The 115,343-nt window shown below is 55.9% G+C and carries 105 protein-coding genes (2 of these 105 cut by a window edge); 74 read left to right on the forward strand and 31 right to left on the reverse strand.

What is annotated here, in order from left to right:
• On the forward strand, positions 1–847 hold the final stretch of the coding sequence (locus tag KXG62_RS11350) for a winged helix-turn-helix domain-containing protein (RefSeq protein ID WP_218092077.1). The gene continues 1,757 nt to the left of window position 1, outside the view; only the last 847 of its 2,604 coding nucleotides appear in the window; its start codon lies off the left edge, out of view; the stop codon is at positions 845–847.
• Between the two features lie 187 nt (positions 848–1,034).
• Here KXG62_RS11350 and KXG62_RS11355 read toward each other — a convergent pair whose 3' ends face one another.
• Positions 1,035–1,967: an ArsR/SmtB family transcription factor gene (locus KXG62_RS11355; protein WP_218092078.1), complete on the reverse strand. Its 933-nt coding sequence runs from the start codon at positions 1,965–1,967 to the stop codon at positions 1,035–1,037.
• A gap of 266 nt (positions 1,968–2,233) precedes the next feature.
• Here KXG62_RS11355 and KXG62_RS11360 point away from each other — a divergent pair, with 266 nt between their 5' ends.
• From KXG62_RS11360 to KXG62_RS11370, 3 genes are all read left to right on the forward strand, one after another.
• Positions 2,234–4,897 (forward strand): glycoside hydrolase family 2 protein, encoded by a 2,664-nt coding sequence (locus KXG62_RS11360; protein ID WP_246627399.1) that lies wholly within the window; start codon positions 2,234–2,236, stop codon positions 4,895–4,897.
• 206 nt (positions 4,898–5,103) lie between these two features.
• Positions 5,104–8,058: a hypothetical protein gene (locus KXG62_RS11365; protein WP_218092080.1), complete on the forward strand. Its 2,955-nt coding sequence runs from the start codon at positions 5,104–5,106 to the stop codon at positions 8,056–8,058.
• Positions 8,059–8,339: 281 nt separating this feature from the next.
• The gene (locus KXG62_RS11370; protein ID WP_218092081.1) at positions 8,340–9,146 is read left to right on the forward strand and encodes an AAC(3) family N-acetyltransferase; all 807 of its coding nucleotides are present in this window, start codon (positions 8,340–8,342) and stop codon (positions 9,144–9,146) included.
• A gap of 198 nt (positions 9,147–9,344) precedes the next feature.
• Here the strand turns inward: KXG62_RS11370 and KXG62_RS11375 are convergent, their stop codons facing one another.
• The 3 genes from KXG62_RS11375 to KXG62_RS11385 form a co-directional block, all read right to left on the reverse strand.
• Entirely contained in the window at positions 9,345–10,106 is a 762-nt protein-coding gene (locus tag KXG62_RS11375; protein WP_218092082.1) for a GT-D fold domain-containing protein, read from the reverse strand.
• A gap of 107 nt (positions 10,107–10,213) precedes the next feature.
• Positions 10,214–10,846 carry a PAQR family membrane homeostasis protein TrhA gene (gene trhA / locus KXG62_RS11380; protein WP_218092214.1) on the reverse strand — a complete coding sequence of 211 codons (633 nt, stop codon included), beginning with the start codon at positions 10,844–10,846 and terminating at the stop codon, positions 10,214–10,216.
• Positions 10,847–10,971: 125 nt separating this feature from the next.
• On the reverse strand, positions 10,972–12,330 hold the full coding sequence (locus KXG62_RS11385; RefSeq protein WP_218092083.1) for an N-acyl-D-glucosamine 2-epimerase: 1,359 nt from the start codon (positions 12,328–12,330) through the stop codon (positions 10,972–10,974).
• Between the two features lie 194 nt (positions 12,331–12,524).
• Between KXG62_RS11385 and KXG62_RS11390 the strand changes: the two genes are divergently transcribed.
• The 11 genes from KXG62_RS11390 to KXG62_RS11440 all read left to right on the forward strand — a co-directional run bounded on the left by KXG62_RS11390 (position 12,525) and on the right by KXG62_RS11440 (position 22,052).
• Positions 12,525–13,553 (forward strand): CobW family GTP-binding protein, encoded by a 1,029-nt coding sequence (locus KXG62_RS11390; protein WP_218092084.1) that lies wholly within the window; start codon positions 12,525–12,527, stop codon positions 13,551–13,553.
• A 66-nt stretch (positions 13,554–13,619) separates the two neighbouring features.
• Entirely contained in the window at positions 13,620–14,069 is a 450-nt protein-coding gene (locus KXG62_RS11395) for a Fur family transcriptional regulator (RefSeq protein ID WP_218092085.1), read from the forward strand.
• Positions 14,070–14,464: 395 nt separating this feature from the next.
• Positions 14,465–15,553 carry a sulfate ABC transporter substrate-binding protein gene (locus tag KXG62_RS11400; RefSeq protein ID WP_218092086.1) on the forward strand — a complete coding sequence of 363 codons (1,089 nt, stop codon included), beginning with the start codon at positions 14,465–14,467 and terminating at the stop codon, positions 15,551–15,553.
• Positions 15,554–15,568: 15 nt separating this feature from the next.
• Positions 15,569–16,408, forward strand: coding sequence for a sulfate ABC transporter permease subunit CysT (gene cysT / locus KXG62_RS11405; RefSeq protein WP_218092087.1), 840 nt, complete (start codon positions 15,569–15,571; stop codon positions 16,406–16,408).
• Positions 16,409–16,423: 15 nt separating this feature from the next.
• On the forward strand, positions 16,424–17,311 hold the full coding sequence (gene cysW / locus KXG62_RS11410) for a sulfate ABC transporter permease subunit CysW (protein ID WP_218092088.1): 888 nt from the start codon (positions 16,424–16,426) through the stop codon (positions 17,309–17,311).
• A gap of 5 nt (positions 17,312–17,316) precedes the next feature.
• Complete coding sequence (locus KXG62_RS11415) at positions 17,317–18,378, forward strand: ABC transporter ATP-binding protein (RefSeq protein ID WP_218092089.1); 1,062 nt, start codon at positions 17,317–17,319, stop codon at positions 18,376–18,378.
• A 49-nt stretch (positions 18,379–18,427) separates the two neighbouring features.
• Positions 18,428–19,264, forward strand: coding sequence for an alpha/beta hydrolase family protein (locus KXG62_RS11420; RefSeq protein WP_218092090.1), 837 nt, complete (start codon positions 18,428–18,430; stop codon positions 19,262–19,264).
• 26 nt (positions 19,265–19,290) lie between these two features.
• Positions 19,291–19,494, forward strand: coding sequence for a YezD family protein (locus tag KXG62_RS11425; RefSeq protein WP_218092091.1), 204 nt, complete (start codon positions 19,291–19,293; stop codon positions 19,492–19,494).
• Between the two features lie 204 nt (positions 19,495–19,698).
• Entirely contained in the window at positions 19,699–20,547 is an 849-nt protein-coding gene (locus KXG62_RS11430) for a transporter substrate-binding domain-containing protein (protein WP_218092092.1), read from the forward strand.
• A 109-nt stretch (positions 20,548–20,656) separates the two neighbouring features.
• Positions 20,657–21,337, forward strand: coding sequence for an amino acid ABC transporter permease (locus KXG62_RS11435; RefSeq protein WP_218092093.1), 681 nt, complete (start codon positions 20,657–20,659; stop codon positions 21,335–21,337).
• Positions 21,330–22,052 carry an amino acid ABC transporter ATP-binding protein gene (locus KXG62_RS11440; RefSeq protein ID WP_218092215.1) on the forward strand — a complete coding sequence of 241 codons (723 nt, stop codon included), beginning with the start codon at positions 21,330–21,332 and terminating at the stop codon, positions 22,050–22,052. Before KXG62_RS11435 ends, KXG62_RS11440 begins: the two co-directional genes overlap by 8 nt.
• 95 nt (positions 22,053–22,147) lie before the next feature.
• On the opposite strand, the gene KXG62_RS11445 is transcribed toward KXG62_RS11440, so the two are convergent.
• The 3 genes from KXG62_RS11445 to KXG62_RS11455 form a co-directional block, all read right to left on the reverse strand.
• Entirely contained in the window at positions 22,148–23,326 is a 1,179-nt protein-coding gene (locus KXG62_RS11445; protein ID WP_218092094.1) for a M20 family metallopeptidase, read from the reverse strand.
• A gap of 123 nt (positions 23,327–23,449) precedes the next feature.
• A complete protein-coding gene (locus KXG62_RS11450) occupies positions 23,450–23,626 on the reverse strand; it encodes a hypothetical protein (RefSeq protein ID WP_218092095.1) in 177 nt (58 codons plus the stop codon).
• A gap of 376 nt (positions 23,627–24,002) precedes the next feature.
• Positions 24,003–24,173: an aspartyl-phosphate phosphatase Spo0E family protein gene (locus KXG62_RS11455; RefSeq protein ID WP_218092096.1), complete on the reverse strand. Its 171-nt coding sequence runs from the start codon at positions 24,171–24,173 to the stop codon at positions 24,003–24,005.
• A 177-nt stretch (positions 24,174–24,350) separates the two neighbouring features.
• Between KXG62_RS11455 and KXG62_RS11460 the strand changes: the two genes are divergently transcribed.
• Positions 24,351–24,497 (forward strand): hypothetical protein, encoded by a 147-nt coding sequence (locus tag KXG62_RS11460; RefSeq protein WP_218092097.1) that lies wholly within the window; start codon positions 24,351–24,353, stop codon positions 24,495–24,497.
• Positions 24,498–24,754: 257 nt separating this feature from the next.
• Positions 24,755–25,483 (forward strand): phosphonate ABC transporter ATP-binding protein, encoded by a 729-nt coding sequence (locus KXG62_RS11465; protein ID WP_218092098.1) that lies wholly within the window; start codon positions 24,755–24,757, stop codon positions 25,481–25,483.
• A gap of 84 nt (positions 25,484–25,567) precedes the next feature.
• Here the strand turns inward: KXG62_RS11465 and KXG62_RS11470 are convergent, their stop codons facing one another.
• A complete protein-coding gene (locus tag KXG62_RS11470) occupies positions 25,568–26,545 on the reverse strand; it encodes a YpdA family putative bacillithiol disulfide reductase (protein WP_218092099.1) in 978 nt (325 codons plus the stop codon).
• A 218-nt stretch (positions 26,546–26,763) separates the two neighbouring features.
• Here KXG62_RS11470 and fucU point away from each other — a divergent pair, with 218 nt between their 5' ends.
• Complete coding sequence (gene fucU, locus KXG62_RS11475; protein WP_218092100.1) at positions 26,764–27,201, forward strand: L-fucose mutarotase; 438 nt, start codon at positions 26,764–26,766, stop codon at positions 27,199–27,201.
• Positions 27,202–27,295: 94 nt separating this feature from the next.
• On the opposite strand, the gene KXG62_RS11480 is transcribed toward fucU, so the two are convergent.
• Positions 27,296–28,399, reverse strand: a complete 1,104-nt coding sequence (locus tag KXG62_RS11480; RefSeq protein ID WP_218092101.1) for a citrate synthase/methylcitrate synthase — start codon at positions 28,397–28,399, stop codon at positions 27,296–27,298.
• 306 nt (positions 28,400–28,705) lie between these two features.
• Between KXG62_RS11480 and KXG62_RS11485 the strand changes: the two genes are divergently transcribed.
• The 6 genes from KXG62_RS11485 to KXG62_RS11510 all read left to right on the forward strand — a co-directional run bounded on the left by KXG62_RS11485 (position 28,706) and on the right by KXG62_RS11510 (position 35,331).
• Entirely contained in the window at positions 28,706–29,515 is an 810-nt protein-coding gene (locus tag KXG62_RS11485; protein WP_218092102.1) for a hypothetical protein, read from the forward strand.
• Positions 29,516–29,799: 284 nt separating this feature from the next.
• Positions 29,800–30,324 (forward strand): NfeD family protein, encoded by a 525-nt coding sequence (locus KXG62_RS11490; protein ID WP_218092103.1) that lies wholly within the window; start codon positions 29,800–29,802, stop codon positions 30,322–30,324.
• Between the two features lie 14 nt (positions 30,325–30,338).
• On the forward strand, positions 30,339–31,868 hold the full coding sequence (floT, locus tag KXG62_RS11495) for a flotillin lipid rafts scaffold protein FloT (protein ID WP_218092104.1): 1,530 nt from the start codon (positions 30,339–30,341) through the stop codon (positions 31,866–31,868).
• Positions 31,869–32,158: 290 nt separating this feature from the next.
• Complete coding sequence (locus KXG62_RS11500; protein ID WP_218092105.1) at positions 32,159–33,040, forward strand: ROK family protein; 882 nt, start codon at positions 32,159–32,161, stop codon at positions 33,038–33,040.
• A complete protein-coding gene (locus KXG62_RS11505) occupies positions 33,037–34,428 on the forward strand; it encodes a sedoheptulokinase (RefSeq protein WP_218092106.1) in 1,392 nt (463 codons plus the stop codon). Before KXG62_RS11500 ends, KXG62_RS11505 begins: the two co-directional genes overlap by 4 nt.
• A gap of 102 nt (positions 34,429–34,530) precedes the next feature.
• Complete coding sequence (locus tag KXG62_RS11510; RefSeq protein WP_218092107.1) at positions 34,531–35,331, forward strand: polysaccharide deacetylase family protein; 801 nt, start codon at positions 34,531–34,533, stop codon at positions 35,329–35,331.
• A gap of 144 nt (positions 35,332–35,475) precedes the next feature.
• Here KXG62_RS11510 and udk read toward each other — a convergent pair whose 3' ends face one another.
• Complete coding sequence (gene udk / locus KXG62_RS11515; protein ID WP_218092108.1) at positions 35,476–36,090, reverse strand: uridine kinase; 615 nt, start codon at positions 36,088–36,090, stop codon at positions 35,476–35,478.
• A 204-nt stretch (positions 36,091–36,294) separates the two neighbouring features.
• Here udk and KXG62_RS11520 point away from each other — a divergent pair, with 204 nt between their 5' ends.
• The 3 genes from KXG62_RS11520 to KXG62_RS11530 all read left to right on the forward strand — a co-directional run bounded on the left by KXG62_RS11520 (position 36,295) and on the right by KXG62_RS11530 (position 39,210).
• Positions 36,295–37,080 carry an SDR family oxidoreductase gene (locus KXG62_RS11520; RefSeq protein ID WP_218092216.1) on the forward strand — a complete coding sequence of 262 codons (786 nt, stop codon included), beginning with the start codon at positions 36,295–36,297 and terminating at the stop codon, positions 37,078–37,080.
• Between the two features lie 167 nt (positions 37,081–37,247).
• Positions 37,248–37,643, forward strand: a complete 396-nt coding sequence (locus KXG62_RS11525; protein ID WP_218092109.1) for a hypothetical protein — start codon at positions 37,248–37,250, stop codon at positions 37,641–37,643.
• Positions 37,644–37,938: 295 nt separating this feature from the next.
• Positions 37,939–39,210, forward strand: a complete 1,272-nt coding sequence (locus KXG62_RS11530) for an S-layer homology domain-containing protein (protein ID WP_218092110.1) — start codon at positions 37,939–37,941, stop codon at positions 39,208–39,210.
• A gap of 253 nt (positions 39,211–39,463) precedes the next feature.
• Here the strand turns inward: KXG62_RS11530 and uraA are convergent, their stop codons facing one another.
• Entirely contained in the window at positions 39,464–40,732 is a 1,269-nt protein-coding gene (uraA, locus tag KXG62_RS11535; protein ID WP_218092111.1) for a uracil permease, read from the reverse strand.
• Positions 40,733–40,914: 182 nt separating this feature from the next.
• Between uraA and KXG62_RS11540 the strand changes: the two genes are divergently transcribed.
• The 9 genes from KXG62_RS11540 to KXG62_RS11580 all read left to right on the forward strand — a co-directional run bounded on the left by KXG62_RS11540 (position 40,915) and on the right by KXG62_RS11580 (position 51,448).
• A complete protein-coding gene (locus tag KXG62_RS11540; RefSeq protein ID WP_218092112.1) occupies positions 40,915–42,060 on the forward strand; it encodes a DUF2264 domain-containing protein in 1,146 nt (381 codons plus the stop codon).
• A 227-nt stretch (positions 42,061–42,287) separates the two neighbouring features.
• A complete protein-coding gene (locus KXG62_RS11545) occupies positions 42,288–42,983 on the forward strand; it encodes a class I SAM-dependent methyltransferase (RefSeq protein WP_218092113.1) in 696 nt (231 codons plus the stop codon).
• A gap of 319 nt (positions 42,984–43,302) precedes the next feature.
• Positions 43,303–44,844, forward strand: a complete 1,542-nt coding sequence (locus tag KXG62_RS11550; RefSeq protein WP_218092114.1) for a sulfatase family protein — start codon at positions 43,303–43,305, stop codon at positions 44,842–44,844.
• Between the two features lie 524 nt (positions 44,845–45,368).
• Positions 45,369–46,130 carry a GntR family transcriptional regulator gene (locus tag KXG62_RS11555; protein ID WP_218092115.1) on the forward strand — a complete coding sequence of 254 codons (762 nt, stop codon included), beginning with the start codon at positions 45,369–45,371 and terminating at the stop codon, positions 46,128–46,130.
• A 220-nt stretch (positions 46,131–46,350) separates the two neighbouring features.
• Positions 46,351–46,962 carry an HD domain-containing protein gene (locus tag KXG62_RS11560; protein WP_218092116.1) on the forward strand — a complete coding sequence of 204 codons (612 nt, stop codon included), beginning with the start codon at positions 46,351–46,353 and terminating at the stop codon, positions 46,960–46,962.
• Positions 46,963–47,168: 206 nt separating this feature from the next.
• On the forward strand, positions 47,169–48,176 hold the full coding sequence (locus tag KXG62_RS11565) for a 2-oxoacid:acceptor oxidoreductase family protein (RefSeq protein WP_218092117.1): 1,008 nt from the start codon (positions 47,169–47,171) through the stop codon (positions 48,174–48,176).
• A gap of 33 nt (positions 48,177–48,209) precedes the next feature.
• A complete protein-coding gene (locus tag KXG62_RS11570; protein ID WP_218092118.1) occupies positions 48,210–50,513 on the forward strand; it encodes a thiamine pyrophosphate-dependent enzyme in 2,304 nt (767 codons plus the stop codon).
• An 88-nt stretch (positions 50,514–50,601) separates the two neighbouring features.
• Positions 50,602–50,892, forward strand: coding sequence for a hypothetical protein (locus tag KXG62_RS11575; protein WP_218092119.1), 291 nt, complete (start codon positions 50,602–50,604; stop codon positions 50,890–50,892).
• 37 nt (positions 50,893–50,929) lie between these two features.
• A complete protein-coding gene (locus tag KXG62_RS11580) occupies positions 50,930–51,448 on the forward strand; it encodes a hypothetical protein (protein ID WP_218092120.1) in 519 nt (172 codons plus the stop codon).
• A gap of 33 nt (positions 51,449–51,481) precedes the next feature.
• Here the strand turns inward: KXG62_RS11580 and KXG62_RS11585 are convergent, their stop codons facing one another.
• Positions 51,482–52,141, reverse strand: coding sequence for a deoxynucleoside kinase (locus KXG62_RS11585; protein WP_218092121.1), 660 nt, complete (start codon positions 52,139–52,141; stop codon positions 51,482–51,484).
• A gap of 222 nt (positions 52,142–52,363) precedes the next feature.
• On the opposite strand from KXG62_RS11585, the gene KXG62_RS11590 reads away from it, so the two are divergent.
• The 3 genes from KXG62_RS11590 (at position 52,364) to KXG62_RS11600 (ending at position 55,087) form a co-directional block, all read left to right on the forward strand.
• Entirely contained in the window at positions 52,364–53,053 is a 690-nt protein-coding gene (locus KXG62_RS11590) for a response regulator transcription factor (RefSeq protein ID WP_218092122.1), read from the forward strand.
• A complete protein-coding gene (locus KXG62_RS11595; protein WP_218092123.1) occupies positions 53,050–54,423 on the forward strand; it encodes a sensor histidine kinase in 1,374 nt (457 codons plus the stop codon). Before KXG62_RS11590 ends, KXG62_RS11595 begins: the two co-directional genes overlap by 4 nt.
• A 169-nt stretch (positions 54,424–54,592) precedes the next feature.
• On the forward strand, positions 54,593–55,087 hold the full coding sequence (locus tag KXG62_RS11600; protein WP_218092124.1) for a C40 family peptidase: 495 nt from the start codon (positions 54,593–54,595) through the stop codon (positions 55,085–55,087).
• A 170-nt stretch (positions 55,088–55,257) separates the two neighbouring features.
• Here KXG62_RS11600 and KXG62_RS11605 read toward each other — a convergent pair whose 3' ends face one another.
• Positions 55,258–56,178, reverse strand: a complete 921-nt coding sequence (locus tag KXG62_RS11605; protein WP_218092125.1) for a DMT family transporter — start codon at positions 56,176–56,178, stop codon at positions 55,258–55,260.
• A gap of 322 nt (positions 56,179–56,500) precedes the next feature.
• Here KXG62_RS11605 and KXG62_RS11610 point away from each other — a divergent pair, with 322 nt between their 5' ends.
• Positions 56,501–58,018: a HEAT repeat domain-containing protein gene (locus KXG62_RS11610; protein WP_218092126.1), complete on the forward strand. Its 1,518-nt coding sequence runs from the start codon at positions 56,501–56,503 to the stop codon at positions 58,016–58,018.
• Positions 58,019–58,143: 125 nt separating this feature from the next.
• On the opposite strand, the gene KXG62_RS11615 is transcribed toward KXG62_RS11610, so the two are convergent.
• Positions 58,144–59,028, reverse strand: a complete 885-nt coding sequence (locus KXG62_RS11615; RefSeq protein ID WP_218092127.1) for an AraC family transcriptional regulator — start codon at positions 59,026–59,028, stop codon at positions 58,144–58,146.
• 283 nt (positions 59,029–59,311) lie between these two features.
• On the opposite strand from KXG62_RS11615, the gene KXG62_RS11620 reads away from it, so the two are divergent.
• The 9 genes from KXG62_RS11620 to KXG62_RS11660 all read left to right on the forward strand — a co-directional run bounded on the left by KXG62_RS11620 (position 59,312) and on the right by KXG62_RS11660 (position 67,257).
• Positions 59,312–60,097, forward strand: a complete 786-nt coding sequence (locus KXG62_RS11620; protein ID WP_218092128.1) for an endonuclease/exonuclease/phosphatase family protein — start codon at positions 59,312–59,314, stop codon at positions 60,095–60,097.
• A 2-nt stretch (positions 60,098–60,099) separates the two neighbouring features.
• On the forward strand, positions 60,100–61,314 hold the full coding sequence (locus KXG62_RS11625; protein WP_218092129.1) for a DegT/DnrJ/EryC1/StrS family aminotransferase: 1,215 nt from the start codon (positions 60,100–60,102) through the stop codon (positions 61,312–61,314).
• Between the two features lie 21 nt (positions 61,315–61,335).
• Positions 61,336–62,322: a Gfo/Idh/MocA family protein gene (locus KXG62_RS11630; protein ID WP_218092130.1), complete on the forward strand. Its 987-nt coding sequence runs from the start codon at positions 61,336–61,338 to the stop codon at positions 62,320–62,322.
• Between the two features lie 26 nt (positions 62,323–62,348).
• Positions 62,349–63,653, forward strand: a complete 1,305-nt coding sequence (locus KXG62_RS11635; protein ID WP_218092131.1) for a neutral/alkaline non-lysosomal ceramidase N-terminal domain-containing protein — start codon at positions 62,349–62,351, stop codon at positions 63,651–63,653.
• A gap of 183 nt (positions 63,654–63,836) precedes the next feature.
• Positions 63,837–64,388, forward strand: a complete 552-nt coding sequence (locus KXG62_RS11640; protein WP_218092132.1) for a GrpB family protein — start codon at positions 63,837–63,839, stop codon at positions 64,386–64,388.
• 261 nt (positions 64,389–64,649) lie between these two features.
• The gene (locus KXG62_RS11645) at positions 64,650–65,174 is read left to right on the forward strand and encodes an ADP-heptose synthase (protein WP_218092133.1); all 525 of its coding nucleotides are present in this window, start codon (positions 64,650–64,652) and stop codon (positions 65,172–65,174) included.
• A gap of 109 nt (positions 65,175–65,283) precedes the next feature.
• A complete protein-coding gene (locus tag KXG62_RS11650; RefSeq protein ID WP_218092134.1) occupies positions 65,284–66,045 on the forward strand; it encodes a (S)-benzoin forming benzil reductase in 762 nt (253 codons plus the stop codon).
• 92 nt (positions 66,046–66,137) lie between these two features.
• Positions 66,138–66,674 carry a hypothetical protein gene (locus KXG62_RS11655; RefSeq protein ID WP_218092135.1) on the forward strand — a complete coding sequence of 179 codons (537 nt, stop codon included), beginning with the start codon at positions 66,138–66,140 and terminating at the stop codon, positions 66,672–66,674.
• Between the two features lie 25 nt (positions 66,675–66,699).
• The gene (locus tag KXG62_RS11660) at positions 66,700–67,257 is read left to right on the forward strand and encodes a GNAT family N-acetyltransferase (protein ID WP_218092136.1); all 558 of its coding nucleotides are present in this window, start codon (positions 66,700–66,702) and stop codon (positions 67,255–67,257) included.
• Between the two features lie 70 nt (positions 67,258–67,327).
• Here the strand turns inward: KXG62_RS11660 and KXG62_RS11665 are convergent, their stop codons facing one another.
• Positions 67,328–68,353, reverse strand: a complete 1,026-nt coding sequence (locus tag KXG62_RS11665; protein ID WP_218092137.1) for an anthranilate phosphoribosyltransferase — start codon at positions 68,351–68,353, stop codon at positions 67,328–67,330.
• Positions 68,350–69,006 carry an ANTAR domain-containing response regulator gene (locus KXG62_RS11670; protein ID WP_218092138.1) on the reverse strand — a complete coding sequence of 219 codons (657 nt, stop codon included), beginning with the start codon at positions 69,004–69,006 and terminating at the stop codon, positions 68,350–68,352. Before KXG62_RS11670 ends, KXG62_RS11665 begins: the two co-directional genes overlap by 4 nt.
• Positions 69,007–69,407: 401 nt before the next feature.
• On the opposite strand from KXG62_RS11670, the gene KXG62_RS11675 reads away from it, so the two are divergent.
• The 5 genes from KXG62_RS11675 to KXG62_RS11695 all read left to right on the forward strand — a co-directional run bounded on the left by KXG62_RS11675 (position 69,408) and on the right by KXG62_RS11695 (position 76,529).
• The gene (locus tag KXG62_RS11675; RefSeq protein WP_218092139.1) at positions 69,408–70,637 is read left to right on the forward strand and encodes a nitrate/nitrite transporter; all 1,230 of its coding nucleotides are present in this window, start codon (positions 69,408–69,410) and stop codon (positions 70,635–70,637) included.
• A 130-nt stretch (positions 70,638–70,767) separates the two neighbouring features.
• Positions 70,768–73,185, forward strand: coding sequence for a nitrite reductase large subunit NirB (nirB, locus tag KXG62_RS11680; RefSeq protein WP_218092140.1), 2,418 nt, complete (start codon positions 70,768–70,770; stop codon positions 73,183–73,185).
• A gap of 132 nt (positions 73,186–73,317) precedes the next feature.
• The gene (nirD, locus tag KXG62_RS11685) at positions 73,318–73,677 is read left to right on the forward strand and encodes a nitrite reductase small subunit NirD (protein WP_218092141.1); all 360 of its coding nucleotides are present in this window, start codon (positions 73,318–73,320) and stop codon (positions 73,675–73,677) included.
• 94 nt (positions 73,678–73,771) lie between these two features.
• A complete protein-coding gene (locus tag KXG62_RS11690; protein WP_246627400.1) occupies positions 73,772–75,931 on the forward strand; it encodes a molybdopterin oxidoreductase family protein in 2,160 nt (719 codons plus the stop codon).
• A gap of 52 nt (positions 75,932–75,983) precedes the next feature.
• Positions 75,984–76,529 carry a metallophosphoesterase family protein gene (locus KXG62_RS11695; RefSeq protein ID WP_218092143.1) on the forward strand — a complete coding sequence of 182 codons (546 nt, stop codon included), beginning with the start codon at positions 75,984–75,986 and terminating at the stop codon, positions 76,527–76,529.
• A 51-nt stretch (positions 76,530–76,580) separates the two neighbouring features.
• Here the strand turns inward: KXG62_RS11695 and KXG62_RS11700 are convergent, their stop codons facing one another.
• On the reverse strand, positions 76,581–76,844 hold the full coding sequence (locus KXG62_RS11700; protein WP_218092144.1) for a YpbS family protein: 264 nt from the start codon (positions 76,842–76,844) through the stop codon (positions 76,581–76,583).
• Between the two features lie 182 nt (positions 76,845–77,026).
• Here KXG62_RS11700 and KXG62_RS11705 point away from each other — a divergent pair, with 182 nt between their 5' ends.
• Entirely contained in the window at positions 77,027–77,668 is a 642-nt protein-coding gene (locus tag KXG62_RS11705; protein WP_218092145.1) for an NUDIX hydrolase, read from the forward strand.
• Positions 77,669–78,035: 367 nt separating this feature from the next.
• Here the strand turns inward: KXG62_RS11705 and KXG62_RS11710 are convergent, their stop codons facing one another.
• A complete protein-coding gene (locus KXG62_RS11710) occupies positions 78,036–78,917 on the reverse strand; it encodes an aldose epimerase family protein (protein WP_218092146.1) in 882 nt (293 codons plus the stop codon).
• A gap of 205 nt (positions 78,918–79,122) precedes the next feature.
• On the opposite strand from KXG62_RS11710, the gene lacZ reads away from it, so the two are divergent.
• The 8 genes from lacZ (at position 79,123) to KXG62_RS11750 (ending at position 89,534) form a co-directional block, all read left to right on the forward strand.
• Positions 79,123–82,272, forward strand: coding sequence for a beta-galactosidase, LacZ type (gene lacZ / locus KXG62_RS11715; protein WP_218092147.1), 3,150 nt, complete (start codon positions 79,123–79,125; stop codon positions 82,270–82,272).
• A 151-nt stretch (positions 82,273–82,423) separates the two neighbouring features.
• Entirely contained in the window at positions 82,424–83,095 is a 672-nt protein-coding gene (locus KXG62_RS11720) for an SOS response-associated peptidase (RefSeq protein ID WP_218092148.1), read from the forward strand.
• Between the two features lie 205 nt (positions 83,096–83,300).
• Complete coding sequence (locus KXG62_RS11725) at positions 83,301–84,752, forward strand: amidase (protein ID WP_218092149.1); 1,452 nt, start codon at positions 83,301–83,303, stop codon at positions 84,750–84,752.
• A 206-nt stretch (positions 84,753–84,958) separates the two neighbouring features.
• Entirely contained in the window at positions 84,959–85,366 is a 408-nt protein-coding gene (locus KXG62_RS11730) for a VOC family protein (protein WP_218092150.1), read from the forward strand.
• Positions 85,367–85,384: 18 nt separating this feature from the next.
• Complete coding sequence (locus KXG62_RS11735; RefSeq protein ID WP_218092151.1) at positions 85,385–85,951, forward strand: NUDIX hydrolase; 567 nt, start codon at positions 85,385–85,387, stop codon at positions 85,949–85,951.
• Between the two features lie 13 nt (positions 85,952–85,964).
• Positions 85,965–86,843 (forward strand): aldo/keto reductase, encoded by an 879-nt coding sequence (locus KXG62_RS11740; protein WP_218092152.1) that lies wholly within the window; start codon positions 85,965–85,967, stop codon positions 86,841–86,843.
• Positions 86,844–87,163: 320 nt separating this feature from the next.
• Positions 87,164–88,393 carry an MFS transporter gene (locus tag KXG62_RS11745; protein WP_246627401.1) on the forward strand — a complete coding sequence of 410 codons (1,230 nt, stop codon included), beginning with the start codon at positions 87,164–87,166 and terminating at the stop codon, positions 88,391–88,393.
• Positions 88,394–88,568: 175 nt separating this feature from the next.
• Positions 88,569–89,534 carry an NAD(P)-dependent oxidoreductase gene (locus KXG62_RS11750; RefSeq protein ID WP_281426757.1) on the forward strand — a complete coding sequence of 322 codons (966 nt, stop codon included), beginning with the start codon at positions 88,569–88,571 and terminating at the stop codon, positions 89,532–89,534.
• A gap of 258 nt (positions 89,535–89,792) precedes the next feature.
• Here the strand turns inward: KXG62_RS11750 and KXG62_RS11755 are convergent, their stop codons facing one another.
• The 3 genes from KXG62_RS11755 to KXG62_RS11765 all read right to left on the reverse strand — a co-directional run bounded on the left by KXG62_RS11755 (position 89,793) and on the right by KXG62_RS11765 (position 92,370).
• On the reverse strand, positions 89,793–90,176 hold the full coding sequence (locus tag KXG62_RS11755; protein WP_218092153.1) for a MerR family transcriptional regulator: 384 nt from the start codon (positions 90,174–90,176) through the stop codon (positions 89,793–89,795).
• Between the two features lie 114 nt (positions 90,177–90,290).
• Positions 90,291–91,370, reverse strand: a complete 1,080-nt coding sequence (xerS, locus tag KXG62_RS11760) for a tyrosine recombinase XerS (protein WP_218092154.1) — start codon at positions 91,368–91,370, stop codon at positions 90,291–90,293.
• Between the two features lie 238 nt (positions 91,371–91,608).
• Positions 91,609–92,370 carry a DeoR/GlpR family DNA-binding transcription regulator gene (locus KXG62_RS11765; RefSeq protein WP_218092219.1) on the reverse strand — a complete coding sequence of 254 codons (762 nt, stop codon included), beginning with the start codon at positions 92,368–92,370 and terminating at the stop codon, positions 91,609–91,611.
• Positions 92,371–92,641: 271 nt separating this feature from the next.
• On the opposite strand from KXG62_RS11765, the gene KXG62_RS11770 reads away from it, so the two are divergent.
• From KXG62_RS11770 to KXG62_RS11780, 3 genes are all read left to right on the forward strand, one after another.
• Entirely contained in the window at positions 92,642–93,460 is an 819-nt protein-coding gene (locus KXG62_RS11770; protein ID WP_218092155.1) for a glycerophosphodiester phosphodiesterase, read from the forward strand.
• 47 nt (positions 93,461–93,507) lie between these two features.
• Positions 93,508–94,836, forward strand: coding sequence for an ABC transporter substrate-binding protein (locus tag KXG62_RS11775; RefSeq protein ID WP_218092156.1), 1,329 nt, complete (start codon positions 93,508–93,510; stop codon positions 94,834–94,836).
• A 255-nt stretch (positions 94,837–95,091) separates the two neighbouring features.
• Positions 95,092–96,192, forward strand: a complete 1,101-nt coding sequence (locus KXG62_RS11780; RefSeq protein WP_246627402.1) for an alcohol dehydrogenase catalytic domain-containing protein — start codon at positions 95,092–95,094, stop codon at positions 96,190–96,192.
• A 154-nt stretch (positions 96,193–96,346) separates the two neighbouring features.
• On the opposite strand, the gene KXG62_RS11785 is transcribed toward KXG62_RS11780, so the two are convergent.
• A complete protein-coding gene (locus KXG62_RS11785; protein WP_218092157.1) occupies positions 96,347–97,195 on the reverse strand; it encodes an AraC family transcriptional regulator in 849 nt (282 codons plus the stop codon).
• A gap of 203 nt (positions 97,196–97,398) precedes the next feature.
• On the opposite strand from KXG62_RS11785, the gene KXG62_RS11790 reads away from it, so the two are divergent.
• Positions 97,399–98,670 (forward strand): hypothetical protein, encoded by a 1,272-nt coding sequence (locus KXG62_RS11790; RefSeq protein WP_218092158.1) that lies wholly within the window; start codon positions 97,399–97,401, stop codon positions 98,668–98,670.
• A gap of 224 nt (positions 98,671–98,894) precedes the next feature.
• On the opposite strand, the gene KXG62_RS11795 is transcribed toward KXG62_RS11790, so the two are convergent.
• Positions 98,895–100,175, reverse strand: a complete 1,281-nt coding sequence (locus KXG62_RS11795; RefSeq protein ID WP_218092159.1) for an ABC transporter substrate-binding protein — start codon at positions 100,173–100,175, stop codon at positions 98,895–98,897.
• A gap of 344 nt (positions 100,176–100,519) precedes the next feature.
• Positions 100,520–100,831: a hypothetical protein gene (locus KXG62_RS11800; RefSeq protein ID WP_218092160.1), complete on the reverse strand. Its 312-nt coding sequence runs from the start codon at positions 100,829–100,831 to the stop codon at positions 100,520–100,522.
• A gap of 63 nt (positions 100,832–100,894) precedes the next feature.
• Between KXG62_RS11800 and infC the strand changes: the two genes are divergently transcribed.
• Both infC and KXG62_RS11810 read left to right on the forward strand, forming a co-directional pair.
• Positions 100,895–101,368: a translation initiation factor IF-3 gene (gene infC, locus KXG62_RS11805; protein WP_218092161.1), complete on the forward strand. Its 474-nt coding sequence runs from the start codon at positions 100,895–100,897 to the stop codon at positions 101,366–101,368.
• A gap of 306 nt (positions 101,369–101,674) precedes the next feature.
• Positions 101,675–103,930: an FAD-dependent oxidoreductase gene (locus tag KXG62_RS11810; protein WP_218092162.1), complete on the forward strand. Its 2,256-nt coding sequence runs from the start codon at positions 101,675–101,677 to the stop codon at positions 103,928–103,930.
• A gap of 115 nt (positions 103,931–104,045) precedes the next feature.
• Here KXG62_RS11810 and KXG62_RS11815 read toward each other — a convergent pair whose 3' ends face one another.
• Entirely contained in the window at positions 104,046–104,249 is a 204-nt protein-coding gene (locus KXG62_RS11815) for a hypothetical protein (protein ID WP_218092163.1), read from the reverse strand.
• Positions 104,250–104,447: 198 nt separating this feature from the next.
• Entirely contained in the window at positions 104,448–105,266 is an 819-nt protein-coding gene (locus tag KXG62_RS11820) for a helix-turn-helix domain-containing protein (protein ID WP_218092164.1), read from the reverse strand.
• Positions 105,267–105,562: 296 nt separating this feature from the next.
• Between KXG62_RS11820 and KXG62_RS11825 the strand changes: the two genes are divergently transcribed.
• Both KXG62_RS11825 and KXG62_RS11830 read left to right on the forward strand, forming a co-directional pair.
• On the forward strand, positions 105,563–106,792 hold the full coding sequence (locus KXG62_RS11825; RefSeq protein ID WP_218092165.1) for a Gfo/Idh/MocA family protein: 1,230 nt from the start codon (positions 105,563–105,565) through the stop codon (positions 106,790–106,792).
• Between the two features lie 17 nt (positions 106,793–106,809).
• Positions 106,810–107,667: a sugar phosphate isomerase/epimerase family protein gene (locus KXG62_RS11830; RefSeq protein WP_218092166.1), complete on the forward strand. Its 858-nt coding sequence runs from the start codon at positions 106,810–106,812 to the stop codon at positions 107,665–107,667.
• A 116-nt stretch (positions 107,668–107,783) separates the two neighbouring features.
• Here the strand turns inward: KXG62_RS11830 and KXG62_RS11835 are convergent, their stop codons facing one another.
• The 5 genes from KXG62_RS11835 to KXG62_RS11855 all read right to left on the reverse strand — a co-directional run bounded on the left by KXG62_RS11835 (position 107,784) and on the right by KXG62_RS11855 (position 113,622).
• Complete coding sequence (locus KXG62_RS11835; RefSeq protein WP_218092167.1) at positions 107,784–108,923, reverse strand: Ger(x)C family spore germination protein; 1,140 nt, start codon at positions 108,921–108,923, stop codon at positions 107,784–107,786.
• Positions 108,923–110,479 (reverse strand): spore germination protein, encoded by a 1,557-nt coding sequence (locus KXG62_RS11840; RefSeq protein ID WP_218092168.1) that lies wholly within the window; start codon positions 110,477–110,479, stop codon positions 108,923–108,925. Before KXG62_RS11840 ends, KXG62_RS11835 begins: the two co-directional genes overlap by 1 nt.
• The gene (locus KXG62_RS11845) at positions 110,476–111,573 is read right to left on the reverse strand and encodes an endospore germination permease (protein ID WP_218092169.1); all 1,098 of its coding nucleotides are present in this window, start codon (positions 111,571–111,573) and stop codon (positions 110,476–110,478) included. Before KXG62_RS11845 ends, KXG62_RS11840 begins: the two co-directional genes overlap by 4 nt.
• A gap of 196 nt (positions 111,574–111,769) precedes the next feature.
• Positions 111,770–112,675, reverse strand: a complete 906-nt coding sequence (gene rbsK / locus KXG62_RS11850) for a ribokinase (RefSeq protein WP_218092170.1) — start codon at positions 112,673–112,675, stop codon at positions 111,770–111,772.
• Positions 112,672–113,622 carry a nucleoside hydrolase gene (locus KXG62_RS11855; RefSeq protein WP_218092171.1) on the reverse strand — a complete coding sequence of 317 codons (951 nt, stop codon included), beginning with the start codon at positions 113,620–113,622 and terminating at the stop codon, positions 112,672–112,674. Before KXG62_RS11855 ends, rbsK begins: the two co-directional genes overlap by 4 nt.
• A 338-nt stretch (positions 113,623–113,960) precedes the next feature.
• Between KXG62_RS11855 and KXG62_RS11860 the strand changes: the two genes are divergently transcribed.
• The 3 genes from KXG62_RS11860 to KXG62_RS11870 all read left to right on the forward strand — a co-directional run.
• Positions 113,961–114,179, forward strand: coding sequence for a hypothetical protein (locus tag KXG62_RS11860; protein ID WP_218092172.1), 219 nt, complete (start codon positions 113,961–113,963; stop codon positions 114,177–114,179).
• 82 nt (positions 114,180–114,261) lie between these two features.
• Positions 114,262–115,011, forward strand: coding sequence for a helix-turn-helix domain-containing protein (locus tag KXG62_RS11865; protein WP_218092173.1), 750 nt, complete (start codon positions 114,262–114,264; stop codon positions 115,009–115,011).
• 236 nt (positions 115,012–115,247) lie between these two features.
• On the forward strand, positions 115,248–115,343 hold the start of the coding sequence (locus KXG62_RS11870) for an acetylxylan esterase (RefSeq protein ID WP_218092174.1). Its footprint extends 855 nt past the window's final position; only the first 96 of its 951 coding nucleotides appear in the window; it begins with the start codon at positions 115,248–115,250; the stop codon falls past the right edge of the window.

Below are 115,343 nucleotides of genomic sequence, written 5' to 3' on the forward strand. Positions count from 1 at the left end.
GAGCCGTATCACGTACGCGAGAGTGCGCTTAGCTGCGGGCGATACGCAGTTGGCGAGGGAAACGATCGAGGCGGCAGAGGAGACCGTGCGTGCATGGGAGGAATATGCGTGGACTTCGCCGCTGCAGGCTTTTCTGGCGCGCTTGGATATGATGGAAGGGGCTCTGGATCGTGCGGATGAACGATTAAGGCTGCTCCATCTGTTCCCGGGCGACAAGCCAACGTTTGATCGGGCTTTCGAATACATGGTGCTTGCCCGGCTGCTTTTGCGGATGGGCCGGGAGGCGGAGGCGCTGCGGCTTCTTGGGCTGCTCCGGCCTTTATGCGTAAGGGAACGATGCGTGTCCGACATTGCGGAAATCGCAGTGCTTCGGTCGCTGGCGGAGATGCAGCTGGACCATCGGGCCTCCGCTCTCCGGCATCTGGATGAAGCGCTGGCGATTGGTGAGGCGAACCGCTACCTCCGCATATTTGTAGATGAAGGCGAGCGTATGGCTGACTTGCTCCAGCACTATGCCCGGCTGCGCTTCGCGGGTCATGCTTCTTCCGACAGCAAGGTAGCGGACTTGTCTGGCGTTTCGGGTGAATATGTTGGCGGACTGATCGAACAATTTCCCGAGGCCAGACCCGCTTCGGCCGCGGCGGTGTTAGTGGAGCCGTTAACCCGCAGCGAGATGAATTTGCTGGAGCGGCTGCGTCAAGGCGACTCCAACAAGCAAATCGCCAAGGAACTGTATTTAACGGAGGGAACGGTAAAAGTGTATTTGTCCCGCATTTACAGCAAGCTCGGTGTATCATCGCGCACGCAAGCAATTCTAAAAGCTCAAGCGCTGGAGCTATTCGAATAAACGCGAATCGGGATGGCCGGGCTTATCGTTGCAATGTAAGCATCTCGGGCATCTCATAACGGCAATCAAACAAGCCTGCATCGTCTTTGGACGGCGCAGGCTTGTTTGGCGTAAACCGGGTGATTTGACACTATACGGCAGTACGCTGAACGAAATCCAGGTCTTAATGGAACGGTCTAAACCATCGTTACCGCTCGATGCTCCGTACGAATGACAGCACGATATCTTGCGGGTAGTCCCCGAACCCGGAGCCGAACAAGTTGAGGCCGCCTTGGTACTCCGCTTCTGTGCTGACTTCAAAACGGATAAGGATCGGTTCGAGATATTTCAAATCCAGATCGGCCAGCGTCGTCTCCGCAGCGCGAACGCCGTTGATATAGCTGCCGCCGGCGGTGACTTTCCATTCCGTCAGTGCGCCGTACTCGGTGCCGTGGAACCAGCGGTCCGGGGTCAGCTTTCCTTTGCGGTCACCGAAGTCGCCCGGACTTCGGAAGGTGCCGACCGGCAAGTCGTTAATGTACAGCGTAATGTCCGACGGCCACGCCATTTGGAAGCTCGGCGCCTCGGAGCATAGCTCGGCCCGCAGCTGCAGCTCGTCGAGCGGAACGCCGGGCGGGAGCGAATTGGCGAAGTAATATTCGATGCTGCCCGTACCCGAGAACCAGAGGAGGGAAGCTTCGATGCGATCGGGCATATAGAAGACGCGCGGATCGTCGATGGAGCCGATGATAGCGCCGTCTTTGCCGGCCATCCCGCATGTCGGCTGGATGGTGCAGCGCGAATACATGCCGATCGGCATGTGAATTTCTTCCATCCGGTGGAGACCGTCCCCAGGCTTGACGGGCAGCTCGAGCAAGATCGACTTGCAGGTGACCGAGCATATTTTTTCCCGGTTGGCGCCCGTCGCGGAGACGATCAGCCCGGCAAGCTCCAGCATTTGCACGTTGACGGTTATCGTCGGCTGGGTAACGCCGAGCGCTTCCGCCAGCTGAGAGACGCTCATCGGCTTGTCTCCCAGCGCTTCCAGGATGCGTACGCGCAGATCGCCGGACAGCGCCTTGCCGATCTCGGTAATGCGGGAAGCCGGATAGCGGATCATTTCTTGTTTGAACTCGCTCATGTCAATCCTTCCTTGTCAGTAGATAGTAGCTCAAGTGTACACCAAAATGCAGTTATTGTAAAAACGATATGAACATAATGAATTTAAAATATAGAAAAACAAAAATATACATTGAAACTATTCAATGTGTGGAGTAGAATGAAATTGAAAAAAAAAGGAAAGGTCGTGTTCATCCCATGATAACTCCTACTCACGAATTGCCGGCGACGGGCGCACCGCGCCCTGAATTCCCGCGGCCCGATTGGGAACGGGCGGATTGGTTATCCTTGAACGGCGCATGGTCATTTCGTCTTAACCCCGGCTCAGACGGGCAAGAAGAGCTGTGGCAGGAGCAGAAGGAAAGCGAGTTCGACGCGCAGATCATCGTGCCGTTTTCATGGGTCAGCCCGCTCTCGGGCATCGGCCGCAACGAGAAGGGAACCGGTTGGTACAGGCGCGGCATCCGCTGGTCTCCCGCACAAACAGGTTCAAGGCTGTTTCTTTGCTTCGGAGCGGTGGACTACAGCTGCGATGTATGGATTAACGGCACGCATGCCGGTTCGCATGCCGGGGCTTACGGGTCGTTCGAGCTCGAGGTAACCGGGCTGTGGCGGACCGGTTCGGACAATGTTATCGTCGTTCGGGCTGAAGACTGCGATTACAGCTACCAGGCACGCGGTAAGCAGGGCTACGGCGAGCTGCGCGGCATTTGGCAGCCGGTCTGGCTGGAAGCCCGCTGCAGCAACTACATCAAGTCCGCCGCTTTTGCTACCCGCATCGACGGCAGCGTGAGCGTAACGGCAACGATCGAAGCGAAGCAAGCGGGCGCAGCGGTTCTGGCCTTTGATTTTGACAATGGAGCGGTGCGGCACAGCGAGGAGCTGCAGTTGAGCGAAGGTGCGAATGAGATCAGCGTGTCGTTTGCCGTCGACGAGCCGCGTCTCTGGAGTCCGGACACGCCAAGCTTGTACGAAGGGGAAGTGCGGCTTGCCAGCGAAGCAGGCGAAGATGCCGTGTCGACATACTTCGGCATCCGCGAGATCGGCACGGCGCTGTTCGGCGACCGGAGCTACCGCTGGATAACGCTGAATGGGAAGCCCGTATATTTGAACGGCACGCTCGATCAGTCGTATCATCCTACAGGGTATTTCACGTATCCGTCGGATGAGGAGATGCGGGACGAAATTTACTTGATGAAGCGGCTCGGGTTGAATTTCGTCCGTATCCACATCAAGCCGGAAGAGCCGCGCAAGCTGTACTGGGCCGATAAGCTCGGCATCTTGGTCATGGAGGATATGCCTTGCTTCTGGGGCAATCCTGACGAAGCGGCACGTGCGGCGTATGAACGTGAAGCGCGCGAAGTGATCGAGCGCGACCGGAATCATCCGTCCATTTTTTCGTGGGTCATGTTCAATGAGACGTGGGGGCTGAAGACGGACGACCAGGCGCCGGACCAGACGCGAGACTGGGTTCCCGCGAACCGGTATTTGCCGGAGACGCAGCAATGGGTGCGGGACATCTACCGGTGGGCCAAGCAGCTGGACCCGACCCGGCTTGTGGAGGATAACTCGCCGTGCAACTGGGACCATGTCGAGTCCGATCTGAATACATGGCATTTTTATAAAAACGGATACGAGATCGTACGGGAGCATGTCGAGGGCGTCGTGGATCAGACATTCCCCGGCTCGACGCTCAACTACTGCGAAGGCTTCACCCAGAGCGACGCTCCGCTCATGAACAGCGAATGCGGCAATGTGTGGGGCATCGAAGGCGGTGCCGGAGACAGCGATATCGCGTGGCATTACCGGTACATGCTCAATGAATTCCGCCGTCATGACAAAATGTGCGGTTTCGTGTTTACCGAGTTCCGCGACGTCACTAATGAATTCAACGGCTACTACCGGTTGAACGGAACGGAGAAACGGTTCGGCTATGAGGCGTTCGTCCCGGGCATGACACTGACCGACCTGCATTCCCCGGACTTTATCGTCATCGATGCGCCGCCTTGCCAGACCGTGGATGCCAGCGCCGCCGTTCAGGTTGCGCTGCTGCGCTCCAGCTTCGACGACCGCCATTTCGGGAAGACGCTGCGCTTGTCGTGGGAGCTGTGGTTCGACGATCTCGGCGTGCGCACGGTGGCCGATCAAGGCAGCGTCGCGCTGGAGTGGAACGGGTACGGCGTGTCGCCGCTCGCACCGCTCACCGTCCGTATGCCGGACCAGGATGCCGTCGCAGTGCTTGGCCTCAAGCTGTCGACGCTTGAGGGCGAAGCGGTAATGCGCAATTTCACGACATTCGATGTGCGAAGCAAGGCGCATGACGATGCGGCGGAAGAGAGCAGCCGGCGGATCAGCGTCCCGGTCGGCCAGTTCAAGTCGCAAACCTTCCCGTATCAGTGGAATGCGATTCAGGGCCATAAGACGAACGGGGGAGGAGCGGGGATGTTCGAATATGAAATCGCGCTGCCGGATCAGGCGGAGCTAGGCTTCCTGAGCAGCGTCGACATTTATTTCGAAGCCGGCGCCAAGCGGCTCCTCGTGCGCAATATCGAAGGCGATGTGCAGATCAAGGCGGATATCTCCTTCATGCATGGCGCGGACGCGCACACGGAACGCAATTCGAATACGTATTACATGACAGACGAGGAACGCCACGAGTCGCGGATCGAAGTGTGCATCGACGGGGAACCGGTCGAGTCGTTCCTGCTGCCCGACGACCCGGCCGACAGCCGAGGCGTGCTCTCCTGGCATTATCAGACGGTAGCGAACAAGCTGGAGGAAGCGGGTTCGTACGGCTATTTGTGCAAGGTCAGCGTTCCCGGCCGCATTGCGGCGAAGCTGGACCGCACGCGCAAGCTGCTGCTGACGATCCGGACGGATGAAGGCGGCGTAGCGTTGTACGGCCGCAATGCCGGACGGTATCCGATCGATCTGCTGGTAAGCTGCAACTAACAGGCAATATAGGCAAAGGCGAAGCTTTCCATGCTTACGAGGTGGTTAGACTTCGCTTTTCCTTTTTACGGGAAATATTTATGTGGAAAAAAGTGTATGAAACGGCATACAATGTGTGGAACATGCCTGCAGCGCTGGATGTGAAAAGGGAGACGTATTCGCATCGAGTCTCTAAGGAAAATTACCGTCAATAGGAGTGATTTTGCATGGACAAAACAAACTCCCAAGATGACAAAAAGTCCGCGTCGATCAGCAGGCGCGATTTCATGACGGCACTCGGCAGCGCAGGAGCGGTCATCGCCGCGCAGCCATTGCTTACCGGAACGGGGTGGGGGGCATCCGTGACTGAATCGACTTACGGGACCGGGGGCGGCAGCGAGAGCGGTCCGAAGAACCTTCTCTTGTATTCGTCCGTTGCAGCTATGAAAGCGGATACCGGCTTGGCGGAAGGTGCCTATGCGAGCACCGCCGGATACTTCGAGCCGGGTGACGGCGGCGGGGCGGATTACGTGATTCGCGCAGGAACGTCCGCGGAGGACGGCGGCAGCGTCATCACGCTGACGAGCAGCCTGCAGGCGGTGCTGCTGCCGAGGGACAGCATCCATTACAAGCAGTTCGGCGCGGTCTGCGACGGGGTGAACGACGACGGCGTTCAGATCAAGAAGGCACATCAATTCGCGAACGACCGCGGGCTGCCCGTCGTATGCGAGTCCGGCCAATACTGGATCAAGGCGACGAACGAAATCGTCATCCAGACAAGCGTAAGCTTGGGGCAGACGAAGATACATATCGACGAAAGCTTCAACAATCGAACGAACCCTCGCTTCCGGGTGAAAAGCCGCCATGCGCCGATCACCATTCAGTTCGATGAAGCGACGAAAGCCGCGTTCTTGTCGCGCATGAAGCCGGGCAACATGATCGTTAATCAACTGGCGGAATATAAAAACTGCCTCGTATTTATCGAAGACGCGCAGGATCGGATCGGCATACGCGCCGGTTACGCAGGCAATACGGGGTGGAGCAAGGAAGAGTTTTTTTACGTCGAGGAGCACGGCAAGATCGTTGGCGATATCGCGTGGACGTTCAACAATTATACGAAGCTGGCGGCCTACCCGTGCGACGACAGCTATTTGACCATTGAGGGCGGCACGTTTTATTTGACCGGCGACAATCCCGGCGAAACGTACCAAGGCTACTTCTACAACGGCTTTCAAGTGGAGCGCAGCCGGACGATCATTCGCAATCAGTGGGTCGGTCTGGCGCCGGGGAAAGCGGACGTTTCCATGAACCCGCGCAACGGCTTTTATCAGTTCAGCCGGGTATTCGACGTGCTGCTGGAAAATGTCCGGCTCATTCCTTGGGAGAAAGACCGGGATGGAACGGCGCGGGATGTGGCTCAAGGTACATACGGGATCGGCGGCAGCCGGACGCTGAACACGACGTTCCGCAACGTGACGGCGGAAGGGTCATGGGTGCACTGGGGCGTATTCGGCACGAACCTGTTCAAAAACTTCCGCATCGAGAACTGCCGATTGAATCGGGTCGACGTTCATTTCCATTGTTGGAATTTGTATGTCAAAGACTCGGAGATCGGGTACAAAGGGTTTACGCTTACCGGAGGCGGCGACCTGTTTATCGAGAATACGAGGCGCTTCGGCAATCAGTTTATCAGCTTCCGTCAAGATTACGGCGCGAAGTGGGACGGCCACATTCGCCTGCGCAGCTGCCGCCTGATGGTCGAGAACGGGGCGACGGATGCGATTGCGCTCGATTTCAACCCGCAGAATTTCGATTACAAGTATCCGATCGGCTACGGTAGAACGATTCGGGTGGAAGACTTTACATTCGATTATACCGGCTTGGCCGCTTTGACGGGCAAGGCGCAGCTGATGCGGATCGCGTCGTTTTCCAAAATCACTTCATCCGGTGCGCGGGTATTTTTCCCGTATCAGCTGGAATTTCGCAATGTCGGGGTCAGCGGGCGCGAGAAGGGTGTGCGGCTGCTGCAAATCCCGAATCCGTACAGCCTGCATCTGGGCAGGCCCGGCGGCATGGACGGTCAGCGGGTGAAAGCGAACTGCTACATGCGCTTTGAAAATATTCATGGGGAGAAAGTACCGGCACAAGCTTCTCAAGCGTCGACGCACGTCAACTTCCTGATCAATGCGCTCTATACCGGGGCCTATGAGGACGAGTACGCCTTATATCCGAAGATCGACTTCGTGCAGGTGGGGGACTTTTTCGGCCATTTCAAAGGCGGGATCGCCGACGTCTGCATCAGCCGCAGCGTCGTCAACTGCATCGACGCTTACGAAGGCGGGCCGATGCGCGGACGCATTCAGCTGGATCAGTGCGATATTAAGGCCGACGCGCTGGACGATGGGAAGAGCCTGTATTATCTCTCGACCGAGCTCGGCACCTATTTTGTCAACTCCACCATTCATGCGCCGGTGCTGGACGGCGTGCCGCGGCCCGATCTGCTCGCACGCTGCGACTTTATCGACGTGAACAACCGGCTGCGGTATTACCATCTGAATACTAAGCTTTCGAAGGAGCTGACGGACTATTTCGTCACGAGCGGGAATCCGGTCGAGCCGGAATTTTACGCCATGCTGCGAAGCCGACACGGGGAGGACAGCGAGCTGATGGCCAGACGCAAAGGAACGACGGCGCAGCGCCCGCAGCCGGCCGCGTTCCGTTCCGAAAAAGGCTTCGCCTACTTCGATACGGACCTTCGCCAACTCGTCGTATGGGATGGCACAGGGTGGACTTCGCCGGCGGGAACGCTGGAGACGCTGCACTTTTATACGGACCATGCTGCGGCTGCGCCGCCAGGCGCTGTCATGAAGAGGGCCGAGAATCATCCGGCTCAAGCCTACGTGCTTACCCGGGCGGGTCAGTTGTCCGGCTATGCCGCGTTTGCCAGCGCTCCGGCAAGCGGCGCAACGTTTACCTTCGAATTGTGGAAGAACGATGCCCTGTGGATCGGAGGAATGGCCGGACCAGGCGCTTCCGCTAATCCGCTGATGGCGGCCTTTCCCGGCAGTCCGTCGTTCGACGCCGGGGACCGGATCGCGGTTCGAATCGCAGGTGTCGCTTCCGGCTTGCCGGCAGACGCTTACATTACGCTCGATGTACATGTAAGCTACGCAGGGATGTGACCAGGAGGCGAGGACGTCGGCCGACACGTTCAAGTTAGAGGCCCCCAGGGCGAACCGGCATTTACTCGCTCACGAGATAACGCATGTTTCTGTCGTAAGGCGGAGGCATGTGTTTTTTCATGCATTGTCAGTACGGGCTGTACTTGGATCGTGGAGCTCCCGGCGGAAAAAATCAGTGCAACTCGAACGATCCGGTGTGCCTTGTTGACGGGGATGGTACAATGTCAGCGAGTGGCATGACTCTACATCATATGAATTCGAAAACAGGAGGACACTTCGCAATGCAGATCAACGAAGCGGTATGGCCGGCGACAACGTCATCGCTTGCCAACGACTTGCGCACGCTAGGCGTCAAGGAAGGCATGGTGCTGATCGTCCATTCGTCGCTTTCATCGTTAGGACGATGGGTCGTAGGGGGTCCTGTCGCCGTTGTGCTGGCGCTGCAGCAAGCGCTTGGCGAGAAGGGCACATTGGTCATGCCAGCACATAACTGCGACTTGTCGGATCCCGCGCAATGGGAGAATCCGCCGGTTCCGCAGGCGTGGTGGAACATGATTCGCGACGAAATGCCAGCGTACGATCCGCAGCTTACGCCGACAAGCGGGATGGGAATGGTCGCGGAATGCTTTCGCAAGCAGCACGGTGTGCTGCGAAGCGGTCATCCCCAGGTTTCGTTCGCGGCCCGCGGTCCGCATGCGGCGAACATCACGAGCGGCCATTCGCCGGATCACGGCTTGGGCGAGCGTTCGCCGCTCGCCCGCCTATACGACGCCGACGGATGGGTGCTGCTGCTCGGCGTACATCATGACAAAAACACCTCGCTGCATCTGGCGGAATACCGGGCTGACTATCCGGCAAAAAAGCAAACGGTGCTGGGCGCTCCCATCCATGTGGACGGCGCGAGAGCATGGGTTCATTTCGACGACATCGAGTATGATTCCGATGATTTTGTGGCGATCGGCGAAGCGTTCGAACGCGAATGCGCTTCCGTCACAATCGGTCAAGTCGGGGGAGCGACGGCGAGGCTGATGCCGCAGCGCGCGCTTGTCGACTATGCTGTGCGGTGGATGGAGCGGCATCGAACATAACATGGAAGGACTTCGCCGATAAAATGGATTTGGCGCAGTCTCATGACTAGCGATGGATTTGCGATTGGAAACGAAAAAGAGCACTTCATCTGCACTTGTTCCGAAGTGCGGCTGGAGTGCTCTGCGCTTATGGCGGGGGATACAGCATACGGCAGCTTCACAAGCGTATGACCGCCACCGGCTGAGCCGATGTTTCGATTAGCGCTTTTTCCTGTTCAGCTTACGGAGCCAACGCTTCTTGAATACTCTGCGGCTGTCTCCTTTTTTCGACCAGGCGTGCGGGTGAGACAGCGCATCCATCATATGCCCGATTTCCACCGCGCTGCGTCGCGCTTTTTTGACGACCCGCGTACACAGAATGCGTCCGGGCACGCCGCCGCCGACGAAGACGAGATCGTACTTTTTCCGCTTGCGGCGCAACAGCTTCTGAGCGCGGTTAAGCTCGCCGGAGCGTTCGAGCGATACGGTGAGCGGGATGCGGATGCCTTGTCCTCTCAGCCGTCGGGCCGCCTCCGGTGCGGCCCGGCCTACGAGCGCGACGCGATAGCGCTTCAGCAAGCGGTGCAGGTAGCCGCCTTCATACAGCCGGTCGTTGATGAACGAGTCGGTGACGATGCGCGGCCGCCATTTCGTCTTGCGCATATAAGCTCGGAGCAAGCGGGCGCTCCCTTTGTAATGCGACAATCCGACGACATGGGCGGACCGGACCGCGCGATCGATTCTTTTCAGCATCCTTTGGGAGGGCGGCAGCTTGATGCCGAGAAATTTCGAAACGGAATATAACGATTTGATATTGTGCCTTGCCAGAAGCTTTGCCATGACGTCTCCCAGCCGGATGACGGAGATTGGCCGGCGTTTGCGGATGGAACGCTTCAACAGCCGGTATACTTTTCGCGCGCCAATCGGCTTTCGTCCATACTGCGCCTTAATGATTTTAATTCTCTTTTTACTGCTCAACATTTCGTGTCCATCCCCTCTATGTGTGGCTGCCCTCTTTATTGTATGAGGCGGCCAACCGGGGGTGCGCCTAAAAGCGAAGCAACCCGCGAACTGGGCGTTTGACAGGCTTACGGCAGCACATAAGCGTAAACGGTAATAAAATGGCAGATGCTCCCCGCCAGCACAAAGACATGCCAAATGGCGTGATGGTAAGGGATTTTGCGCCATAGGTAAAATATCGTGCCGAGCGTGTACAGCACGCCGCCTGCGACCAGAAACCGCAGTCCCGCTTCCGGCAGACCGGCCTTGAGCGGCTCGAACGCAAACAGCACCATCCAGCCCATCGCAATATAGAACAGCGTGGAAAGCAGGTTGAACCGCTTGACGAAGAACAGCTTGAAGATGACGCCGGCGAGCGCCAGCCCCCAGACGATCCCGAACAAGCTCCAGCCGAGCGGGCTGCGGATCGTAACGAGCAGAAACGGCGTGTACGTTCCTGCGATTAAAATATAGATGGCGGCATGGTCCATAATTTCGAACCGATCGATCCACTTTTCTTGGCGGGCGCTGTGCAGCAGGGTGGAGCACACATAGAGCAGCAGCAGCGACACGCCGAATACGGCAAAGCTGGCGATATGCCACCCCGTTCCATTGCGAATCGCATGAACAAGCAGCAGGGCAAGGGCCAGCAGGCTCAGAAAAGCACCGATGCCGTGGCTGATCGCATTGGCGCGTTCCTGTCGCAGCTCCGATAAGGTCATATGCAACTTGATTCAACTCCTGTCGGCTGATGATCCCGTATTCCTTAGGCGAACTGCAAGTCCGATCCGCCTAGGGAGTCAGGCTGTTTCCATTGTAGCGCGAATCGGAAGCGTTCGCCAAATCCTCACTCGGCCGCCGGGACCGATATGCGCGTTCCGGCCGGCGTGACGTTCGCCCGCTTGCCCTTCAGCAGCCATCGCTCCGGCGTATCGCGCACGCCGGAGATGTCCAGCTCGAACGCCTGCGCCGGCCAGCTCGCGGAGGAGAGAACGACCACGTGGCCGTCAACGCTGCAAGCATCGAGGGCTAGCGGTACGGGCTGCACTTCTGCGCCTATGCCGGCTCCGGCAAGGCGGTAATGCCCGGGCTCCAGCGCGGACGCGGCGTCGACCCGCTTGCTGAAGGCAAGCAGCAGCCGCTCCCGGTCCAGCCGGCGGGCAAGCAGCGGAACCGGCGGCTCCGTATACATCGGCAGATCGATGGAATACTCGTAGGCCGTCCACATCCGGCAGCCCGACTGCTCCGCAGCGGAGGCGAACCGCTTCAGCCAGTCCCGGCTTCGGCGCATGGGGCGAAGCGAGCCGATATCGGTCTGCACGCCGATCGGGATATTCCGGTGCGATGCGCGGATTTGCCGGATGAACGGGTCGTAGCGCTTCACATAATCCGGGGGAAGCTTCGCCCGCATCCAATCCGGCCAGTGCGTCTGCAGCACATGGAGGTCCGGACGCACGAGCCGGATCATCTCCGCCGCATCGATGCCTTGATATTCGCGGACCGCATCGACCGGCTCGCGGCCGGCATCGACGGCGAGCGACCAGGTCGCGATCGCGATGTCCGGGCGTGCGTCTCTTACACCGCCGGGACCGTTGATCAGCTCGTGCAGAAAGCCATTCACCGCTTGGACGCGGAATTCGATCCAGAGCAGATAGCGGGCCCGGTCTTTTTTATAATAGGAAGGGGAGGCGCTGTACCGGAATTCCGGCATCTCGCCGCCGGAGAACCGCTTGAACGCCGCCCGGGCATAAGGCCCGACGTCGCCGTATACACCGCTGGACAAGCCGTTCCATTCCGGGAAGTACGGTTCGGCGACTTCGAAGCCCGTGAACGGGTAGCGTCTGACGAGCTCGGCGCAAGCCGATTTTTTCCATGTCACATAGCGGTGGCTGAAAGGGGTGAAGCGGAAATAGCCGTCCTGCACCGGCCTGAGCAGCGTCATCTGCCATTCCTTCCAGTCCGCAGGCAAATGTCCGGTCGTATACGATCCGTTGCCGAGCACCATGGCCCATACGCTCATGCCGCGTTCCCGCAAGGCGGAGACGAGCCGCCCTTTCACGCGGGTTTCGTCCGTGACGAAATACCGCACGTTACGGTACCCGGCCAGCTCCAGCTCCATGGCGACGCTTTCCGCCGAGCGGTCTTTGTAATAATCGAAGGTCGGATCGATCTGGATCGTCGGCTCGATTCCAGGCGGTTCGATCATAAGCGCACCTCATTTCACTAAACATTGTATTAGGCTTTATGCTTTAGTGTACCAGATTAGACATGCCGGTGCCGGGCACTTTTACCGCTATTTTGTAATCGTAAAGTTTACTCATAATTGACAACGTATCGTGCGGAGAGTACAATTTTTCCTATACTACAACATTATTCGACGAACGAAAGCGGTGCAGACAGATGAAGCAAGCGGTTCCCGTTCATATATTGACAGGATTTCTCGGCAGCGGCAAGACGACGCTGCTTACGCAGGCGATCGATTACTACAAATCGCATGGTCTCAAGCCGGCCGTGCTGATGAACGAACTCGGCGACGTCAATCTCGACGGCATGATGGTGGATACGGACGTGCCGATGTCGGAAATGCTCGGCGGCTGCATATGCTGTACGATTCGCGGCGATCTGGGGATGGAGCTGAAGCAGCTGGTCGACGAGCATGCGCCTGATGTCGTCTTCGTCGAGTGTACCGGGGCGGCCAATCCGATCGAAATATTGGACGGCGTAACCGACGCGTCGCTGCTGACGGCGATGGAGCTGCGTTCGGTCGTGACGGTCGTCGACGCGGCGCAGCTGTCCGAGCGATCGGCGAGTCCGAAGTCGAAGACATACCGCTTGATGGAGGATCAGATCCGCTGTGCCACCGTGCTGATCCTGAACAAGACGGACCTGGTCGCGCCGGAGGAGCTGGTTCGGCTGGAAGCATTGCTTCGCGAACGGAATGCGGCGGCGCCGATCCTGCGCACGGAGAGGTGTGCGGTCGATCTGTCCTTGTTCGACCGGCTGTCCGGTCTGCCGGAGCGCGAGCGGCTGCGCGAATCTGACGAGGCGGAGCATGTCCATACCGAAGCTTGCGGGCATGGGGCTCATTGCGGACATGCGGAGCATGGCGGAGCTCACGATCACGGCGACCATCATCATACCCACGAGCATGTGATGGTGTATACGCATTATTTTCAAACGCTGATCGACAGCGAAGCGTTCGAAGCGCTGGTCGGCAGCCTGCCCGCGCAAATATACCGGGCCAAAGGCATTCTGAAGTTTACCGATACGATCAATCCGTTTTTGTTTCAATACGCATATAGGGAAATGGATTTTGTCAAAATCACGCCCAAAGCGGAAGTGCCCAGCGTCGCCGTATTTATCGGAGAACACTTCGATAAGAGCGAATTGGTCAGGAAGCTCGCGCAGCTGGAAGAGCGGCAAGCTTGACTTCCTTGCGTGCATTAAGGCATTATGAATATAAACCTTGTGTCAGCTATGAGAGAAGAGGGTATTATGGCGAAACACGAACATGATGTGCAGTCGACAATCGACGATATCTTACGAGCCATGTCGGCCAAAGGCTGGCGCATAACCGATCAGCGCAAGAGCTTGGCCGCGCTGTTCGCCGAAGCGGGAAGCTACTTGTCTCCCAAAGATGTCTATGACTATATGCGCCAGAAATATCCCGGCGTAAGCTTCGATACGGTGTACCGCAATTTGCGCCTGCTCAGCGAGATGGGCGTACTGGAGCAAATTTATTTGAACGACGGGCTGAAATTCAGAGCCCGCTGTCAATCGCATCATCATCATCATCTGATTTGTCTTGGATGCGAGAAGACGGTACCCTTCGAATTTTGTCCGATGAAGCATGTGTCCGGGCTCCCCGGCAATTTTCAAATCGCAACCCACCGGTTCGAAGTGTTCGGCTACTGCCCGGACTGTACACCCGTCGAATCGGAATAAAAACAGCGCTTTTCCCTACCGTTGCAGCGGTCGGGAGAAGCGCTGTTTTTTTGTGTCTCGCCATGGCGATGCTTAAAATTTTTTCCAAAAAACCGATTGACAGCGCGATAGGCGGATGCTAATATACTGACATAACAAAGTAAGTTTATCGGAATTGTATATTTAAGAGTCACCGGACAGCCGGAACCCCAATATGATGTGCAGTGGCGCAGTACAGCCCAGTGCAGCCGATAAGCCGAATACGAATATCCTCATACACGAAGTGTATTCCGAAGAGGATGCACGGGTGAACAGCGGAAGCTTTGCCTCCAAGCGTATAAAGCCGGGGAAGCATGAAGCGGGAATATTCGCAGTGATTTTATAAGAGAAAATTATAATTGGGGAGAGAATTCATTATGAATACTCAGAAGGTACACAAGTTCCGGTCGATTCGTCACTGGTTTGCCATCAGCGCATTATCGCTATCGCTCGTAGGATTAACCGCTTGCGGCGGAGGAGGAACGGGCGCAGCGCCGGCTTCGGGAGCTTCTGGAAGCGGAGCGGCCAAACCGGCCGTCGAACTGCTCAACGTGTCGTACGATCCGACGCGCGAGCTGTATCAGGAATTTAACAAGTCATTCGTGACTTATTGGAAAAATAAATCGGGGCAGACGGTCACCTTCAAGCAGTCGCACGGCGGCTCCGGCAAGCAGGGACGTTCCGTCATCGACGGATTGGAAGCGGACGTCGTAACCTTGGCGCTTGCTTACGATATTGACGAGGTGCAGTCGGCGGGCCTCATTCAGAAGGACTGGCAGAACCGTCTGAAGAACAACAGCTCGCCTTACACGTCCACCATCGTCTTTCTGGTGAAGAAAGGCAACCCGAAAGGCATCAAGGACTGGGATGATTTGATCAAGCCGGGCGTTCAGGTCATTACGCCGAATCCGAAGACGTCGGGCGGCGCCCGCTGGAACTACTTGGCGGCTTACGGCTACGCCTATAAGAAGAACAACAACGACGAAGCGAAAGCGAAGGAATTCGTGCAGAAGTTGTTCAAGAACGTACCTGTGCTCGACTCCGGCGCTCGCGATTCGACGACGACGTTCGTACAGCGCGGCATCGGCGACGTCTTGCTCGCCTGGGAGAATGAAGCGTTCCTCTCCATCAACGAGTTCGGCAAAGACAAATACGAAATCGTCGTACCGTCCATCAGCGTGCTCGCGGAGCCGCCGGTATCGGTCGTCGACAAAGTGGTCGACAAGAAGGGGACGCGCGAAGTAGCGACGGCTTATCTCGAGTATTTGTACTCGGATCAAGGGCAGGAAATCGCTGCGAAAAACTACTACCGTCCGCGCAATGAGGCAATCGCCAAAAAGTATGAGAACCAGTTCCCGAAAGTACCGCTGTTCACGGTCGACGACGCGCCGTTCGGCGGCTGGCAAAAAACGCAAAAAACGCATTTCGCCGACGGCGGTGTGTTCGACCAAATCTACAAACCGTAACGGGGAGCGAGATCGATGGCAGCAAAAGCTTGGAAGCAGCGCAGCATATTGCCCGGGTTCGGTTTATCGATGGGGTTTACCGTCTTGTATCTCAGTCTGATCGTGCTCTTTCCGCTGTCCGCCATTTTCATCAAGACATCCGGCATGGGCTGGGATAAATTTTGGCAGACCGTGATGGATCCGAGAGTGGTCGCGGCATACAAGATAAGCTTCGGCACCGCCTTCGGCGCCGCTTTAATTAATGTCGTATTCGGCTTTATCGTCGCATGGGTGCTGGTGCGGTATACGTTTCCCGGCAAAAAGCTGGTCGACGCGCTCGTCGATCTGCCGTTCGCGCTGCCGACAGCGGTGGCGGGCATCGCGCTGACGACGATCTATTCCCAGAACGGATGGGTCGGCAGCTTGCTCGAACCGTTAGGGATCAAGGTCGCGTTCACGCCGCTCGGCATTATGATGGCGCTGACGTTCATCGGCATACCGTTCGTTGTGCGAACGGTTCAGCCGGTGATCGGAGAGCTGGAGAAGGAAGTCGAGGAAGCGGCGGTCAGCCTGGGCGCCGGCCGGTGGCGGACCTTCGCCCGCGTCATTTTCCCGGAGCTGTTTCCGGCGCTGTTGACCGGGTTCACGCTGGCGTTCGCCAGAGCGCTCGGGGAGTACGGCTCAGTCGTCTTTATTTCCGGCAATATGCCGATGAAGACCGAAATTGCGCCGCTGCTCATTATGACGAAGCTGGAGCAATACGACTACGCCGGCGCTACGGCGATCGCGATGGTCATGCTGATCATTTCGTTCCTGACGCTGCTGATCATCAACTATTTGCAATGGCGGGCGAATCGGCATGCCGTATCCGCGTGAGAGGAGAAGACGACAATGGCCGGTTATGTAACGACCGTCGCAAATCCCGGAAGAGCCGTGCTCGAACGGCCCCGGCATATTACGGAGCCGCGCGTCATGAGATGGTGTTTGATTACAATCGCCCTGCTGTTTTTGGGCTTCATGCTCATCCTGCCGCTGGCGAGCATTTTCGTCGAAGCATTCCGCAAAGGCTGGGAAGTATACCTCGCGGCGATGCAGGAGCCTGATGCGGTATCGGCGATCGGACTGACGCTCATGGTAGCGGCCATTGCCGTACCGCTGAACGTAGTCTTCGGCATCGCCGCGGCATGGGCGATTACGAAATTCAAGTTTAAAGGAAAGAACGTGCTGATCACGCTGATCGATTTGCCGTTCGCCGTGTCTCCCGTCATCTCCGGTCTCATCTACGTGCTGCTGTTCGGAGCCAAGGGCTGGTTTGGCCCATGGCTGCAGGCGCATGATCTCAAGATTATATTTGCGCTGCCGGGTATTGTCCTAGCAACCGTGTTCGTCACCTTCCCGTTCGTGGCCCGAGAGCTGCTGCCGCTGATGCAGCAGCAGGGTACGCAGGAAGAAGAAGCGGCCGTCACGCTGGGAGCCAAGGGCTGGCGCATCTTCTGGAAAGTGACGCTGCCCAATATCAAGTGGGGGCTGCTCTACGGCATCATCTTGTGCAACGCGAGAGCGATGGGCGAATTCGGCGCGGTGTCGGTCGTATCCGGCCACATCCGCGGAGAGACCAATACGATGCCGCTGCATATTCAAATTTTGTACAACGAATACCAGTTCGCCGCCTCGTTCGCCATCGCATCGCTGCTCGTACTGCTGGCAGTCGTGACACTCGTTGTAAAAAGCTTGATCGAATGGAAGTATCAAGGGCAGCATAAAACGGAAGGGGCATGACGGAGATGCACATTGTTGCCAAACACTTGACGAAAAGCTTTGGCGCCTTTCAAGCGACAAAAGATGTCAGTTTCGAGATAGAGAAGGGAAAGCTGATCGGACTGCTCGGACCGAGCGGCGGCGGAAAGACGACGATCCTCCGCATGCTGGCTGGTCTGGAGGAGCCGGACTCCGGCGACATCCTGTTTCACGGCCGGAAGGTCAATCAGCTTCCTCCCCAGGAGCGGGGAATCGGCTTCGTGTTCCAAAACTATGCGCTGTTCCGGCACATGAGCGTGTTCGACAACATTGCCTTCGGCTTGACGGTGCAGAAGCGGAGCAAGCAGCAGATCAAGGAGCGCGTCAGCGCATTGATCGAGCTGACCGGGCTCGGCGGGTTGGAGAAGCGGCTGCCGCACCAGCTGTCCGGCGGACAGCGCCAGCGCGTCGCCTTCGCCAGAGCGATCGCTCCGGAGCCGCAGTTGCTGCTGCTCGACGAACCGTTCGCCGCGATCGACGCCAAAGTGCGCAAAGAGCTGCGCACCTGGCTCAAAGAGATGATCGACCGGGTCGGCATTACGACAATATTCGTGACCCACGACCAGGAAGAAGCGGTCGAGGTAGCGGATCAGATCATGATTATTAATGAAGGGCGTCTGGAGCAGCAAGGAACGCCGATTGAAATCTACAAGCACCCGCAGACGCCGTTTGTCGCTACCTTCATCGGGGAATCGAATCTCATCGAGAATATTTCGGCCTTGAAGGGTTTTGACGCCAGCGCGCTTCCGCAAGCCAGAGCGATCATCCGGCCCGAATTTATCGAGGTCGGGCAAGAGGGAGAAATTCCGTTTCTGTCCGCGGCGGAGAAGGGCGTCGTCAAAAATGTGTTTTTCCGCGGCACGAACTGGCAGCTGGACGTAGAAGTGCAAGGCGGCAGGCTGTTTGCTTATCGCTCACTGGAGCTGCCGGCGCTTGCGCCGGGCGACGCCGTGAATGTGCTGATTCACCGGTTGTACTTGTTTAACGAATCGGACCACGCAATGCAGGAAAACCGGCTGAAGACCGATCCGCTTCCCGTGCACATTTAACCCGAATTCATACTTAACTATAGAAGCCCGTTAAAGAGGAGGGGAACCAATGGAGCATCAGATTACGATACCTTTCGACACGCTGGAGCTTGCCGCTACGCTTCATTACCCCGAAGCGGGGAGAGACCGTCCGGCTGCAAGCGGACATTCCGGCAAGCATCCGATTATTATTATCGCCCACGGCTTCGTTGGAACGCGGATCGGTGTGGATCGCCTGTTCGTGAACGCAGCCCGGGAATTTAGCAAGAACGGCTACATGGTGCTGCGCTTCGACTATGGCGGCTGCGGCGAGAGCACCGGCGAGTACGGCTGCGGGGGCATGGACGCCATGATCGATCAGACCCGCCGCATCGTCGATTACGCGCTGGATATCGACTGCGTTGATCCGCAGCGGGTCATCCTGCTCGGTCACAGCCTGGGCGGCGCTGCGGCGATCTTGACCGCGGCGCGCGACCGGCGCGTAAAGACGCTTGTACTGTGGGCGCCCGTAGCTTATCCGTTTAGCGATATCGTCGGCATTACCGGCAAGAAGCTGTACGAAGACGCCGTACAGTACGGCAGCGCCGATTACTTAGGTTACAAGCTGGAGCCCGTATTTTTCGAATCGTTAGCCAAACATCAGCCGTTCGAGCAGGTCCGCAAATTCGGCGGAGATGTGCTCCTGGTGCACGGCACGGGCGATGAGGTTATACCGGTCGATTACTGCTTCCTGTATCAAAAGCTGTTTTGGCTGCGCAGTCAAGGCATCTGCGACAAAGAAGTGATCTTTCAAGCCAATCATACGTTTACCGGCGATACAGCCAGGAAACAGCTGCTGGGGACGACCGTCCAATGGCTGCTGACAATCGACAAGCAGAAGCGCGAATGGAACGATTGGACAATTTAGCGCGTGAGCGAACGGGAGGGAGCGCAATGGCAAAGCCGTTGCAAGTCGATGAACTTTGGACGAAACGAATTCTTCAAAGCGTGAACGGTCTGGAGTACGGCATCGTTCAAATCGTGATTCATGATGGCCGCATCGTGCAGATCGAACGCACCGAGCGGAAACGGTTCGAGGCGGAAGCAACACCCGGCCGCAGTTTGTCTGAGCCGAAGCAAGGATCAAGATCGAAATAGCGCAAGGAATGCATACACACAAGGAATTCATATAATAGAAGCTGTCGAACCGTAAAGCAAGGACGGTCGCAGCTTCTTTTTGTTTACCGGTGAGACTCGGCCGCGTTTGTTCAAAAAGTCGTTACGTTGGACCGGCCGCAACGGTTGTCAAACCAGTGGCTCTATTATATAATGTACGAGTTACTTAGAAAGGAGAATTGACCAATGTTCAAAAATAAGCCCCTTTTGTTCGCCATGCTCAGCATCGTTTTGCTGCTTTCCGCATGCGGACAACAACCAGCCTCGTCATCTCAACCGGCCAAAGACGGCGATAAGCCTGCCGCACAGCAAGCTAAAGAATCGAAGCTGGAGCAAATTAAAAAGGCCGGAAAAATCGTCGTAGGTACTAGCGCGGACTACCCTCCGTATGAATTTCATAAGGAAGTCAACAAAAAAGACGAGATCGTCGGCTTCGATATTGAGATTGCCAGAGCGATCGCCAAAGATCTCGGCGTGACGCTGGAAATTAAAGACATGAAATTCGACGGCCTGCTGGCGGCGCTCGATACCGGGAACGTGGACTTTGTCATCTCCGGCATGACGCCTGACGCGGAGCGTCAGAAGAGTGTTGATTTTACCAAAATATACTATACAGCGATTCAAACGGTCGTTGTTCGCACGGAAGATAAAGACAAGATCAAATCGCTCGACGATTTGAAAGGCAAAAAAGTCGGCGCGCAAAAAGGCGCTACGCAAGAGAAAATCGTAAGAGAGCAGATGCCGGCCTCGGAAGTAAAGGCGCTCGGCAAAATTTCCGACTTGATGCTGGATCTCAAGAACAAGAAAACGGAAGCGCTCGTCGTGGAACAGCCAGTCGCAGCGGCCTACTTGTCCAAGAATAAAGATTTGCTCATCTCCGACATCAAGCTGAAAAACGAAGACAGCGGCTCGGCCATTGCCGTGAAGAAAGGTTCGGCGGAGCTGGTCGACGCGATGAACAAAACGCTTGACCGTTTGATGAACGACAAATCGATTGAAAAGCTTGTGGCTGAAGCAAACGAAATGGTGGAATAATACGTTTTATTCGTATCGAAGATCGGCAAAACCCGGGCGGAATATTTCCGGCGGGTTTTTTATTCGATTTCACTACCCTGCGCATGGCTGCTCGGAAAGAAGGAGAACGATGGATTTTTCATTTTTGCCTAAGTATTATATGTATTTCGTCGACGGGGCGCGCATTACGCTGATTCTATCGTTCTTCACCGTCATTTTGGGGGTGGCGCTCGGGATTTTCATCGCGCTGATGCGCATGTCGAGCATTTGGCCGCTCAAAGCGTTTGCGACATCCTATATCGAATTTATCCGCGGTACGCCGCTGCTCGTCCAGTTGTTCCTGATTTACTACGGACTGCCGCAGATCGGCATCCGGTTTCCAGAGCTTCCTGGCTTCGGCTCCGCTTTCCCCGATTTCATGGGGGCTGTCCTCGCGCTTTCGATCAACAGCTCGGCCTATGTGGCCGAAGTGTTCCGCGCCGGCATTCAGGCGATCGACAAAGGTCAGATGGAGGCGGCCCGCTCGCTCGGCTTGTCCCATGCGATGGCGATGCGGCATATTATTTTGCCGCAGGCGCTGCGCAACGTGCTTCCGGCGCTCGGCAACGAGTTTATCGTCGTGATCAAAGAGTCGTCGATCGCTTCGGTCATCGGCATCGGCGAGCTGATGTATAAGGCCGATACGGTGCGGGGCAATACGTTCCAGCCGTTCGGGCCGCTCATTGTGGCGGCGATCGTTTATTTCATCATTACGTTTACGTTATCGAAGCTGCTGGGCGTGGCGGAGAGGAGGATGAGGACCTCTGATTAAAGTAACCGGATTGCGCAAAACGTTCGGCAAAAATGAAATATTGCGCGGGATCGACCTCGAGGTCGGGAAGGGCGAAGTGGTTGTCGTCATCGGCCCGAGCGGTTCGGGGAAGAGCACATTCCTGCGCTGCTTGAACCTGCTGGAGCAGCCGAGCGGAGGAGACATCGAATTCGAGGGCGTGTCGCTGTTAAATAACAAACATAATCTCGACCAGCTGCGCCAGCGGATGGGCATGGTGTTTCAGCAGTTCAATCTGTTCCCGCACATGACGATTCTCGATAATATTACGCTCGCCCCGCGCAAGCTGAAGAAGCTGAGCGCTGCAGCGGCCGGCGATATCGCGCACGGGCTGCTCCGCCGCATCGGACTTGCGGATAAGGCGGGCAGTTACCCGGGCCAGCTGTCCGGCGGACAGAAGCAGCGCATTGCGATCGCCCGCGCGCTGGCGATGTCGCCGGCGGCGCTGCTGTTCGACGAGCCGACATCGGCGCTCGACCCCGAGATGGTCGGCGAGGTGCTGGACGTTATGAAGGAGCTTGCGGCGGAAGGGATGACGATGGTCGTCGTGACGCATGAGATGGGGTTCGCCAAGGAAGTCGGCACGAGGCTCATCTTCATGGACGGCGGCGTCATCGTAGAGCAGGGGAAGCCGGCGGACGTCTTCGCGAATCCGCAGCATCCGCGGACGAAAGAATTTTTAAGCAAAGTCTTATAACGCACGGCAATCGAAATGCCGCGGAGGACCCGAACGAATCGGGAACGCCGCGGCATTTTTCTTGGGATATCGGGTTGGAAGATTGAAGGTGTCGCTTATTTGCCCGCGTCATTCACGCTGCGGTTGAATTCGTCGCGCACCGCTTGCAGCACCGACGGATCTGATACCGCATCATAGGCTGTATACGCCAGCGCCTTGGCGCCAAGCAGCATGCCTTCGAAGGCGCGCGGCTGCATGGCCAGATCGCGGAATTCCTTCGTATGGAGCAGGTGCGTTTGGTCAATGACCTTCACGTACGGATGTATCGCCGGGCAATGGCGGGAGACGTTGCCGAGATCGACCGAGCCGTGATCTTTGCCGTAAGCGACCTCCTCCTCGGGAACGCCGAGCAAGCCCAGATTGCGGGTGAACAAGCCGGATAGCGTCTCGTTTGTGATCAGCTCGTCGTACGAGTACTCGTAATTGGACGTGCGCAGCGTGCAGCCGGTTTGCAGCGCGGCGCCTTCCGCGCAGCGCAGCACTTTCTGCACCGTCGCATCCGTGTAAGGGCGGTTCGCGGCCCGGATATAAAATTGCGCGACGGCGTAATCGGGTATAATGTTAGGCGCTTTGCCGCCCTCCGTAATAATGCCGTGAATGCGCGTGTGGCTCTCGAGCTGCTGCCGTAGCGCATTGATCGATTGGAACAGGAGCAATACGGCGTCGAGCGCGTTGACGCCTTCATGCGGACTGGCTGCGGCGTGAGCGGCTTTGCCGAAATATTCGAATTGGACTGCATCCATCGCGAGCGATTCGCCCGATCTTTCGTACATATGATACGGATGCGCCATAAGCGCAAAGTCGACGTCGTCGAATAAGCCGGCGGCCGCCATCGTCACTTTCGCGCCGCGCGTTTCCTCCGCAGGCGTGCCGTATACCCGGATCGTTCCTCCCAGCTCGTTGATGACCGCTTTCAGGCCGACGGCCGCCGCGAGGCTCATCATGCAGATCAGGTGGTGCCCGCACGCGTGCCCGAGCTCGGGAAGCGCATCGTACTCGCAAAGAAACGCAATCGTCGGCCCCGGCTTGGCCGAACGGTAGGTGCCGATAAACGCGGTAGGGAGATCCAGCACCGGAGTCTGCACTTCGAATCCTTGGCGGCGCAGCTCATCGGTGAGCCGAGCGGAAGCTTTCCATTCTTCGTTTCCAAGCTCCGGGTTTTCTCCGATAAATCGGGAGATCGCAGTGAAATGATCGGCCTGGCGTTCGATGGCGGAGGCGATGTGCTGCTTCATGGTTCGGATTCGCTCCTTTTTTACGTGTTTGAAGCTATTATAAACCATAGAACCCGGGCAAAACAAAGACCCCGGCATAACATTATGCGCGGGGTCTGCTTATGTTCGGGCTGGCATAACTCGTTATTGAAAGCTGCGGCGCGGGTCGAGCAGTTGTTCGTCCAGCGATTTCTTGATTTTTTGCATCGCATCCACTTCGAGCTGATGATTTTGCGGAAAACGGACGCCCGTTAAGGCCAGAGCCTCGTTGACGGTTAATTCGACGGAAATTTTTTTCCCTTGCGCTTGTTGCATATCCATAGTTGATCGCTCCTTTTTCAAGATATTCGGTGCGGACATCAAGAAAATCAAGAAAGCGGATTCATGTCGAGGAAGAAAATTCGTAAATTGTTGAAACCCTTGATATTCCTCGTTTTTAATATAACATATCATGTAATGTATTTCAAGTCCGAACACAAAAAAGAGGCTCGTACATTTCAAGAGCAGCCTCTTCCCGAACGATATGATGTTCCCGTCGCAAGAAAGCACTTCATACACGAATGATTTTCACGGCAAAGGGGTTATTTTCGAAGAAATTCCATCCAATCGCAAATGAATCGGAAGCGGGGCGGGGACGAACGGTTAGGCTCGGTCAGATACCCGAAGACAAGCATCGCGAAGCCGCTTAAGGCTTGTCCTATTTGATCGCATCCTTCATGCGAATCCGCTGAAGCGTGACAATGAGCCGGTCGATCTGCTGGCTGAGCTCGACTACTTTCGGGTCGACGAAGCTTCCTGTTTCTTCCACGAGCAAGTAGAGCTGATGCTGCATCCGTTCCAGGTTTTGTTGTAATTCGACTTCCTTCATTGTTTGACCCCATTCATTTAGTAAATATTTTCTCGCTCCGAATCATTATAGTACGAATTGAATTTGAAAATTGTAAATCGGTGTCGAACCGTATTATTAAATTTTCATTACATGCACAGAAGTGCATAAATAAAGGGAAATGAGCAAAAATAAACCTGATGGGAGGTGAGTTTACCGATGGACAACGCGACGCCCAACACCAAAAACAATCCGAATTTCAAAGAAAACAAGTTTACCGAGGACGAGGCGGTCATGCACGCGGATAAAGCGGCACACCGTCCGCCGAGCTTGAACGAGATTCCGAAGGAAACGAATCCGCAATAACAGTCTAGCGCAGCATTTCCGCGAAGCGGTTACGAACCGCAGCGTCATCACATGACCGAAAAACTCCGATTCCGGGGTTTTTCTTTATTTCGCTGGCATCCGGCTTGACCGCAGCTTGCATCGCTTCCGCTTCAGGCGTCTCTGCCTCTACTAGCATGCGCCGGCGTATGGTTTTTATGAGCCCGGACATGGTATAGTTAGTAAAAACAGTACAGTCATGCGTCAAGCGGATTTACGGAGTAAAGGAGAATCGCCGGATGATCATCGTACGTAATTTAAGCAAAACATTTCCCCCGAATCACCGCGTCCTGCAGCGCATTAGCTTTCAGGCGGACGAGGGGGAGCTGGTTGCGCTCCTCGGCAAGAGCGGAAGCGGGAAGACGACGTTTTTTCGCTGCCTGATGCTGAAGGAAAAATGGGATGAAGGTCAATATATTTACGATGGCCAGGATATTTCTTCGGTGAACGCGTGGGAAAGGTTCCAGCTGCGCAAGCAGTGGGCTTACCTGGAGGAGAAGCCGGCCTTAAACCTTAACAAGTCGGCCTTGAAGAATGTGCTCAGCGCGCTGCTGTTCAAAAAATCATGGGTCCGTTTCCTGACGAATTCCGTCTCGGAAGACGATCATATGGAAGCAATGGACTACTTGGATAAAGTCGGTCTGCTCGACAAAGCGCATGAAAAGGTGGAAAAGCTGAGCGGCGGGGAGAAGCAGCGCGTTGCCATCTGCAAAGCGATGATCAAGGGGGCGAGAGTCATATACGCGGACGAGCCGGTCTCCGGTCTAGATCCGGAAGCGGCCAGCCTGATCATGCAAGATTTGCAAGCGATCTGCCGGAAGGAGAAGCTGCTCATCTTTTGCAGCCTGCATCAGGTGGAGCTGGCGGAGAAGTTCGGCTCGCGCATTTGGGGATTGTCGGACGGGAAGCTCACCGTCGACATCGCCGGCCGCCGTCTGACGCATCGCGAAAAGGAACTTATTTTTTAAAACATTCCAAACGACAAAACCCGGCTTGCAGACCGAAAGCGCTGCAGCCGGGTTTTTGCTTGGTGTCTCATCGCATGGTGACGTCTAGACGGAGCTGGCGATATGTTTGGCGATCGAAACGCCGTGATAGCGTCCGGTTTCAATGAACACTTCGTTCGCGTCCTTGCCGGATGCCGCGACGCCGGCGATGTACAGGCCGGGAACGGTCGTCTCCATCGAATCGGGATCATAGACCGGGTTGCCTTCGCCGTCGAGCTCCGCTCCCGTTTCCGTCAGCAAACGTCGGTCGGGACGAAAGCCTGTCAGCGCCAGAACGAAGTCGCTGGCAATCGTATCCTCCGCTCCGTCGCACAGCACGGTCACGCGGCCTTCCCGGATGCGGACGACGCGGGAACGAAACCGCATGGCAATGCGTCCTTTGGCGACCATGCTCTCGAAGATCGGGCGAACCCATGGCTTAATGTTCGGCGAGTAAGCATCGCCCCGGTACACGACAGTCACCTCCGCACCGACACGCAGCAAGTCCATTGCGGCATCAATGGCGGAATTGTTGCCGCCGATGATCGTTACTTTCATCCCGGCATACGGGTGCGCTTCCCGGTAGTAGTGGGTGACATGCGGCAGCTCTTCGCCCGGGATGCCGAGCATGTTCGGATGATCGAAATAACCGGTAGCCAGCACCACCTTGCCGGCGGCGACCTGCTTCGTGTGACCGAACCGGTCGGCGGTTTGCAGCAGGAACGTGCCGCCACTAGTCCGTTCCATGCGAGTTACGGTATGGTAGGAGCGGATGCGAAGCTTGCTCCGGTTCGCGACGTTGCGGTAGTAATGGAGCGCCTCCAGACGCGTCGGCTTCTCGCTTGGCGTCGTGAACGGGTAACCTCCGATTTCCAGCAGCTCCGGCGTACTGAAAAACTGCATATATGTTGGGTATAAATAGATGGAATGCGTAATATTTTCTTTTTCGATCAGGAGCGGATCGATTCCGATCCGTTGCAGTTCAAGGGCAGCGGACAATCCGCAAGGACCGGCCCCCACAATGACGACTTGTTCCCTTTCCATATTGCGGCACCTCGTTCGTTATGATTGTCATGAGATCGGCTTGTATCCTACGTTCCATAGTACCCGATTCTACCTTCGGAATCCACCGGATCGGAGCCGGAGCGCGGTCGGGTCACGCGATGGCGGTGGATTGACAAGGCATGCGCCGGTTGCTTACGATGGACGCATAGGCGCTGCCATCATCGGCCTTTATTTATATTTTGCGGAGGTTGTACACGATGTTGAAAGGAATTCCTACGATTCTTTCGCCCGAGCTGTTTAAAGTATTGATAGAAATGGGCCACGGCGACGAGATCGTCCTCGCGGACTGCAATTTTCCTGCGGCAAGCCACGCCACCCGGCTCATACGTGCCGACGGCCACGGTATACCGGAGATGCTCGATGCGATACTCGCCTTTTTCCCGCTTGATTCCTATGCGGACCATGCGGCTGCGCTGATGCAGGTTGTTCCCGGCGATCCGGTCACTCCCGTCATATGGGATGTGTATAAGCAGCTGATTCAGAAGCATGAAGAGCAAGCGCATGCCATTGCATTCGAGGAACGGTTCGCGTTCTACGAGCGGACGAAGAAGGCGTATGCCGTTGTTGCGACCGGGGAGCGCGCGCAATATGCGAACATCATCTTGAAGAAGGGCGTAGTCCGACAGCATCAATAAAAGCAAAGAACCGGCGCATTCACGTTCATGCGCCGGTTCTTTGCTTTTGGGCCGTTGGACGAAGCCGCGGCAGGGGAATATGTCTACGCCATACTTAGGTGTTCGTCTCTTGCGGCATCGGGCCTGTATATACGGATTGCGGACGGAAGATGCGGTTCACCGAAGCTTGCTCGAGCAGGTGCGCCGTCCAGCCGACCACGCGCGCGACCGTAAACGTAGGCGTAAAGAGCGGCGTCGGCAGTGCGATCGCCCGCATGATGGAAGCGGCAAAAAATTCGACGTTCGTATACAGACGCCGGCCTGGCTTGTATTCCTCCAGCAGGCGAATCGCCGTCTGCTCGACGTGAATGGCCAGATCGAACCACGGATCGTCGGCGGTGAGCCGCTCCGTCACCAGACGCAGCGCTTCGGCGCGCGGATCTTTCGTCTTGTACACGCGGTGCCCGAAGCCCATCAGCCTGCCGCCGCGGGACAGCACATCGCGAATCCACGGTTCGGCATTCGACTTGGACCCGATCTCGTCGAGCATCGCGATGACCTCGGACGGCGCGCCGCCGTGCAGCGGCCCCTTCATCGCGCCGATGGCAGCGCTGACGGCCGAGGCCATGTCGGACTGCGTGGAGGAAACGGCCCGTCCGGAGAATGTCGATGCGTTCATGCCATGCTCCATACCGAGGATCAAGTAGGCGTTCAACGCCTTGGCATGCGGCGCTTCCGGCAGCTTCCCGGACAGCATATACAAATAGTTGGACGTGTGGTCCAGGTGATCGAGCGGCTCGTGCCAGGGGAGTCTGTTTTGCTTCCGGTAACCGTAAGCGGCGATCGTCGGCAGTACCGCAGTCAGCTGCATCGCCTGTGCTTCCGTCGGCGGCCATGCGAACGCCCCTGTCGACATCGCGGATATGGCGGTCTGCATCATGCTCATGAGCGGCATGTCTTGGGGAAGCGCATCCATAATACGCTTGATATGTTCGGGCATGGCGCGATACGTCTTCAACTGCGCCGTAAACTTCGCTAATGTCTCTTCATCCGGCAGCGAGCCGTGCCATAACAAGTATGCCGCTTGCTCGAATGTACAGGTAAGCGCCAAATCTTTCGCCCAATAGCCTCTATAAATCAAATGCCCTTTTTCTCCATCTACAAGACTGATGTCCGTTTCGGCGGCAACGACGCCTTCCAGACCGGTTACTTTTGCCATAAGGTTCACCTCATTCATGGATTGTCAATAGCTATGATTAGCATACGTCAAAGTGCGTGTTAAGTATAATTTATATATTTTATTTTTGCGATTAAAAATATTTATTCACACTTTTTTCTCTGAAAAATCGCAAGCCGCCGACCGTAAAAAGAAGTAGGAAGTAGAACACGGTTATCGTATGATGAGAGGTACGAGGAAGGAAATGGAAAGCCGGGCGCTGGCATATTCGATACGAGCGGGATCATAGAATAGGATGCAAGACTATGAAACCGTAATGAATTGATTATGGAAATGGGGTCCGATTCGATGCTTGCCGTTATCCGCACTCGTCTATCGTCCGTCGACTTAAGCCGTCTTTCGCTGCTGCTGGCCGGATTCATGCTCGGCAATTTCATCGCCGTCATCGCGGCAATGCACTGGACTGCGCCGCAAGCGCCTCCGGTGCGCTCACACTACGATTACAAGGTGCGAACGGCTTCGAACGGGGTTAAGCTGCATCTGATGAGCACCCGGCCGGACAATATCGTGCTGAAGCATATTACGACGAACGTGACGCAGACGCCGGACTTCGGCATGAACGGCGGCTTCTTCTGGAATGGCGATTTGCTCAGCGTCGCCGTCATCAACGACAAGCCGCTGAAAGGCGAAGCATATGACTACGGCTCGGGCTGGTACAACATCGATTATCCGAAAGGGACGCTGATCTGGGATGAGAACGCGCGGTCGTTCTCGGTACAGGTGGTGCAGGAGGCGCAGGAGCTTCAGGTGACGGATCGGGGACGATACTGGGCGCAAGGCGGCGTCAGCATGTCGCTGCGGGCGGACGATCAATGGGTGGGACAGGCGCTGGATGAGGACATGCCGGCGTTCGATGCGCCGCGGCTTCGCTCGGGAGCCGTATACGACGACGAGCAGAACCTGTACTTGATCGTATCGGACAAGCCATGCACGGTGGAGCAGTTCCGTACGGCGGTAAAAGAGACGGTAGCGCCGAACCGGCTGGTGGACGGCATTTTTTTGGACGGGGACGGCTCCTCCCAAATGCGTAACGGGCAAGTGGCGCTGCACGGCGATACGCGCGCGGTGTATCAAATGATGGCGCTGAAGGAACGGTAGGCCGAAGGCCATGCGGAGGAAACGCGAAGTCAAGCGTATAGAAGGAAAAGCTGCCTGGAGTTAGCAGGCGCATTTTGCAGAGATAAGGCCAGCCGAATGTTCCGGCTGGCCTGTTTCGTCATTCATTGGAGGGGGAAGGCCACCGAGAGAACGTGTGTGTGCAGCGGATGAGCGGAAGGCTTGTTGGCGGAGGGAATGTTTTCCAATGAAAAGGTGCAACTTATTCCCAATTTTATCGTATTAACTAGTGAGCCTACATTTTTGGGTCGTCAGGAGGGGAGCACATGCTTGAGCTGTATTGGGGGTTTTTGATCACCGGTGCGCTGTTTGCGCTGGTAACGGTGCTGTTCGGCGATTTGCTGGACGGAATGTTTGATTTTTTGTCCGCCGACACGCTTCACTGGCTCCAACCGATGGTGTTGTTCAGCGCAATCACGTTATTGGGTGGCATTGGCGTTCTGCTGACCAAATATACGGTGCTTGGCCCGGCTCTCGTATTGATGCTTTCCTTGCTAGCCGCCGTTTCCTCGGCTGTTCTCATATTTTTTCTGTACGTCAAGCCCATGAAGAACAGCGAAAATTCCGTCGCGTTTTCCATCCACGATTTGGTGGGACGCGTCGGTGAAGTGACGGTGCCGATCCCGGCGAGCGGATGCGGTGAAGTGCTCGTGCGTATCGGCGGCGGTGTAACGAACCAAATTGCCGAAAGCTTTGACGGCACGCCGATCGAAGCCGGGAGGCAAGTCGTGACGGTGGAAGTGAAGGATGGCACGCTCTTCGTCTCCGGTTTGGATTCTAACGAATTGTGAAGGAGTGGATGTGAATGAATTTTAGCGATGCAATGGTAGTACCCGGCATTATCATCGGGGTGATCGTGATCCTCGGTCTGGCTTTCTGGGCCCGGTACAAAACGGTAAGTCCGGACGAAGCAATGATCGTAACGGGATCGTTCCTCGGCAGCAAGAACGTGTTGACGGACGATACAGGGCGCAAAATTAAAATTGTCCGCGGCGGCGGTTCGTTCATTCTGCCGATCTTCCAGCGGGCCGAATTTCTATCGCTGCTGTCGCATAAACTCGACGTGTCGACGCCCGAAGTGTATACCGAGCAAGGCGTGCCCGTAATGGCGGACGGTGTGGCGATTATAAAGATTGGCGGTTCGGTCGAAGATGTGGCAACGGCCGCCGAGCAGTTCATGGGCAAGCCGACCGAAGCGCTGAAAGGCGAAGCGCAGGAAGTGCTCGAAGGGCATTTGCGCGCGATCCTCGGCTCGATGACGGTGGAGGAAGTGTACCGGAATCGAGATAAATTTGCGCAGGAAGTGCAGGGCGTCGCAGCCAAAGACTTGAAAAAAATGGGATTGCAAATCGTATCCTTCACGATCAAGGATTTGCGGGATAAGCATGGTTATTTGGATGCGCTCGGCAAGCCAAGAATCGCTGCGGTCAAGCGCGACGCCGAAATCGCGGAAGCCCAGGCTTTGCGGGACTCCCGGATTCAGAAGGCGCATGCCGAGGAAGAAGGCCAAAAAGCCGAGCTGCTGCGCGATACGAACATCGCGGAGGCCGCAAAAGAAAAGGAATTGAAGGTCGCATCGTTTAAGAAGGATCAGGATACGGCGCGTGCAGAAGCCGACCAGGCGTACCACATCCAGGAAGCGCGCGCGAAGCAGAGCGTGGTCGAGGAGCAAATGCGCGTCGAATTGGTGCGCAAAGAGCGTGAGATCGACCTCGAAGCGAAAGAAATTCTTCGCCGCGAGAAACAGTATGACGCCGAAGTGAAGAAGAAAGCCGACGCCGACCGGTACGCGGTTGTTCAAGCGGCGGAAGCGGAGAAGGCGAAGCAGATCACGCAGGCGGACGCGATGCAGTATCGCATCGAAGCGGAAGCGAAGGCGATGGCAGAGCAGAAGCGGCTCGAGGGTCTGGCGGTTGCCGACGCCGAGCGCGCCAAAGGTAGCGCCGAGGCCGAGGTTATCCGGCTGCGCGGTTTGGCGGAAGCGGAGGCGAAGCAGAAGCTGGCCGAAGCATTCGAGAAGTTTGGCGAGGCAGCGGTACTCGACATTATCGTCAAGATGCTGCCGGAGCTGGCAGGCAAAGTTGCGGAGCCGATCAAGTCGATCGACAAGCTGACGGTTGTCGATACCGGCCATGGCGAAGGCGCTGCGCGCGTCAGCAATTATGTCACGTCGCTGATGGCCACTGCGCCGGAAATGCTGAAGAGCGTCAGCGGCATCGACCTCGAGAAGCTGGTCAAAGGCTTGACGCAGCGTACGGCCACAGGAGCTGCATCGGCGCCGGTCGAGAAAGCGGCTGTCGCTGATTCGAGCCCATCGGCCTCGAATCAAGAATAGGAAGCTAACGGATGCACGGCGCAGCTTCGATGTGGGGTTCGACCGACCGCCGCGCAGCGCCGCAACGCGCGCCTGGGATTGGCGCGTGTTGGAATTGTGCAGGGACGTCGGATATGCAGGGGGTAGCCAAGTCGGCTGCCTCCTGTTTTTTTATCGCCCCCTGCCTCTAAAAACGGTGAAGAATTTGCAGGAAACGGGAAGCCGGTATGGAATAAGTTGTAGGAAAGTAAAATTTTCGGGTAGGGCAAATCGATCCCGGTTAATGTTGTATGAATGGAGTGACCAAAAGTATGGGGTATTTGGGCGCGATTGAAGGGGGCGGCACGAAATTCGTGTGCGGCATCGGGACGGCGGACGGACAAATTATCGACCGCGTTTCATTTCCGACCACCCTGCCTGAAGAAACGATGGCGGAAGTATGCCGCTATTTTGCGGACAAGGCGATCGATGCGCTTGGCGTCGGGTCATTCGGTCCGATCGATCCGATCCCGGACAGCCCGACGTACGGGTATATTACAAGCACGCCGAAGCCTCACTGGGGAAACGTTAACGTGCTTGGCGCATTGCAGCGGCAGTTCGACGTGCCGATCGGCTTCGATCTGGACGTCAATGCGGCGGCATTGGGCGAGGCGGCGCTTGGCGCGGCTCGCGAGCTCGGAGGCTGCTTGTACATCACAGTAGGCACCGGCATCGGAGCGGGGCTTGTCGCAAACGGGCGCATCGTCAACGGATTTACGCATCCGGAGATGGGACATATTCTGGTTCGCCGCCATCCGGAGGACAGCTACGCGGGGAATTGCCCTTATCATGGCGATTGCCTGGAAGGCTTGGCTGCAGGACCGGCGGTGGAACGCAGATGGGGCGTGAAGGCGGCCGAGCTGCCGCAGGATCATCCGGCTTGGGCGATTCAAGCCGATTATTTGGCGCAAGCCTGCATGAACTTCATCCTGATCACGATGCCGCAAAAGATCATTATCGGCGGCGGCGTCAGCAAGCAATCGCATCTGTTCCCGATGATCCGGCGCCGTCTCGGCGAGCTGCTGAACGGCTACGTCGCTCATGCCCGGGTGCAGGAAGAGATCGACAGCTATATTGTTCCGCCGGGACTCGGCGATAACGCCGGTCTGACGGGGGCCCTGCTGCTGGCGAAGCAGGCGCTGGGCCGTGCATGAAGTTGGCAGGGCTTATGATTGTGATCGGATTGGATATCGGCACAACGTCCATTTGCGGCGTCGCATTAAATCTGCCGGAAGGACGGGTTGCGCATACGATCCGTCATCCGAACGACAGCGCCTTACCCGGGACCGCGGGAGCGGAGCAGGATCCGGAACGGATCATGCAGATCGTGGAACGCCTGCTGCAGCAGTTGCTCGCCTTGTATCCCGATGCGGCGGGCATCGGGATTGCCGGTCAAATGCACGGCATCGTATATACCGGGCAGGACGGTCAGGCGGTAAGCCCGTTGTATACATGGCAGGACCGGCGCGGCCTGACGCCCGACGCGGACGGCGTTCCGTTCGCCGTGCGGTTGTCCGCGGTAACCGGGTATCCCGTCTCGACCGGATACGGATTCGTGACGCATGCGGCATTGCTTGAACAAGGCGAAATGCCGCGCGAGGCTGTCGCCTTCTGTACGATCGCCGATTATGTGGTCATGCGGCTGACATCGGAGCGTATGCCTGCGATGGATGTTACCAATGCGGCAAGCCTCGGCTTCTTCGACGTGGAGCGGGGGAGGTTCGACGCCAAGGCGCTGCTAGCGGCCGGGATCGATACCGGCTGGATACCGCGGGTGCAACGTTCCATATCGAAGGCGGGAGACTATCAAGGCCGCACGCCGGTATTCCCGGCGATCGGCGACAATCAGGCGAGCATTCTCGGTTCGGTGAGGCAGTTGCCCGGCTCGGTCCTGTTAAACATCGGCACAGGCGGCCAGTTGTCCGTATACTCGGAGCAATTCGCGGCGGTGCGAGGACTGGACACGCGGCCGTTTCCGGGAGGCGGGTACTTGCTCGTCGGGGCATCGCTCGCTGGAGGCAAAGCGTACGCCATGCTGGAGCGCTTTTTCCGTGCCGTGATCGATGCATTCGCGAGTCCCGGACAGGCGGATGGGGAGCTGTATGCCGCGATGGAACGTCTCGCCAATCAGTCTGTCATCGAAGAAGAGGACAAGCTTGTCGTACATACCCAATTTTACGGAACACGCGAAGAAGCCGGACAACTCGGATCGATCGAAGGAATCGGTCCGTCGAATTGGACACCGCAGCATTTGATCGCCGGATTTATTGAAGGGATGGCGAATGAACTGCACGGCTTCTTCCGCCAGCTTCCAGATCCAATCATGGGGCGAATCGGCGCTTTGGTCGGGTCTGGCAACGGCATACGCAGCAACAGCCGGCTTAGAGCCGTGTGTGAAGCCCGGTTCGGAATGAAGCTTCAGCTGTCTGCGGTGGAGGAAGAGGCGGCCGTCGGAGCCGCGCTCCATGCGGCGGTCGGCGCGGGACTGGCGAGCGACCATCGGACGGTCGGCGGCATGCTTCCTGCATACGACGAGCGTTAGCGTGCCGGAGTGTCGAGACGGTCTTGAGCTGCGCCCATACTGGTCATCATATCGTATGCTCTCTCGTATGGCCAAAAAAACGAATTCGATGAGGTGTTGACATTGCCGAAAGTAATCGTCGCTTTCCCGGGAGGAAAGCATAAAGTGCTGACGTTAAGCTACGATGACGGAAGAGCCGCGGACAAGCGGCTTGTGGAAATTTTCAACAAGCATGGGATCAAGGGGACGTTCCATATCAATTCCGGGCTGCTGGGCCAGGGGGACAGGTTGTCCGCGGACGAAACGGCATCGCTCTACCAGGGGCATGAAGTCGCCGCGCATACGGTCACGCACCCGACGATCGCCAGAAGCCCGAAGGAGCAGCTGGTGGAGGAGCTTTTCCAGGATCGCAAGCAGCTCGAAAGCATCGTGCCGTACACCGTAAGAGGGTTATCTTATCCGAATGGATCGTTCAACCGTTACATTAAAGAGCTGCTGCCGTTCCTCGGGTTCGAATATTCCCGCGTCGTCGAGACGACAGGAAGCTTCTCGATGCCGGATGACTGGTTCGAGTGGAAACCGACCTGCCATCATAAGCGCGACCTGATGAAATTGGCGGAACAATTCGTCAACTTGAATAAACGTCAATATTTGTACATGATGTATGTTTGGGGACACAGCTACGAGTTCGATAACGACAACAACTGGGATGTGATCGAATCGTTCTGCGAATATATCGGAGGACGGGACGATCTATGGTACGCGACGAATATCGAGATCGTCGATTATATGAAAGCGTTTCGCAATCTGCAGTTTTCCGCGGCGTCGAGCTTCGTCTACAACCCTTCGGTTCAAACGGTGTGGCTGCAGGTCGACAGCCGCATCGTTGAAGTTCCGGGCGGCGCCAAAGTGACGTTAACGTAAATAGCGCAAGATTGATTCGAAGCAAACATGGCTATAGATACAGGGCCGCTAGTCACAAAAAAAGCTTTTCGCCACGATGCGGATCATCGGTGCGAAAAGCTTTTTTGCTTGAACGTTTTCGTGCCGGCTTCCCCGCCGGACGGCTCAAGCCAATAAATATTTTTCGGTCAAAATGGAGAGCAGCTGGATGCCGACTTCGTTATGCCCGCCTTCGGGGATGATCAGGTCGGCGTATTTTTTGGAGGGCTCGATGAACGCTTCATGCATCGGCTTGACCGTCGATAAATATTGATCGTAGACGGATTGGATCGACCGGCCGCGCTCGTGAATATCGCGCAGTACGCGGCGGAGTATGCGAACGTCCGGGTCCGTATCTACGAATACTTTGATATCGAGAATGTCGCGCAGCTGCTCGTCCGACAAGACGTGGAGCCCTTCGATGATGACGATTTTGTTCGGCTCCAGCTCGATCGTGCGGTCTGCCTGGCGGGCATGATTCGCGAAATCGTATACCGGCGCCTGTGCCGTAAGCCCTTGCTTCAGCTGTTTTAAATTTTCTAGGAGCAGTGCGTTATCGAAAGCAAACGGGTGGTCGTAATTGATCGTTTCCCTCTCCGTAATGGAAAGATGCGAATGATCTTTATAATAATTGTCCTGGGATATGAACGTGACTTTGTTGCTCCCGAGGCGGTCGATCACGGAGCGTGCCACCGTCGTTTTGCCCGAGCCTGTACCGCCTGCAATGCCGATAATCAACATAACTGAAATGAAGCCTCCCGCTTGTAAGTATCTCTCATCAATTATCGTATTGTAGCATAAATGAAGGCGCAACACGAGCGGACACGCCCCGCGTTCACATAATCTTCCCGACGCTCAGGCAAAATAAGCTCGTATTCGAAACTTATTCCACCTGGAGCAAGGAGAGTTGATATCGTGACCGTTCAAACGCTGCAAAAGCCCCGGATGCTGCTCCCGGAGCTGAAGGATAAAGTAGCTGTCGTTACCGGCGCCGCATCCGGCATCGGCCACGCTACCGCTGTGGCGCTAGCGCAGCAAGGGATGAAGGTATGCCTCGTCGATTTGAAGAACGAGCGCAGAGAGCAGGTGAAGCAGCAGCTCGAGGGCATGAACGCCGAGGTGATGACAGCCGACGTCGACGTATCGGACCCGAACCGCGTACAGCAGGCATTCGACGCCGCGGCGCAGCAGTGGGGACAGATCGATGCGGTATTCGCGAATGCGGGGATCAACGGCGTGCTGTCGCCGATCGAGGATATGAAGCCGGAAGATTGGGACCATACGCTGTTCGTCAACCTGAAGGGCACGTTTCTTTGCGTCAAGCACGCGATCCCGCATATGAAGCAAAACGGCGGCAGTATCGTGATTACGAGCTCCATTAACGGCAGCCGCGTCTTTTCCAATTTCGGCATGTCCGCTTACAGCACGTCGAAGGCCGGGCAAGTCGCCTTTGCGAAGATGGCGGCGCTGGAGCTGGCCAGATACAAGATTCGCGTGAACGTCATTTGCCCGGGTTCGATCAAGACGAACATCGGCGAGAATACGCACCCGACGCCGGAGCTTGATAAAATTAAAATTCCGGTCAAATACCCGGAAGGCAGTCAGCCGCTCGAGCATGCGCCGGGTCAGCCGGAGCAGGTGGCCGATCTCGTGGCGTTTCTCGCATCCGACGCTTCCAGCCATATCACGGGCACGGAGCTGTTCATCGACGGGGCGGAATCGCTGATCTAATATAGACACGTTCATACGTTCCTTCCTCCGGTGATGGAAATCGTTTATAGCGGGTGGGACATGATTTATGGTATGCTGTTCCTATGTCTTTGCGCCGCGCGATTCCGAACGTCCGGGCTTACGGCAAACGTCTGTTTGTGTAAGCTCCAGAAGAGGAGGAGGGAACGATGAACGAAAATTTCATCACGATCAAAGGCCTCGAAGGAGATTTGAAGATTTCCCACAAAAAAAGGGATTTCGGCTTGACGGTATCGACCAGGGAAATGGTGTTTCAAAAGCCGCACGCCAACTATTATATCAAGCTGGAAGACATTATCAGCATTACCCCGTTTGAACAGCCGGCCGCCTCGCGTTCGATCAGCTTCAACAACCGCAGGGAAGCGGGCAGCGAGATGGTTAATCTGCACGCCGGCATGCTACATTACCGGATCTACGTCAGCAAGTCGGAGCTGCACAACCGAAGCGGGATTTTTCGGCTGGAGAAAGCGCAATTCATACTGCCGATCAAAAAAGATTTGCTGCTGGCCATATCCAAATATGGCGGGCTGAACGCTTTTACTTGAACATTCCCACGCCTATAGTTTACATCGCCCTGCACTGGTCCATGCGACGCTGCAGGGCTTTTTGCGTATGTCTGCACGGCTGACGGCGCAAGTTTGGGTTCTGGCGCAAGCGAAATTGTTACTATTTTCACATCCGACCACCGACTATTTCCCTAATTTCCCTGCTGCCGCATGCGAACGATAATAGGCTTCAAGGGCAATGTTCAAGCCCGGAGAAACCGTTTATGCTTAAAAATGGCTGCTTGCACACGACAAAAAAAGCGGTTAATCGACATGGCACAAGCGAGGTTGAACTATGGTCTGGATCAGTACAACGAAACGATTCCGCGCAGCGTCCGTCGCGCGGATCCTGTTTGTATGTCTGCTGACGTTCTGTATTTCGAACGTTACGCAGGCTTATGCACAGGAACAGCAACGATTTTCCGATATCAAGGGGCATTGGGCGGAAGCGACCGTCAACCGTCTGGTCGAGCAGGGGATACTCGACGGCTTCCCGGACGGCACATTTCGGCCGGATGATCCGGTTACAGCGGATCAATTCGTGAAGATGCTTCTATTATCGTATACGAACGTATACCCCAACGGCGAACACGCGTGGAAGAAAGAGTTCATGCAATCACTGAGCGCCGCGAGCCGCGGCATTCTGGAGCAGGATTACCGCGATTTTAATTTCCGGCCGAGCCTGCTCGGCTATTGGGCGAAGCCGTTCATTGATCTGGCGAACGACCTGCATTTCATCAATAAAAGCCAGTTCGCCGATTTCAAAGCGAATTTGAAGCGCGAGCAGGTCGCAGAAATCATCTATTATACCGTGAAGGAAACGGAATATACGGAAGATGAGACGCTCAGCCTGAAGAGCGCCAGCACGTTGGGCGATTTCCTGAGCTTGAAGGAACGGGAGAAGCGGTTTGTAGCTGAAGCGTACGGCAAAGGTATTATGGAGGGCTATCCGAACGGCTATTTCGGCGCAGGACAGCAGGTGACGCGTGCCGAGTCGCTGACGATTCTGGACCGGATTACCAACAAATCGAAGCGCGTGGCGACTTCGCTTGCGGCCGTGCCGCCGGGTCTTGAGGTCATCGTGCCGACGAAGGACGGCCATTACAAAAAAGTCGTGTTCCCGACGGCCAAGATGGCCGAGGCGTACAAGGTGCTCGGCGAAGCGGCCAAGCTGCGGGGTACGAACTACGATCTCGTCGAGACGACGGCGAAGCTGTACAAGGATGCCGAGACGAAAGCGAAAGACGTGAACCGCACGGCGCTGACGAGCGGCAGTTGGGAAGAAGCGTCGCTGTGGATCGAGCCGGAATACCGCACGTACGGTGTCACCGTTCATGTGCAGAGCGGTGTGCTCGCGCGCAATCAGGAATCGATAGATGCGTATGCGAACTATTTATTCGCGCATGAAGCGTTGAAGTTCAAGGAGCTGTTCGCCGATGTATACCGGAGGGTGGAAGCGGGCGATACCGTCGAGAACCAGACGTTTACAATCGGCAAATACGCGGTGGAGCTGCATATCGACGCAGATACGAAGACGATCGTGTATTCGATCTTGGAAAAGATATAGCGGGTAAAAGAATGCAGAAATCGGCGGCCAAGCGGTTATAACGCAGCGAAACATGTCTAATCGCATCCGCGGCAAGCGAAGCGGGGACGTACGGCAAAGACCGTCAGCCTTGACCTTTCGCAGAGGCTCCCTTGTTGCCTGCGCTGTAACGATGATATGCGCGTATATCCGCTAGACGCAAAAAAGATTCAGCGCCCGAATGGGCGGCTGAATCTTTTTTTATGCGACGCTGCATGCCATCGCGGCACGCACGTTATTCGTTCGTCAGGCCGCGCGTTTCGAGCAGCTTGAAGAACAGGCTGAGGATGATGGCGACGATCGTCGCCAGCGCCATGCCTTTCAGCGAGAAGCTGCCGATCGTTACGGCTGCGCCGCTGATGCCGATGACGAGTACGACGCAGGTCAAGATCAGATTGGACGCCTTGGAATAATCAACCTTCGTCTCGACGAGCATTCGCACGCCCGACGCCGCGATGATGCCGAACAGCAGCAGCGATACGCCGCCCATGACCGGCCCGGGAATCGTCGTGATGAGCGCGGCAAGCTTCCCGAAGAAGGAGAGCACGACGGCGATAACCGCTGCCCCGCCAATGACCCATACGGAGTATACGCGAGAGATCGCCATGACGCCGATATTTTCGCCATACGTCGTATTCGGCGTAGAGCCGACAAAGCCGGAGATGACGGTGGAAATGCCGTTGCCCATCAGCGAGCGGTCCAGCCCGGGATCCTTGGACAAGTTTTTGCCGACGATGTTGCCAGTCACGATCAGATGGCCGATATGCTCGGCGATGACGACGAGCGCCGCCGGAGCGATGATCGCCATGGCCGACAGGCTAAACTGCGGCGCGTAGAAATGAGGCAGAGCGAACCAGTCGGCGGAGGCGACGGCGTCGAATTTGACATAGCCGAGCAGGAAAGCCAGCACATACCCGCAGACGATGCCGACGAGAATCGGAATGATTTTCAAAAAGCCGCGAAACACGACCGATCCAACGACGGTAATAAGCAGGGTGACCGACGAGATGATAATCGCGCCTTTGTCCGGTGTCCAATCGGCCGCCGCGTTCGCCGGTTTGATGTATCCGGCCATTTCGGCCGCCACCGGCACGAGCTCCAGTCCGATTACCGCAACGATCGCCCCCATCGCTGCGGGCGGGAAGACGACATCGAGCCAGCCCGTCCCCGCCGAGCGGATAATGAGAGCCACCGCGATGAAAATAATACCCGATACGATAAAGCCGCCCAGCGCCGCTTCATACGATTGGCCGGAGCCGAACACGGCGAAGACCGGCGACAAGAAGGCGAAGCTGGATCCGAGAAATGCAGGGATTTTCCCTTTGCAGATGAGCAGGTACAGCAGCGTTCCGATGCCGTTCATCAGCAAGATCGTTGCCGGGTCAACCTTGAACAGCACCGGCACGAGCACCGTCGATCCGAACATCGCGAACAGATGCTGCAGGCTGAGCGGAATGCTTTGAAGCAGCGGTGGACGCTCGTCCACTTTGATTTCTTTTTGCACTTTCGTACGTAACACTCCCTTAACGTCAATATAGAAGATGAAAACAACCTCAACTATATTACCAGATTTTTTCACGAAAAGCTTCAAGAGATTTAAAAAAATATGCCTATTTTTTGGGTGTCCGCGTTATAATGGTACAAGGAGTTGAAACGTTTAAGCGATGAAGGGAGACGAGGATCTCGATGAATCAGGGGACTGCGGACCGCAGCGATTGGCTTGGCTGGATGCGCCGAATTGGAGAACCTGTATTGGAAGCGCTGCATTCGCGCCAGCTGCGCGTCCGGATGCCGGTGCAGGCGATAACGAACGACCGCGAGCATTATACGTACTTGGAGGCGCTCGGACGGCTTATTTGCGGAATGGCGCCGTGGTTTGAGCTTGAAGGCCTGTCGGGGGAAGAGGAGAAGCTGCGCGAGAAATTCGCCGCCATGGCGAGGGAGGCGATCGATGCCGCCACCGACCCGGACTCGCCCGATTTCATGAACTTCTCGCACGGCGGCCAGCCGATCGTCGATGCGGCGTTCCTCTCGCATGCGATTGTTCGCGCCCCGCGCGAGCTGCTCGGGAAGCTCGACGATCGCGTGAAGCGCAATCTTGCCGCGTGCCTCAAGGCGACGCGGACGCGCAAGCCGGGCTACAACAACTGGCTGCTGTTCGCCGCGATGACGGAGACGGCGCTCTATCTGCTCGGCGAGCCGGACTGGGACCCGATGCGCATCGACTACGCGGTGAAAAAGCACAGCGAATGGTATCTCGGCGACGGCACGTACGGCGACGGAGCGGAGTTCCACTGGGACTATTACAACAGCTTCGTCATCCAGCCGATGCTCGTCGATGTATTGCTGACCGTCGGCTCCAAGTTCGCCGATTGGGAGAGGCTGCTTGAGTCGACGCTGCGGCGGGCTGCGCGCCAGGCTGCCATCCAGGAGCGGCTCATCTCGCCGGAAGGAACGTTCCCGGCTATCGGCCGTTCGCTGGCCTACCGGTTCGGCGCGTTCCAGCTGCTGGCGCAGACGGCGCTGCAGGATCGGCTGCCGGACGGCGTTCAGCCGGCGCAAGTGCGTTGCGCGCTGACGGCGGTCATTCGGCGGATGATTGAAGCGCCGGGCACATTCGACGCGAACGGATGGCTGCGCATCGGCTTTTGCGGTGATCAGCCGGAAGTCGGCGAGACGTATATTTCCACCGGCAGCCTGTATTTGTGCGCCGCCGTATTTTTGCCGCTCGGTCTCGGGCCGGAGCATCCATTCTGGCAGGGCGAAGCGGAGTGGACGCAGAAGAAGGCGTGGTCGGGGCAAACGTTTGCGATCGATAAGGCGCTGAAATAGCGCGATACGTTGAGGAATGCCCGGATGGTGGCTGCGGCCGCCGGTTCGGGCAAATTCATGCTTTTACTTATGCTGCCGTCGGACCGAGGTCGTCACTTTCCGTCTTTTTCGCAAATCCATCTCGAATGGTGATCGTTTTGATGAAAACCAGCTATTTTTCCGCATCTATATTTACCATATAATAGAAGCAACAGTGGTAAATAATTTAGTTGCGGAGCGTGGTTCCTATGGCGAAATACGATGCGTTTGCCGATCAATATCATGAGCTGACGACAAAGCGAGGTGTCGCGGAGACATCGGTACGGTATATTATCGATCAACTGGAGGCGCAGGCCGCGATCGCGGGCAAGACGATTTGCGATATCGGGTGCGGACAAGGGGAGTTAAGCAGCCGCTTGAGCGCGATGGGGGCGATCGTGACCGGCGTGGACGAGAGCGAAGGGCAGCTCCGCTATGCGAAGGAGAAATCCGCCGGCGTCACCTGGCTGCGCGACGATGCGATGCGGCTCGGCAAACTGCCGGACGCCTCGTTCGATGCCGTCGTATCCAGCTTGATGCTGATGGACGTACCGGATCATACAGCGGTGTTCGCCTCCGCATGGCGGGTGTTGAAAGCAGGCGGCCTCATGATCTGGGTCGTCATGCATCCGTGCTTTCAATCGCCGTTCAGCTATCCGCTGGAAGACGGCTCGAGACGCGTGTTCCAATATGCGCCGCAATATTGGAAATCCCACGGCACCGGCACGATTCGCTCGACGCTGGGGGCGTACCACCGGCCGCTGTCCTCTTACTTGAACGACTTTCAGGCTGCCGGATTTTCATTCATTCGCATGGATGAGCCGGGCGCAGACGCGGCCACGCAGTCCGTACCGCCTTATTTTTGCGTCGTCGGCCGCAAAATCGGAGACACAACTGGATATTGACGATGTTATAAGCAAGCTGATATGATGCTAATAGTGTTATAACAAACTATTCCTATTATATATGTTGGAATATTGATTTGGTGGAGCTAACCTTACCGAAAGACGCTCCGCTTGCCTTTCTGCCATGGCCCGTATAGGGTTGGCGTGAACGATGGCCGCTACGATCCAATAATTAAATTACACGCGGAAGTCGACCAACCCATTGGAGACGTAGGATAGAACCGGCCTATGTCTTTTTTTGATGGGAAAGCGGATCGGGTAAGACCAAGACCATGAGCAGCGCTCAGTATTTCATGAAACCGAAGGACGGTGATTTTGTATGAATATTGTATTTGCTTTCGCAGACGATTGGGGCCGCTATGCTAGCATCTATGCGGAGCATGAAGGACCGGAATCTATCAATCATTTGATTCGCACGCCGCATGTTGACCGCATTGCCAGGGAAGGGGCGCTCTTCAAAAATGCATCCGTACCCGCGCCGAGCTGCACGCCTTGCCGCAGTTCCATCTTATCGGGCCGATACTTTTGGCAGACCGGATTAGGAGCCATCCTTCTTGGAGCCGTCTGGGACGAGCAAATACCGTCATACCCGCTTGAGCTGGAAAAGGCTGGCTATCATATCGGACACACCTATAAAGTGTGGGCGCCAGGCAAAACGAAAAACGCCCCTTATGGCGGTCAGCGTACAGCTTACTCCTCCTGCGGCAATCAATTCAGTAAGTTTTCCCACAGGGTAACGGAGCGTGCCGAACAAATTGGCGTAGATGCCGCCAAGCAAGAACTGCTGGACGAAGTTCGGAATAATTTTGACTCCTTTATCGATGTCCGCCCGGAAGGAAAGCCGTTTTGTTATTGGTGGGGCCCTACCAATACGCACCGCACATGGGAACGGGGATCAGGCAAGGCGATCTGGGGACTGAATCCCGATGATTTGCAGGGACGTATGCCCGGATTTTTGCCGGATGTTCCTGAGGTGCGGGAAGACTTCTGCGATTACCTTGGCGAGTGTCAGGCGTTCGATGCCGGACTCGGCGTTATATTGCGTCGTCTGGAGGAGCTGGGAGAGCTGGATAACACGCTCGTTGTCGTCAGCGGCGATCACGGGATTCCGGGGATGCCGAGAGCGAAGTGCAATCTGTACAATATTGGATGCGAAGTCGCACTGACGATGCGCTGGCCGGGGCATATTCAAGCGGGCCGCGTAATCGAGGACTTTGTGAATCTGATGGATCTCGCGCCTACGTTTATGGAAGCGGCCGGAGTTGCGGTGCCCGAATCGATGACCGGACGCAGCTTGTTGCCGGTATTGCTTGACGAGCGGAGCGGACAGGTTGACCGTGAACGTACTTTCGTCATTACCGGACGGGAGCGACATGTTAACGAGGCGCGGGAAGGAGATCTGCCGTATCCTCAACGGGCGATTCGGACACAAGATTACCTGTATATCATCAATTTTGAGCCGGAACGTTGGCCGATGGGCGATCCGAAAGGTCTGGACCAGCCCCATGCGGCAGCGCCGACGTATGAAGAGCTGCGATGGAACACAAGAATCGCTTACGCGGATATGGATGCAAGCCCAACCAAAGCATGGATGATTCACCATCGAAGCGAGAGCGAGGTACAACTGCTCTTCGATCTGGCGTTTGATAAGAGACCCCGTGAAGAACTGTATGACTTGCGGAATGATCCGTACTATATGCATAATTTGGCCGATGAGCCGCAGTATACAGACGTGAAGCGCGAACTGAACGCCGCATTGATGGCCGAGCTGCGCCGGCAGCAAGATCCGCGCGTGACCGAGACGCCTTGCCGGTTCGAGCAGGAGCCGTATGCCGGGAAGCTCCAGCCTTTTCAACAATGAACCTGCAGCATCATTCTTCATGAGATGTTCCAGTTCTTCGATGCGACGGACCGGTGCAAGAGAACTTCGGCAATCGGTCGATCCGTCGGCCGGTCAGGCGGATCTCGCGCCCTACATACAATGCCTATATGAAAGAATGAAATGTCTACTGGACCTCCGGAGACGCCATATATTTGAACCCATCGGGTCAAATATAAAGGTGTCTCTTTTTGCGTTTGTGACAGGGAGAATGCGAAATATTGGCGTCTGAAGTTGATATAACAATATAAAAACATAATGATGTTCAGCGCCCTCTCCTACAATCGGGATGTATTCGAAGCGTTCCGAGCCGTGAAGACGGAAGGCAAGGCAGAAGTTCCGGGACGCTACGGCCTCAATGTGGAATGGGAGGAGAATAGGCGGTCTGTCGGGTGAATCGATTCGTGCACGGCGTACCCGGGAGCGGGGAGCTCTTGATAAATGCCGGGCAACTTTGTAACATATTATTAGAACGTTATAACGAATCGATGAAGAAGGAAGACAGAATGGATAAACAACCAAGGGACCCGCCAATCGGGACAAATGAAATAGACTTCAGAAGTCCGCTGCCTCTCTATCACCAGCTGCAAGAAATTATCCGCAATGAAGCGATGCAGGGAACCATCGGCGACGAGAGCGGCAAGATGCCGACCGAGCAGGAATTGATGGAACGATTCAAAGTAAGCCGGATCACGATCAGGCATGCGCTCAAGATTTTGGAGGATGAAGGGATTGTTCGCAGGGAGCGGGGACGTGGAACTTTCCTGCAGACGAACCAGGCGGAGCATTGGAGCGGGCAGCTGCTCGGCTTCGCCGAAACGATTTCGGCTGCCGGCATGGAGCCTGGGGCCAAGATGCTTGCTTACGGATTGCGGCAGAACGTTTCGCTCGACGTGAGGACACATCTGAAGGGAACGTCGGCATGGGAGCTGAAGCGGCTTCGGTACGCGAATCAAGTGCCTATTGCGCTGGAGCAATCCTTCTTCCCTCCTGAAATCGGGAAACGGATGGAGGAGCGCGATTTACAATCCATGATCGTCTATAAATTTATCGAATCGAACATCGGAATTTCCCTGCGCAACGGGAAGCAATGGATTAGCGCGATCAATGCGGGGAAAGAGGAAGCCGAATTGCTGGAAGTGGAGGAAGGCAGCGCCTTGCTGCATTTGGAACGCGTCATTTTTGACAGTACGCAGACGCCGGTCGAATATTTGAAGGCTGTGTACCGTCCGGACCAGTTCCACTATACGATACATCTTCATCGCTGACGCAAGAGCGGATATGCCGTATGGCAGCGGCTCCGAGGTGCGGCGCGAAGAAGGAGCGAGCCGCTCTCGCCGAACGCCGCCGCATCAATCGGGCTGCTTCTATAAAATACAACCGACCATCAATTATACCGATTCTCTCCGTAGACGCTCATGTTATTTTATGGTAAATTATACATCCTTAATAACACATGAACAATTTAGATAACGGGGAGCGATACGAATGGATCGGGAGCGGTTGACGGAGCTGGCGTTCAAAACGATGGGAAAACGCAAGTCGCATTTGCAGCGGGAGAAAGGCTATATTTTCTATCACTGCGAACGTGTAGCCAAAATCGCGCTTCATCTGAGAGAAGCGTTATTTCCGGCAGACGCTTCGTCGGACGATGTGATATTTGCCGGCGCCTTGTTTCATGACGTGACCAAAGGAATCGAGCCGCATGCGGCCACAGGCGCCCATCTGGTGCAGCAGCTGCTGCAAGGGTATGCGTCTGATCGGGAAATACAAGACGTATCGGAGATCGTCAGGCTGCACAACGCCCGGCTGCGTGAGGATCAGCCCTTCTATGTGCGCGTCGTTCAGGATGCGGATATACTGGATCATTTCGGTTCGCAGGAAGTATGGCTGAAATTTTTGTATGGAGCGCATAAAGATGAGAGCGTTTTCGACGCGGTTCGCTTGTGGGAAAGCGAGGAACATGAGAATTATGTCGACAAATCGCGAAAATCGCTGAATTTCGAGCTATCCCGGCAAATATTCGATAAAAAGCTGCAGTTTCACCGAATGTTCGCGCAGCGGTTCAAGGCGGAATCCAGCGGCGAAATCGATTTTTAAATGGAAAATTCCACGAATCCCTTACATATGTTGTGAGGGATTCATTGTTTTTGAACTATGAAAACGCATAAAAATTCATTTTCTTGTATTTCTTAGCGATTGAAAGCGTAAAACATGGCGGAACACTCTATGCGAGTGGAATATAAACTGTTATACTGTTTCATAGGAATTATATACCTTCCAAACATTAGAGGGGAGTTGAACTCATGAGGGTTCTACCGAAAACGAATGACCTCGGCTTCTTTGAAATTCGGCTCGAATCCATCGGCGGTCTGGGTGCCAACCTGGCGGGAAAAATGCTGGCGGAAGCCGGTGTTGTAGGCAGCGGTTTTAACGGTGTCAGCTTTTCTTCCTATGGTTCCGAGAAAAAAGGATCGCCGGTGAAAGCGCATATCCGCTTTTGCGATCTTCATACGAATATTCGTGATACCACGCCGGTGGAAAGACCTCACGTCGTGGGCGTTTTTCATGAGAACTTGTCCAAAACGATCAACGTGGTAAGTGGTATCTACGAGGATAGCGTCGTTCTGGTCAATTCGGCGAAAAGCTCGGAAGAATTGAAGGAAAAGATGAAGTTGATCGGCGGCACTGTCGCCGTGGTTGACGCGACCGGCATCGCGCTGGAAGAGAAAAACCGCGTAAATATGGCGATGCTCGGCGGTTTGTTCCGTCTGTGCGACTTCCTTGATTTCGAGGATATGAAGGGCATTATCCGCAAATCGCTCGAGAAAAAGTACCCGCAAGCAGTCGAACCGGCGCTTCGCACATTCCAGCGCGGCTACGACGAAGTGAAGTTCCAGACGTTTTCGCTTCCGGAAGGCGAACAAATGCCGGAGCCGAAGCGTTGGGATATTCCGGTGTACGGCTACGAGACGCAGCCGATCGGCGGCATGGTTACGAACCCGGGCAACAGCATCTTGAAAGATTTGAGCATTTCCCGCAACGGGATGATGCCGCATTTCGACGACGAAAAGTGCATTCACTGCGCTGCATGCGATACCGCCTGTCCAGACTTTTGCTTCGTATGGGATGAACAGCCGGACAAGAAGGGTCGACCGCAAATGTTCCTGCAGGGGATCGATTACCAGTACTGCAAGGGCTGTCTGAAGTGCGTTGTCGCTTGCCCGACCGAAGCACTTTCCTCCAACAGAGAGACGGAAGGTTACGGGGAGCAGCACCGCACGCCGCATCGTTTTGAATTAGCGTCGAATTAGGGACAAACAATCTCGGGAGAGGTGAAATCATAAATGGCAATTGAAATGAATAAAGAGGTCGGCCAAGGTACAGTCGAACAACGGATGGTATATGAATCCGGCAACGAGATGGCCGCCTATGCAGCCCATCAGATCAACTATCATGTCATGGGGTATTTCCCGATCTCGCCTTCCACGGAAGTCGCGCAATTTCTCGATCTGATGAAAGCGAACGGGCAGCACGACATCAAGCTGATCCCGGCCGACGGCGAGCACGGCTCCGCTGGTATTTGTTACGGCGCTTCGACCGCAGGCGGACGCGTATTCAACGCGACCAGCGCCAACGGATACTTGTACATGCTGGAGCAAATGCCGGTTCAATCCGGAACGCGCTTCCCGATGGTCATGAACCTGGTGTGCCGTTCCGTATCCGGTCCGCTCAACATTCACGGCGACCATTCCGACTTGTACTACGCGCTCAATACGGGCTGGCCGATTCTGATGTGCCGCGACCCGCAAGCCGTATACGATATGAACATTATAGCGATCAAGCTGGCCGAAGACCCGGAAGTGCGTCTGCCGGTCATCGTCGCTTCCGACGGCTACTTCACTTCGCACCAGAAGCGCCGCGTACAAACGTTCGCGCATAAGCAAGACGTGCACCAATTCGTCGGCGAGCAGCCGAAGCAGTTCCCGCATGTGCTCGACCGGAATAACCCGATTACCGTAGGTCCTTACATGAACGAGCCGGATTACATCAACAACTGCTACCAGCAGTCGGTTGCGATGTACAAAGCGGGCGAAGTGTTCGACCGCATCCAACAAGAATACAAGGTGCTTACCGGGCGCGACTACCCGATTCTCGACCTGTATCGGATGGAAGACGCCGAAGTGGCCGTATTCCTGATGAACTCCGCTTCGGAAATTATCAAGGACGTAGTGGACCAGCTTCGCGAGAAGGGCATCAAGGCCGGATCGATCGCGCCGAACATGATTCGTCCATTCCCAGCCAAACAAATCGCTGAGGTGCTGAAGAACGTTAAAGCAGTAACGATCGGTGACCGTGCGGACTCTTACGGTGCGCATGGCGGCAATATGACGCTTGAGATCAAGGCGGCATTGTTTACAGAAGGCAACCATTCGACGCAAGTCGTCAGCCGCGTATACGGTCTGGGCGGCAAAGACTTCTACGCGGAAGACGGTCATCATTTCTTCGAGCTGGCTATCGAAGCGGCGAACAAAGGAACCGTTGAAATTCCATTCGACTATTACGGCCACACGCCGGGCGACCCGAACAGAGTGCCTCAGCGCGTAATCGAGCCGATGAAATATGAAGATTTGAAAACCGGCCTGATCTCGGTAAACAAGGACGAAGCGACCGGGCAGCTGAAAGTGAAAGTACCTCCGATCCGTCAGCTGACGAAGAAACCGAAGCGGCTTGCTCCGGGCCACGGCGCCTGTCCGGGCTGCGGTATTTTCTCCGGTCTCGAGCTGTTCTTCAAAGGGATCGAAGGCGATATCGTAGCGCTGTTCCATACGGGCTGCGCGATGGTCGTAACGACCGGCTATCCGTACTCCTCGCACAAGGCAACGTACATCCACAACTTGTTCCAAAGCGGCGCGGCTACGCTGTCCGGCGTCGTGGAAATGTTCTGGGAGCGCAAACGCCGCGGCGAACTCGATTCGCTCAACCTGCCGGACGATTTCACGTTCGTGATGATTACCGGCGACGGGGGAATGGACATCGGGATGGGGCCGGCGATTGGCGCCGCGCTTCGTAACCACAAGATGATCATTCTTGAGTATGATAATGAAGGCTATATGAATACGGGCGCACAGTTGTCCTACTCGACGCCGCTCGGCCACCGGACGTCCACGTCCAACGTCGGCAAGCATCAGGGCGGGAAGCTGTTCCACCATAAAGATACGCCGCAAATTATGGCGGCAACCAATATTCCGTACGTCTTTACGGGTTCGGAAGCAGCGCCTCAAGATATGCTGAAGAAAGCGGCCAAAGCGCAATATTATGCGCAGAACGAAGGTCTCGTTTACGGTAAAATCTTGATCACCTGTCCGCTCAACTGGCTGTCCGAAGAGCAAATCGGACAAACGTTGATCGATGAAGCGGTGAACTCCTGCTTCTTCCCGCTCTACGAGATCGAGAACGGCGTTACGACGATCACATTCAATCCGGAAGAGAAGAACAAACGGATTCCTGTCGGTGATTGGCTCAAAAACATGGGTAAAACAAAGCATTTGACGAAGCCGGAATACGCCGAAGCGCTTCAATCGTTTGAGACGGAAGTCGAGCGCCGTTGGAGCCGTCTTAAGGCGAAGCACGAAAATCCTTACTTGTAATTAGCGGTAAGGTCGTTCATTCAGGCGCAAACTCTTGATGAGAGCTTGCGCCTTTTCTTTTCATTTAATAAGAATGAGGTACACCGTTATGCCCTATGTGCTCAGACATGCGCAAACCGGCGAGATTGCCGCTTGCGTGCAGCGCAACAACTATGACCTGAATTACTATGGCGTCAAGCAATGGGATCAGGAGCTCGCGGCAGAGCAGGAAAAGCCGCATTTTTTGGAAGCGATCGGACACAATGATCACGGGGAGTGGGCGCCGGTTCATGCGGACGAAAACCGTGTGAAGCTATTCAACGTGAAGCTGAAAAACGACCCGTCCCGCAAGCTGCTGATGGATGCCGAAGGGAATTTAACCGTCCAGACGCGTACCTGACTCAGGTGCGCAACGCAAGGAAAGGAGTGTGAAGTGAATGCAATCGAATCCTTTTACGGTGTTTGAACAGGCCGGATCGGAGCAGGCGCTGGAGCAATTCCGGCAATCGATCGTCAGCGAAGGCTTCAGCGGGTTCCGCAAGTTTCTGGACGGGTTCCGCGACCGGCTCAAACGGTTTGACGAAACAGAGGCGGAGACAACAGCCGCGCTGCTGGACTGCGCGCGCAAGCTGTTCCCGGCGCCGGTGCAATTTAGCCCGTCATGGGCGAACGTCTGGAAGGAGTTCGAACAGATTATCGGCTATAAGAGGATGGTGCTCGATTCCGTGCCTGCGGAGGAGCGAGTGGGCGAGTGGCAAATCTTGCTCGACAACCCGTTTACCAATTCGGATATCGTCTGCTACCCGTCTTTGTCTTTCATTGAGGGGGCGTATATGTACGCCTACTTCCGAACGGACCTGAAGCAGAACGAATTCATTCGACTGCAAAAGATTCAAAACGTCATTATGGCGTTCGGCAGCGACGGCGCGGCCATAACGGAGAAGAGCAAAGACTGATTCGTCTTTGCTCTTCTTTTCTTCTATCTTGTCTCAGCAAGCGCCTTGAATCGTCAGAAGCTTGTCCTTGACTTGTGCCGTCACACGGGCCGCGTCGTCCAGGCTGCTCACGATGTCGGTGTTGTCCATATCGATGATCAGTACTTGCGAAGCGTGGTAATGGTTCATTACCCAATCGTCATAGCCGCCCCACAAAATGCGGTAGTAGTCGATCAGCGCCGGGTCCTGTTCGAAGGACCGGCCCCTCAGCCCGATTCGGCGCATGACCGTATCGAACGATCCTTTCAAGTAGATCATCAGATCCGGAGCTTTCTTAGGCAGCTCCTCCAGTTCCTCTAGCATGTTATTCGCCAAATTTTCATAGATCGCGAATTCCAGGTCGCTGATGCGGCCGAGCTCCCGGTTGACTTTGGCGAAATACCAGTCTTCATAAATGCTGCGATCCAGTACATTGTGTCTATGTAACAAGGCCTGCTTGATCGCTTTAAACCGTGTATCCAAAAAATACAGTTGAAGCAAATACGGATATCTTTTTTGCTCGATTTCTTCCGGCGTTGCTGTGTAAAATAACGGCAATATCGGATTTTCGTCCACGCTTTCATAGAAAACGTCCGATCCGAGCGATTTTCCGAGCAAATCGGCTACCGATGTTTTGCCTAATCCGATCATACCCCCGACAACGATCACTGCCATGCTTCCCCTTTCTCCTTTAGCGAAAACGACCGCATATATCATTATGATTGAATGAATAGTTGAACTGAACCATTATAGCAGGAACCGGTCTGCTTCGCACAGCAATATTATTCCAATCCGGGCCGTCCGCTGTGCGGCATCGTCGCACGGGCGAATAGCCGTCAGCCGAAGTGGAAATCATGTAATAACAAGCAAAGATGCCACCGAACCGGAGAGCAGCGAATGACAGCGAACATTTTGGTTATCGAAGACGAAGACGCGATCGCACGCATATTGCAGCTGGAGCTGGAGCATGAAGGATATACGGTCGGAAGAGCGGCGGATGGCAAGGAAGGCGTCTGTAGAGCGTTGGGAGAAGCATGGGATCTGGTGCTGCTCGATGTCATGCTGCCCGGGTTAGACGGGCTCGAGGTGCTGCGGCGCATCCGGCAGGAATGTGCGACAATGCCCGTCATTATGCTTACGGCGAGAGGCACGACGCCTGATATTGTCGGCGGGTTTGATCTGGGCGCGAACGATTACGTGACCAAGCCGTTCGTCATTGAGGAGCTGCTGGCGCGAATCCGCAATTTAATTGGGCTGACCCGTAAGCCCAAGGCGGAGGGCGAGGCTGTCAAGGCGGCCGATCTGACGGTTGACCCGAAAGCGAGAAAGGTCACCCGCGGAGGGGCGCCCATCGAGCTGACGCCCAAAGAATTCGAGCTGCTGCACTATTTGATCCAGCACAAAAATCACGTGCTCTCGCGGGAACAGATCATTTCCGACGTATGGGGCTACAATTTCGTCGGCGATACGAACATCGTCGATGTCTATATCCGGTATTTGCGCCAGAAGATCGACAAGGGCTGCAAGAAGAAGCTGATCCGCACCGCCCGCGGCGTTGGCTACGAGTTGTCGGAGTCCGAATCATGAATCTGCGGACCCGTCTGGTTCTTTTGACGAGCAGCTGGATTTTGATGATTTTATTATTTTTCAACCTGTTTATTTATAATTATATATTCAAAAAAACGACGGAAGCGGAAAACCGGATGCTGTGGAATAAAGCGCAAATCATATTGCGCAATCCGCAGGTTCATCAGCCGGAAAATTGGGGAAACCCGCGGCTGCTTCGCGAGTTCATCGGCGACGATACGATGATCCGCATTATATCGCCGGAGAATAAGGTCATGGCGGAAATCTCAACAAATAAACGGTTGACGGAATACCCTCCGGTATATCGGTCGGACTATTACTCCGATGTGGATAACAGCATTGAAGCGCGCATGCTGTTCATTCAGGTGCCGATCATCGAAAACGGGACGCAAATCGGGCAGCTCGAGCTTGGCAAAGCGCTGAATGTGATCGGCAGCCTGATGGAAATATTAGGGCAAGGACTTATGGTCACAAGCCTCAGCGTTATCGTATTTTCGGTACTCGGCAGCGTGTTCTATACGCGGGTCATTATCCGGCCGCTGCGCCAGATGCTCGAAACGATGCAGATGATCCGCAGCAAGGGAGACTTCCTGATGCTGGGTCCAAAATATACGTCCCGGGGCGATGAAATCGGCCGGCTCGGGCATACGTTCAACGAGATGATCACGCATTTGCAGGAGCATGACCGGAAGCAGAGACAGTTCGTCGCCGATGCATCCCACGAGCTGCGCACGCCGCTGACCGTCATCGAAAGCTATACCTCCATGCTCCAGCGCTGGGGAGGCAACGACCCTGCGATCCGGAGGGAAGCGCTCGATGCGATTCATTCGGAGACAAGAAGGCTCAAGAGCCTGATCGAGTCGCTGTTGAAGCTGGCGGAGTTCGAGCGAGAGGAACAAGCGATGATGGAGGAGATGGCGCTCGTGCCGCTTGTTCGCGAGACAACGGAGCAGATGGAGCAGGCGTTCAACCGGGACATCCGTTTGACGGTGTCGGGCGTGAGCGAACGGCAGCGGCTGCTGGCCGATGCCAAAAAAATAAAGCAGTTGCTTATCATTATTCTCGATAACGCGATCAAATATAGCGTGAAGCCGATTGATGTAACGCTCGCGGACGTCTCCGGCTTTGCTGAGCTGAAAATCGCCGATCAGGGCGTCGGCGTCGCCGAGGAGGATCTTCCGCATGTGTTCGAGCGGTTTTACCGGGTCGATCAAACGCGTAATCGAGAAACCGGGGGAACAGGGCTGGGGCTTGCCATCGCCCGGCAAATCGTCGATTTGCATCACGGGACGATCCGCTTCGACAGCAAGGCAGGCCAAGGGTCGACGGTAACGATATTGCTGCCGTGGAAGACGCAATCGGAGCACTGAAAGCGATATCCAAGCAAGCGCTGAGCAAATTCTCATCGAATTCTAATAATTGCACGCGAATCCAAGCGGCGCGTACGTTCGGCTGGGGTTCAGGATAATCATTCCATCGAATGCTGTGCTATAGTGGGGGCATGCCACATACCACACTGCACATTAGGAGGATGCATCGATGAAAAACCTGAATCGTAAGCGCTGGGGGAAAATCATGGTCGCACTCAGCCTAAGCACAGCGCTGGCCATGACCGGTACGGCGGCCGTACCTGCACAAACGGCACATGCCGCGCAAGCAACGGCTTCGTCTTCCAAAGCAAGCCGCATCGTCGCCACCGGGAAAAGCTATATGCATACCCCATACAAATTTGCGGCGGATCGCAGCTCGACCAAATATTTCGACTGCTCTTCGTTCATTTACCATGTATATAAGCAAAATGGCATCACGCTGCCCACATCGTCCAAGAAGCAATCCAAGGTCGGGCGCTACGTGCCGAAAAGCCAGCTCAAGCCGGGCGATCTTGTATTCTTTTACGCTCCGATCCATCATGTCGCCATCTATATTGGCAATGGTAAAATATTGCATACGTACGGTAAGCCCGGGGTCACGATCTCGGACATGAATAACGCTTGGTGGACCGCGCATTACAACACGGCTCGCCGCGTGCTGTAAAAAGAACTGTTGACAATAGGACAAGCTTCCGGCGATTCGCCGGAATAACAAAGACAGGCACTCCCCGCTGTAAAGAAGCGGAGACGTGCCTGTCTTGTTTGCGCATGGCCATGGTGCCGTCCTGGCTTTAATGGCCGCAGGTTGCGCTTGGACTGCGGGGAGGGAATCGCTCAAGCCGGAGGCAGTGCCGTTGCAGCCTCGGACTGCGGCTCTTTCTTGGAGACGCGCAGAAACATCCAGACACCTAGCAGCAGAACGGCCCCGGCGGCCGCTTGCAGCCAAGTAACCGACTCGCCGAGCAGCAAATAAGCTAGCAGCGCCGCTCCCAGCGGTTCGCCGAGCACGCTCATCGATACAGATTCCGGCTTCATATATTTCAGCAGCCAGTTGAACAAATAATGGCCGAATAGCGTCGGCACGATGGCGAGCAGCAGGAAGATGCCCCACTCCTTGGCCTCGTAACCGATCATCGCATAGCCGAACCCGACGTTATAGACGGCAAGAACGGCGGCGGCAAAGGCGAATACGAAGAAGCTGTAAACAAACGCCGGTATTCGCTGCACCAGGTTTTTGCCGATCAGCATATGAAACGCGACGGCGAGCGCCCCGAGCAGCGACAGCAGGTCGCCGAGCAGCGCCTGTCCGCCCCAGCCCCAATCGCCCCAGCCGATCATAATGGCGCCGGCGATGGCAGTCAACATGCTGGCAACGGCGAGCGGGTGCGTCCGTTGTCGGAAGACGAGGCAGGCGCCGATGAGCACGAAGATCGGCTCCAGCGTCAGCAGCGCGGTGGAGCTGGCAACCGTAGTGAAGCGGAGCGAGCCCATCCACAGCAAAAAATGAAGTCCTAGCGCAAAGCCCGACCAGAACAGCAGGAGCCAGTCTTTGCGGCTCAAGCGGCGCATCGACGGACGGTGATTCATCAGCAGGAAAGGAAGCATCAATATTGTGGTCAGCACAAGGCGGTACATCGCGATCACGGATACCGGCGCATTTGACCAACGGACAAAAATAGACGAAAAAGAAATCGCTACGATGCCGATCATGAGCGGCAGCCATAACGGAACCGGGGGACGAGGGTTGTGATTCATCAGAGGGTCTCCTTATGCTATGCTGTACGGTGGCTGATGGTATGTGTGATTCGGCGGGTTCGCCGCTGCGCGGCGCCGCGTTCTTCACAAGCTTTCATTATAGCAATGCGGGCGGGGATGTGTAAATATGCAGCTGGGCTGGCAGCCGCAGATCAGCGGAAACTACAGGCTGCCGGAAAAGGCTCGGGCGAACGGCATGCCGTTTGGATGGGATCACCTTAGGATTGTGCAAGTTTATATTGGTATTTTCCATTTCCTTGATGATGCACGGGTCCTATAATGAGGGTACAATCCGATGTATAACCAAGGGAGGAATTTCCGAATGTCCGAATCGTTCCTGCTTAACGACGAACAAATGCGTAAGTTTATTAGCGAAGGCTTCCTTATTCTGAACACGGACTTTCCCGAATCGTTCCACGCTTCGCTCTTCCAGCAGCTGAACGAAGTATATGGCGAAGAGGGGAATCCGGGCAATAACATTTTGCCGCGCATCCCCGATCTGCAAAGGGTGTTCGACCATCCTGTCATTCAAGGCGCGCTTACAAGCGTGCTTGGCGAGAATTACATGATGCATCCGCACCGGCACGGCCATTTCAACAAAAAAGCGACCGCCGGCGGATGGCATAAAGACAGCTACTGGGGGCATCAGCGGGTACGCAATCACCGTCCGTGGTGGGCGATGATCTTTTATTTCCCGCAGGATGTGACCATTGACATGGGGCCGACCGGCGTCGTGCCGGGTACGGGCTGCTACCAGACGAGAACGTTCGAGTCGGACGATACCGAGCTGGAAGTCACCTCTCACGGCAAAGCGGGCACCTTCGCGCTCGTTCAGTACGATATTTGGCATCGGGCGACGGCGAACATCTCGGGCAAAGACCGTTATATGCTGAAGTTTCAATTCGTCCGCACGGAGATGCCGACCCGGCCAAGCTGGAACAACTCTTCGGACGAATGGATTACGCCGGCTTCCTTCGCGAAGCCGATTGTCCAGCACGAGCTCATTTGGCGCGATACGTGGAATTGGCTGACCGGGCAGCAGCAGGATGCGAACGTTTCCATCGGCGGCCGCAGCGCCTCGGCTGCCGATGAATGGATCGCGCAGCTGCAAAGCGACGACCGCTCGCTTCGCGCCAAAGCGGCCGACGAGCTCGGGCTCATCGGCGAAGCCGCCGCGGACCGGGCAGTTCCCGCGCTGGCCGCGGCGCTGGACGATGCGTTCGAGCCGGTCGCGCTGAACGCGGCGTACGCGCTGGGGCGCATGGGAGAGCAGGGACTGCGCGCGCTGCTCGATACGATCGAGCGCGGCAGCGGCATCGCCGCCCGTTCCGCCGCCTACGGCGCTTACATCGCAGGACCGGCGGCGATCGGCGGCTTGACGGCGATCATGCGCTCCGGCCCCGCGGATGCAGCCGCCTACGCGGCCTTCGCTCTCGGTGAGCTCGGCGGCGCCGCGGCGACGGCGGTGCCTGTGCTGGTCGAGCGGCTGCGCAGCGCCGATGCGGATGCGAAAGCGCGGCGCACCGTCGTCGAGACGCTCGGCATGATCGGCGCGGGCGCGTCCGATGAAGTCATTGTCGCTGCGTTGGAGCAATCGCTGCAGGATGACGACGATCAGGTGCGCTTCATGGCGGGCTTGTCGTTGTCCCGCATCGGCGCGCCGGCGGATCAAGCCGTGCCGGCGATTGTGAAGGCGCTGGATGACGATAACCGGTACGTTCGCGCCAATGCGGCGGAAGCGCTGTATTATATCGGTACGGAGCAAGCGAAGCAGGCACTGCTGAAGTTTCTCCGGACGTCCCGCTGGTGCAGTACAACGACGCCGAAGACGATGTTTTAACTTGAAGGGTTGCGCGGTATAAGTAGGGCAGCCGCTATGGGAGTGCAAGAAAGGTAAGCAAAGCATCTGTGCACGGGAACGTGCCGGATGCTTTTTTGTAATTTCAGAGGATATGCGGGGCAAGTTTAATCGGAAGTGTCATGACCGTACAACTGCCGAAATTCCCCCGGTGTCATTCGTTTCATTTCTTTGAATACGCGCCAGAACGTGCGGAGGGATTCGAAACCCGCTTCCGAGGAGACGTCCGTAATCGCCATATCCGTCAGAAGAAGCAGGCTGGATGCTCTGCGAATACGCAGTGTATGCAAATATTCGAGGAAGCCGCAGCCCGTCAATTTTTTGAACAATCGGCTGATGTAGGCCGGACTCACCCCGAACTTCGCTGATAACTCCTCAAGCGTCAGCTTTTCCAGGTAGTTTTTATGCACATGTTGAATAATATCCCAGTCCCAACGCTTGTCATCCCGGAAAGATTCCTGCACCGCTCCGGGAGACGCCTCCAGTTGAGAACGGAAGAAAAGCAGCAAGCCTTCGATCAGTTTGGCACGGATCCCGCTGAATTTACCGATGCGTGCTTCCTGATATTCCGTAAACATCTCCTTGCATAATAAAAACATCCGCTCGGCACGGTCTCCCCGCAAGGTGCAGTAGTAAGGATAGCGCTCGCCGCTTTGCAGCAGCAGCTGGCCCAGCTCGGCATCCGTTTGCGATTCGAACAACAGGCGAGTATCGAACATGCAGCAGTATATTTGGAGCGGCTCGGAATCACAACGGAATTTATGCATCTGATTCGGCGGCAGCAGCGTGACTGTTCCGGATTCGAGTGGATGAGTGACGCCGTTGATCGTTTCTGTCCCTGTTCCCCCTACAACCACGGAAAATTCGGCGAAATCATGATGATGCAGATGATAGCTCGTATCGATCGTGTTGCGCCGGATGTAGAACGGCAGCTGACCTTTCTTGACATTTGAGATCTCGAGCGTGTCCTGGTACTCCGGGTAAATCGTCATCGGATCTGCTCCTCCTGCATCGTCCACGAATAACCACATTTTAACGCCTCGGTAGCGGCGTGTCTATTTGAAAAAAAATTTGCAAAATCTGGCGCAGCCCCGAAAAAAATGTCCTGCAAGGGCCAATGTGAATCGGCTACATTAAGAATGAAAGTAATGAAACCGCTCGTACAGGAAAACAAAGACAGAGGCCGACGGAAACAGTTCCTGCAAAAATATTCTTAAAGGTGTCATGATCGGCGCAAGCAAGACTGGCGATGCTTGCGCGAAACGCAGGTGGAACATGCCGGACTATAACGAGGTGAACACATTGCATAACGAAACATTGCGACTTAAAATCATGTCCTACAACATCAGACACGGACGCGGGATGGATGATCGGGTCGATCTGCAAAGAATTGCCGAAGTCATTCGGCAGACGAACGCCGACATTGTGGGATTGCAGGAAGTCGATGAGCACTGGGGCCCGAGAAGCGGCTACGAAAATCAGACGATGCGGCTGGCAGAACGTTTGGGGATGGAATATGTCTTTGGTGGCAGCATCCATTTGGATCCGATTCCGGAGTCCGGGGGAAAACGGCGCAAGCACGGAGTTGCGGTGCTCAGCAAATATCCGATTCTGAGCAGCAGACAGCGGCTGTTTTCGACTTATGTCGGCAACCATCGCGAGCTGCTGGAAACGGAAATTGACATTTCCGGTTACCGTCTTCACTTTTATTCCACACACTGGGGTTTGGATGCGGATGAAAGGCGGATCCAGTCGAACGAGACGATCCGGTGGGTGAAGGATGACGGTCCGGCGGTCGTCGTCGGCGATTTTAACAGTACGTTGGATTCCCCTGAGATGGAACTACTGATCCGACATTTTCATGATGCCTTTAACGGGGATGAAACAAAGGGAACATTTCCGGCGAACGATCCTGCCAAGCGAATCGATTTTATTGTGGGCAATGGAGGAGTACGGTTCGATCAGGCGGAAGTCATCCCCTCTGCGGCTTCCGATCATTTACCAATTGTGTGCGTACTGGAAATTCAAAGGCAAGACGATAAAGGAAAGGAATGGATATAACCATGGAAAACTTAGCAATCAATGGCGGAACTCCGGTTCGAACGCAGCCATTCCCGATTTGGCCCGTATTTGATGCATTAGAGGAGAATATGTTACTAGAAGTCATCCGTTCCGGCAAGTGGGGGGGAGCGGGTACGGCGCTGACCTCCGAGTATCCATCGAAGTTGCTGCAAATGGAGGAATCGATAGCCAAGCTGCAGGATGCGGCGTATGGTGTCAGTGTTGTTAATGGGACGGTGGCCATTACTGTTGCTCTGCAAGCGGCGGGACTTCGGCCAGGGGACGAAGTCATCATTCCCCCGTATACATTCATCGCAACGGCCACGGCCGCACTAGCTTACGGCGTTATTCCGGTCTTTGCAGATATCGAGGAGGATACCTTTTTAATCGATCCCGACAAGGTTGAGCTCGCCATCACATCGCGTACCAAAGCGATCATGCCGGTACATATAGGCGGGGCTCCCGCGAATATGGAACGAATCATGACGATTGCACGTGCTCACAATCTGAAGGTCATAGAAGATTCCGCTCAGGCTATCGGCGCCAAGTGGGACGGCCAAGGGGTCGGCGCGATCGGTGATATCGGCACGTTCAGCTTTCAGTCAAGTAAAAATTTAAATGCCGGAGAAGGCGGTTTGCTGGTAACTAATGACAAGGAGTTAAGGGACTTGGCGTGGTCGATCTGTAATGTCGGCCGTGTTCCAGGAGGGGCTTGGTATCAGCATACAAACCTTGGTCAAAATTATCGGATGACTGAGCTGCAAGCTGCACTCTTGCTAGCCCAGTTGACCCGTCTTGAAGATCAGATGCAGAGGCGTGAAGCAAACGCCCGACTGCTTGACGAGCTGCTGCAGGATATAGATGGGGTTCGAGTAACAGCGCGTCACCCGAAAATGACCCGGCATGCCCATCATTTATATATATTCCGCATTGCACCTGACCGGGCGGGCAGGCGCGACAAAGCTGAAATCATCCGAATGTTGAACGCAGAAGGTATCCCCGTTACGGCGGGGTATGTTTCGCTGAATCGTAACCATGCGATCATTAAAGCGGTCCGTGATTGGAGAGGATCGGAGATGATTAACGAATGTCCGATTAGTGAACGACTGAGCGAACAGGAAGCGCTCTGGCTAGGCCAGAATGTGCTTTTGTCCGACGAGCAGGCAATGTATGACATTGCAGCTGCGGTACGTAAAGTTTTACATGCTGGCCAATGACGATTTAAGGAGTGGGCTACTATGAAGGTGGCCATCGCCGGTTGTGGGACGATGGGCAGTATTTATGCGGAGCGATTAGCCGAAATGAACGATGTGCACCTGGTTTCGATGTTCGACCGCAAATGGGAAACGGCCCGGAATGTGGGGGACAGGTACGGTGCGACCCCATACGATTCTTACGATCGGATGCTGGAAGCAGAAGACATCGACGTAGTCTGTGTGACCATGCCCACGTTTCTTCACAAGGAATATGTGCTGAAAGCAGCAGCGAGGAAGAAGCACATTATTTGCGAAAAGCCGCTGGCGCTTGATCCTGCAGATGCGCTTGAGATGCTGACCGTGTGTCGAGCAGCAGGGTCCCGTCTGTTTGTCGGTCATGTGGTACGATTTTTTCCTGAATATCAGAACTTCCGTCAGGCTGTTCTTGGAGGACAGCTCGGTTCGGTCGGAATGATCCGTACTATGCGCGCCGGGCATCATCCCGGGGAAGCTAAATCTTGGTACGCAGACGGTTCCAAAAGCGGGGGGATATTTTTAGATCTGATGATCCACGATATTGATTTTCTCCGATGGACGCTGGGGGAGATTGATTCTGTTTACGCACTGAGAGGGAAGACGGAATCAGCGGATTATGCGCTTGCTGTGCTCTCTTTTTGTAACGGTGCAATCGCCAATGTGGAGGCGGTATGGGGATATCCAGGTCAATTTACGACGTATGTAGAAGGAATAGGGGCGTTGGGCGTGCTTACAATCGACAACCGTCAGCAACAGCTTATTGAACCCAAGACCTCTATTCTTTTAGAGGGAGCCGAAAAGGAAGTCGTTGTACCCCATGATCCTGGAACACGTGATGCCTATTATGAACAGTTACGCCATTTTCTATCTTGCATTCAATCGGGAGAGGAGTCGATTATTACTGCGGCCGATGCCTGTAAGGCTGTTGAGATTGCCCGAGCAACCGTACAGTCGGCGTTAACGGGAGAGCGAGTGATATTGAATAATTGTTAAAGTCACTAGATATGGAGGATGTAAACATGATGTTCTTGGGTACCTCGAAAATAGATATTACGCCAGTTGCTCCAGTACCGTTGTGTGGCTTTGCATCTAGAAGCGATAAAGGGCCGTTCGAAAGCGTTTCCCTCCCGTTGTACGCAAGGGTGTTTTACTTCAGGTCAGACAATAGCGCCGGAGAGAGCCACTCCGCCATTCTCGTGTCTGCCGACTTGATCTGGTGGGGTAGCGATCGAGTCCCGCTGCTTCGGCGGAAGATCCGGGACCGCCTGAAGATAGAGCATGTTATCCTTCACGGTTCACACACACATTCCGGCCCCCAAACAAGCGCACTTTTTTCTGATCTTCTAGGGAAAGTGGACCCAGCTTATGTCGCTTATTTGGAATCCCGCCTGCTGGAAGGGATCGAAGCGGCAGTAGGGAACGCTGAGTTAGTCACCATGGCAAGGGGGCGAGGGGGATGTGATATTGCAATAAACCGGCGTGGCTGGAACAATGGAGAAAGCGTTATTGGACCGAATCCGGAAGGGCCGGTCGACCATGAACTGCAGGTGATACGTTTTATGGCCGTGGGCGGACGCGTGAAAGCATTACTGGTTCATTACGCATGCCACCCCGTAATCACGAGGGAAAATCGCGTGTCATCCGAATTTATTGGCGTCGCCATGGAGCAGTTGGAGGAGGCATTCGGTGACGGGACAGTGGCCGCTTACATACAAGGGACCTGCGGCGATATCAATCCCGCTGAGGGCGGTGATATTTGCTGCGGCGGGGACATCGAGGTATGCCGTATGGGTCAGAGGCTGGCTCATGCAGTTGAACGGGTGCTTCTAGGTCGGTTGGAGCCGTTGGAATCGGCGGCAATACAATCGAAGACAGCTGAGATCGCGCTGCCTTTGCAGAGGCTGCCCCGGCATGAGGAGCTTGAAGCCCTGCAGAACGATGCAGGGGTAATGGGGGATTGGAGCCGATTCTTGCTCCGTTCGCCCGAGTATTTGACAGACCGGTTGACGCTGGAAATCACGAAGCTGACATTGGCGGATGGCTTGGTTTTGGTCGCAATGAACGGGGAGATCGTAGTTGAGTATGGGTTATTCCTGAAGCGAATATCGAACGGAACCATTCTTCCGATGGGATACAGTAACGGTATGATTGGTTATTTGCCGACGGCGGAGCAATTGGCTATAGGCGGGTACGAGCCATTGAAATCAACCTACTATTTCCGTATGCCCGCTCCTTTCGAACCGAGTGTAGAGGAGCTGGTAAAGTCAACGCTATTACAGATGTTCGGAACGAATGAGCTGATCCATGATCAGCAGGTGCCATGAGTTGGCAATCCGCTTTTCCCTTCATCAATGACAGGTTTCTGATCTGCTTTTTTCTGGCAGAGCGGGAGCCTTTTTATTGTTGGCGCATGTTCTACATTGACAAAACTCACATGAATGGGTATGATTCCTAATCACATTTTGTGCACATGGGTATCTTAAAATAGAAAAAAGGAGAGTGAACGAATGTCCGCTCAACAACATTATTTAGTCAATATCGTTCCCTACAGTTCTGACTGGTCTATGGAATTTGACAAAGAGAAAGAGCGATTGCTTGGAATACTGGCCCCGCACATCGCTGCTATTGAACATACCGGCAGTACTTCAATACCGAATCAAGACGCGAAGCCCATTATCGATATCTCCGCTGCCGTACATACGTTGCTTGACAAACAAATCTATGAAAACCTGCTTAGCCATTCAGGTTATCGTTATATTGGAGCCTTCAAGACCGGGAGACATTTCTTTGCAAAAGAACACGCAGGAACACGTACGCATCATTTGCATATTTTTCCGCTTGAAGGATTTTACGAAAGAAATGAACTGCTATTTCGCGATTACCTTCGGGCCCATCCTGACTTCGTAATACAGTACGGGAAACTAAAACGAACGTTGGCTGAACAATATCCTTCAGATCCTGAAGGTTACACGCGGGGAAAAACGGACTTTATCCAACGTGTCGTTGACTTGGCGCGAACCGAGCGAGGACTACCTCTTCTAAACGTATGGGTTGATTAGTTCGTCCGCATGGCAGGTTTGTTCTGTTTGCGGCGCGCGGCAAGCGGGCTGGAGCGGGGCCGGGGCAGCGAATCGGGTCGACCATCCATGTTCGGCAGATACAAGAGTATGGTATGATGGGGATGCGAGATTGCCGCAGACTGCATGCCGGTAGAGAGCCCGGAATCTCGAATGAGCATGGACTTTTTACCTATTTTATGATATGAAAGAGAGTGACCGGGTTCTAGTGCAATCATTGCAGCAAATTAGGGGGTGCAGGCCATGTCCCGGCGTTTTGTAATCGAAGCGGTGATGGTGGCCATCTACGGCGAATTGATGGCTCCGGCGCATCCTGTCGATTATTTGATCCCATATACGACGATTATGGAATTATATGAGATGATGGAAAGCCCCGAACCGGTGATGCCGGAAGCGGAAGACGACGCGCATGTGAAGCAGAAGATCAAGGAAATGATCGCCTTCTTCGACGAGTCGTTCAACAAGAAGAAGCTGGAAAAGGCGATTCAGGTGCCTTGGCGGATGAGCCCGCCGCTGCCGATCAACGAGAACGTGACGTTCTATGTCGTCAATGCGGTGGAAAATGCGCAGTACGGCGAGCTGGTGGATCCGATCGAGACGGAGATGATCCTCACCTCGTTGAAGGAGCAGGCGCCCATCTTGACCGATCAGCTCGAGCTGATGGAGAAAATCATTCAAGCGGAAGTGCCGGTGCAAGTGTACGATGTGTACGATTTTGACTTTGCCGTAGAGCAGGGCATCTCGGCCGATGACTGGATTTCGCCGTAACGGAATATCCATAGCAAGCGGTGCAGCCTCTGCACGGCCCGCTGTCATGCAGCGCAGCCGGGGAGAGGCTTCATTGTGTCATTTCAACGAAAGCGGGAGGAACAGATACATGCATATTACAATCATCACGGGCGTTTCGCGCGGCATCGGCGAGGCGCTGGCCAAGCAGCTGCTGGGACCGGATCGCAAAGTGATCGGGATCGGCCGTTCGGATCATCCTGAGCTAGCGGATCTTGCCGGACAAGCCGGAGGGGCATACATGTTTTACCCTTGCGATCTGAAGCAGGCGGATGCGGCGGAGGCTGTCATGGGACAAATATTCGGAGCGATTGCGCCGGATCAGGCGGCATCGGTTACATTGCTGAACAATGCGGGGGTGCTGGAGCCCATCGGTCCGATTCAAGAGGCAAGCGTCAGCCAGTTGACCGACCATGTGCAGGTCAACCTGCTGGCTCCGATGGTGCTCATTGCGGCGTTCATTCGCCATACGAAAGGATGGAGCGTGCCGCGCACTGTCGTCAATATATCGTCTGGAGCGGCGAAGAAGCCATATGCCGGCTGGAGCGCTTATTGCGCCACAAAGGCGGGGCTGGATATGCTGACGCGCAGCATTGCCGCAGAGCAAGGCGAAGGGGAGCAGGCGGTGAAGCTGATTTCCATCGCGCCGGGCGTCGTGGATACTGGGATGCAGGAGATGATACGCAGCACGCCGAAGGAGAAGTTTCCCGACGTGGACCGGTTCATCGACTTGAAACAAACCGCATCGCTGTACACGCCGGATGAAGCGGCGGACCGGATCGTTCGCTTTCTGGCCGGCGGACGGTTTCGTCAGGGCGACGTGCTCGATACGAGAGAGTTCGAGCTGGAATAATTCGGGGGCAGCGGCGGGGAAGCGCATGAAGCGGCCGTCCGCCGCTGCTCCATGCCGTCGGTGTGTTACCGACAATGATCAAGGGGTGGCCTATGTTTGATCCGACGATATTCGATAATTTGAAGGTCGTTCTGGAAGGATGTCTATACGACCAGGATGCCGACGGGGAAGCGGCCGTCACGCGGCGCGAGGATTTGCTTGACCTGGCGGGGATGGGGCGAACGTTCCGGATGGAGATGCGGCTGCCGGATAGCCCGGTCAGCGCGGTCATCCAGCTCTCCGCAGCGCTTCCGGATTTTGCGGCCGAGCTGCGGGGGATCCGGCTGGCCGGAATGAAGCCGGGCGCAGCGCTTGAAATTGCGTACCGGATGCCGGAAAGCCCGGCGGATGCGAGAACCGATGCGGCGAGCGAGCTTCTGGCGAAGCTGTGGGGCGACGAAGATGCTGAGCTGCTGCAGGAACGGACGCAGCGCAGCAGCGGCGGCTCCGAAACGAGCCGGACGTTCCGGTTCATCGTTCGCTTCCGGCAAAAAATGGACGAAAGCCATTTGGAGGAGCTGGGGCCGCTTGCGGAGCATCTCATTGCCAGCTTGAAAGCCGTGGAAGAAGTATGGCATTCGCCTAAGTGATATCGCATGGATACGGGGGATAGACGTGGACGTTTTCATAACGAAGCTTAACGAAGACAACGTGAGTCAAATCCGGCCGATCGATGACAGCTTTCTCGTCGATTCGATCCTCATATTCACGCTGGCCGACCGGCAATACACCTATACGCTGGAGCCGATCGCGAGCTGCGAGAAACGCTATTCGGACGATCCATACGGCGATGCGGCAGACGGGAATTACGGCGACGATATGGAACATCCCGATCGGGCGATCTATTTGGCCTTTGCGGACCGGCGGTTCGCCGGTCTCATCCAGTTGAAGCGGAATTGGAACAACTATGCGCTCGTCGAGGATATCAAGGTCGACCGGGCGTACAGAAGGCATGGCATTGGGCGACGTCTGATCGAACAGGCCAAGCTATGGGCGGCCGCCGGTCACATGCCGGGCCTCATGCTGGAAACGCAAAACAATAACGTGAAAGCATGCCGATTTTATGAAAGCTGCGGCTTTGTTATCGGCGGGGTTGATTTCCATGTGTACAAAGGCATCGATCCGGACAGCGGGGAAGCGGCTGTATATTGGTACTATTTTCTGAATGAATGAGCCGGATGCCGATATGTATGTATTCCGAATCTTGGGAAGCTGGCGCGGCTTCCGCTGGGCGGCGTGCAGCTTAGCCGACGGCCGGACTGGCGGCCCGTTTCCACGCATCGAATTTGCGCTTGGCCGCGCCGCTATCGATCGCGTTGCGGGCGCGATAAATCCCTTCCTCGATCGAGTCCACTTTCTCCCCGATCCACAGCCGGATGGCGCTGTTGAACAGCACGGCGTTCAAGCAAGGCAGTCCCGCTTCCCCGCGGAGCACGTCAATCGCCGCTTCGGCCTGATTCGCTGCAGTCCATTCCGTCTCGGGAGCCTCTACCTGCATTTCATACAGCTCGGGATTCAGCAGCATCAATTCGGTCCGCCCGGCATCGATTACGTAGGCGCGCGACCGCTTATCGATCGGCAAATCCTCGGAGCCTTCGACGCCCTGGATGATGAGCGTGCGCCGTACGCCTAAATTCATGACGAGGCGGGCCATTTTTTCGAACACGGTTCCATGAAAGACGCCCACGGCCATGTACGCGCAATCGGAGAATCGCAGCAGCTTCTCCGCCGTATTGAAGACTGTGCGTAAATCCAGCTCTTCCCGAAGCCGGCGCAGGGCGCCGAGCGGCGGACACCATTCTTCCGTAGGAACGAACAACACACCGCCGGCCTTGGCTGCTTCCACCCACCGGTTCGTCTGGACGCCGGCGGGAATGCCGAGCTGCCGGATCACATCTTCGAGCGTAACGCCACGCTTGGGAGGAAGCGCGGGGGAGGAATGAAGCGTAACCGGCAGCCCGCAGGAGGCGACCACGAAGGCCGACGGAAACGTGGCCATGAAGCTGCGCGTGCGGCCATCGTAAGGACCGGCGAAATCCATGCTGTCTTTCACAGGATGAATGTGCGAACGGCTGCGGAGGACGTCGATAAAGGCACGCAGCTCTTCTGACGATTCCATCTTGATGCGCTCCGCAAGCAGGAAAGCGCCGATCTGCGCATCCGTCGCCTCTCGATTGACAATCCATTCCGCCGCCTGCCGAGCCTCTTCGTATGACAAATCACGGGCTCCGCGTTTGCCTCGGCCTACTTCCTTCAACAAGTCCTTCATCGGTTGCGACCTCCTCTATGCTTCTGATCCTTCAGCAACGAATACACTTTGACGATGGATGTGGCTACATCGACCATTCGCTTGCGTTCGTTCATCGCCTGCTTGCGCAGAAATTCATACGCTTCCGCCTCGGATATGCGTTTGACCTCGCATAAGATCCGTTTGGCTTGATCGACCCATTTGCGCTCCTCCAATTTGGACAAAAGCTGTTCCCGCTCCTGCCTCCATTCCCGCCGCTCCATAAAGCGCTGGAAGCTTAGCATCAACGCGCAGTGAATTTCCGCGGGCGACATCCCCGGCGACAGCATGCCGTCGATCTCGGCCTCCAGCTTGCAGGAGTGCTGCGGGAACGTCAGCTTATCGCACCAGAAAAGAATGGGGATGGGCCGCAACGATGCGATTTTGGCGCACCAATCGCCGAGCTGTTCCAACGGTACGGAAAGCAGGGCGGCGTCAGCATATCCGATGAGCGTTTGCACCTGGATGGAAGGGCCGGCTGCTCGGTATACGCGCATGCCCATTTCCCGTAGCTTGGCTTCAACCGGCGATTCTTCCGGGTAATGATCAGCCGGATGCTCAGCCTCGAGGTAGAACGAGGAGGTCCGGGAACGGTTGGACGCAAATTCGTCAATCAGCAGAAACGACTGTAACATGCGATTCCCCCCAGCCACGAACATTTTAATGTTATATATATTAACATTAAAATCGTGATACTGTCGATAAGATTAAGGATTTTTGTGAAATTTCAGAAAAACATGTTATATATATTGACATATTAGTGTGGGGTTCATATAATAAGTGACAGATCGCATGATCCGGTTCTTCAAGGGTGAAGAGCCGCGGTCCATGCTTCGTTCCGAAATATTACGATGGGTCCAATCCGGTTCACAGTGACGTGAGCCATGACTGCAACTTTTTCTGACACAGTGTTGTGTCAGCCTGGCAATGAAGCCTATTTTCGACATTTTGTTTGTCGGCAATAGGCTTTTTGTGCGTGTGTTTACGCCTTTGGCGGAGCCGAATAACGAAAGAAAACAAGGAGTGGAGAGCCGCTATGGAGCAAACCTCGTTCTGGAAATCGGGGCACAAAGGAACATTGTTTTCATCATTTTTGTATTTTGACGTCAGCTTTATGATTTGGGTCATCATGGGACCGCTGGCTGTGCTCATTGCAGCCGATTTTCAGCTTGATGCGGCGCAAAAAGCGAATCTCGTCGCTTTACCGGCGCTCGGCGGATCGATTTTACGTCTGGTTTTAGGATATTTGACAGATCGGATCGGTCCGAAAAAAACGGGTCTGCTCGGCATGGTGCTCACATTCCTGCCGCTCGTCATTGGCTGGCAGTTCGCCGATTCGCTCGGCAGCTTGTATGCCGTGGCGCTGCTGCTCGGCATTGCCGGCGCAAGCTTCGCCGCAGCGCTGCCGCTGGCCAGCCGCTGGTATCCGCCGGAGCACCAGGGGCTAGCGATGGGGATTGCCGGCGCCGGCAACAGCGGAACGATCTTCGCGACGCTGTTCGCCAACCGGATCGCCGAGCATTACGGCACGTGGCACGTCGTATTCGGCTTGGCGCTGATTCCGCTCTGTGCCGCTTTCCTCGTATTTATTTTGTTTGCCAAAGACAGCCCGAATCAGCCCGCGCCCAAAAAGCTTGCCGATTACGGCAGCGTGCTGAAGCAAAAGGATACTTGGCTGTTTTGCTTGTTTTATATGGTCACGTTCGGCGGCTTTTCCGGCCTGGCCAATTACTTGACGATATTCTTCAATACGCAGTACGGCTTGAAGCCGGTGACGGCGTCCGATTTTGCAACCATCTGTATTATCGCCGGCAGCTTGTTCCGCCCGTTCGGAGGCTGGTTGTCCGACAAGCTCGGCGGCATTCGAATGCTGATCGGCCTCTACGGCCTGGTCGCGGTCATGATGGTTATTATTTCCACGCTGCCCGCGCTTGGCTGGACGACTTGCTATTTGTTCATTGCCATGATGTGTCTGGGAATGGGCAACGGCGCGGTGTTCCAGCTCGTACCGCAGCGGTTCAGCGAGGAAGTGGGGATTATTACCGGTATCGTCGGCGCAGCGGGCGGGCTCGGCGGGTATTTTTTGCCGAAGCTGCTGGGAAGTCTGAAGCTGTCCAGCGGGTCGTTCACGCCGGGCTTCCTCATCTTCAGCGGCGTTGCGATCGCCTGCGCCCTGATCATCGCGGCAGCGCAGCAAAGCTGGAAACGGAGCTGGATCGGCCAAGGCGGCAAAGTATCTTCCGCAGCGGGCAACCATGCGGTGTAACGGCTGCATGACCGGCGTCGCCAGGCGTCGCGGGAAGTGTGAGAAGGCAGCATGTGGCACAGGCGGTGCAGCTCTTCCGCGAAGTTTAACGGGATTAACGATTGCAACCAAACCAGGAGCGTGATGTGAGATGAAACAACGACTTGTACTTATCGGCAACGGCATGGCCGGCGTGAATGCAATAGAACATTTGCTCAAGTTAGCGCCGCATACCTACGACATTACGGTATTCGGAGCGGAGCCGTACCCGAACTACAACCGGATTATGCTGTCCAGCGTATTGGCGGGGGAAGCGGCGGTAGAAGACATCTACCTCAACACGTATGAATGGTATTCCGACAACGGAATCCGGCTGTATACGGAGCATACGGTTACGCAGATCGACGCGGAGGCGAAAACCGTAACGACGGATCAAGGCGTGACGGTACCTTACGACAAGCTCATTCTCGCCACCGGCTCCAACCCGTTCATGCTGCCGCTTCCCGGCGCCGACAAGGAAGGCGTCATGGCGTACCGCACGATCCGGGATTGCGAGCAAATGATCGACGCGTCGCGCAGGTACAAGAAGGCAGTCGTGATCGGCGGCGGTCTGCTGGGCTTGGAGGCGGCACGGGGCTTTCTAAATCTCGGCATGCAGGTGGACGTTGTTCATTTGATGGACGCGATTATGGATCGGCAGTTGGACCGGACGGCGTCGGATCTGCTGAGAAAAGCGCTGGAGGCGCAAGGGATGAAGTTCCTGCTCGGCAAACAATCGGAGGAAATTATCGGAGATGCGCGCGTCACCGGCTTGAAGTTCAAAGATGGCACGTCCACGGACGCGGATCTGATCGTGATGGCGGTCGGCATACGCCCGAATGTCGAGCTGGCGATGAAGACGGGGGTCGAGACGGCTCCGGGCATCGTCGTGAACGACTACATGGAAACGAGCATGCCGGATATTTACGCCGTAGGCGAGTGCGCGACGCACCGGGGCATCACCTATGGACTGGTCGCGCCGCTTTATGAGCAGGGCGCTGTGCTCGCCAAAGTACTGGCTGGCGTGGATACGGCTCCGTATGAAGGCTCGCTGCTCTATACGAAGCTGAAAGTGTCCGGCGTCGACGTATTTTCGGGCGGTCAATTCGCCGATGCGCCGGATACGAAGGCGATCCGCATTCATGACGACTTCTCGGGGATATACAAAAAAGTCGTCATTCGCGACAACAAAATGATCGGCGCCGTCCTGTTCGGCGATACGAGCGAAGGCTCGAGGCTGATGCAGATGATTCGCGCCGGTACGGATATTAGCGGCATGGAGAAAACGGCGATATTGCGCGAGTCGGGTGCGGAAGGAGCCGCCGAGGGCGCCGGAGCGGCGGGCATGAGCGACGATGCGATCGTTTGCGGCTGCAACGGCGTAAGCAAGGGGGCGATCTGCTCCGCAATCAAAGAACAAGGCTTAACGACCGTGGAGGAGGTCAAGAACTGCACCAACGCTTCCAGATCATGCGGCGGGTGCAAGCCGCTGGTCAAGGACTTGCTGGCGCTGACGCTGGGCGAAGGCTTCCGGCAGGACGCGGCAAAAGAAACGATATGCGGATGCACCGACTTATCCCGCGATGAAGTGGTGGCTGGGATCCAGAACAAAGGGCTGTCTCATATCCGTGAAGTGATGAATGTGCTCGGCTGGAAAAACGATGAAGGCTGTACGAAGTGCCGCCCTGCGCTCAACTATTACCTGGGAATGATCTATCCGGCTTCCTATAAAGATGAAAGCAAGTCGAGACTGGTGAACGAGCGCATGCATGCCAATATTCAGAAGGACGGGACATACTCGGTCGTCCCCCGCATGTACGGCGGTGTGACGACGCCTGCCGACTTGAAGAAAATCGCCGATGTCGCGGTGAAATACAACGTTCCGACGGTGAAGCTGACCGGGGGCCAGCGGATCGACCTGCTCGGCGTGAAGAAAGAAGATTTGACCGCTATGTGGCAAGATCTCGATATGCCCTCGGGCTATGCTTACGGCAAAGCGATCCGAACGGTCAAAACATGCGTCGGGGAAGATTACTGCCGGTTCGGCACGGGCGATGCGATGGGGCTCGGCATCAAGCTCGAGAAGCGGTTCGAGCGGCTGAACACCCCGGCCAAGGTGAAAATGGCTGTCTCCGGCTGCCCGCGCAACTGCGCCGAGTCGGGCATTAAAGACTTGGGCGTTGTGTCCGTAGACGGCGGCTGGGAGCTGTATGCCGGCGGCAACGGCGGAGTCAAGGTTCGCGTCGGCGATCTGCTGGCTACGGTGAAAACCGAAGACGATGTGATTGAGTACGCGGAAGCGTATCTCCAATATTACCGCGAAACGGGGAATTATGGGGAACGCACCTCGGAATGGATCGTCCGCGTCGGTCTGGAGCATGTTCGCAGCGTGCTCGCGGACGAAACGCAGCGAATCGCGCTCAGAGAACGGATCGACGTCGCTTTGTCCGTTACGCAGGATCCTTGGAAGGAAGCGGTGCGCAGCGAAACGATCCGGAAGCAGCTGTATGAGGTCGTCGAGTTGAATTAACGAGCCGGGTTTATGGGGGAAACAGCTTGACGAAACACGGGCGGTGCGTCGACGGTAGAAGTGTCGCGGCGTCGGCCGCCGCCTTGTAAGCTGCCGAATGCTTGTAATAGCCGAGAGGAGCGATGATTGACAATGGACAGGAATGCGAAGCGAGTTACCGAATTGAAGTGGGTCGAAGTGGCCGTATATGATGAGCTTCCGGTGCAAACCGGGAAAACCGTCCGCTATCGCGGGCATGAAATCGCCTTGTTCCGTTTTACGAGCGGCAAGGTGCATGCAGTACAAAACCGCTGTCCTCACAAAAACGGCGTACTGGCCGAAGGGCTCGTCTGCGATGAGCATGTGTACTGCCCGATGCACGAGCGCAAAATTCATATTCCTTCCGGCGCTGTCCAGAAGCCGGATACGGGCTGCGTACCGACATACGAAATCAAAATCGAGAACGGCCTTGTGTACGTCGCTTTGCCTGAAGCGCGCGAGGTCGCCGTTTAATCGGATGCAAGCATAAGCGGAACTGCGGTACGGCGATCCCGTTCCGCAAATGACAGAGCCGAGCGATTCGGCATATAGAGAGGGGGCGGCACAGATGAGCATACAACCGGCTGCGCCGATGATGGAGCATAACACTTCGCACTGCTGCTTCTGCAGCATGCAGTGCGGCCTGGTGCTGGCGCCCGCCGGCGGCGGGCCGGAACTAACAATCCGGCCGAGCCCGAGTTTTCCGGTCGCAACGAACCGCCTGTGCCAAAAAGGCTTGAACGCATTGGACCACGTCGTTCATGAAGAACGGATCATGACGCCGCTTCGCAGACAGGAAACGGCGGTCACCGCGGATGGCGATCATGCGTCATCCGCGTGGCAGCGGACGGGTTGGGATGAGGCGCTGCCGGCGATCGCCGGACGCCTACGTGATATTCAGCGCCGTTACGGGAATGACGCCGTCAGCGTCTACGGAGGCGGATCGCTGACGAACGAAGTGTGCTACTTGCTCGGTAAATTCGCTCGCGTCGCGCTCAAAACCCGCTACATCGATTATAACGGGCGGTACTGTATGTCCTCTGCCGCAGCGGCGGCCAACCAATCGTTCGGGCTGGACCGCGGCATGACGATGCCGCTGTCCGAGATCAGGAACGCCAAATATATATTGCTCGCGGGGACGAACATTGCCGAGTGCCAGCCGACGATGATGCCGTATTTGCTCGAAGCGAAGAAGAACGGGGCTATCCTTGTCACCATCGATCCGCGCAATACGCTGACCTCCAAATCCGCGGATATTCATGTCCGGCTGCAGCCGGGATTCGACTCCGTCTTCGTGAACGGCCTGCTTCATGTGATTATCCATGAACAGTTGTACGATCATACGTTCGTGAACGAGCGTACAAGCGGATTCGCCGAGCTGGCCGCAGCTGTCGAGTCGTTCACGCCGGCCAAAGTTGAGGAATGGACCGGCATCCTCGAAAGCGTGACGCGTACCGTCGCTCGGGGCTTTGCCAAGGCGGAAACCGGGATCGTGCTTACGGCGCGAGGGCTTGAGCAGCAGTCTAACGGGGTTGAGAACACGAAAAATTACATCAATTTGGCGCTGCTCACGGGGAAAATCGGCCGGCCGGGCTGCGGGTACGGCGCCGTCACCGGCCAAGCGAACGGGCAGGGCGGACGCGAGCACGGCCAGAAGGCGGATCAGCTTCCCGGCTATCGGTCGATCGAGGACCCTGCGGCGCGGGAGCATATCGGGCACGTGTGGGGCATCGATCCGGCCGAGCTTCCGGGCAAAGGGGTTTCGGCCTATGAAATGCTGCAAAAGATAGATGAAGGCGAAATTAAGGCGATGATCGTCGTTGGATCGAACCCTGTCGTATCCAGCCCGAACAGCCGGATGGTCGACCGGGCGCTGGGCAAGCTGGAGCTGCTTGTCGTGGTGGATCTGTTCGAGACGGAAACTGCCCGCTATGCGCACTGGCTGCTGCCGGGGGCGTCCTTCCTGGAAGCGGAAGGGACGCTGACCAATCTCGAGGGACGCGTGTTCCACCGTCCTCGGGCGCTGGAGCCGCCCGGCGAATGCAAGCCGGATTACCGGCTGATTTGCGAGCTGGCCGAGCAGCTCGGACGAGGCGCTTACTTTCAATACGCGACCGCCGAGCTTATTTTCGAGGAAATGAGATGCGCCACGGCCGGCGGCAAAGCGGATTACAGCGGCATCACGTACCGGCGTCTGAAGGAAGAACAGGGAGTGTTTTGGCCGTGCCCGGATGAGAGACATCCGGGATCGCCGATGCTGTTTGCTGATCGGTTCGCGCATCCGGACGGCCGAGCCCGATTGTTCGGCATCCGGCCGAGCATGCCGGCCGAACCGATCGATGACGAATATCCGTATATATTGACAACAGGGAGAGTGGGCAGTCATTATTTAAGCGGGGCGCAGACCCGGCGTACGACGGCGCTGTTGAAGAAAGCCCCCGTTCCGGTGGCGGAACTGCATCCTTGGCTGGCGAAGCGGATCGGCCTTGGCGTCGGCGATCACATCCGCATCACGAGCCGACGCGCGTCGCTGGTGTTCGCGGTCAAAGTGACCGAGGGCATTCAGCCGCGTACGGTGTTCGTCCCGTTTCACTGGGGCGGGGAGCTGAGCGTCAACCGGTTGACAATCGACGCGCTCGATCCAGTGAGCCGGATGCCGGAGTTCAAGCTGTGCGCCGTCCGGATCGAAGCGGTGAAGCCGGAGACGAATGGCATGCAAGTAACATAGACTTCGAAGCGGCTATCGGCCCTATGCCTCGCGCATAGGGTTATTTTTGTAAGTGATTCGCGTGTGCAGCATAGACCCGTTCGATCTGTTTCGTTATGTGCCGGATGGGACGGTGCTGCGGTTCGGGAAGACAACGATCGGATGCTTGGGAGGAATCGAAACGGCAAATCCGGAGGAGAAGCAGTCTATCGACCAGCGGCAATACGAGCGGCTGCTCGCGGCTTCGCCGGGTGAAATTGACATTCTGATCACGCATGACGCGCCTTATGGCGTCGGGACGAATTACTATGGTGAGACGCAGGGCTCGCGTCGAATAACGGCGCTTATAGAGCGTCTTCAACCGAAGTATCTGATAGCGGGTCACTACCATCATGCGATCGGACCGCACCAATACGGGGACACGACATATTTCGGACTCAACGTCATCATGAATCTTCGCAAGGAACAGGGCGGCCCGACGGAGCCGGGGTGGATGGCCGTACTCGACACCGATCGCGACGAGCTGACTCCTGTGGCCGATGAGTGGCCTGTCGAATGCGGTGAGCCCTTTCCATTCCAAGCGTACTGTGCTAATCTAAGAGCGAATCGCCGCCCCTAGACTGCCGGGTTGCCAGGTGCATCCGGCAGTTTTTGGCGTGCATGGCGTAATTTATTTGCCGGCGCTGAGGGCGACGAAGTCGCGTATCATTTGCTCTGTCACACGTACTCGGGTGGGAGAGATGCCGTTTTGAGCATGCTTGTTGATGCGCAGCGTCCATTCGTTGATCGCATCTACGCTGAACGGCTGTCCTGCGGCACATCGGGCGACGGCCTCGTCGATCGCGCGCTCTCGTCCTGCCTCCAGCTCGAGAAATTGCTCCAGGTGCGCATGCTGTTTGCGCGTGTGCGCCGTAATGGCTTCATGTACATTCATTTCCTTGCAGCTCCTTTAACGTATGGCGATGGGTTCAAATATTGAAATCATACTACAAAAGGAAGAATCGTGACAATCATTAAGCACAGAAAACGAAGCGCAAGCCGGATTTTGGATGCACGGACGGTCGTCAATGTTCCGGACTATTCCAGGCGCGCAGCCATTCATGAGGGGGAAAACCGATGACGAAAGCGCAAGAACGGTTTGAAATTTACGACGAACAGATGAATCCCATCGGCACCGCTACCCGTACCGAGACGCATGCCCGCGGGTACTGGCATCGTACGTTCCAATGCTGGATCTGGGACCGGTCGGGAGATAAGCCGGCGTTGCTGTTTCAGGAGCGTCACATGGAAAAGGATACATTTCCCGGGCTGCTCGACATTTCAAGCGCCGGTCATTTGACGGCAGGGGAGGGGATTGAGGATGGCGTTCGGGAATTAGAGGAGGAGCTGGGGCTTCAAGCTTCCCTCGATCAGCTGGTTCCGTGCGGCATATACAAGTACGAGAAATTTTTGAGCAGCGGGCTCATCGACCGAGAGTTTTGTCATGTGTTTGTGCTCGAGGGGCGCCTCGCGCTGGACGAATACAAGCTGCAGCCGGACGAAGTGACCGGCCTATACTGGATGCCGCTCGAAGACGTACGCCGATTGGCGGAAGGGCAGCCGCTGACATGGCAGTTGAGCGGCGTTTCGCTCCAGGCCGACGGAACGCTGCGTCCTTCCGAGAAGACGGTGAGCGCGGCCGATTTCGTACCGCATCAGCGCGATTACTTCGAGATGATTTTACAGGCGATTGAGGAGTGCCGGGGTCAAACGGAATGAATCGCCCGGAAACCGGGAAATGAAATCCGGGCCGGGAAATGAGGGAGGAAGCGGGAAATGAGAAGAATTAGCTCCATCATTTCCCGGGCAAGCGCAGGAGTCGACTTCGTTTGCGTAAATTATTAGAGTTTTTCGACAATTCCGACAAAAAGCCTGAGCAGCGGAAAAAATGTGACGATGCCGTCGAATTCGGCAGCTTGCCATGTCTAAATGCAGGGATGGACAATCCCGCTATAGAATCGGCGATCATGTGCTCAGTCCGATGGCAGCAGCCTTATGGATCGAATCATGGCGGCTCGGCGTACCCCGTGCAAAGGCGCTGCAAACAGCTTCGTGCATGATTAATGGCATGAATCATTCATCTCGTTTATGAATTGCGGATGTCGACGCCAATCGTCATGAACGTTCGGACGGCTTCACTCGGCTGCACATAGACAAGCTCTTCTTTGCGATTCAGCTCGTCCGTGCGGGCCATCCATGGCTCTACGCACAGAAACGGCTTGCCTTTCACTCCCCATAATACGACATACCGGAATAGCTCGTCGTACGTCAGGCGAACGGTATACTCCGGATTTGGCGAAAAAGCGATATCGCCGCGGACCGCATCCAGGAAGACGACCGATTCCACCTTGTCGCTCAAGGGAAGGGTTTCACCTCGATACGGCTTGATGTTCCCGTCATTGTAATCGTAATAAGTCGAAGCGTCGGTTGCATAGGCTACATCGACGCGATCCGCCAAGAAATACGGATGAAAGCCGGGATACATCGGCATGGCTTCGGCTTCCGAACGGTTCCAATACTGCTGTTCGATCGTGAGCCGGCCTTCTTTCAGCCGATAAGTGAATCGAAGCTCGAAGGGGAACGGAAACGATGCGAGCATGCTTTCGTCGCTGGACAAGCTTAACGTAATGGCAGCGCCGTCGGAAGTATCCGTTTCAGCCACCGTCCACGAAGCGGTCCGTGCGAGCCCGTGATTTTTCATCGTATACGATGTTCCTTGCCATTCGTACGCGCCGCCGGCCAGCTGTCCGGAGATCGGGAACAGGACCGGGATGCCTCCGCGAATATTCGCATTCGAGTCATACAATGTTTCCTCGTCAAGATACAGCAGCTCCTTGCCGTTGCTGCCGAAGCTGATGACGATGCCGCCTCGCTCGGGACAAAGCCGGAACCATGAATTCGTGCTGTGTTCGGCCGCTTCATAAATGTCATACCGGCCCGAATGCACCTGGATCGAATAATTGGACATGGCGATTCTCCTTTCATTTCCGCTCGTCATCATATCATAATCGGCTTCGCTTTGCTGCTTGTTAGTGCAGTCTGACGAATCGATTGATCTTAAAATCGTTATATTTTTCATTCATATGTTTCGATATTCAAGCTGGCGCAATTTCATTAGAATAAGAAGGATGAGGAGTTTTTATAAAACGCTTACATAAAATGAGGTGTGGAGTATGTTGAAAAAGTTTCAGTACATTCCCCCGAGCAACGGGTATCCCGAATGGAACAACAATCCCGAGATTTACGAGCTGAACCGCATGCCTGCGCACGCGACGTTCATGCCGTTCGACACGGTAGAAGAGGCGCTGAAGGGAGATCGCCCGGCTTCGCGATATCATTTGTCGCTGAATGGGCGCTGGAAATTCAGCTTCGCGGAAACGCCGCAGCAGCGTGTCGAACGGTTCTATGAAATGGATTACGATGCGAACGGCTGGGCCGAGATCGACGTGCCTTCTCATTGGCAGCTGCAAGGGTATGACTACCCGCAATATACAAATGTCCGTTACCCTTGGGAGGGGAAAGAGGATATTAAACCGCCGTTTGCGCCGGTAAAATACAACCCGGTAGGATCGTATGTACGCAGCTTCCAGGTTCCGTCCGAGTGGGCCGGTAGACCGGTGCATATTTCGTTCCAAGGCGTGGAATCAGCGTTCTACGTATGGCTGAACGGCGATTTGGTCGGATACAGCGAAGATACGTTTACCCCGGCGGAATTCGACTTGACGCCGTATTTGCGGGAAGGCGACAACAAGCTGGCCGTGGAAGTATACCGCTGGTGCGACGCAAGCTGGCTGGAGGATCAAGATTTTTGGCGGTTAAGCGGCATTTTTCGCGACGTGTATTTATTCGCGCCTCCGCCAGTCCATATCTACGACTTCGCCGCCGATCCGCGTCTCGACGATTCGCTGTCGCAAGGGGAACTGGCGGTACGGACGCAAATCGCCGATTACTACGGGAGCGGAGAGGATCAGGTTACCGTCGAGGCGATGCTGTACGACCGCGGGCCGGGAGGGTGGCAGCCCGTCTGGGAAGAGCCTTTGAGTGCGGCGGGCGTACCGGCGAAGCAAGGGTTTATGGAGCTTCACGCGGCAGGTACCGTGGGGCAGCCCCGTCTCTGGAGTGCGGAACACCCGAACCTGTATACGCTCGTTTTATGCTTGAAGGACAGCAGCGGCCGTCTGATAGAAGCCGTCAGCTGCCGGATCGGCTTCCGCCGGTTTGAGCTCAAGGACGGTTTGATGCAAATCAACGGCAAGCGCATTGTATTAAAGGGCGTTAACCGTCACGAATTTTCATGCGATACCGGAAGGGCAATCGCTTATGAGGATATGCTGCGCGACATCAAACTGATGAAATCGCACAATATCAATAGCGTCCGCACGTCCCATTATCCGAATCACCCGCTATGGTACGAGTTGTGCGACGAGTACGGACTGTACGTGATCGACGAGACGAATCTCGAAACGCACGGCTCATGGAAATACGGACAGAAGGACGAAGGCGACACGGTGCCGGGGAGCAAGCCGGAATGGACCGGAGCGGTGCTCGACCGGTGCAATTCGATGCTGCAACGGGATAAAAATCATCCGTCTGTCATCATCTGGTCGCTTGGGAATGAATCGTTCGGCGGCAATAACTTCATCAAGATGCACGATTTCTTGAAGAAGTCCGATCCGACAAGGCTCGTGCATTACGAAGGCGTATTCCATTACCGCGCCTCCGAGGCCGCTTCCGACATCGAAAGCCAAATGTATACGAAGCCGGATCAAGTGAGAGAATACGCGCTCCGCAACCCGAAGAAGCCGTTTATTTTATGCGAATACAGCCATGCGATGGGCAGCTCCTGCGGCAATCTGCATCAGTATTGGGAGCTGTTCGACCGGTATCCGGTGCTTCAAGGCGGGTTCATCTGGGACTGGATCGACCAGGCAATACAGATCCGGACGCCAGAGGGAGTACCGTATCTGGCCTATGGCGGTGATTTCGGGGACACGCCGAACGACGGCAATTTTAGCGGAAACGGACTTCTATTTGCCGACGGTTCCGTTACGCCGAAAATTTATGAGGTGAAATATTGCTATCAAAATGTCCGCTTCCGCGCGGTTGACTTGCTAGGCGGCGAGATCGAAATCGCGAATCAGCTTTTATTCACCAACTTGAATGAGTACGAGCTTGTATGGCAAGTGCTGGGCAACGGAATCGTCGCAAGCGAAGGCCGCATCCAGACGGATATCGAACCTCTCGGCCGAGCGGTTGTGCGGCTGCCGTACGAGCTGCCGGAGCATGTGCAATACGGGGACGAATACATGCTCAATGTCGGCTTTGTATTAAAAGCGGCAACCGCATGGGCCGCGCAAGGGCATGAGGTCGCTTACGCGCAGTTTCTGCTGCCGGTCGCTTCCTTGGAACAAGCCGGTATACGGACCAGCTTGCCGGCTGTTACAGCCGCATTGCGCGCAGAGCAGCAGGGCGATAGGTTGAAGGTGCGGGGTGAAGGCTTTGACGTGACGTTCGACCGGCGTACCGGCTCGCTCGTCTCGTACCGGATCGGCGGGGCGGAGCTGTTCCAGGAAGCGCCGGCGCCGAACTTCTGGCGAGCCGTCACGGACAACGACAGAGGCAACAAGCTGCCGGAGCGCTGCGCCGTGTGGCGAAACGCCGGAGCGAATCGGCGGCTGATCCGGTTCCAGATGGAGGAGCAGCCGGGGCACATCGTGGTTCGCACGCTGTTCGAGCTGCCGGCTGCCGCTTCGCTGTGCACCGTGACCTACAACGTAAGCGCGGACGGCGAGATCACCGTGCGGCAGCATTTGCAGCCGGGCGCGGGACTGCCCGAAATTCCGGAGATTGGCACCTTGTTCATCCTTGGCAGCTCTATGGCCAACTTGTCGTGGTACGGGAACGGTCCGCATGAAACGTATTGGGATCGGCAAGCGAGCGGGCGGATCGGCCGCTACGACGGCCGGGTCGCCGACCAATACGTGCCCTACTTGCGCCCGCAGGAATGCGGCAACAAGACCGAGGTGCGTTACGCGGAGCTCCGCGATGGGCAGGGCTTAGGCTTGCGTATCACAGGCGAGCCCGTATTCGAGCTGAACGTCCTGCCGTACACGCCGTCGGAGCTGGAGGCGAGCGATCACGGCTATAAGCTGCCAGACAGCGGCCGGACAGTGCTGCGCGTGAACGCCAAGCAGATGGGCATCGGCGGCGACGACAGCTGGGGTGCCCGAACCCATTCGGAATATACGCTGCATGCCAATCGAACGTACAGCTATTCGTTCCGTGTGAAAGGATTTCACGAGACGAAATCGCTCCAGCCCTAGCGCGCCCCTAGCGACTCCAAGACGGTGATGCAAAGCCGGCTTGGAGTTTTTTTGCATGATTCCGTTCAAGCCTACGGCCCGGTGAGATCCATGCATATTATTCAGTCTCTTGAAGATACTGGAAGTATCAAACCGCCAAGAGGTGTACATCATGTATGATCGCTACTCGCTAACCGCCGATTTGTCAGAGCTCGCCGATATGTTCCGCATTGCCGGTGTCCCGGCATCTTATAGGCCGCCTGCCCATTGTACGCCTATGCAGCAAATACCGGTCATTCGCCGCACCGAAGGTGAACGCCGCTTACAAGAGTTTCGCTGGGGCCTTATGCCGTTCTGGGCCAAGGATGCCGTCAACGCGGACAGCGGACTCGTGATGGAGAAGCGGGCGTACCGGCGCATCGTTGCCAAGCAGCGGTGCATTATCCCCTGCTCAAGCTTTTATATCCGGAAGGGCAAAGGAAAAGACGCGCGGCAATTGCGGATCGCGCTTCGGGATCAAACGCTGTTCGGCATCGCAGGCTTGTATGAGCTGTGGCGGGACGCAAGAGGAAAAGAAGAGGGAAAGTGCACCTTATTGACGACGCGCGCGAACCGTTTGATTTATGATTATAATGATGTGATGCCGGCGATATTGCGCGAGGACGAGATGGAGCAGTGGTTGGATCCGGAGCATCAGGACACGGATTATTTGCAAACGCTGCTGAGGCCGTTTCACCCGGATCGGATGCGCGCCTTTCCCGTTCAGATCAAAAAGAACGGCCTGCGGAACGAACCGGAAGACGAGCTCGAACCTCTCCCGGCCAAGTATGCGATGCTGAAATAGACGCTAAGTCGCACCGTTTCTCAATTTAACTCCTATTCCGCATGTTATGGAAACCCGTTCGCCGATAACGACGATACGGGTTTTTGCGCGTTTCAGGGATGGCGGGCGGCAAGGGAAAGTATGGATAATAATCGTTGTATCCCTTGCTGTTCCTTCGTTTCGTAAAGTACAGTTAGAGTTGGACAATTTTGGGAGGAGGGAACGAATGCTGCCTATGGAAGAAGCGGGCATCGCTGCGCTTCGAGAAGCGATGACTGCAGGGGAACTGACATCCGCCGAACTGGTGCGGGCATGCATGAAGCGAATCGCCGCGCATGACCGGCAGGGGCCGAAGCTGAACGCCGTGCTGGAGCTCAATCCGGACGCGTTGGCGATCGCCGAAGCGCTGGATAACGAAAGACAGCGGCAGGGGGCCAGAGGCCCGCTGCACGGTATCCCGGTGCTGCTCAAGGACAATATCGATACCGGCGATCACATGCATACAAGCGCCGGGTCCATTGCCTTGGCGGAACACTATGCCGCTCAGGACGCCTTTGTCGCCGCACGGTTAAGGGAAGCGGGCGCTGTCCTGCTCGGCAAGGCGAACATGACCGAGTGGGCCAATTTCATGACGCAGGGCATGCCGGGAGGATACAGCTCCCGTGGCGGTCAAGTGCTGAATCCGTACGGCGCGGATTTTTCCACCGGAGGCTCCAGCGCCGGATCGGGCGTTGCAGTGGCCGCCGGCTATGTGCCTGTAACGGTAGGGACGGAGACGTCCGGGTCGATACTGAGCCCGGCCGTACATAACGCTGTCGTCGGGATCAAACCGACGGTAGGGCTGATCAGCCGCTCCGGTATCATTCCGCTCGCGCACAGCCAGGACACGGCGGGACCGCTGGCGCGAACCGTCGCCGACGCAGCTTGCTTGCTCGGCGCGATGACTGGCTGGGACGCTGCAGACCCGGTCACCGGCACGTCCCGGGGACGCGTACCGGCAGATTACACCGCATATCTGGATCGCGACGGGTTAAGAGGGGCGCGGATCGGCATTCCCCGCAACGTGTATCACGACGGTCTGAGCGACGAAGAAAAACAGCTCTTCGAGCAAACGATCGCCCGCTTGAAAGAAGCGGGGGCAATCGTGATTGATCCAGCGGACATCCCTTCGGCCGAAGCGCTGAAGCGGCATCGTTCCAGCGTGCTCCTGCATGAATTCAAGGCGGACGTCAACGCCTATTTGCATAAGCTGGCTCCGCATTTGCCCGTGCACTCTTTGGAGCAGTTAATTGTTTATAATGCGCAGCATTTTGAGCAGGCGCTGCGATACGGGCAAGTGACGTTGATGGCATCGGAGCAAACGTCAGGCGCGTTGACGGAGCCAGGCTATTTGGAAGACCGTCTCACCGATTTGCGTCTCTCGCGTACGGAAGGTATCGATGCCGTGCTGGCGGCGCACCGGCTCGATGCACTGCTGTTCCCGTCCACGACGGGCGCCGACATCGCGGCCAAGGCGGGGTATCCTTCCATCGCCGTACCCGGCGGCTGCGCAGCGAACGGCAAGCCGTTCGGGCTATGCTTTACCGGCACGGCTTACAGTGAACCGGCGCTCATCCGGATCGCCTATGCGTTTGAGCAGTCGTTCCCGCTGCGCAAGAAGCCGGCTCTGGATCGATAGACGGAACGAACCATCGGAAAGCAAGGCTGCATCGAGCAGACCTTGCTTTTTTGGTATGAACATGAACGGATCATGCATCCGCTCAGTGCCCCTCCATATTCCGGAGCATCGAGCGATATTCCGCGCATATAAATCTTCTAATCCGCAGCTATATTTTGTATGATGGAAAGGTAGGGCGAGAAGCGAAGATTCGAGGAGGTGGCCGGATGATTAAACGGATCGGGCATTTGGCGCTGACCGTGCAGGATATGGAACGTTCCCTGCAGTTTTATTGCGGCGTGCTTGGATGCAGCAAGGCGTTCGAGCTCCATAACGACAAAGATGAGCCGTGGATCGTATACATCAAGGTATGCGACGGGCAGTTCATTGAGCTGTTCTATGGAGGCGAGAACAAGCCGGAGGCGGTAACCAGACCTATCGGCTTCAACCATTTGTGCCTGGAAGTCGACGATATTCACGCGATCGCGGCGCATTTAAAGAACCACGGCGTTACGCTGGACGTTGAGCCCAAACGAGGCAAAGACGGCAATGATCAATGCTGGGTGAAAGATCCGGACGGCAACCGGATTGAATTCATGAAGCTGAATCCCGGTTCACCGCAACTGAACAGTTAATAGAGAGAAGGATTGCAGATGACAGCGAAGTTTTGTATGCAATGCGGACAGCCTATGGCGATCAAGGAGATTGACGGCACGGATCGGCTCGCATGTACGAGCTGCACGTTTGTCCATTGGGGCAATTACAGCATCGGCGTCGGGGCGCTCGTCGTCCGCGACGGCCAGGTGCTGCTTGTGCGCCGGGCGATCGAGCCTGGCAAGGGCAATTGGACCAATCCGGGCGGGTATATCGAGCAGCACGAGCCGATCGAGGAAACGATTGAACGCGAAGTGCTCGAGGAGAGCGGCGTGCGCGCGAAAGTAAAAGAAATCGTCGCTGTTCGCGATCAGCCGAGGGACATACATAATGTGTATATCGCCTTCAGCATGGAATACGTGGAGGGCGAGCCGGAGCCGGACGGATTCGAGTCCGACGGCGCGGGATTTTTCAGTCTGGAGGAAATGAAGCAGATGAAGGTGGCAACCTTCACGCAATGGCTCGTCGACATCGCCTTGAACGGGCGGGGCAGCGGGCTGCGAGCGGATAAGGAACCGATCGCTTCGTTCAACGGATTCGGTTTTTCCAATGCCGTAAACAAGTAAGGGAGGCGTATGGATGCTGCAGCGTCAGATGGGCAAGCTGGGCTATATGAGCTCTGTCGTCATGTTCGGGGCCGCCAAGCTTGGAAACGTAACGCAAGAGGAAGCCGACGAATCGATTCGCTACGCGCTGGAGCACGGGATCAATCATTTCGACACGGCCGCCAGCTATGGCGATGCGGAGCTGCGCATGGGACCATGGATGAGCCGGTACCGCGATCGCGTGTTTTTGGCAACGAAGACCGGAGAACGGACCAAGGCCAAAGCGAAGGAGCAAATATACCGCTCGCTCGAACGGCTGCAGGTCGATACGCTCGATTTGCTGCAGCTTCATGCCGTCGGCGACTTGTCTGAGCTGGACAAGGCGCTGGGCAAGGGCGGAGCGATTGAGGCCGCCATCGAAGCCAAGGAAGAAGGCGTCGTGAAGGCGATCGGCATTACCGGCCACGGGCATCTTGCGCCGCGTACGCATCTGGAGGCGCTGCGCCGGTATCCGTTCGAGACGGTGCTGACGCCGCTGAACTACCGGCTGTACGCCATGCCCGAATACCGCGAAGCGTTCGACGCGCTGCTGGAGGAAACGAAGAAGCGGGACGTTCCGCTTCGGGTAATCAAGGCGATTGCCCGGAAGCCGTGGGAGGAAGGACAGGAGCGGCGCTATGCCACCTGGTACGAGCCGTTCGAAGAGCAGCAGGTCATCGACGCCTGCGTGAACTTCGTCTTGTCGTTCGAGGGCATTGCCGGATTCGCAAGCGCCGGGGACATCCGGTTGCTGCCGAAAATCGTGGACGCCGTCAGCCGGTTCGAGCCGGGGAAACGGGAGGTAGCGGAGCAGCTGCTCAGGCAGGTGGCGCCCTACGAGAGCCCGTTCGGCTCGCCGTCGTCCATTGCGTAACGCTGAAATGGTAAGATTTATCGCGAAATAATGTCGCAGCGTGAGCTGCATCAAAGGAGGGTCTTTGTGCCTAGGTTAGGCGCAGGGCCCTTTTTCTCGTAATGGGCTTTTGTAAGGTTATCGTAGTTGTACAACGAATGTGTTGTTGGATTTTTGGATCGAAAGGAGCAGGGGATTTCAGTGTTTGGGAAAGCGAACGGCCAACCCCATGCATGAACTTACAAATATAGGATAAAATATCAATCGATCGTTGACCGGACAACCGGAGACCTCCAAGAAGTATAGAGCTAGCGCTATACGAACGACAAGGTGGTCGCATAATGGAACAAAATAAGCATTCGGAGCTCGCGGCGGTAAGCACCGTCCCGCTCATGATGACGCTCGGCAATTCGATGTTCATTCCCGTACTGCCGATGATGGGCAAAATACTCCATGTCAGTCCGTTTCAGAGCAGCTTGCTCATTACGGTTTATTCGGTTGTCGCGATTGTGTTGATCCCGATTGCCGGTTATTTATCGGACCGGTATGGGCGGAAAAAGATTATGATCCCCAGTCTGATCATTGCCGGGGTAGGGGGACTGGTCTCCGGGCTGGCCGCCGTGCTGCTTGGAGACCGGTCGTATGCGCTTATATTGGCTGGGCGCTTCCTGCAAGGCGTCGGGGCCGCGGGGGCTGCGCCGATCGTTCTCCCGCTCGTAGGGGATATGTTCAAGAAGGGAAGCGACGTCAGCAGCGGACTCGGCATCGTCGAAACGTCCAACACCTTCGGCAAGGTGCTGAGCCCGATCATCGGATCGCTGTTAACCATGATCGCATGGTATGCCGTCTTTTTGGCGATTCCGGTCTTCTGCGCGGTGTCCGTCTTGCTGCTTGCCTTTTTGCTGAAAGTGCCGCAGCAGCAAGGAAAGCGTGTGACCTTTCACGCATTTTACGAATCGGTAAGTCCCTTGTTCAAGCAAAAGGGCCGCTGGCTGTTCGCCATTTTCCTGATCGGCGCGATCGGGATGTTCGAGCTGTTCGGATTATTGTTCTACCTGTCGGAAATGCTGGAGGAGCGATACGGCTTTGATGGCATCGTCAAAGGGAGCCTGCTCGCCGTACCGCTGTCGGTGCTATGCCTGGCTTCCTACATTACCGGCAAAGCGATCGGGGAAAACAAGCCGCTTATGAAATGGCTTACGGTATCCGGTCTGCTCTTGCTATGCCTTGCGCTGGTCGGACTCTCCTGGTTTAACGCGCGCGCGTTATGGGGCTTTTTCGGGTTTGTCGCGGCGGGAGGGCTAGGAATCGGCGTAGCGCTTCCGTGTCTGGATGCGCTCATTACGGAGGGAATCGAGAAAGAGCAGCGGGGGACAGTCAGTTCGATTTACAGCAGCATGCGTTTTGTCGGCGTGGCCGCCGGCCCGCCGTTGGTCTCGCTTGCGCTGGACTGGACGGCCGGGGCTTTATTTTATTCGCTTGCAGCAATCAGCCTGCTAGGCGTCGCTACGGCGGTGGTTGCCATAAAGCCGAAAAACGGCCGGCAAACCGCGCGGCAGCGTCTTCCGTAAATGGATTCGACCGTAATCCCCGTCTCCCGTACTTTAACCGGAAGCGGGGAGTTTTACTTTCGAAGCCAAAGATAGATTCGTGAACTAAGATGAAGTTAAAAAAAGCCTGTTGACTTTGTCACTAGTGTCATCCTTTACAATAAAGCCGAACCAGAGCGGAGAGGGGATGTACACCGTGGAGAAACAAGATCCGAATTTGTTTATTAGCGAATCCTCTATGGCAGAGGAGGGGAAAGAGACCGGCGGCGCGGGCTCAGGAGCGAATGGCCGCTCACCAGTGACGGTTCTCGGAATGGGACCTATGGGACAGGCGCTGGCCGGCGCCTTCCTGAATAACGGTCATCCAACGACCGTATGGAATCGCACGCCGGGGAAAGCCGGCCGTCTTGTCGCGCTGGGCGCCGCAAGCGCGGCTACGGCGGCCGAGGCGGCAGCGGCCAGCCCGCTCGTTATCGTGTGCGTGCTCGACTATGACGCCGTGCACGCGATCCTGGAAGCGGCGGGCGGTGCCTTGAACGGGCGCGCCGTCGTATGCCTGACCGCTGATACGCCGGAGCGGGCGCGTGCGACGGCCGCATGGGCAGCGGCGCGCGGCGTGGGTTATCTCGACGGCGCAATCATGACCCCGGCGGCCACCATCGGTTCGCCTGCCGCCGTTGTGCTGTACAGCGGGCCGCAGGGCGTGTACGAGGCTCACCGTGAGACGCTGGCGAGTATTGGCGGAAGCGCCGCGTATCTCGATGCGGACCCCGGGAGAGCCGCGGCGTACGATGTCGCGCTGCTTGATTTGTTTTGGACGACGATGAGCGGATACGCGCATGCTGTCGCGCTGGCCGGCGCGGAAAACATCGCGGCTCGCGATTTCGCCGTCTATGCACAAGGGATTGCGGCGATCATGCCGGCCATCATGGCTGATCTCGCGCATCAAATCGACGAAGGCCGTTATCCCGGCAGCCAATCCAATCTTACGTCGACTGCGGCGGCGATAGATCACATCATCCACGCGTCGCAATCGCGCGGGCTCGATGTCACGGTATTGAACGCCGTCCAAGCGATGGTGCGGCGGGCCGTTGATGCGGGCCACGGCAACGACTCGTTCTCGCGCATCGCGGCTATGCTGAGGAAGAAGCCGTCCGCGTGAATGGAGAGAAGACGCGGAGCGGGGGCTGAAGCCCATCCGCTCCGTATCCGGCCGGCAGGTGAGCCGCATTTTTCCCCAATGCGCGCGATCGCAAGCGCGCGTTGAGGCACTGCTAGGCGGTCGGTCGAACCCCGTGCCCGGGGATTGCTCTCGCCTGCAATCTGCCGTGCGCTGCGAAAGCCGATGATCCTATCCCGGGAGATCAGGAAACAAGCCTCCATATTTCCGTGGAACGGAAGGATGGAGGCTTGTGTTCAATTAATGATCGCCGCACCGCGCGAGGCGGTTTTGTTTCATTTGACCGATCCGCTGCAACAGACGCTGCTGTACAAGAGCCAGCGCACTCATCTGTTTATTGATTCCTTGCAGCTTCTGTTCATACACTTCAAGCATTTCCCCGCAATAGGCATCCGCCGGATATTCTGGAGATGCATCGCTGCAATTCAATACTTGCTCTATGTCTTCCGTCGTCAAGCCTAAGCTCAAATAGAGTTGGATCGTGTTTACCCGTTCCACCGCGGATTCATCGAATTCCCGGTAATCATTTTCAAGACGCGTGGAGGTTAACAGCTTTTTTTTCTCGTAATGCCGTATGGAACGGGCGCTGACGCCGGTCGATTTCGCCAGTTGGCTGATTTTCAAGTGACGACCCCTCCTGTCATATCATCCAATGGGTATTATAAACGATGACGCTAGTGTCAAGGTCAAGGCAGGATTCACAGTGTACGCATATATTCGGTCTGACGGCGCCGCCGCTTATTCCTTCGGCTTATCGATGGCTTCCGCCATCGTCTTATCGGTCAAATGTGCATAAATTTGCGTCGTTTCCGGGGAGGCATGACCGAGCTGCTCCTGGGTTTTGTACAGATCGTTGCGCAAATAATAGTCGGTTGCGAAGGAGTGCCGCAGCTTATGAACCGATAAGTACGGCTTGCCGAACCGCTTCGCGTATTTGATGACCATCTCCTGAATCGCCCGCTTGGTCATTCGTTCGCCTTCCTTCTTGCCGTTGGCGACGGCGAGGAAGAGCGCTTTCTCGCGTTTCACCGGTTTATATTGCGGCTGCCGCAGCTCCAGGTACAAGCTTAATTCGTCGATCGCTTCCTGCCGGAAATAGACGGGCGTCTTGAACGTATCGTCGTTTTTCCCTTTTCGGTAAACGTAGACGAGTTTTTTCTTCAGGTCGATATCGTCGACGTTCAGATTGTATACCTCGGAGACGCGCAGCCCGGAGTGAAGGATGAGACTGACGATGCACGTGTCGCGCGTCTTATTCAGCTCGTACGAATAGAGCGCCTGCTTGTTGCGCGCAACGTCTTCGGCGTAGCCGTTCTTGACGTATCCGATAAATTCGATAATTTCCGATTCCTGCAGCAGCTTCCCTTCCAGCTTCGCTGCGGAATCCTTCGGCTTGTGCGTCCGTTTGATCTCCACCTTGGCCATGACGTTCCGCTTGAGCAGCGGATAAAAATCTTCGTCTTCAGCGATCTGGCTCAAGTAGTGGAACAGCGAGCGGAGGGACGACAGCTTGCGCGAAATCGTCGTGCGGACGTTGGCGTTTTCCTTGCGCGTCGCCAAAAACATTTTGAAATGATCGATGCTTTCCATGTGCAGCTTCTCCAGATCGGTGATCGGAATTTCGCGCACGGAGGCGGCGGACGTCAAGCCTTCAGCCAGCAGCCAGGAAAAGAACGTATCGTAATCGCGCACATATTCGAGCAAGGAGGAAGGGGAGAGGTCCGGCAATTTATAATTGATAAATTTCTCGACGTACCATGGCATCGAAGGGAGCCGCTTCTCCAGCTCAAGGCGGTCCTTGACTTTAATAAGGTTCATAAATACGGCACACCTCAATTCGAAAAAAAATAAAGTTTTACATAACCATTAATATGCAGTTCGACAGCATCGCCCGCGCTATTCTTTTCCAGCATATCACGTTTGCAAATGCCGATAAAGGCTTGACCCCATTTGCACATTTGCGCGAATAGGAGAGGGCCGTCGCGCAAAACGAAAAGGAGCAGCGCAGCCCTGAACGGCCGTTCTGCTCCTTCTATACTCTCTTGATCACGATCTGCTATACCGTGATGACGTCGATGCCGGCTTCCTTGAACAACTTGATCTGCGCTTCCGACGCTTCCGATCCGGTGATGAACGTGTGCACATCCGTCACAGGAGCGACCGTATGCAGCGATACTTTGCCGATCTTCGTGTCGTCCGCGACGACGATCACTTCTTGCGAAGCCAAGATCATGCCTTTCTTGGTCGGGACCAGCTCCGCCTCCGGATGCGTGAGCCCGAACTTCGGGTGAATGGCCGGAATTCCGATGAACGCCTTGTTTACGTGCAGCGACTTCAGAATTTGATCCGTGTACATTCCATTCAGCATGAAGCTGGAATGGTACAGCGTTCCGCCGGTTACGATGACCGTGATGCCGGGCGAATCGCGAAGCTCCGCGGCGACGTTCATGTCATTCGTAATGACGGTTATATTCGAACGGTTCACGAGGTTTTGTGCGATATGCATCGTTGTCGTTCCCGAATCGAGAATGATGTGATCGCCGTCTTCGATCAGCGATGCCGCCTTCTTGCCGATCCGCATTTTCTGATCCAGCTGGTCGCTGACGCGTTCCGTGAAAGAAGGTTCAATGTTGGCGCCCTTGTCGACAATGACGCCGCCGTGCGTCCGGCGCAGTAAGCCTTCCTGCTCGATTTCGGCCAAATCCCTCCGGATGGTCGCCTCGTGCACGTGAAATTCTTTCGCAAGGGCACTGACGGTAGCCACATGTTTTTGCTTGACTAATTCTACGATTCGCAATTTCCGTTCTGCTGCTAGCATCATAATCCCCTCTCGCATGTCGTCCGTTCTTTCATTATAACACATACCGCGATGTATGCTCTCATTTGCTCACTTCTGTTTGTTTCACCGTGACTACATTAATGTAAGACTATTTTATAAACGGCTCTCAGTCAAGTAACACTTTACAAAATATATACTTGACAGTCAAATGGAATACTCTGTAATATGTAAACAAACGCGCGCAAACATACAAGTTCGCGCATGTTTTAAGAAAGATTACTATTATGAAAATAAAAGGGAGCCAGGGGAAATGAGCGCATTTCAAGTGTATTGGCAAGCGCATCGCGGAGGAGGAGCGTACGAAGCTCCGGATAATACGATGGTGGCCAATCGGTATGCTTGGGGCTTGGGGGGAATTCCGGAAGCCGACATCCGGACGACGAAGGACGGCGTCATTGTGTGCTTGCACGACGATACGCCGGCGAGAACAACGACGGCGCCGGACGAAGTAAAAGATCGGTCCATCTCTCAATTTACGTTCGAGGAAGCGCAGTCATGGGATGCCGGGGTCAAATTCGACGAGAAATTCGCCGGCGAGCGGATTCCTTCCGTCGAGGAAATGTTCATCGAAATGCAAGGAAAGCCCGAGCGGCTTGTTTATCTTGATTTGAAGAACGTCGATCTGGAGCAGCTGGGACGTCTTATCGACCAATACGGCGTGAACGAGCAAGTGATTTTCACCCATAACAAGCAGGAAAATTGTGCGCGCATGAAAACGATCGCCCAAGGCGTGAAGAGCATGCTGTGGGTTGGCGGTTCCGCGGAGAAGATCAAAGCGACCTTCAATCAAGTACGCGAATCCGGTTTTCAAGGACTGGATCAGGTGCAGCTGCATTTGAACTCGAAGCAGCCGCATCCGGGCTGGCCATACGATATCGAACCTGAGTTTTTGAAATATGCGCTGGAAGAAGCGGCCGCCGCCGGAATCGATCTCGAAGTGCTGCCTTTCCAGATCGACGAACCGTCCGTGCACGGGCTGCTCGATTTGGGCATTCGTTGGTATGCGACCGACGAACCGGCCAAATTTGTGAAAGGCGTGCAATCCTGGCAAGCCAATCAGCAATCCTAATGAAACATAGGATAAATTGTTATATTTAAATGGAGGGGTTACTTAGAATGAAAAAAAAGAAAGCGATACCAATGCTGCTCGGCTTGTCCATGCTTGGAGCAATCGCGCTTACAGGCTGTGCGGGAGGCGCGAAAGAAGCGGCTTCCGGCGGAAACAAAACGGATGCGCCCAACCCGAACGCTTACAATAACGAGCCGGTGACGCTGACATTTTACTCCCACAACGCCGGCGTTCTGGCCGGTCCCGATTTGGAAGCATTGATCACGAAGCCGATCCAAGCGAAATATCCGAACATAACCCCTCAGCTTGTAACAGGGAAGCTGGATGCGCTCATCGCAGCCGGCGAAGTGCCCGACGTGATCTTGACGAGTAACTACTACTTGCTCGATCTGCTGCAGCTTGGACTGGGCTCCGACCTTAACGAGTTCATCAAGCAAGAGAAGATCGATATGAGCAAATTCGAGCCGGAAACCGTGAACACGATGAAAACCTTTAGCGATAAAGGGGAAATGTTCGGTATTCCTTATGCGATGAACTACGGCGTTATGCTGTTCAACAAGGATATTTTCGACAAGTTCGCCGTTGCGCCTCCGAAGGACAACATGACCTGGCCCCAAGTGATCGATCTGGCGCGCAAGGTGACGAGAATGGACGGAGGCACCCAATACGTCGGGTTGGACCTGCAGAGCCCGAGCATTCTGATCCGTCCATACGGACTCGGCGTCGTCGATGCCAAGCAGGAGAAATCCGTGCTGCAAACCGACGGATTCAAAAAAGTGCTCGGCATCTATGAGCAAAACTATGCCATCCCTGGCAGCGTAGAACCGCAGAAAAAGTACTCATACGGTATCGATTATTTCCTGAAGGACCAAAAAACCGCCATGTTCCCTTACTGGCTCGCCGCAACGACAGCTCGTCTGCCGCAGCTTCAGGAGCCGGGTAAAGGCTTCAACTGGGATCTCGTTTCGTTCCCGTCCTTCGACGATAAGCCGGGCGTTGGCCGTGAAATCGACTTCCACCTGGCGATGGTGACGCCGACAAGCAAGAACAAGAAGGCCGCCTACGCCGCGATCAAGACGATCGTCAGCGAAGAAGCGCAGAAGACGATGAATAAGGGAACACGGATGACGGTACTGAGCGACCCGTCCCTCAAGAAAGACGTAGCGGTAGATACCAAGCTGTACGACGGCAAAAACCTGCAAGGTATTTTCAAGGTTAAGCCGGCAGGCCTGCCGAAGGCGACCAAGTATGACGTGAAGCTGTATCCGTTCCTGAGCGAAGCCGCGAAATCGATGGCATACGACAAAACGGACGTGAATACGGTCTTGAGAACAGCAGACGAGAAAGCGAACAAATATATTCAAGAAAATAAATAACGGCCTGCCTATCAGCCGTTGATAATGAAATCCACAGCTTCTTGCATGCGCAAGAGGCTGTTTGTTTTATGTTCATGCGCGTTATTTGCTTACGAATGCTTGTTTATATGAAAAATCGCTTGACACTTCACGGGGAATGTTTATAATATGAATTAAATCGCGCATAAATAAACTACATACATACACAAATGAGCACATTCTGAATAGTTTATTGCAGCAATGAACTTATCACAAATGAAGGAAGTGGACTTATTCATGATTACGAACAATCCAGTGTCGACGAAATCCAGAGCTTTCCGTTTGGTCAAACCCGGCGAAGTGGTAGAGACGGTGCTCGAGCATCCGATTCCGCAAGATTTCGTTGTAGTGAAGCCGGACTTGGCGAGCATTTGTCACGCCGATATGCGCTATTATATGGGCAACCGGCGTCCCGAGGCGCTTGCGCGCAAACTGCCGATGGCGCTCATTCACGAGGGGATCGGCCATGTCGTCGATAGCAACAATACGAGCTTGAAGGAAGGAACGCGCGTCGTCATCGTGCCGAACATCCCGGGCTACCTGCTGAACGGAACGTCGCCGGACGATTGCTGCCCTTACTGCCGTGGCGTAGCGGGAGCGAATTACTGCACGAATGGGCGATTTTTGTCCAGCGGTTTCGACGGTTTGGCGCAAGATCGGCTCGTTGTCCCCGTATCGTGCGCCATTCCGGTTCCGGACGACGTGCCGGACGAGATCGCCGTGCTGTCCGAGCTGTGCTCGGTATCGCATCAAGCGCTGAGCCGCATTGAAGATCGGCTGAGAGACAGCAATACGCGGGTGGTCGTGTTCGGAGACGGGCCTGTAGGTTACTTGTCGGCGGCTATGCTGCATCACGTGTTCGGACTGGACGCAGACCGGCTGCACGTGTTCGGCGCGATCCCGGAGAAGCTGAACGAATTCCAGTTTGCAACGCGCCATCTCGTGCAGGACTTTGACTTCTCCTCGATCGAAGGCTTCGATGTGGCGGTTGAGTGCACCGGCGGCAAATTCAGCGAAAGCGCGATCAATCAGGCGATCGACCTTATGAACCGCGGCGGCAGCCTCATTCTGATGGGCGTAACGGAGGAGCGCGTACCGATTAATACGCGGGACGTATTGGAGAAAGGACTTACGCTGATCGGCAGCAGCCGGAGCTATTCGGTCGATTACCATCCGGTGCTCAAAGCGATGCGCGATCCGAAATGCCAGGAAACGCTCGGCCGGCTGCTGCCGGATCATTACAAGCAAATTCATGAAGTCAAAGACTTCGTGGCGGCCATGGACGAAGCGGCTGCGCATCGCGATTGGAAGAAGACATACCTCCAGTTTCATTGGTAGAACCGGCTTGTTTGCCGTAAAACGAACGGAAGCGCCGCTTCAAGCGCAAGTCGCTTCACATCGGAGTCTACAGGAGCATGATCGTTTCGGCAGAGCGGCGATGGCAAACCTGAATCATTCATTATCAATAACCCGGCAGCCTAAGGCTGCCGGGTTATTGGCTATGATCGTGCGCATAGCCCTGCATATACGATTTGCGGAATTCGAGCGGCGTCATGCCTTCATACTGTTTAAATACGGAGCAAAAATAGCTCGTGTCGTGGAACCCTACGCTGGCCGCCGTTTCGCCGACCGTCCGCTCATGGTTATCGACGAGCAGCTCCTTAGCTTTCTGCAAGCGCAGCCGGGTTAAATAGATGACCGGGCTCATCTGTACTGTTTGCTTGAAGATGCGGCATAAGTATTGAGGCGATGCACCGATCAACACGGCCAGCCGGTCCAGCGACAAGTCGTCCCGGTAATGCGATTCCATATAAGCGAAGACGGGCTGCAGGCGGCTGTGGGCGGTTGCCTGCGAACGGGCGCGGTCGGGATGCAGACCGTTCTTCAGATCGATCAGGAAGCTGTACAGCTTACCGGAGCTGGTCATGCCGCTGTCGGGTCCGCTCACTTTGGATGACATATAAATGTCGTTCAGCCGCCGGTCAAGCAGCTGCATATTGCTGAGGTGGTAGACGGACGACCGTTCGAGGCCGATTTGCTTCAGCAGCGGAGCGACCCCGTAGCCTTGAAACGCCACCCAATGCGTTTCCCAAGGCGATTCCAGACTGTAATACTCGTGGGCGCTGCCCGGGTATATGAGCACGCCGGTATGCTCGCGGAGCGTATGCACCGATTGCTCGAGATATAGCTTGCCCTTGCCTTTGACGGTGTGGAGCCAAATATAGTACGGGTACCCGCCAAGACGGCGGATCGGCGGCTGGTCTGCCGTGCCGCCGACGCAGTATACGTAGAACGGAAGAAGGACCTCGCCCTGAAGCAGAGGCAATATGAATTTTTTCATCGGATGTACCTCGGTTTCAATTATTTACATCGGTTCATATGTTTCGATTGCCGGCAGACGCTGTGAAGACGTATGCTGGAAGGAAAGACGGCGCTCTATATTCGCCTGCTGCGTATGTTTATACGTTAATATATTGACGTTTATTTCGCAATACGTTCCATGCGCGGCAAGGAAGACGGCGTCGAAGCAAAGGAGTGAGCGGTATGGTCGGACAGGCAGGTTCAACGGAAGCCGTGCTCATCGGTAAACTGGACATTCGCAAGGCGGGACCGCGCTGCAAAATGCTGCTCGGCGATCTTAACGGCGACGGCTGCATGGAAATCGTAATGGTGCAGCCCAGCAACCGGAAGGATGTGCGCTATATTCCGCACCAGGTGCAGTGCGTAACGGCGTTTGGTCTGGATGGCGCGATGCTGTGGCAGAAAGGGGAGCCGGATCCCGATGCAGGCGGGCCGGGCTCGGATTATCCTGCACAAATCTACGATTGGGACGGCGACGACGCGCTCGAAGTGCTGTGCGTGATGGATAGCCGCCTGCTTGTTCTGGACGGGATGACCGGCGAGACGAAGGCCGAATGCGAGCTTCCCGATCCGGAAGCGCATGACTGCATCATCATCGCCAACTTGAGCGGCGGCGAACGGCCGGCGGAACTGATTCTGAAAGACCGTTACCGCCGCATGTGGGCGCTCGATCACGAGTTTCGCCTGTTGTGGAAGCATGAAGGCAACGTAGGGCATTTCCCTTGGGTATACGATTTGGACGGCGACGGCCGGGATGAAGTGATGGCCGGTTATGATCTGCTCGATCACCGGGGAAGGACGTTGTGGAGTTGTCGTGAACTGGACGATCACGCCGACTGCATCTGGGTCGGCGACGTGAACGGCGACGGCGCTCCCGAGCTGGTTATCGGCGGCAGCGTGACAGTGATGTACGACCGGCACGGCCGGGAGCTGTGGCGGTTCGATGGCTCCGTCGAGTCGCAGCACGTAGCGCTCGGCCGGTTCCGCAGCGATCTTCCGGGGCTGCAAATCGCCGGACTGGACCGGATCGTCCGCGGTGACGCGCGTGGAACCCGCAAAGGAAAGGACGCCCTGTTCCTGCTGGATCAGAAGGGGCAGCTGCTGTGGAAAGAAGAGCGCACGACCGACGGCTGGCTGACGATTATCGAAACGGTCCGCGGATGGGATAACGGACCGTTCGATTACATTCTCGCATACCGGCGAGGCGGCGGGCTGCTGCCGGCGCTAGTTGACGGCTTCATGAATGCCGTCGTTACCTTCCCCGAGGATGGTTACGTCGCTCACGGGGATTTGTTCGGCACCGGCCGGGAGCAGGTTGTCATCTACGGCAGCGAATCCGCCTACATATTCGGCAGCGCTGCATACGATTTGACCGCAGCGCCTTCCGGCAAACCGCTTCCCCAGACGAAACGTCTGTACAGCTCCACGCTGTATCCCGGAGGGGAGCTGGCGTAATCTCAAGTTAAGCGAACGCAGCAAAGACTCCGTACAGCCGTACGGAGTCTTTGGCGTATCAACGACCGGCTGGCGGGCGAGGTTCGATGTTCGACACCTGTTCAGGCGATGGCGTTCACATTGAAGAAAACATAACGAACGTATCCGCCCGCCGTACCTGAATTCTGGCGTGTACGGCGAGCGGATACGCGAGCAGGGTCGATCATATGCCGTTCAGCCTGCCGCTATTTCGCATTTTCCCGAATATACTGCGTAATTTGTTCTTCCGCTTCGCGGAGCGCGGTGTTCACGTCCTTTTTGCCGTCCAGGTATTCCGTAAATTTGCCGCTGAAGATGTCTCGGGCTTTCGTGTAGTAGATGGAGAAGGGCGGCGCGCTTGCAGGCGAGCTTTTGAAGATGCTTTTGATGTTTTTGCCTTTCAGCACGGGCATATCCGCGCCGAATTCGTTTTTGAACTTCGGATCCTTAAGTGGGGACACGCGGCCCGTCGAGCGGACGCTGAGCGACTGGACTTCGTCCGAGAACAACACTTCCAGCACCTTCATCGCTTCATCCGGATACTTGGTCGTCTTACTAATCGTCATCACGTGCAGATCGTACATGCCATAGACGTTCGGATTTTCCTTGTAGCTCGGATATTGCGCGATATCCCAGTTGAATTCCGGCACTTGGGCGAGCTTGTCGAACAGGTTGATGACGGCGTACATGGCGACCTGCTTATCCTTCATGAAGGCGTTGTTGGCGTTTGCGCCCTTCGGAGGCTTATTGCCCGGAATGGAATAAATGCGGTTGCCCATCTCGTACAGCTTCTTGTAGGGCTCGCTGTTGACCATCGGCTTGTTCGTCTTGGCATCGACGATGTTGAGCGAGAGCGGGTACATGAGCCGGATAATGCCTTCCGGATCAAGGCCCCGATATTGGACACCGTCCACCTGCCGTGTCAGTTTCTTCGCGAGTTCGATTGCGTCATCCCAAGTCATGCCGTCTTTCGGGTATTCCACCCCGAACCGGTCGAAAATATCTTTATTGTAGTACAAGGCATTCAACTGCAAGTTATAGGGCAGGCCGTATAGCTCGCCTTTATCGGCAATCGCTTTGAGCGTATCCAGCGATTTCGGGTCGAAGCGTCCCAGATCGAATTTATGCTTTTGCGTCAGCGGAGTAATATCCTGGAAGATGTTCAGTTCTTTGAAGGTAGGGATGTGGCCGTTGTAGATCGTGACCAGATCGAGCTGCTCGCCGGAAGCGACCTGCTGCGTCAAGCTGTTGTTTGAGGTCGGAATGATTTCTACCGTAATGTACGGATATTTTTTTTGAAGCGGCTGATTGATCAGTTTGTCGAGGTCATCCTTCGTCATCGACTGATTCGTATACATCTTCAGCGTTACCGGCTGCTTGGGAGCCTCGGCTTCCGCAGCGGGTTGAGAGGAAGGAGGTTGACTGCCGCATCCGGCTGCTGCGACGGAGATTAGCGTTAACACGGTGAATAGAGTAAGTTTTTTCATGGGTCCCGACTCCTTATGTGATTGTATTTCCTTGAAAACAATCCCCTTTCGTGGTCATCGAGAAATTGGACCTTTTCTTCACCTCCCGGACCGTAACGGATCGTTTGAAAAAGCGGCAAATGCAGCGTGTAGAACAAGGTTAAGCGCTTACATTATATTATGTACGCATTTGTCGCCGAAATATATGGACAGATGCAGGATGCATATGGAAATATGTAGTCAGATGAGGGAAAGATTAGGGAGGATGGCCGAAGAGGGAGCGATGAGGGAGGGCGTACCGTTCTGGCGCGCAACCCTCTTGAGAAACAGCGATGAGGACTGCGCGTCATGCGCCGGGCCAGCGGTTACAGCGGTCGTTTCTTGCGTCGTTCTGCGATCTCCTCGGTGACGACCATGGCAAGCTCATCGTTGCCGAAGAGGGATAGAACGCCAAGTACCGTATCATCGGGCACTTCGCCGGCATCCTCCTTCGGGACGGTCAGCTCCATCGCCTGCAGTAGCGCTTCGTTGTCCATCTGCTGCGGATAAGCTCGCTTGTACAGCTCCAGCGGATCAAGGCCGTTGTTGATGCACCACTGTGCGAAGACGAGAATCATCATCTGCTCGTCCCGCTGATAGTTGCGGATAATCAGCTCGTCGAGCTCATTGCGGTTCATTTGAAAAATCTCCTCTCAAGCGATACTATGGATCATTATAACGAAAGTTCAGGTGCCTTCACAATGATCATGAATGAAAAGATTAAAGCGTCCGAGGTCCGGCTTACCGGATTGAACGGCGAAGACCTCGGCATCATGCCGACGAAAGAAGCGCTCGCGCTGGCGAAAAAGCATAAGGTCGATCTTGTTTGCACGACGCTGATGAGCAGTCCGCCGCCATGCCGGCTCATTCGCGCCGGGGAGGCCAAAACGGAAGCGCAGCAAGCGCGCAAACAGGAACGAGCGCCGAAGGTGAAGGAAATTCGGCTGACGCCGCAAATCGAAGATCACGATTACGAGACGAAACGGCAGCAGGCGGAGCGCCTATTAAGCGGCGGCGACGCGGCGCTGCTCGTCGTGCGCATTCAGGGGAAGGAAGGGGAGCGGGCGAAGGCGCTGCTCGAAGCGCTTGTCAAAGATCTTCGCGCGTTCGGGCGTCCGAAAACCGGCATACAGGTGAGCGGCAAGCAAGCGGCGGTTCAGCTCGATCCGCTGTAGTCCGTCGCAGGCGGCTTCTCTCGATCTAAGCAGGCGACAGAAGAGTACGCGCAGAGCAGCATCGGAACGGGCGCTCAAGGGCTGTATTCAACGTGGACAAGGTCCTGGTCAGCTCAGATTCGAGGTCCGCTTCCTGTCTCGGCGGGCGAGTCTGTCCCGGAACGATCCTGCCGTAAGGAAATTTCGTATATACCGCAGCGAATTCTGTGCATGTCATTACCCAAAACGACTCTTTATAATGAAATTGTTGTGGGTTGTACTCCATTCCGCAGTAGACATGCACTTAATTCAGAGGTGAAGAAAAGCATGAGGTTCGAAACGGTACAAACGGATATAACGATTGTCGGCGGCGGACTCTCCGGCGTCTGTGCGGCAGTGGCGGCCGCCCGTCTGGGCCGCACGGTGGCGCTGGTGCAAAACCGCCCCGTGCTCGGCGGCAATTCGAGCAGCGAGGTCCGCGTGTGGGTATGCGGCGCTACGGCGCACGGCACGCACAGATATGCGCGCGAAACAGGCATTATGGGCGAGATGTTCGTGGAAAACCAGTTTCGCAACCCGGACGGCAACCCGTATCTGTGGGATACGGTCGTTCTGGAAACGGTCAGAGCGGAAAGCAATATCCGGTTGTTCTTGAATACGGACGTGCACGAGGTAGAGGCGGAGGGCGGCGAGTCGGACCGCCGGATCGTGTCGGTTACGGGCTGGATGATGGGCTCGGAACGCCGCATCCGCTTCGTCAGCGACATGTTCCTCGATTGCACCGGCGACGGGCTGATCGGTTTTTTGGCCGGAGCGAAGTACCGGCTTGGAAGAGAAGCGAGACATGAATATAACGAAGAATGGGCACCCGAGGCGGCGGATGACATAACGCTCGGCAGCACCGTTCTGTTCTACAGCAAAGACGCCGGGCGTCCGGTCAAGTACGTGCCGCCGAGCTTCGCCAAGGACATTACGCAAACGTCGATTCCGATGAAGCGCGTCATTCGCAGCGGCGATTCCGGCTGCCACTACTGGTGGATCGAATGGGGCGGCGAGCTGGATACGGTGCATGAGAACGAGCGAATTCGCGATGAGTTGTGGTCCGTCATTTACGGCATATGGGATTACATCAAAAATTCCGGCCAATTCGACGCGGACAACATGACGCTGGAGTGGGTCGGCTCGCTTCCGGGCAAACGGGAATACCGCCGGTTTGTCGGCGACTACGTGCTCCATCAGAACGATATTCTCGCGCAGCGCGAGTTCGAGGACCGCGTGGCGTTCGGGGGTTGGTCGATCGACCTGCATCCGCCGCAAGGGATGTATTCCACGGAAAGCGGTTCCAAACATATGCATATGGACGGAAGCTACCATATTCCGTTCCGCAGCCTGTACTCGGCGAACGTCTCGAATCTGCTGTTCGCCGGCCGCAACATTAGCGCGACGCATGTCGCCTTCGGAACGACGCGCGTCATGGCGACGTGCGCCGTCATCGGCGAGGCGGCCGGTACGGGCGCTGCGCTCGCCGTGAAGCATGCCACGACGCCTCGCGGCGTATACCGCGAGCATCTGCTGGAGCTGCAGCAGACGCTGCTGCGCCAAGATGCGTCGGTGCTCGGCATCGCGAATCGGGATGCCGCCGATCTTGCTCGCGCCGCTTCCGTCCGCGCCTCCGGCACACTGAAGCGGCTAGCCGCAGAGCAGCCGGCCGCAGGGCAGACGCATGCGCTGATGAACGATGCCGGCCTGCTGCTGCCCGTCGACCCGGAGCTCACCCGCATCGAGCTGTTGATCGATGCGGCGGAGGAGACGATGCTGGAAGTCGAGCTGTGGAGCACGGGACGGGAGGAAAATTACGTCCCGCATACGTTTGTGACCGGCGGCTCGGCAAAAGTAAGCGCCGGGGAGTGGCAATGGGTGGCCGTGCCGCTCGCCTGGAAGCCGGAGCGGGCGCAAAATGCGTTCGTGATCGTCAAAGCGAACGCGCAGCTGTCGCTGCATCTATCGAGTACGCCTCAGACCGGCGTGCTCGCGTTCGAGCGCGGCGCCGCCGCACGTACCGTGAAGACATTGGAGGATCACCGGAATGAGCAGCCGGTCGTTCTGTGGGGGATGCGAAAGTTTGTGCGCAAGCCGTTCTGCTTCCGGGCGTTTCCCGAGACGGATGCATTCGAACCATCCCATGTGATCGACGGCTACTTGCGCCCATACGGCGGCCCGCATCTGTGGTCTTCGGAGACGCTTCAAGCGGGCGAAGAGGCGTGGGTGGAGCTGGCGTGGGACCGTGCGGTCGCATTCCGCGAAGCGCATATCGTATGTAACGACGACGTGAACGAGGATTTGATCAATCTTCACCATCACCGCACCTCCTTCGAATCCATCCCGGAGCTGATTCGCGACTACCGGTTGGAAGCGTTTGCAGACGACGGCTGGAAGGTACTGTGCCGCGCGACGGACAACCGCAAGCGTAAACGGGTGCACCGCTTCGACTTGCCCGTTGCCGCCTCCAAATTCCGTTTGACGGTCGAGGCGACGAACGGCTGCCCGCGTGCGGAGCTTATCGAAATTCGCTTATACGAATAAACGCTGCCCGCTTCAAGCAACAACAGGTCATCGGGGCTATGCTGCGCCACGGTGACCTGTTGTTGTTGGATGCATGCTTCCTATGAACGGCTCCTGTTGTTCGTCGCATGACCTCTTATTTTGCCTTCTCGGAGCAGGCGACCGGATCGGCTGCCGATGGTGCCGAAGTCTCGGCGGCCGCGGCCGGTTCCGAACACAGCTCGATGAGCTCGATATTTTTGACGCAATATTTGTTGGCTTCATAAATTCGGAATGCATCGATTTCATTAAGCGGCCCGCTAAAAGGTACGCCGTTAATCATAATTTGATATTGTTTCATCTCGCTCTCCTCGTTTCCAAAAGATCGGACGGTTGACAACACATGTCCATTGTATGCGGGTGCTCGACAGATGAGGGGATGGCCGTGCGATTCAACTTCTCCTTGATTCTTATTTACAAGCTTAGCACCTCGTTTGGTCCAATGCAATTCAACCGCTAGCGGATTGCCGAGGCCGACGCGCGGCAATCGGGGCATGTCCTACATCCGGTGTTTCTTGCGGTATTCGTTCGGCGGCATGTGAAAGTGCTTGGCGAATAGACGGCTTAAGTAAAAGCCGTTCTCATAGCCGACGCATTGCGCAATCTGATCGAGCGTCAACAGTGAACCGAGCAGCAGCGAGCGGGCTTTCTCCAGCCGCAGATGCGTCAAATATTCGGTCGGAGTCAGGCCGAAGCAGGACTTGAACCGTTTGGTCAGCTGCGCGGGGCTCACTTCCAGCTCTTCGGCAATGACGCGCAGCTCGAACGATTCGTAAGCGTTGTGCCGTATGCGTTTTTCGGCGAGCTTCATCAGGGTGTCCGGCTTGCGGCCGCGGTGCAAGACCGGCGCGGTCTCGGCGGGCTCCTCCTCCGAGCAGAACGTGTACCACAGATCGCGGACATAATGATTTTTCCGGTTGCTCTGGGCGAGCGCCGTGACGGAAGGAATGCTGCGCAGACAAGCGTAATTGGCCGCCAGCCGCTCCGTGTTTTTGAGCGTCATTTTGCCGCCGGATAGCAGCTTGGACGGATCGGACGAATCGTCCTTCTCGTGCTCCCAAGTAAGCCGGATAAAGTGGAAGCTGACCGGCTCTACGACGACGCGGTACAGCTTCACGCGAGGGGGACACAGCAGCACGTCGCCGAACGTCGCCGTCCCTTTACGGCCTTCAATTTCGTAATAGATGATGCCTTCCTCAATGGCAAGCAGCGCCCAATCGGAATAAATGTCTTCATACATCAAAAACTTTTCCTTGCGTTCCCAATAGGCGTAATACGTAATCGTCGGGACATAATCCGACAGCAAATGCTGCGCCATAACCGGTCTGCCTCCATGGTCGGGTTGTATCGATTAACGCCATTATACCATTAAGCGCTTTCAAGCTACTACCGATATGGCGATCCGAATGGAAATTAAGGATATGCTCCGATCAATTCCAGCCATGTCCTTCCATTCGGACGTTTTTTAGAATAAAGACAGATCCGCTTGACGCGCAGCCAGGACAAGAGCGCGAATGCGCCAAACGGCAGGCTGCCGGCGAATCGAAGCGGGCGTATCACAGGCATTCGCTCTATCGGACGGACGCCAATACCGAATTGCAGGGGGTACCGGGCATGATGAAAATTGGAATATGCGGCGCCGGATCATTCGCCGAGGCATTCATTCCGTTGTTCAAGGCGCATCCGCTCGTCAGCGAAGCGGTGCTTGCGGATTTGCTGCCGGACCGGCTGGAGCAGGTCGCCGCCAAATACGGAATTGCGAGAACATGCAAGTCCCACGATGAACTATGCGCAAGCGATGTGGACGCCATCGCCATCTTCGCGCAGCGCCATCTGCACGGCCCGCTCTCGGTCCAGGCGCTCCGCGCGGGCAAACACGTCTACTGCGCCGTGCCGATCGCCTCGACCGCGGATGAGATCGCCGAAGTCGTGAAGGCCGTAGAGGAGACGCGCCTCGTATACATGAACGGGGAGACGTGCTACTACTACCCGCACACGATCTATTGCCGCGACCGGTTCCGCAAGGGCGACTTCGGACATTTTGTCTACGGCGAGGCCGCCTATTTGCATGACATGTCGCATGGCTTTTACCAGGCGTTCCAGCACTCCGGCGGGACGGATTGGAAGAAGGTGGCGGGCTTTCCGCCGATGTTTTATCCGACGCATTCGACGAGCATGATCATTTCCGTCACTGGCGCACGCATAACGCAGGTCAGCTGCCTGGGCTATCGCGATCGTCATGAAGACGGCATTTTCACCGAAGGCGGCAATTTATGGAATAATCCGTACAGCAACGAGACGGCGCTCATGCGCACTTCCGACGGCGGCATGGTCCGGATCAACGAGTTCCGCCGAGTCGGCTGGTGGGGACGTTCGAGCAGCAATCCGGTCAGCATCTTCGGGACGTTAGGCTGCTTCGAAGAAAGCAGCGGCGGACAATATTGGACGGAGCTGGCGCATAACAAAATCGTCGACTTGTCGGAGCTGCTGCATTGCGCGAGAAACCATGTGCCCAAAAGCGACGCGCATCTTCATGAAGTGCTGCAAAAAGACTTCAACAGCCTGTTCTCGCCGATCCATCCGGTTCACCGACTGCCGGAGCAATTCAAGGGACTTCGCAACGGGCATCTCGGCTCGCACCAATTTCTCGTCGATGATTTCGTCAAGGCGGTATTTACCGGGAAGCTGCCTCCGGTCCATGTGTGGGAAGCGGCCAAATATTGCGCGCCCGGCTTGATTGCGCATGAATCCGCGCTTCAAGGCGGCGTTATGATGGATATACCTGACTTCGGGGAGGCCCCGGTCGATTGGGAGCTGTTGGACCCCGATCAGCCGGTCGGGTAAAAAGGAGGGAGTGACGTATGTTTACTTACAGCGCGACGCAATGGATATTCGGCGACGAGCCGCTGGAGCGGACGCTGGCCCGATTGGCGAACGAAGGCTACGACGGCATTGAGCTGACCGGGGAACCGGATCGGCTCGATGTGCCGAACGTAAAGCGCTTGCTTGGCGAATACGGCCTCAGCTGCACATCCGTCTGCGGCATCTACACGGCGGAGCGGGATTTGAGCAGCTCCGAGGGGCGGAAGCGGGAGCAAGGCTTGGCCTACGTGAAGGCTTGCATCGATCTGGCGTCCGCGGTCGGGGCGTCGCACGTGATCGCCGTGCCGTCGCCGGTCGGCAAGCTGGCGCCGGAATCGACGCGGGAAGCGGAGTGGAGCCATGCCGTCGTCAGTCTTCGGGAGGCCGGAGCATACGCTTCGCAGCGCGGCGTGCGCGTGGCCGTGGAGGCGCTGAACCGCTACGAGACGCATCTGGTCAACAAGCTGGGCGACGCGGTCCGGCTTGTGGAGGAGGTCGGCCATCCCCACGTGAAGCTGATGGCGGACTGGTTCCATATGAACATGGAGGAGAGGAGCATCCGCCTCAGCTTATTGGGCGCGGCCAAGCATCTCATTCATGTGCATCTCGCAGACAATACCCGCGAGGCGGCGGGCAAAGGACAGAACGACTGGCTCGCGGCGATGCGAACGCTGCTGGATATCGGCTACCGCGGGCCGCTGACGATGGAGTTTATGCCGACGGCTGCAAACCCGTACGCGGTATCGCAGTTCCGCCCGGATGAAGCGGAGGTTGCCGCCGATGCGCGGCTTGCGCTTGATACGATCCGGCGTGCGGTTCAGCAGGCTACCGCACAAGCGGATCAACCGGCGGGCTGACGGGAGTCGGCCGCGGGAGCGGACGGCGGCTTGCCGCTCCGTCCGCTTACAGCGAGCCTTTCCGACAATGAGGCGGGCATTGCCCGGCTTCCCTCCGGAAAGGCTCGCTTTGCTGTTCAGTTTTTGATTTTGCCCGAATTGTTCAGCTTCACGTCGACGCGAACGTCGGCGAGCGAGTCTGGCTTCAGCACGACCCCGTTGCGCTCTTGGAGCATTTTCCATTCGCGGTTTTTTTTCCGGTACAGCGTATGCTCCAATTGAAGCAGATCGGATTTACTTTTCAATCCTTCCTTATACGTCTGCACAATTTCCGAGCGCACCCGTTCGATGGCTTCCTGTTCGATCTCATGTTCAGGAATGGAGATGTTGTTATCGAGGATCTGACCTTCGAGCTTGACGTCCACCTCAAAGGATACAGCATCGCTGCTTGTATTAACGTTAATCTTCACTTTGGGCGACTCCAGCGCGATGCCGACCTGAGCATTGTTCTTCGATTGAATGACCAGCGGCGCCCGGCTTGTGCGGGGATCTACCCAGCGAAGCCCGTCGATTCTGTCCTTATCGATCCACCCCTTGAAGGTTTGCCTTTGCAGTACATACATGTCGTTTATTTGCAGCACCGCATGCTCTTTTTTATCCCGCATCCAATATTGGTCGTTTATGGTGAGCGAAGGCAGTTGCGTCGTTTTGCACGGTTCTCTGTAGCTGGCGTAAAACTCCCGCATACTGATCGGAGCGATCACCGAATTTTGCTTGTAGCTTTCCCGCGGCTGATGCAGCAGCGTAACGAGCGGCGAAAGATTAAAAAAAGCGGAGATTGAAAACAACTGGTCGATGGGCAAGGATGTGCCGAATACCCAAGGAGTGTAGCGAATTTCAAAGTTACGGCGCAGCAATTCTTCGTAATCTTCGATTCCTTCTTTTAACAGTCTTTCGCTCAGCACGACCGCGTTGACCTGACCGTAAAAAATGCGAAGCTGCGACGATTGGTATAAATCGTCGAGCGCGTGGATCGGATTGTCGCCGGAGCCTTTCCCGACCCATGCGGGCACCGGTGCGGTCGGCTTGCTCGATTCCATCTTGGCGACCGAAGAAAAGTCAAGCAGCTGTACATACACATCATACGTTCCATTGGCGTAATCGACGCCGATGGCTGCTACGTAATTGATATCCTGCACATGCTTGATGTCCCAGCATCCTGTCGTCATTACCGGCACGAGTAGCAAGGCGATTGCGGTTTTAAATAGCCGGAGCATTACCGGTCCCCATCCTTCCGGGTAGAATCGATTGCTTGCAAAATGTCCGCCCGCCTTTTTTTCAAATACCACGGCTTGCGTAAGATAGCGGAGAAAAAATCCCGCCAGTTCACAGGCGATATAGGCGACAGGTACGGTACGCCAAAGGACTGGAGCTTGGATAAATACAAAATGACGCCGATGGTCGACAGCATGAAGCCGTACATGCCAAGTATGGAAGCGCAGAGCAGGACAAACAGCCAGATAATGCTGACGGATCCGACCAGTGATTGATTGACCAGCGTAAAGCTGGCGACGGCGGTTACAGCCGAAATGACCAGAAACGTCGTTGAAGCGAGCCCGGCCCGTATGGCGGCGTCGCCGACGATAATGCCCCCGACCACCGCTACCGTTGTCCCTACCGCCTTGGGCAGCCGCTCGCCGGCCTCCCGGAACAGCTCAAACATGCCGAGCATAATAAAAGCTTCCAGCGGCGACGGCAGGGGCAGTCCTACTCTGGATACCGCAATCGTGGCGAGCAGCGGATAAGGGAGCTGTTCCACATTGTAGGAGGCCAGTGCCGCCCAAAATCCCGGGAGAAGCAGCGATATAATGAGTCCCGCAAACCGGAACAGCAGTCCGAAGGTACTGATATAAAAAGGCAAATAAGCGTCCTCCGGCGACCGCAGCAGGAGCGTCAAATTGGCCGGGCCGATGATCGCGATCGGCGCTCCGTCGACGATCACGGCAAATCGGCCGCGAACGAGCGAGTCGACAACGTAATCGGGACGGGTCGTGTAGTCCAGCAGCGGAAACATGGACAGTGAGTAGTCCGATAAGATTTCCTCCAGCTGGCTGCTGCTGTACAAGATGTCGATATCGATATCCTGCAGTCTTTTTCTGGCTTCGTCGACAAAGCGAGGCTGCGTAATGTCCGCCATATACAGCAGGGCTACCTTGCTGCGGCTTCGTTTGCCGATAATGAATTGCTCATAGCAAAGGGAAGAGCAGCGCAGCCGTTTGCGAACGAGCGCTACATTGCTCAGCACATCTTCAACAAATCCGTCACGCGGTCCCTTGATCGAAATTTCGGTGTTCGATTCTTCCGGCTGACGTCTGGGCGGATCGGCCACATCGAGGGAATACACTTCATTCAGCGATTCGAAATAAAGAACGAGCTGCCCCGAAAATACCGCTTGCACGATGTCCATCGGCTTGGCGAGCTGCTCCACATTCAGCTTGTGCTGCAGAGCAAAGCCCAGCGATTCCTCGCCGATGATCCGCTCCAGAAGCGGAAGCACGAACAAATTGATTTGTTTGGTTTCCGCCATTCCTTCGCAATACAACATATATAACGGTACCGGACGATCCGAAGGGCCCAGAACATATTGTTCCATTTTGAAATCCGCCGACGCGCGAAATAAATGCCGAATGCCGTCGGGAGTCCAGCGGTGACCGGCCGGCAAGGAAGCAGGAGAGTCGGTCGGCGGGCCGGTGTCCGCAGTAGTGCGGTCCTGGTCCCGGTCCAGGTCTTTGTTTTGGCGGAAAAACCATTGCTTTAGCCGAGTAAAATTCATGCTTTCTCACCTTTGGATCGATTTGTAAGGAGAACCGTTATAAACATGAAGAGCAGCACGGCCGTGACGGCAGACAAGGAGCCGGGCAAATAAACGCCCTTCAAAAACTGCAAATACTGCATATCGCTGATCGGCAGTGCAACGGCAATGGCGCTCAATGACGACAGCGACAGCAAAATATATATTTTGCGCTTGTGGTTCGTTCCCGCAGCGAGCAGCTCCAGCATGAGGTACAACGTGATGGCGATCCGGACGAAAGCGCCCGACAGCCATTGGTAAATCGATAAAAAATCGACATGCTGAATATATTTGCCTACCCGGACCAGACGCCATTCTTCGAAAGCGGGATAGCGGAGCGATGCCGCTTCATAAGGTCCGAACTCCGCAATGGCGCCTGTCGCCGGTCCCAGTACCAGCATGAGGAGAAAAAGCACCAGCGTCCACAGCGACCAGAGCCGCACCCTGCAATTCAGATGCTGCTGGAACAGCAGCAGCAGGATCAGTTCGGCCAGTCCGCCGCCTACGTACACGCTTCCGCGCCATACAGGCGCCATTCCTTGCTCCAGCATGGGCGTCAGCAGTGAATAATCTTTGACCGGAAGGTTGGTGGTCATCACGAATTCCCCGAAGATAAGGACAAAGGGCAGCAAAAATCCGGATGTAATCGCAATGGCCTGCAGTCCGTAGCTTGCCCCGAAGAAGCAGAGCAGCAGCAATGAAACGGACAGTACGAACTGCGGAGTGCGGGGCAAATAGGTGACGTGCGTCCACATGACCGTATCTTTTAACGTCAGCACATGGATGAAAAAAAGATACAGAAGAAAAAACAATCGCAGCGACATGCCTGCGATCGGTCCGTATCGCTGATGGAACCAGGTAAGGAGCGGCTGTTGATTGGTGCGCTTCATGATGTAATGCAGCATGAATGTCCACAGAAAAAATGGGGCGACCATCAACAGCACGCTAATCCAGGCGTCCCGGTGGGCTTCTGAAATCAACGGAGGGATCACCATGACATGATTCATTAATCCGATCGCAAGAATAAGGATGGAAAATAAGGGGATGAAGCCGATGGTGCCTTGTCGATGATTCACGGACGTCCCTGCCTTATGCCATTTTTCGTTCATGTTATTGTTTACCAATCGAACAATAAATAACCATCGAACATTTTGAGCCGACGGGGCTGGTTACCGGGCGGAATGAAGCCAGGACGGCTGTTATTCCATCATCGGGAAATAAACAAACAGACAACGGCCGCTGATCGTTCAGCAGCTGTTGTCTGTTTGTTTGTTAATGCTCAACTACCTGACTCATCGTCGGCATCCCGTCTTGCGCTCCGAATCGGGTGACGGATAATGAGGCGGCCCGGATCGCAAAGGCCGCGGCTCTGGCAATCGGCCAGCCTGACGCGATGGCGAAGCCGAGCGCGGCATTGAAGGCGTCTCCCGCGCCGGTCGTATCGACGACGTTCACGCGGGGAGCGGGCACGGTAACCAGCGTGCCGTCCTCGAGGTAGGCGCAGCCGGCCGCGCCGCGCGTCACGACGAGCCTATGGCCGTACCGGCGCTCCCAGCCGCACATGTGCCGTTCCAGGTCTGTATCCGGGATATGCTCCATCTGGCATAACGCGGCAAATTCGGTTTCGTTCGGCGTCAATATATCCGCCATCCGAAGTACCGCTTCCGGCAAAGGCATAGCTGGGGCAGGATTCAATACGGTCTTCACCCCGGCGGACCGGGCCATGGCCAGTGCCTGTCGCACAGTTTCAAGCGGAATTTCCAGTTGAACCAGAAGCACGGCCGCCTTGCCGATCACATCCCGCCGGGAAGCGACCAGTTCCGGTGAGCACAATGCGTTGGCCCCTGGCACGATCGCAATACAGTTGTCCTGCGGCGTGTGGAATATGGCGGCTGTCCCGGTCGCCGTTCCTTCCAGGCGGGCGATATGATCGCTTACGCCGTTTTGCAACAACTGATCGGTTAGCTGTCTGCCGAAGGCATCGGCGCCGACAGCGCCGATCATGGCGGTTTGCGCGCCGAGCCGGGCGCAGCCGATCGCCTGATTCGCCCCTTTGCCGCCCGGGATATAATGAATCCGCTCGGCCTGCACCGTCTCGCCGGTTCTCGGCATCGCTTGCATCGAGAGGACGAGATCCATGTTCAAGCTGCCGACGACCGCGATGCGGGGGCGATTCATCGGACAGTCTCCGAAGCGGCAAGCGCATGCTGCTCAAGTTTGCGGAACAAATCTTTGAATATCGCGTCGCGTTGCACGTAATGGGCGCAGCGGATCAAATGCCTCGAAGTATCGCGGCTCCAGGTGATCTGATCTGTCAATACCGGACTGTGAACGAGCGCCGACGGCACGCTGGCCGGATTGATGAGCCAGGCGATCACGGAAATGTCCCAGATGACGCGGGAATAACCGTAATGGTCGCTGCTGCACGCTTCATACCGCTCCGCCAGAAAGTCTCCGATCGCTCCCTGGCCCTTCACGTAACGCTCCACTTCAGGAAGCGTCGTGATCAGATGGGAGGCGACGCCGGAGCAAGGGACGAGAACGAGCGGCACGCCGCTGTCGAGCACGATCCGGGCGGCGCACACATCCTGCTTCAGGTTGAACTCCTTCGTATGCTGCCAATCCAGACGATGCCCACCGAGCCAGACGACGACGATTTTTTCGATAATGCGCGGTTCCAGCGCAATGGCCGATGCGACGTTCGTAATCGCGCCGATTGCAACGACGTATAACGGCTCGTCGGCCGGCGCAGCCAAAGCGCGCGCGATCAGGTCGCGAGCGGCGGGGCTGTCCTCCGGCTCGCCTGGAGACGGCATGAAACGCTCGGAGCCGCGGAAGGCGAAGCCGTCGGCCGGTACATTCATTCGCCGCAAGATGCGGATGATTTCGTCATAGCTTTTGTCCATTCCGTCCTTGGCGCTTTCGGACAATCGATTCAAAAACGGGGCGGCGTAAATCGCCTGCAGGTTGATCTTGTCTTGGGACAGCATCGTGTAGACGATGGCGAATTGATCGTCGATTTCATTGTACGTATCCGTATCCAGCACCATGTTCACTTGACCTGTCGGCGGCTGCAAGCGGCGAACGCGCAGTTCTTCGCTAATTTTCGGATATTGAGTCGGCATGGGATGTTCCCCTTTCTTTGTCTCGGCTGAGATCATCTATATATTTTGGAGATGTCACGTTGAATTATAGCGAAGGCGGTATGCGAGTTATATATTTATTCGGAGGAACTTTTATATTTTTCGGTTATATCCGCTCGTCTGCGGGCCGCTGCGGGGGGGCTGTCCTTGCTTCCGAAGCGCGATGACCGAATCCAAATGAAAAGATAGCCGGAAAGTATAACGAAAATACCCGAATTCATATATGAATCGTTCATTCGCGCCGCTATAATGTGTGCTGATTCACCCTGATCTGCAGGTACATGCGGGTTTGCATAATAGACAAGGAGGCGGTTGAACGCGTGAAAAGACCCAAAAGTGTCGGCGGACGACAGCCATTTGATCATAACGCCGGACGGCAAGACGATGCTGATAGACCGGAGCTTCAGTTATGGGGCGCAAACCCGTATCTGAGAACGGCTTACGACCAGCTGGCTTACGCAAGCGATACGAATAGGCATGCTGCCTGGCCTGCCGTAGCCAAAGAAATGGAGCACGGCGATGCGGTCGATCATGTATAATAACAAAGAGATTGAGCCTGCGCTAGACGCTTTCAAGAAAGAAGCGGAGATGCTGCTGAGCAAATAATCCGGGGGAATATGCATGAACGTATCGCTTCATTTGTTTCACGCGGTAACCCGCGCCGCCGATAGCTACATTCACTTTCATGCGCATAACGGTTACGAGATTGTGTATTATGTCTGCGGTAACGGCACCACACAAATCGACAAAGAGAAATTCGAGTATGATGCCGGCTTCTTCTCGATCAGCGAGCCGGGCGTCAAGCACGACGAATACCGCCGCACGGCGACGGATGTCATCTACCTCGTCTTCTCGTGCATCAATTCGGCGATCCCGCTTCGCAACGGCTTGTACGGCGATCCCGGCGGTTCAGTCGGCGTCCTCCTGAAGCGGATGGCCGCGGAGCTGTCGTCCAAGTCGAAATACTATGATATTTTGCTGCGGTGCTTATTGATGGAAGTCATCGTGGAAATCGGCAGAGTGGCCGATCTGGAGACGACGGAGGAAGCGGACAGCAATCTGATCTACGCCAAAAACTACATCGAGCAATACCACGGCGAGAAGATGGATCTGCAGGGACTTGCCAAGACGCTCGGTTACAGCTATGACTACTTCCGCCATTTGTTCAAGGACTACACCGGCTACTCGCCGATGCAGTACGCTGTGCAGCAGCGGCTTGAACGCGCCAAGCAGATGCTGACGGCGGGCAAGGAGCCGATTACGGCGATTTCCATTGAATGCGGATTCTCCAACACCCCGCAGTTCTGCAAGATGTTCAAGAGTCAGTTCGGGATGAGCCCGAAGCGGTTCCGGGAGACGTACAGCGTATAAGCAACCGGCTTGCTTCCTCGCAAACGGCGCTTGAATGCCGCTATGGTCATAAGCGCGAACGTTCCCCGTCGCGACGGTTTCCAGGTTGCCGTACGCCATTTCTATGGCTTGGCGAATCGGTTGAGATCGAGTATAGTTTGCTTTGGGGCTGCTTTGTTCCCATCGTGGGGACTGCTGAAGCCAGTGCTTCGGCAGAGCATAGCGGTAGTTGAGAATCGGATAGGTGGGGCTAGAGGATGAACGCGATTGAGAAAAGAATTGAAGAGCTGTACCGGTATAATCCGGACCTGCAGCCGCCGGACGATTTGGACGCATTCTGGAGCCGGACGCTG

Source organism: Paenibacillus solanacearum (genome assembly GCF_910593845.1).
Lineage (GTDB): Bacteria > Bacillota > Bacilli > Paenibacillales > NBRC-103111 > Paenibacillus_G > Paenibacillus_G solanacearum.

What these genes read in the sequence shown, in the direction of transcription:
- KXG62_RS11370 (WP_218092081.1), top strand. Translation starts at nt 8,340, where the DNA reads ATGCAGATCAACGAAGCGGTATGGCCGGCGACAACGTCATCGCTTGCC.
- KXG62_RS11840 (WP_218092168.1), bottom strand. Translation starts at nt 110,479, where the DNA reads ATGAATTTTACTCGGCTAAAGCAATGGTTTTTCCGCCAAAACAAAGAC.
- KXG62_RS11790 (WP_218092158.1), top strand. Translation starts at nt 97,399, where the DNA reads ATGGTCGGACAGGCAGGTTCAACGGAAGCCGTGCTCATCGGTAAACTG.
- cysW (WP_218092088.1), top strand. Translation starts at nt 16,424, where the DNA reads ATGGCCGGTTATGTAACGACCGTCGCAAATCCCGGAAGAGCCGTGCTC.
- KXG62_RS11780 (WP_246627402.1), top strand. Translation starts at nt 95,092, where the DNA reads ATGATTACGAACAATCCAGTGTCGACGAAATCCAGAGCTTTCCGTTTG.
- KXG62_RS11595 (WP_218092123.1), top strand. Translation starts at nt 53,050, where the DNA reads ATGAATCTGCGGACCCGTCTGGTTCTTTTGACGAGCAGCTGGATTTTG.
- KXG62_RS11565 (WP_218092117.1), top strand. Translation starts at nt 47,169, where the DNA reads ATGAGGGTTCTACCGAAAACGAATGACCTCGGCTTCTTTGAAATTCGG.
- KXG62_RS11530 (WP_218092110.1), top strand. Translation starts at nt 37,939, where the DNA reads ATGGTCTGGATCAGTACAACGAAACGATTCCGCGCAGCGTCCGTCGCG.
- trhA (WP_218092214.1), bottom strand. Translation starts at nt 10,846, where the DNA reads ATGACCTTATCGGAGCTGCGACAGGAACGCGCCAATGCGATCAGCCAC.
- KXG62_RS11735 (WP_218092151.1), top strand. Translation starts at nt 85,385, where the DNA reads ATGACAGCGAAGTTTTGTATGCAATGCGGACAGCCTATGGCGATCAAG.
- KXG62_RS11740 (WP_218092152.1), top strand. Translation starts at nt 85,965, where the DNA reads ATGCTGCAGCGTCAGATGGGCAAGCTGGGCTATATGAGCTCTGTCGTC.
- KXG62_RS11795 (WP_218092159.1), bottom strand. Translation starts at nt 100,175, where the DNA reads ATGAAAAAACTTACTCTATTCACCGTGTTAACGCTAATCTCCGTCGCA.
- KXG62_RS11460 (WP_218092097.1), top strand. Translation starts at nt 24,351, where the DNA reads ATGGACAACGCGACGCCCAACACCAAAAACAATCCGAATTTCAAAGAA.
- KXG62_RS11525 (WP_218092109.1), top strand. Translation starts at nt 37,248, where the DNA reads ATGAACGAAAATTTCATCACGATCAAAGGCCTCGAAGGAGATTTGAAG.
- KXG62_RS11395 (WP_218092085.1), top strand. Translation starts at nt 13,620, where the DNA reads ATGGCGAAACACGAACATGATGTGCAGTCGACAATCGACGATATCTTA.
- KXG62_RS11585 (WP_218092121.1), bottom strand. Translation starts at nt 52,141, where the DNA reads ATGGCAGTGATCGTTGTCGGGGGTATGATCGGATTAGGCAAAACATCG.
- KXG62_RS11500 (WP_218092105.1), top strand. Translation starts at nt 32,159, where the DNA reads ATGGGGTATTTGGGCGCGATTGAAGGGGGCGGCACGAAATTCGTGTGC.
- KXG62_RS11745 (WP_246627401.1), top strand. Translation starts at nt 87,164, where the DNA reads ATGGAACAAAATAAGCATTCGGAGCTCGCGGCGGTAAGCACCGTCCCG.
- KXG62_RS11470 (WP_218092099.1), bottom strand. Translation starts at nt 26,545, where the DNA reads ATGGAAAGGGAACAAGTCGTCATTGTGGGGGCCGGTCCTTGCGGATTG.
- KXG62_RS11550 (WP_218092114.1), top strand. Translation starts at nt 43,303, where the DNA reads ATGAATATTGTATTTGCTTTCGCAGACGATTGGGGCCGCTATGCTAGC.
- KXG62_RS11785 (WP_218092157.1), bottom strand. Translation starts at nt 97,195, where the DNA reads ATGAAAAAATTCATATTGCCTCTGCTTCAGGGCGAGGTCCTTCTTCCG.
- KXG62_RS11830 (WP_218092166.1), top strand. Translation starts at nt 106,810, where the DNA reads ATGTTTACTTACAGCGCGACGCAATGGATATTCGGCGACGAGCCGCTG.
- KXG62_RS11355 (WP_218092078.1), bottom strand. Translation starts at nt 1,967, where the DNA reads ATGAGCGAGTTCAAACAAGAAATGATCCGCTATCCGGCTTCCCGCATT.
- KXG62_RS11675 (WP_218092139.1), top strand. Translation starts at nt 69,408, where the DNA reads ATGGAGCAAACCTCGTTCTGGAAATCGGGGCACAAAGGAACATTGTTT.
- KXG62_RS11540 (WP_218092112.1), top strand. Translation starts at nt 40,915, where the DNA reads ATGAATCAGGGGACTGCGGACCGCAGCGATTGGCTTGGCTGGATGCGC.
- KXG62_RS11640 (WP_218092132.1), top strand. Translation starts at nt 63,837, where the DNA reads ATGTCCGCTCAACAACATTATTTAGTCAATATCGTTCCCTACAGTTCT.
- KXG62_RS11770 (WP_218092155.1), top strand. Translation starts at nt 92,642, where the DNA reads ATGAGCGCATTTCAAGTGTATTGGCAAGCGCATCGCGGAGGAGGAGCG.
- KXG62_RS11390 (WP_218092084.1), top strand. Translation starts at nt 12,525, where the DNA reads ATGAAGCAAGCGGTTCCCGTTCATATATTGACAGGATTTCTCGGCAGC.
- KXG62_RS11425 (WP_218092091.1), top strand. Translation starts at nt 19,291, where the DNA reads ATGGCAAAGCCGTTGCAAGTCGATGAACTTTGGACGAAACGAATTCTT.
- cysT (WP_218092087.1), top strand. Translation starts at nt 15,569, where the DNA reads ATGGCAGCAAAAGCTTGGAAGCAGCGCAGCATATTGCCCGGGTTCGGT.
- udk (WP_218092108.1), bottom strand. Translation starts at nt 36,090, where the DNA reads ATGTTGATTATCGGCATTGCAGGCGGTACAGGCTCGGGCAAAACGACG.
- KXG62_RS11455 (WP_218092096.1), bottom strand. Translation starts at nt 24,173, where the DNA reads ATGAAGGAAGTCGAATTACAACAAAACCTGGAACGGATGCAGCATCAG.
- KXG62_RS11435 (WP_218092093.1), top strand. Translation starts at nt 20,657, where the DNA reads ATGGATTTTTCATTTTTGCCTAAGTATTATATGTATTTCGTCGACGGG.
- KXG62_RS11835 (WP_218092167.1), bottom strand. Translation starts at nt 108,923, where the DNA reads ATGCTCCGGCTATTTAAAACCGCAATCGCCTTGCTACTCGTGCCGGTA.
- xerS (WP_218092154.1), bottom strand. Translation starts at nt 91,370, where the DNA reads ATGAACCTTATTAAAGTCAAGGACCGCCTTGAGCTGGAGAAGCGGCTC.
- KXG62_RS11670 (WP_218092138.1), bottom strand. Translation starts at nt 69,006, where the DNA reads ATGTTACAGTCGTTTCTGCTGATTGACGAATTTGCGTCCAACCGTTCC.
- KXG62_RS11700 (WP_218092144.1), bottom strand. Translation starts at nt 76,844, where the DNA reads ATGAATGTACATGAAGCCATTACGGCGCACACGCGCAAACAGCATGCG.
- KXG62_RS11635 (WP_218092131.1), top strand. Translation starts at nt 62,349, where the DNA reads ATGATGTTCTTGGGTACCTCGAAAATAGATATTACGCCAGTTGCTCCA.
- KXG62_RS11610 (WP_218092126.1), top strand. Translation starts at nt 56,501, where the DNA reads ATGTCCGAATCGTTCCTGCTTAACGACGAACAAATGCGTAAGTTTATT.
- KXG62_RS11555 (WP_218092115.1), top strand. Translation starts at nt 45,369, where the DNA reads ATGGATAAACAACCAAGGGACCCGCCAATCGGGACAAATGAAATAGAC.
- infC (WP_218092161.1), top strand. Translation starts at nt 100,895, where the DNA reads ATGATCATGAATGAAAAGATTAAAGCGTCCGAGGTCCGGCTTACCGGA.
- KXG62_RS11725 (WP_218092149.1), top strand. Translation starts at nt 83,301, where the DNA reads ATGCTGCCTATGGAAGAAGCGGGCATCGCTGCGCTTCGAGAAGCGATG.
- KXG62_RS11605 (WP_218092125.1), bottom strand. Translation starts at nt 56,178, where the DNA reads ATGAATCACAACCCTCGTCCCCCGGTTCCGTTATGGCTGCCGCTCATG.
- KXG62_RS11710 (WP_218092146.1), bottom strand. Translation starts at nt 78,917, where the DNA reads ATGTCCAATTATTCGATCCAGGTGCATTCGGGCCGGTATGACATTTAT.
- KXG62_RS11775 (WP_218092156.1), top strand. Translation starts at nt 93,508, where the DNA reads ATGAAAAAAAAGAAAGCGATACCAATGCTGCTCGGCTTGTCCATGCTT.
- floT (WP_218092104.1), top strand. Translation starts at nt 30,339, where the DNA reads ATGAATTTTAGCGATGCAATGGTAGTACCCGGCATTATCATCGGGGTG.
- KXG62_RS11570 (WP_218092118.1), top strand. Translation starts at nt 48,210, where the DNA reads ATGGCAATTGAAATGAATAAAGAGGTCGGCCAAGGTACAGTCGAACAA.
- KXG62_RS11815 (WP_218092163.1), bottom strand. Translation starts at nt 104,249, where the DNA reads ATGAAACAATATCAAATTATGATTAACGGCGTACCTTTTAGCGGGCCG.
- KXG62_RS11655 (WP_218092135.1), top strand. Translation starts at nt 66,138, where the DNA reads ATGTTTGATCCGACGATATTCGATAATTTGAAGGTCGTTCTGGAAGGA.
- KXG62_RS11600 (WP_218092124.1), top strand. Translation starts at nt 54,593, where the DNA reads ATGAAAAACCTGAATCGTAAGCGCTGGGGGAAAATCATGGTCGCACTC.
- KXG62_RS11800 (WP_218092160.1), bottom strand. Translation starts at nt 100,831, where the DNA reads ATGAACCGCAATGAGCTCGACGAGCTGATTATCCGCAACTATCAGCGG.
- KXG62_RS11450 (WP_218092095.1), bottom strand. Translation starts at nt 23,626, where the DNA reads ATGGATATGCAACAAGCGCAAGGGAAAAAAATTTCCGTCGAATTAACC.
- KXG62_RS11645 (WP_218092133.1), top strand. Translation starts at nt 64,650, where the DNA reads ATGTCCCGGCGTTTTGTAATCGAAGCGGTGATGGTGGCCATCTACGGC.
- KXG62_RS11765 (WP_218092219.1), bottom strand. Translation starts at nt 92,370, where the DNA reads ATGCTAGCAGCAGAACGGAAATTGCGAATCGTAGAATTAGTCAAGCAA.
- KXG62_RS11505 (WP_218092106.1), top strand. Translation starts at nt 33,037, where the DNA reads ATGAAGTTGGCAGGGCTTATGATTGTGATCGGATTGGATATCGGCACA.
- KXG62_RS11865 (WP_218092173.1), top strand. Translation starts at nt 114,262, where the DNA reads ATGAACGTATCGCTTCATTTGTTTCACGCGGTAACCCGCGCCGCCGAT.
- KXG62_RS11720 (WP_218092148.1), top strand. Translation starts at nt 82,424, where the DNA reads ATGTATGATCGCTACTCGCTAACCGCCGATTTGTCAGAGCTCGCCGAT.
- KXG62_RS11575 (WP_218092119.1), top strand. Translation starts at nt 50,602, where the DNA reads ATGCCCTATGTGCTCAGACATGCGCAAACCGGCGAGATTGCCGCTTGC.
- lacZ (WP_218092147.1), top strand. Translation starts at nt 79,123, where the DNA reads ATGTTGAAAAAGTTTCAGTACATTCCCCCGAGCAACGGGTATCCCGAA.
- KXG62_RS11855 (WP_218092171.1), bottom strand. Translation starts at nt 113,622, where the DNA reads ATGCCGACTCAATATCCGAAAATTAGCGAAGAACTGCGCGTTCGCCGC.
- KXG62_RS11400 (WP_218092086.1), top strand. Translation starts at nt 14,465, where the DNA reads ATGAATACTCAGAAGGTACACAAGTTCCGGTCGATTCGTCACTGGTTT.
- KXG62_RS11590 (WP_218092122.1), top strand. Translation starts at nt 52,364, where the DNA reads ATGACAGCGAACATTTTGGTTATCGAAGACGAAGACGCGATCGCACGC.
- KXG62_RS11385 (WP_218092083.1), bottom strand. Translation starts at nt 12,330, where the DNA reads ATGATCGAACCGCCTGGAATCGAGCCGACGATCCAGATCGATCCGACC.
- KXG62_RS11825 (WP_218092165.1), top strand. Translation starts at nt 105,563, where the DNA reads ATGATGAAAATTGGAATATGCGGCGCCGGATCATTCGCCGAGGCATTC.
- KXG62_RS11820 (WP_218092164.1), bottom strand. Translation starts at nt 105,266, where the DNA reads ATGGCGCAGCATTTGCTGTCGGATTATGTCCCGACGATTACGTATTAC.
- KXG62_RS11665 (WP_218092137.1), bottom strand. Translation starts at nt 68,353, where the DNA reads ATGAAGGACTTGTTGAAGGAAGTAGGCCGAGGCAAACGCGGAGCCCGT.
- KXG62_RS11545 (WP_218092113.1), top strand. Translation starts at nt 42,288, where the DNA reads ATGGCGAAATACGATGCGTTTGCCGATCAATATCATGAGCTGACGACA.
- KXG62_RS11445 (WP_218092094.1), bottom strand. Translation starts at nt 23,326, where the DNA reads ATGAAGCAGCACATCGCCTCCGCCATCGAACGCCAGGCCGATCATTTC.
- KXG62_RS11365 (WP_218092080.1), top strand. Translation starts at nt 5,104, where the DNA reads ATGGACAAAACAAACTCCCAAGATGACAAAAAGTCCGCGTCGATCAGC.
- KXG62_RS11520 (WP_218092216.1), top strand. Translation starts at nt 36,295, where the DNA reads ATGCTGCTCCCGGAGCTGAAGGATAAAGTAGCTGTCGTTACCGGCGCC.
- KXG62_RS11465 (WP_218092098.1), top strand. Translation starts at nt 24,755, where the DNA reads ATGATCATCGTACGTAATTTAAGCAAAACATTTCCCCCGAATCACCGC.
- KXG62_RS11650 (WP_218092134.1), top strand. Translation starts at nt 65,284, where the DNA reads ATGCATATTACAATCATCACGGGCGTTTCGCGCGGCATCGGCGAGGCG.
- KXG62_RS11615 (WP_218092127.1), bottom strand. Translation starts at nt 59,028, where the DNA reads ATGACGATTTACCCGGAGTACCAGGACACGCTCGAGATCTCAAATGTC.
- KXG62_RS11620 (WP_218092128.1), top strand. Translation starts at nt 59,312, where the DNA reads ATGCCGGACTATAACGAGGTGAACACATTGCATAACGAAACATTGCGA.
- KXG62_RS11810 (WP_218092162.1), top strand. Translation starts at nt 101,675, where the DNA reads ATGAGGTTCGAAACGGTACAAACGGATATAACGATTGTCGGCGGCGGA.
- KXG62_RS11375 (WP_218092082.1), bottom strand. Translation starts at nt 10,106, where the DNA reads ATGTTGAGCAGTAAAAAGAGAATTAAAATCATTAAGGCGCAGTATGGA.
- KXG62_RS11625 (WP_218092129.1), top strand. Translation starts at nt 60,100, where the DNA reads ATGGAAAACTTAGCAATCAATGGCGGAACTCCGGTTCGAACGCAGCCA.
- KXG62_RS11630 (WP_218092130.1), top strand. Translation starts at nt 61,336, where the DNA reads ATGAAGGTGGCCATCGCCGGTTGTGGGACGATGGGCAGTATTTATGCG.
- KXG62_RS11420 (WP_218092090.1), top strand. Translation starts at nt 18,428, where the DNA reads ATGGAGCATCAGATTACGATACCTTTCGACACGCTGGAGCTTGCCGCT.
- nirD (WP_218092141.1), top strand. Translation starts at nt 73,318, where the DNA reads ATGGACAGGAATGCGAAGCGAGTTACCGAATTGAAGTGGGTCGAAGTG.
- KXG62_RS11490 (WP_218092103.1), top strand. Translation starts at nt 29,800, where the DNA reads ATGCTTGAGCTGTATTGGGGGTTTTTGATCACCGGTGCGCTGTTTGCG.
- KXG62_RS11730 (WP_218092150.1), top strand. Translation starts at nt 84,959, where the DNA reads ATGATTAAACGGATCGGGCATTTGGCGCTGACCGTGCAGGATATGGAA.
- nirB (WP_218092140.1), top strand. Translation starts at nt 70,768, where the DNA reads ATGAAACAACGACTTGTACTTATCGGCAACGGCATGGCCGGCGTGAAT.
- KXG62_RS11480 (WP_218092101.1), bottom strand. Translation starts at nt 28,399, where the DNA reads ATGGCAAAAGTAACCGGTCTGGAAGGCGTCGTTGCCGCCGAAACGGAC.
- rbsK (WP_218092170.1), bottom strand. Translation starts at nt 112,675, where the DNA reads ATGAATCGCCCCCGCATCGCGGTCGTCGGCAGCTTGAACATGGATCTC.
- KXG62_RS11415 (WP_218092089.1), top strand. Translation starts at nt 17,317, where the DNA reads ATGCACATTGTTGCCAAACACTTGACGAAAAGCTTTGGCGCCTTTCAA.
- KXG62_RS11430 (WP_218092092.1), top strand. Translation starts at nt 19,699, where the DNA reads ATGTTCAAAAATAAGCCCCTTTTGTTCGCCATGCTCAGCATCGTTTTG.
- KXG62_RS11485 (WP_218092102.1), top strand. Translation starts at nt 28,706, where the DNA reads ATGCTTGCCGTTATCCGCACTCGTCTATCGTCCGTCGACTTAAGCCGT.
- KXG62_RS11690 (WP_246627400.1), top strand. Translation starts at nt 73,772, where the DNA reads ATGAGCATACAACCGGCTGCGCCGATGATGGAGCATAACACTTCGCAC.
- KXG62_RS11705 (WP_218092145.1), top strand. Translation starts at nt 77,027, where the DNA reads ATGACGAAAGCGCAAGAACGGTTTGAAATTTACGACGAACAGATGAAT.
- fucU (WP_218092100.1), top strand. Translation starts at nt 26,764, where the DNA reads ATGTTGAAAGGAATTCCTACGATTCTTTCGCCCGAGCTGTTTAAAGTA.
- KXG62_RS11560 (WP_218092116.1), top strand. Translation starts at nt 46,351, where the DNA reads ATGGATCGGGAGCGGTTGACGGAGCTGGCGTTCAAAACGATGGGAAAA.
- KXG62_RS11580 (WP_218092120.1), top strand. Translation starts at nt 50,930, where the DNA reads ATGCAATCGAATCCTTTTACGGTGTTTGAACAGGCCGGATCGGAGCAG.